Genomic DNA, 96449 nt, shown 5'->3' on the forward strand with positions numbered 1-96449 from the left:
CTTATGCCTTCGCTTAAATGATCCTCAATGATCTTTTCTTCTTTAATTTTGTTCATCGTTTACACTTTAATGTGTAAACCTATTTCAGGACAAGTCACGTGCTTTTATCCTAACTTCTCTTAACCTATGTACTTTATCCAACTGCCCTGTTTTTTCATAAATATCGTCCAGCTTTTTGCCATTATCTATGTATGCTTTTAGCGTACCTGATATATTAGTACTAACATCGCCAAGGCTGATGTTTTTAGTCATCTGTATTTCAGGTACTGCATCCAGCAGCACCTTAACTTTATTACTGTTGCTTTTATCTCTGGCCTGTACCGTAAATTTAATGCTATCGGTTATAAATATGCCATCAAACTTAAAACGCCCATTGGCATCGGCTGTTGTAAATTTAGTAGTACCACTAATTACTGATAACAATACAACATTAGCGCCCGGTACTATCTTATTAGTAAGTGTTGTCACCCTGCCGCTTATCTTTGCGCCCAAGCTTTCCGCCTCAAACGCCGGCTTAGTGTTAACAGCTCTGTCCAACTCCTTCCAAGTAAATCTGCGGTAACCTTGTGTAAGCATCAGGTTATCCAAAGCGCGGTTTACTTCGTCTGTTTCTTTAGTAAAATAGTAGTTGGGTTGTTCTACATAGCCCTTCAGGTCTGATTTGAGCAGAATATGCGAAAATATCGTATGCTCCTTACTCTCTTCAACCGGCATTTTGCTTTCATCAATAACCGATACCGAAAAGTTGCCGGCTGTAGGATTGCCCTTGCTGTCTTTAGCTTCTACTACTATTTTGATATGCTCCTTGCTTGTGTAAACTTCTTTGTCTGTCTTAATAGTCAACTGCATTAGGTCCCGGCTTCTGATAAAGGCTATGCGCTCATTTAACGGCTCGGCATTGTTTTTAAATATGGTAAACTGGGCTATACCGGTCGGAAACAGCTTTTTATCAAGCCAAATAGACGTTACCGGTCCGGTTACCTTTACCGCTGAAGCAAAAACACTTTCCCCTCCGGTATGTGCTACAAGGCCTAATGTTGATTGCTGCATGGCAGGCGAAGCATAAATTCTGACAAGCAAGCTGTCCTTACCGGGTTGATATACACCCAATATATAACCCTCATCTATAGCTTTAGGCAGTGCTATAATTTTTGTACTGCCATCGGGAAAATTCACCTGAGCCTGATAGGTTTTACCGGCTTGCGTCCGTAGCATAAAGCTACCCATGCCCGCGTGCAGTGTAGTAAATTGCGCAACCTTCGCTCCTTTGTCGTCAACAACAGTCCCCTTAATGTTTATACCTAACCCATCAATACCTATGGCTTTGAAGGCAACCTTTGAAGATATGCCGTTAACCAGGTTGCCACTCTCCGGAAAAAACTGGACATCCCTCTGTACCAGGCTAGCTTTAATAGGGAAATTACGTACTATTTGATATTTATCAGCCCCTTGTATGGTGGCACGGATATAGGCGCCTGCCAGATCAGCATTGGTTGAATTATCTATCTTGATGCTCACACTACCTAACGGGTCTGTTTTAATATTTTGAGCCCACACTACTTTTTTGTTAATCACAATCTGGTAGCGTAATGGGCGTTCGCCCAATGCCCTGCCTTCATCATCGGCGAAGTTAAGTAATGCAGTAAGTACCTGTTTGTTCCCGGCATCCCTATACTGGTAATCTGCCTTGGCTACTAAGTTATGGCTTAACAAATCTCCAACAGCAAAGGTCCGGTCAAAAAAATAATCAGACCCGGCATTACGCATCCATTGGGTGTAGGCACGAATACGATAGTTGCCTTCTTTAAGGTCATCATTCAATACAAAATCACCCATTACCATGCCCGATGTAACCGGAAGTTTTAATTTCGTTATTAGCGAATCTCTTTCATCTATGAAGTCAACATAAACCGCTCCGCTTAATGCAGATAGTTGATGGCGGCTGCCTATGGTAACATACCCCTTAAACCAAATGGTATCGCCCAGCGCATAATAGGGCTTGTCCATGTGCAGGTATACTCTCTCTTGGGGAATGCTGTCTGTCCAGCGTTGAAGGTTGCTAATTAATTTTTCAAAGGGGTCGTCCGCGTTAGGAACAAAAGAAACAAAACCGGCGAGTAAACACAATAACGCCAGTTTTAAAACCAATTTGCGATAGGTTTTAAGTCGGCGAATTAATCCGCGTGATAAGCGACTGACGGTCATGACAAGTAGTAGTTAGGCATTGGTTACCACTAATGTAAAGAGATTACCAGATTAAATACTACTGATTATCAGCATTATCTTTCAAAAATGACTTATAACGCCAGTTTTTAGCACGGCCGCATTTCCCTGGTATAGGGCATAGAATACCTTCGCTTCGCGGGATGGCAAAGCGGAGTGGCTATAGATTTTTAATTGCATTTAGAAAGGTATTTCATTTTTCGGAATGAGTAGTGGGTTTTAATGCCGTATTTTTTAACCCAGAGGGTTAACACCTTTGTAGAAAAAAACACAGTCACAAATTATTTGCCCCAGCGGGGCTACCCAATAAAGGGATTGCTATTCGGACACGCCTGTACGATGCATAAGGGTAGACCCTCCGGGTCAATTGAATATTTATCTCTGTTGTCTACAATGGTTTTGACCCGCTGGGTCAATCTCAGTTTTAGCATTACGCTATCAAAAATATTTAAGATAAGGTTTCATTGCACGGGGCCTAAAATCTAACATCATATAGTCTAGCGATGGGTTTGAAACCCATCGCTACTGATACTATTGCGACTATAAATTACACTTTCGGAAACTCGAATGGCAATTTCCTATACCTTATGCCCGTAGCAGCAAACACGGCGTTACCCACGGCCGGGGCAATTGGCGGCAAGCCAGGCTCCCCCAATCCGGTTGGCGGATCTTCGGAGGGAACAAATTTCACAATCACCTCTAGCGGCGCGTCTTTCATCCGCAGAAATTTATAGGTATTAAAGTTTTTCTGAACCACGGCGCCTTTGTCAAACGTAACCTTGCTAAATAAGGCGTGGCTCAGGCCATCTATGATAGCGCCTTCCACCTGGGTTTCGGCGCCGCTTTGGTTTACTACACGGCCGCAGTTTATGGCGCTGTACACCTTGGTTACGCGCAGTTTGCCATCTTTCATTTTAGTAACCTCGGCCACATGTGCGGCGTAAGTGCTAAACGAGTAATGCGCAGCTATACCCTGGTAAACGTTAGGGCCTTTTGGTTTGCCCCAGCCGCTTATTTGTTTTACCAGTTCTAACACGCTCTTATATTTTGCAGGATCGTACCCCGGGCCTTTGCCTGTAGGTTGGCTTTTGGCTATGTCTACCAGTTCCAGGCGCAGCTCCAATGGATCTTTTTTCATTTGGTGCGCCAGCTCGTCTAAAAAGCATTCATCAGCAAAAGCAACCGCGTTTGACGTAGGCGCGCGCCATGGCCCGGTTTGGATATTGGTTTTCAGGCTATGATTGTCTGCCCGGTAATTGGCAATGCTCCCCGCAGGGAAACCATCTGCCCGGCCTGCTGAACCGCCCGATAAAACGGCGCCGTTAAAATGCCAGGCGGCAATTTGGTTTGTTGTTTGATTAACTGCGGCCTGGTATTTAAACATGCTTGCCGGGCGGTAAAAGTCGCCCTGCATATCATCTTCGCGCATCCACAGCATTTGCACCGGGGCCTTAGCCGCCTGCGATATCAATGCCGCTTCGACACCATTGTCTGACTGTAGCTTACGGCCAAACCCACCACCCTGACGCGGCATGCCTAAAGTTATCCCTGCTTCGGGTATATTTAATGCCCTTGCAACATCGCTACGCAGTCTTGAAGGGACCTGTGTTGGGCCGTACAGTTCTACTTTATCGCCCTTAACATCGGCAAAAAAGTTTAGTGGCTCCATGTTAGCATGCGAAAGTGCAGGCACCTCATAAGTAGCTTCAATAATTTTATGGTCTTTATTTGCTAAGGCGATGTCAATATCGCCGTCGTTACGGCCGGGCTTATCGCTTTTATTGTTCAACAATTCGTTAAACGACGCTGTATGTTCTGTGGTGCTCTCCAGTTTACTTTCGTCCTGCCATTCAACTTTCAAAACATCACGACCTTTTTTGGCCGCCCAGGTTGAGGTGGCTAAAACTGCAACCACGTTACGTGCCTGCACCACGTTTTTAACGCCCGACACTTTGCGGGCTTCTGTATCGTCAAAAGACTTTAACGTTTTACCAAATGCCGGAGGGCGGGCAACTATGGCAAACAACATTCCCTCGCGGCGGGTATCAATGCCGTAAAGCGGCTGCCCCGTAATGATTTTGTGGTTGTCAATGTTATGAACGCGTGTGCCTATGATCTTAAAATCTTTAGGGTCTTTTAGCTTTATATCGGTTGGTACAGGCAGCGTAGCCGCCTTAGCAGCAAGCTCGCCGTACGACAGCTTTTTGCCGCTTGGTTTATGTATCACAAAAGCGTTTTCGGCATAGCATTCCGTATCAGGTACGCCCCATTGCTGGGCTGCCGCGCTAATCAGCATTTGCCGTGCTGCCGCGCCTGCATTACGGATAGGCAGATATCTGCCACGCACCGCACCACTGCCCCCGGCTACCTGGGCGCCAAACTTGGCCTGGTCAAGCGGAGCCATTTCCACATACACCTTATCCCATGGCACTTCCAGCTCTTCGGCCAATATCATCGGCAGGGCGGTTTTTACCCCCTGGCCTATCTCGGGGTTGGGCGACATCAGTGTCACCAACCCTTTTGAATCTATCGACACATACCCATTGGGCGAAAATATGGCGTCAGCAAAGTGCGTCGGGCTTGCATCTGCCAGTAATTGAAAACCAAACATTACGCCTCCGCCTGCCACAGCGCTCACCTTTAAAAAGTGTCGCCTTGAAACTCCCTGATCGCTCATTTGGTTGTAGCTCCTTTCTTACCTGCGGCTAAGTGTATCGCCTTACGTATACGGTAATGCGTACCGCAACGGCAAATGTTATTTATGGCTAAATCTATATCCGCATCTGTAGGGTGCGGGTTTTGTTTTAGCAATGAAGCCGCCGCCATAATCTGTCCGGTTTGGCAATAGCCGCATTGCGGCACATCCATATCGCTCCAGGCTTGTTGCACCGGGTGGCTGCCATCTTTACTCAGCCCCTCAATGGTAGTGATCTTTGAATCTTTCACATCCGAAACCGGCAACTGGCAAGAACGCACAGCGGCGCCATTGTAATGTATGGTACAAGCACCGCACTGGGCAATGCCGCAGCCAAACTTGGTGCCTACCAGGTTTAAATGATCGCGCAATACCCATAGCATCGGGGTATCAGGGTCGGCATCAACAGTAAGTATTTTATTGTTGACGGATAGTTTATATGTTGCCATACTAAGGGGTTAATAACCGGTTAAGTAAATTTATTGGTTATTTATTTAGGATGCAAGCGGATAGGACGGTGAGGTGAAAATGTTACATAAATAAAGCCCCCGGATAAGTCCTCCCGGTCATAGAGGATTTATGCGACCAGGGCTTCCTAAAATCTCCCCTACCGGGGGAGATTTGGAGGGGGCCAATTCCATTTAAAAAAAACCTTTTTCAGTATTGGTATTTTTGTCTACATTTGCAGGCTAATTGTAGCTCATTGAAATCGCTAAGAAATTATTCGATTCCTTTTACCGGTTTAGCACTCGGAAAGCATCATTTTGAGTTTGATGTAAAGGATGACTTTTTTGCCGAGTTTGATTACTCGCTGGTTAAAAAAGCCAATTTGGTGTGTAAGGTTGAAATAGATAAGCAGGAAACAATGCTGATTCTGGATTTCAAAATTACAGGCACTATTAGTACCGCCTGCGCCAGGTGTTTGTCTGAGTTTGATATGCCGATAGCGGTGCATGAGCAGCAGATAGCCAAGTTTAGCGACGAGGAGATTGATGAAGATGATGAGATCATAGCCATAGGCAAAAACGAGCATGAAATACAGCTTGCAGGCCTTATCTATGAGTACATAAATGTTGCAGTGCCTTTAATAGCTACTTGCAGCGGCGGGGATGACACCTCGAAGTGTGATAAAGAGATGATTGATAAGTTAGACAACTTATCGTCGGGGAATGAACAAGACGAGCAAGCGGATCCGCGTTGGGACGCACTCAAAAATATTAAATAATAATAAGTACAAGTTATGCCACATCCAAAGCGTAAAATATCCAAATCGAGAAGAGACAAGCGTAGAACTCATGATAAAGCTATCGCTCCAACTTTAACTACCTGTAAAGTAACAGGTGCTGTACACTTGCCACACAGAGCTTACACTGTTGACGGTAACGTATACTACAACGGTAAATTACTGATAGAAAAAGCAGTAGCCTAACCACCTAATTTTCAAATATGAAGATTGGCTTAGACATTATGGGCGGAGATTTCGCTCCCAAAGCAACTGTTTTAGGGGCTATCGAGGCATATAAAGTTTTACAAGGCCACACAATAGTACTTATAGGCGACAAAGACGCGGCTATAAGTATTCTTAGTGAACAAAACTTTAGCCCCGATAACTTCGAGTTTGTACATACAACCGAAGTTATTGGCATGGGCGAACACCCCACCAAAGCGGTTGTTCAAAAACCAGACTCAAGCATCAGCGTAGGATTTAAACTGTTGAAAGAGGGTGCCATTCAGGCTTTCTCATCGGCAGGTAATACCGGCGCTATGCTGGTTGGCTCCGTGTTTAGCGTTAAAACTATCCCGGGCATCCTTCGTCCGGCTATTACCACAATTGTTCCAAAGGTTAAGGGCGGCATGGGCATTTTGCTTGATGTTGGCGCTAATGCCGATGTAAAACCAGAAGTACTTGTACAGTTTGGTGTGCTGGGCAGCCTGATGGCGCAAAATGTTTACGGTATAGAAAATCCGCGCGTAGCGCTAATGAACATTGGCGAAGAGGAAGAAAAAGGCAACATGCTTTGCCTGGCTACCTATCCTTTATTAAAAGAAGCATCAAACATTAACTTTATAGGTAATGCCGAAGGGCGCGACTTGTTTGGCGATCATGCTGATGTTTTTGTGTGCGATGGTTATACCGGTAATATCATATTAAAACTTGCCGAATCATTCTACGTAATTACCCGTAAAAAGGGCTTTAAAGATGAATTTTTTGATAGGTTTAATTATGAGAGATACGGCGGCAGCCCCATTTTGGGAGTAAACGCGCCGGTTATTGTTGGCCACGGTATTTCAAATCCCGAGGCTATCAAAAATATGGTACTTTTGTCTAAAGATATGGTTGAGAGCGACCTGGTTGGTAAAATAACCAGGGCTTTTCAATAATATAAAAAATACAACTATGAGTAAAATTACTGCAGCCATTACGGCTGTTAATGGTTACGTACCAGATTATGTACTCACCAACCAGGAGCTGTCTACCATGGTTGATACCAATGACGAGTGGATAACCAGCCGCACCGGTATCAAAGAGCGCAGAATTCTAAAAGGCGAAGGCCTTGGCACCTCAGATCTTGCCGTTCCGGCTGTTATGGGCTTGCTAAAAAAACGCGGCATTGGCGCCGAAGAAATTGACCTGATCATTTTTTGTACTACCACCCCTGATATGCCTTTCCCGGCAACGGCTAACTCTTTTGCGCACAAAATTGGCGCAGTTAACGCCTGGGGGTTTGATATGCAGGCTGCCTGCTCTGGCTTTGTATTTGGCCTTGCTACCGGCGCCCAGTTTATTGAAACCGGTATGCACAAAAAGGTTTTAATTGTTGGTGCCGATAAAATGTCATCAATTGTTGACTACCAGGACCGCGCTACCTGTATAATTTTTGGCGACGGCGCAGGCGCAGCCTTGCTTGAACCAAGTACAGAAGGTTACGGCATTATAGATTCTATTTTAAAAAGCGACGGATCAGGTATCCCTTTTCTTAATATGAAAGCAGGTGGCTCTATTAAACCTGCAACCCACGAAACCATCGACGCACGCGAGCATTATGCTTACCAGGAAGGTAAAACGGTATTCAAGTTTGCTGTTACCAGCATGGCCGATGTTGCTGCCGAGGTTATGGAGCGCAACAACTTAACCGCCGACGATATTGCATGGCTGGTACCTCACCAGGCCAACAAACGCATTATTGATGCCACAGCAAGCCGTACCGGCGTTTGCGAAGATAAAGTTGTTATAAACATTGAAAAATATGGCAACACTACCAACGCTACAATACCTTTATGCCTTTGGGAGTGGGAAGATAAATTTAAAAAGGGCGACAATATAATTCTTGCTGCCTTTGGCGGTGGTTTTACCTGGGGCTCTATGTACCTTAAATGGGCTTACGATACAAAGTAATACATTGACGTGCATCTGCATATATATGCAGATGTGCCAATGCTTTTTTTAAGAACATTACAATACAAGAGTTGTTAATTATCAATAACTTGATAAAATAAATTTATAAATTCATCTGCACATTTGCACATCAGCATGTTTGCATATCAAATAGCTATCCAAAAACCCTATAATCTGCAATAATGGATATTAAACAAATACAAGATCTAATTCGCTTCGTGTCTAAATCAGGCGTTAACGAGGTTGCCATTGAGCAAAAAGATTTCAAGATCACTATTAAAACTACCGGCGAACAGACCGTTGTACACCATGCAACGCTGCCTTTGCCGGCTGCTGCCGCACCAGCACCTGCCGCTGCTTTGGCTCCTGCTGCGGTAGCTGTCCCTGCTGCTCCGGCGGTTGCAGATACTTCAAATTATATCACTATCAAATCACCAATGATAGGCACTTTCTATCGCTCATCATCGCCAGACAAACCATTGTTTGTTAACGTAGGCGATGAAATAAAATCAGGTAGCGTAGTTTGCATCATTGAAGCTATGAAATTATTTAACGAGATTGAAGCTGAAGTATCGGGCCGTATTGTAAAAATACTGGTTGATAACGCTTCGCCGGTTGAATATGATCAGCCATTGTTTTTAGTAGAACCTATTTAGATGTGCAAATGCGCAGGTGCGTGGATGTGCAGATAAGTTGCACGTCAAAAACCATCTGCACATCTGCATATTCGCACATCTGCACATTTAAAAGTTATGTTTAAAAAAATACTAATAGCTAATCGTGGTGAAATTGCCCTGCGGATCATCCGCACCTGCAAAGAAATGGGCATTAAAACCGTAGCTGTATATTCAACTGCCGACCGTGAAAGCCTTCACGTACGCTTTGCTGACGAGGCTGTTTGTATTGGCCCGCCACCAAGTAAAGATTCTTACTTAAATATTCCAAATATTATATCAGCTGCCGAGCTAACCAATGCCGATGCTATCCATCCGGGTTATGGTTTTTTGTCAGAGAATGCTAAGTTTTCTGCTATCTGTGCAGAATACGGTATAAAATTTATAGGCGCTACTGCCGATCAGATCAACTCCATGGGCGACAAAGCATCAGCTAAAGAAACCATGAAGAAAGCGGGTGTGCCAACTATCCCGGGTTCTGAAGGTTTGTTGCCTGATGTTAAAACCGGTATCGCGATAGCAAAAAAAATAGGTTACCCTGTTATACTTAAAGCAACTGCCGGTGGTGGTGGCCGCGGTATGCGCGTGGTATGGAAAGATGAAGAGTTTGAAGCTGCCTGGGATTCGGCACGTGCGGAGTCTGGCGCTGCCTTTGGCAACGATGGTATGTACCTTGAAAAATATGTACAAGACCCGCGCCACATAGAAATACAAGTAGTTGGCGATCAGTTTGGCAAAGTTTGCCACCTGTCTGAGCGCGATTGTTCTATACAACGTCGTCACCAAAAACTGGTTGAAGAAGCGCCATCGCCTTTTATGACCGAAAAGTTGCGTAAAAAAATGGGCGAGGCTGCTATTAAAGGTGCCAAAGCCGTTAAATATGAAGGTGCCGGCACGGTAGAGTTTTTGGTTGATAAAGACCGTAATTTCTATTTCATGGAAATGAATACCCGTATCCAGGTAGAGCATCCGGTTACCGAAGAGGTGATCAACTTTGACCTGATTAAAGAGCAAATTAAAGTTGCTGCGGGTATCCCTATATCCGGTAAAAACTACGAGCCAACAATGCATGCCATTGAGTGCCGTATTAACGCCGAGGATCCGTTTAACAATTTCCGCCCATCACCAGGTAAGATCACTAACTTCCACTCGCCGGGTGGCCACGGAGTGCGTGTAGACACGCATGTGTACGCCGGATATACCATACCGTCTAACTACGATTCGATGATTGCTAAAGTTATTTGCGTGGCGCAAACCCGCGAAGAGGCTTTAAGCACGATGGAGCGTGCCTTAAGCGAGTTTGTTATTGAAGGTATTAAAACCACTATTCCGTTTCACCTTAAACTGTTAAAAGACCCTAACTTCCGTGCGGGTAACTTTACCACTAAGTTTATGGAAACGTTTGAATATAGCGCTTAAGCAAAAACTAACAGCCATTATATAACGTTAATAGCACTTGCCGGGAACATAGATACGGTGTAACACAAATGAGCGAAGAAAGAAACCTGGTAAAAGCTATAAAGGAAAAAGGTAAAAACCTTGAAGCCGAGATGTCATTTTTTGACCACCTAGAAGCTTTAAGATGGCACCTTATTAGAGCGGCAATTGCTATCCTGATTTTAACCGGGGTTGCTTTCTGGAACTTTAAATTTATTTTCGACGAGATTATCATGGGCCCTTTTCGCCCTGATTTCTGGACTTATAAAATGATGTGTAAACTGGGCGAAGGTTTTTGTTTGCAAAAAATAAATGCCGAGATTATTAACACTGAGGTAGGTGGGCAATTTATGTTGCAAATCAACTCGTCAATGCTGGTAGGTATCATACTTTCAACACCGTACATTTTGTGGGAGTTATGGCGCTTTATCAAGCCGGCGTTATTAGAGAAAGAACGTAAAGCCGCCGGTGGTTTTGTACTTTATGCCTCGCTTTTATTTTTAGTAGGGATATTGTTTGGCTATTACGTTATAGCGCCCGAGTCCATATCTTTCCTGGCCAGCTTTAGTGTAAGCGACACGATAAAAAACACGTTTACGATCAACTCATACTTATCAATGGTAGCTACTATTACCTTAATTATGGGTTTGGTATTTGAGTTGCCGATACTGATTTTCGTATTAGCGTCGTTAGGTGTATTAACCGGCACTTTCATGAAACGTACGCGCCGTTATGCCATCATCATTATGTTGATTGTTGGCGCTATTATTTCGCCGTCGCCGGATGTTACGGCTTGCATGATTGTTACCTTGCCTTTATTGGCTTTGTATGAGATAGGTATTATGATTGCTTCGCGGATTGAAAAACGCCGCGCTAAAGAGCATACTGATTTAATGACATCGTAATAAAACCTGCGATAACCATACCATGATAGAAGGACTTAAGATTGCTATTGGCGCAGACCACGCCGGCTTTGAAATGAAAAACGCCCTGTTAACCATACTTGGCGAAAACGTTAAAGATTTTGGTACTTTTTCAAAAGACTCTTGCGATTATACAGACTTTGCCCACCCGGTTGCTTTGGCAGTAGAGAGTGGCGAGTTTAATTACGGCATACTACTTTGCGGCAGCGCCAATGGTGTAGCCATTGCAGCTAACAAACACCAGGGAATCCGCGCGGCATTATGCTACAACGAAGCGGTAACAGAACCCGCCCGCAGCCATACCGATGCCAATGTATTATGCATCCCGTCAAACTTTGTGACGCTGGAGCAGGCTAAAAAAATTGTAGAGATATTTTTCAATACTGAATTTGAAGGCGGAAGGCACGCGAGAAGAGTAAACGCTATCCCTTGCGCGTAAACGCAACTGTAAAACAATACTTGCAATAGCGATGAGTTAAAACTCATCGCTATTGTTGTTTATGGGCGGTGTGGTGGTCGCAAGGCGCTACAAACATCTAACCAAAATTATCGACAGACGACATCAACTTATCCTAACAAATTACTAATTTGTGGACTTTTAATTAACTGTAATAAATGAAAAAAGTAATATTAACACTTTCGCTGGCCGCTTTGGCTGGCGGTGTTTGGGCGCAGCAAAACAAAACCGCTATGAAATATGCGCCTGTTATCAACGCAGAGCTGGCTAAAAAGCACCTGAGCATCCTTGCATCAGATGAATTTGAAGGCCGCGAAACCGGTAAACCCGGGGCCGAGAAAGCTGCCAATTACATAGCTGCCGAATTTAAGGCATTGGGCCTGCAACCTGTAAATGGCTCATACTTTATGAATGTGCCCTTAATTGAAAGCTCTTTTAGCGTTAGCGTGTTTACCGTAGGCAGTATGGCCTATACTGCCGGCAAAGACTTTAGTGCGACAGGCAGTCTGCGACACAATATTGCTGCCGATGCGATGGGTGGCGACGGCGGAGTTGTTTACTCCAAAGAAATCTTGTTTATAGGTTACGGCATTGGCACAGATACTTATAACGACCTAAAAGATGTAGACATCGCCGGCAAAGTTGTGTTGTACATTAGCTTTGGCGAACCTATGGTAAATGGTGTGTCAAAGGTTAGCGGCACAGATAAGATGTCAAAATGGGGTACGGATAGGGCTACCCGCATCAGCTTTCTACAAAGCAAAAAACCAGCATTAATATTAGCCGTAAATCCAGCAAGTTCTGCTGTTCGCCGTGGCAACGGTGCACGTATGATGATCAAACCGGAAGGGACTGCAGTTGCCACCGCTCCTGTTTATACTATCACCCCTGCAATTGCTAACGAGTTGTTAAAACCAACCGGTAAAACCATTGCCGAATTAAAAGCTGCTATCGATCAAAACGGACAGCCACAAACTCAAAAAGTAGCAACTACTATCAACACTACTTTTGAAGCAATAGAGAAACCTGTAAAAGCCGTTAACGTTTATGGACTGTTGCCAGGTACCGATGCAAAATTAAAACACGAAACATTAGTAATATCATCACACTATGACCACATAGGTATATTGCCGGAAGGTACGCCGGGTGACCGCGTTTTTAATGGCGCTGATGACGATGGATCTGGTACTACAGGTGTCTTGAGCATTGCCCGTGCTTACTCGCAGGCTGCAAAAGCCGGCAAAGGCCCGCGCCGCAGCATATTGTTTTTAACCGTAGTTGGCGAGGAAAAAGGCTTGTTAGGTTCTGAGTATTACTCGCAACACCCGGCTATCGCGGTTGAGAATACTATTGCCGATTTGAACATAGACATGATTGGACGCGTTGGTGAAGAATATGCAGGAAAGGCTGATTCGGCAAATACGGTTTACGTTATTGGTTCGGCAATGTTGAGCACAGATTTGCGTAAAGTAAGCGAGAACGCCAACAACACCTACATCAAAATGAACCTTGATTATAAGTATGACGATCCTAACGACAAGAATCAATTTTACTATCGTTCAGACCATTACAACTTTGCTAAACTGGGGATCCCAATTGCCTTTTACTTTAATGGCGTACACAAAGACTACCATGGTTTAGGCGACGATATCACCAAAATAAACTTCCCATTATTAGCCAAACGCGCGCAGCTGGTTTACTATACCGCCTGGGATTTGGCGAATGCTGACAAGCGACCAGTTGTTGACGGAAAAAATACGCGTTAAACGCAAACGTAGAGACGCAATGCTTTGCGTCTGCTGTGGATAGTGAGACGCAAAGTATTGCGTCATTATCCTATATATCATTACAAAAGAGACGTTAATATAGCGTCTCTTTTTGTTAATGTAAATCCCTAAATTAGCCGCATGACATCCATCGCCGAGGAATTTTTAGTTGATGCTGAGGGTAAGGCTTTTGACGTTGATCACCGCCGCATTATCAATTACAACATTGGTAAATATGACGCCGCGGTAAACCGCGGCCTGTCGCGGCTGATCAATCTTGACAATGCCAAACGCAAGGCTCATGTCACTAAATGGAAAGTGATGGAAAACCTGGACAAGATACTGCCCGAGTTTGAAGCCAATTTTCAAAAGCGCGGGGGCAAAGTTATTTGGGCCAACGATGCTGCCGAAGCTAACAAGGAGATACTCAACATCATCCAAAAAGCGGGCGCCAAAACGGTGGTTAAGTCAAAGTCGATGGTCACCGAAGAAATTGAGCTTAACGAGTTCCTGGAGCATCACCAAATAGAGTCATTAGAAACAGACCTGGGCGAATACATTGTACAATTGCTGGGGCAAAAGCCTTATCATATTGTGACGCCCGCCATGCACCTGTCTAAAGAAGATATTGCCAAATTTTTCAACGAGAAATTCGGCACCCCTTTAGATTTCACCCCAGAGCAACTTACCCAAAAAGCGCGCGAGTTACTGCGCGAAAAATATTTACAAGCTGATGTTGGCATAACGGGCGGCAACTTTTTAATTGCTGATACCGGCAGTATAGCCCTAACAGAAAATGAGGGTAATGCCAGGTTAAGTACGTCTTTCCCTAAAATACATATTGCTATTGTGGGGATAGAGAAGATTATTCCGTCTATCGCCGATCTTGATCTTTTTTGGCCTCTGCTGTCTACCCATGGTACCGGCCAAAATTTAACGGTTTACAATACCATATTAAGCGGACCGCGTCAGCCCAATGAGACTGACGGTCCCGAAGAAATGTATGTGATATTGCTGGACAATGGCCGTACAAATCTGCTGGCTCAAAAAGACCAGCGCCAGGGTTTATATTGCATTCGTTGCGGTGCCTGTTTAAATGCATGCCCGGTTTATAAAAACATTGGCGGCCATACTTATGGCACGGCTTACAGCGGGCCTATTGGCTCTATCATCACCCCGCATTTGCAGGGCATGAAAGAGTTTAAGCACTTAAGTTACGCCTCGAGCCTGTGTGGTAAGTGTACCGAGGTTTGCCCGGTGAAGATTGACATTCATAAAATGCTGCTGCTAAACCGCCGCGATGCGGTTGATCAGGGCTTTGTGCCTATTAAAGAAAAATGGGGATGGGCGGCCTGGCGCAAAGGAATGCTTAGCCGCAAGCTGGAAGACTTTTTTAGCGGCAAAACTAAAAACCGGTTAATGCAGACTTTCTTCAAAAAAACCTGGGGCCATTACCGGGATATGCCCGATGTTGCGGGAAAATCATTTGCCGAACAGTGGCGAGAAAAAAATCAGCCTGAAAAATAATATCATGCGTAAAATAATTTTAAACCTGGCAGTTAGTCTTGATGGCTACATTGAAGGGCCTAAAGGCGAAGTAGATTGGTGTCTTACTGATCAGGATTATGGCATGGGAGCTTTTTTTGATAATGCTGATGCCATATTTATGGGCCGCAAAAGCTATAACATGATTGACGGCATGCCCAGCCCTTTTGGCGATAAGCAGATCTACGTATTTACAGATTCGCCTTTCATGGTGCCTAATGACGATATAATTGCTATTGGTAGCAGAAATTTTTTAAAGGATGTACAAGCTATTGTTGAGCAGCCGGGGCAAAACATTTGGCTTTTTGGCGGTGCCGGTTTGTTATCCAGTTTTATTAAACATAAACTCATTGCCGAGTTTATTTTGTCTGTACATCCTGTAGTTTTGGGCGGCGGCAAACCCTTGTTTTCTGATGTGCGCGAAAAGCTGGATCTGATGTTAATGGGTAGCGAGACTTTTAGCACCGGCCTTATTCAGCTCAGATATGTTATCAAGCCTAAATTTGATCTAAGCATGTTAGACCAGCAATTATCCTCGTTAAATTAGCATCCTGTTAACCCCAACCCTAAGCCCTAAAATTCAGTAGATTAGCTGTATGATTTTTGACCGCAAGAAACTTGACGATAACGCGCTCATAGCAATTTATAAAAAATTGCTGTACCCGCGTGTTATTGAAGAGAAAATGCTGGTATTATTAAGGCAGGGGCGGATAGGTAAATGGTTCTCTGGTATAGGCCAGGAAGCCATAGCCGTAGGCGCAACACTGGCCATGCAGCCCGACGAATATATACTCCCCATGCACCGCAACCTCGGTGTATTTACTACCCGTAACGTGCCGTTTAGCCGCTTATTAGGCCAATGGCAGGGCAAAGCATCGGGATATACCAAGGGGCGCGACAGGTCCTTCCATTTTGGCTCACAGGAACATAAGATCATCGGGATGATATCGCACCTTGGCCCACAAATGGCGCTGGCCGACGGAATAGCTCTGGCAGATGTTTTATCGGGTCAAAAAAAAGCTACGCTGGTTTTTACCGGCGAGGGCGGTACCAGCGAAGGTGACTTTCACGAAGCGTTAAACATAGCAGCGGTATGGAACCTGCCTGTTATTTTTTTGGTAGAGAACAATGGTTACGCACTATCTACACCAACCAATGAACAATATCGCGCAAAAAAATTAATTGATAAGGCCCTTGGCTACGGCATAGAAGGCCGCCAGCTAAATGGTAATAATATATTAGAGGTTTATTACGCCATTAGCGAGATTGCCGCTAACATTCGCCAAAGGCCGAGGCCGGTACTGGTAGAGTGCATGACCTTTAGGATCCGTGGGCACGAAGAAGCATCAGGGACCAAATATGTACCTCCTGAACTGATCAGCGAGTGGCAGGACCGCGACCCGATAGCTAAGTTTGAGAACTTCCTGATTGCTGAAGAGATACTACGGCCGGAGTGGATACCTTATCTGCGTAATGAGTTTTTGAAAGAGATTGACCCGGCGATTGACAAGGTAATGTTGGAGAAAGACATTCGCCCAAATTTATTTACTGAGATCAATGATGTCTATAAGCCGTTTGCGCGGCCATCGTTTAAGTTATCGCCTACGTCAAAAGTAATACGCTACATAGATGCCATCCGCGAGGGCCTGATGCAGGCCATGACCAAACACGAAAAGCTGGTAATTATGGGCCAGGATATTGCCGAATACGGCGGCGTGTTTAAAGTGACGGAAAACTTTATAGATCTTTTTGGCAAAGAGCGCGTGCGCAACACGCCGCTTTGCGAGTCGGGCGTTATTGGTGCGGCTATGGGGCTGTCGCTTAATGGTTACAAAGCTTTGGTCGAGATGCAGTTTGCTGACTTTGTAAGCAGCGGATTTACGCAACTTGTAAACAATCTGGCAAAAACCCACTACCGCTGGGGTCAAAACGTTGATGTGGTTATCCGTATGCCTACTGGCGCGGGTACTGCGGGCGGGCCTTTTCACTCGCAAAGCAACGAGGCCTGGTTTACTAAGACACCGGGATTAAAAGTAGTGTACCCGGCGTTCCCGGCGGACGCTAAGGGTTTGCTGATGTCGGCCATTGCCGACCCAAACCCAGTAATGTATTTTGAACATAAATACCTGTACCGCAACCTTACCGGCGAAGTGCCGGATGGCGAGCTGTACATTGAGATAGGCAAGGCACGCGTGGTTAAAAAAGGCACGCAAGCTACTATTGTGGCATATGGCTACGCCGTACACTGGGCGCTTGAATATTTAGCCAGCCACCCGGACAAGTCAATAGAAGTGATTGACCTGCGCAGTCTGCAGCCCTGGGATAGCCAAACCGTTATAGCCAGCGTTAAAAAAACTGGACGGGTAATGGTGGTGCATGAAGACACGCTGACAGGCGGCTTCGGTGCCGAAGTTGCCGCGGTAATAGCGGAAAACTGTTTTAAGGATTTAGAAGCTCCGGTAATGCGCTGCGCCAGTTTAGACACCCCAGTACCCATGGACAAAGGACTGGAAAATCAGTTTTTAGGTAAGGCCAGGTTAGAGAAGGCTATGGAGAAATTATTGAATTATTAAGCCATGAATAACCCACTCCAAATCTACGGCAACATAGACATATACCTATTTGACCAATTGCTAAAGGGCACTTATCAGCATTGTAAAAAGGTGCTGGATATTGGTTGCGGTGGTGGCCGTAACCTGCATTATTTTCTGCAAAATGGTTTTGAGGTGTTTGGGGCAGATCACAACACCGACGCGGTACTTGCCGTGCAGTCTTTGTCTTCCGCGTTAGCTCCTAATAATCCTACAACAAACTTTACTGCCGCTGCGGCGGATGACTTGCCGTTTGCAGATAACGAATTTGACCTGGCGATAAGCAGCGCGGTATTACATTTTGCTAAGGATGAAGCGCATTTTGAGGCCATGGTAGCCGAAGCATTTCGGGTTTTAAAGCCGGGGGGCTATTTTTTTGCCCGGCTGGCATCTGATATCGGTATTGAAAGTTTGATTAAACCATTAGGTAACGGCCGCCATTTGCTGCCAGATGGTTCCACAAGGTTTTTGGTAAATCAGGATACCTTATTAAAGCTTACCAGCAACTACGGCAAGTTACACGAGCCTATTAAAACCACCAACGTTCAAAACTTGCGTTGTATGACCACCTGGTGCGTGCAAAAAATGTAAAACCAAAATTTGTCTGGGTCGCGTACTTTTTACATCTAGACAACAAAATTTTGTATAAACTTGCAAAACACTGGTTATACCACTGTATTTGCTATGAACGACGACTTCTATCGCCATATATTAAATAAACAGCAACTGGCTGAAACGGTACCCTCTAACAAGGAAATCACTACCTGGGCCATGCAGGTTATCCGCCTGCTGTTTCCTGAGCAATCAAAAAAGGTTTTCATTTCCATTGGTCAGCTGCAAGACGAGTTTGACAAGCTGAAGCAGGAGCTTTTGCACATTATGGACGCCACTAAAGCGTGTGATGACTGCGATAATACTAACCGTGCCAAAAGCTTTTTTGACCAATTACCTGAGCTTTACCGCGTATTAAACACGGACATACAAGCCATATTTAATGGCGATCCAGCGGCTCGCAGCGAGTTTGAGGTGATACGCACCTACCCGGGCTTTTTTGCTATATCGTGCTACCGTTTGGCGCATAGTCTTTATAAACATGAAGTGCCTTTGTTGCCACGGATTTTAACGGAATACGCCCATTCAAAAACAGGTATTGACATCCATCCTGCAGCCGAAATTGGCGAGTATTTTTACATTGACCACGGTACCGGCCTGGTAATTGGCGAAACTACCGTAATTGGCAAACACGTTAAATTATACCAGGGCGTAACCCTTGGGGCGTTAAGTGTTGACAAAAGCATGGCCGATACCAAGCGCCACCCAACCGTGGAAGACAATGTGGTTATTTACTCGGGCGCCACTATTTTGGGTGGCGAAACGGTGGTGGGCTACGATAGTATTATTGGCGGTAATGTATGGCTAACTAAAAGCGTTGAACCACATTCAAGAGTATATCATGCGCCTACAGTGAAGGTGCTAAAAAAGAGCAAATAATATGGCAACTTTAATAGACCTGATAGGTAACACCCCACTAGTTGAAATAAAAAGGCTTAACCCAAATCCGAACGTAAAAATTTATGGTAAGCTAGAGGGTAACAACCCCGGTGGCAGCGTAAAAGATCGCGCGGCGTTAAACATGATAAAAAGCGCTTTAGAGCGCGGCGATATTAAACCTGGCAGCAAACTGATAGAAGCTACCAGTGGTAATACTGGTATTGCTTTGGCTATGATAGCATCGTTGTACGGTTTAGAAATAGAACTTGCTCTGCCATCAAACTCTACCAAAGAGCGTACCGTGGCGATGGAAGCTTTTGGGGCCAAAGTAACTTTATTGGACGGCATTGAAACCTGCCGCGACTATGCCGAAAATAAAGCAGCAAACGAAGGTTGCTTTATACTGGACCAATTTGCCAATCACGACAATTACATGTCGCATTACAAATCAACCGGTCCGGAGATTTGGCGTGATACGGACCAGCAGATCACGCACTTTGTAAGCGCTATGGGTACCACCGGTACTATTATGGGCTGCTCTAAATACTTAAAAGAAGTTAACCCGGATATTCAAATTATAGGCTGTCAGCCTACCGAAGGTTCATCCATCCCCGGTATTCGCCGCTGGCCCGAGGCTTACCTGCCTAAAATATTTGATCCAACCAGAGTTGACCGGGTGATGGACATTGCCGAAGCCGATGCAGTTGCTATGACGCGTAAACTGGCGCGCCAGGAAGGCATATTTGCCGGCATGAGCAGCGGTGGTGCATGTTCGGCTGCTATAAAACTAGCCTCTGAAATTGAAAGTGGCGTAATCGTGTTCATTTGCTGCGATCGTGGAGATAGATATTTGAGCACCGATTTATTTGGGTAATATCTTCTTTACATTTCAGTCTTAACGACACTTTTGTACCTTGTTATACATAACACAAGGCATGAAAATCAACAAACGTAATTTAACGGCTTTAACAGCAGCGCTCTATTTAATCTTCTGTTTTTCAGATGGTAAAGCACAAACACAGGCTGTAAGCACCAACGATTTTTTAAACAGCATCGGCGTAAACTCGGCCATATCCGCCCTGGCGAAAAACTTGATAAAACCATTGAGGCCATCAGGTATACCGGCATCCGGTGGATCCGGTCTGGTTATGAGGGTAATGCCACGGCGGACGATTACCTGGCTTTGCACCGCAAAACCGGCATCAAATTTAGCTACGGCTTAATGAGCGGCGGCGCAGATATACCCCGTTTGTTAGCTGGCGGCAAAAAGCTGGCCAATGCAGGGGCACTGTTAGCTTTTGAGGGCGTTAACGAACCCAATAACTGGCCCCTAACTTACCAAGGCGAAAAAGGAGGTAAAAACCTTAGCTGGCTTACTGTTGCCAAACTCCAAAACGACCTTTACAAAGCCGTAAAAGCTGACAAGCAACTAAGTGCCTACCCCGTTTGGAGCTTAAGCGAAAATGGTGCACAGACTGATAACACCGGCTTGCAATACTTAAAGATCCCGGTAGGTAGTAACCTTGCCATGCCTGACGGTACACAATATGCCGATTACGTCACCTGCCACAACTATTTTTCGCACCCATCGCACAAAGGATTGTATGATAATCAAACCTGGAACGCTGCCGACCCCGGCCCGCTTTGTAGGGTGGATGGCCTGTTTGGTAATTACGGTAAAACCTGGGCAAAAAAATTTAATGGCTATACGGAAACGGAGCTGATAGACCTGCCTAAAGTAACAACCGAAGCCGGCGTTACCATAGACGGTACGTTTACCGAAGAAAAGCAAGCCCGTTTATACCTTAACCTTTACCTCGCGCAGTTTAAACGCAAGTGGAGCTATACGGCGATTTATTTACTACGGGATCGGTCAGACGAGTCAGGCAATCAAACTTTCGGCTTTTACAAGCCGGATTATACCCCACGCAAGGCAGCGCTTTATCTGCATAACTTAACTACCATATTGGCCGATAAAGCCACTACAAAAAAGCCGCAGAGCCTTGCTTACACGATTACTGATAAACCGGATATAGTTCACGATCTGCTGCTGCAAAACAGTAACGGCAAATTTCAACTAGTAGTCTGGGGCGAAAAAGCCAGTGGGAGCGTTAGTGTGGATGTCACCTTTGCTAAAAAAGTCAGAGAGATTAAGGTATATGATCCTGTAATGGGCACATCAGCTATCCTTAGTGTTAAAGCTGCTGATAAGATTAGCCTAAATTTAAGTGATCACCCAATGGTTGTAGAGCTGTAAACGGACTTGCTCCCGCAGCCTCCGAGTAAATACCATTTTGCTATACAAAAAACGCGGCTCGAATAATCGAACCGCGTTCTATAAATAATTTCAAGCTTACTGCTTATTTAATCAGTCTTGCCTCTACACCTTCATTGGTAATTTTAACCGGTAGTATATGGCCTTGCTCGTCAAAATACATTTTGTCGATACAGGTTACACGGTGGTTACCGTTAGTTTCTGTAAGCGGACGGCGGTGGTAAACAATGTACCAATCGTCAGTTTTAGGTATGTTAATAACCGCGTGGTGGCCTGCACCGGTAGCGATAGACATATCTTGTTTCAGCACCAAATCGATACGCTCAAACGGGCCCGTTGGCGAATCGCCTATGGCGTATGCTACCCGGTAGTTAGGGCCTGTCCAGCCGCCTTCGCTCCACATTAAGTAGTATTTACCTTTGCGTTTAAACATCACAGGGCCTTCAACGTAGTCTTTCGGAGTTATTGATTTGTATGTTTCGCCATCGGCAAAAGGCACAAGGCCGGTAAAATCTTTATTCAGCTTCGCGATGTTGCAATGTCCCCAGCCACCGTATATAATGTAATACTGGCCATCGTCATCTTTATAAATAAACTGATCAATCGGTTGCGCGCCATTAATGATCTTATCAATCAGGGGTTTGCCCAAAAGGTCTTTAAACGGTCCCTGGGGCTTGTTACTCACAGCCACACCAATACCGCCAACCTGATTGTTGTTTTGAATGTCGTTAGCGCCAAAGAAAATATAATACTTATTACCCTTTTTGGTAACAGCCGGCGCCCACATGGCTTTTTTAGCCCATTTAACACCCGATGTATCTATAATACGCTCGTGCTTTGTCCAGTTCACCAAATCTTTTGATGAAAAGGCGTCCATGTAAACCTGCTTTTCGTATCGGTCAGAGTAGGTTGGATACACCCAATATTCCTTGCCAAAGATCTGTGCCTCGGGGTCGGCATACCAACCTTGGGCAATAGGATTACCCGATGTTTTTTTAACCGCTGTTTGCGCGGCTACTAAGCCTGCCGATAAAGCCAGCATAGCAGTAAGGGTTATTGATTGATAAAATTTCATGACTTGTTTATCTATTATTTCTTCCAGACGCGTTTGTTGCCTCTGTTATTTCTGTTCTGATTTGGTTTTGCTTCATGTTTTACTTCGGCAATGCTTAGCAAATGCTCCGGTAAAGGATGTTGCGTAACCTTGCGGTCCATCAACTCCTCTATGGCTTTCAACCTGCGCTCGTCGCGATGATTTACAAAAGTAATAGCTGTACCTGTGGTAGCCGCCCTGGCGGTACGCCCAATGCGGTGAATATAGTCTTCGGCATCGCCGGGTACATCATAATTAATAACCAGATCAATCCCCTCAACATCAATACCGCGCGACAGGGCGTCGGTACCAATAACAATAGGTAACTGCTTGTTTTTAAATTTAAGTAAAATCTCCTCGCGCTCTTTTTGTTCAAGGTCCGAGTGGAATGCTTCGGCATGAAGGCGGATAGCCTTTAGCTCTTTGTATAGCGATTTAACAATTTCCTTGCGCGATGCAAATATAATGGTGCTCAAATAATTACCATCTTTTAGCAAATGCTGAAGCAAAGGCGTTTTTTGCTGATCATGCAAACGGTAAATCTGCTGATCAATACCAACAGCCGGTTGTGATATAGCAATGCTGATCTGCTCGGGGTTATGCAATACTGATTTAGCCAGATTGCGGATACGGCCCGGCATAGTAGCCGAAAAGAGCAAAGTCTGCCTCTCTTTAGGCAAATAGCCAATAATGCGCATTATATCATCGCTGAAACCCATATCCAACATCCTGTCGGCTTCGTCAAGGATAAGGTGATTGATCTTATTAAGCTTTAAAACGCCCGATTGAAGGTGGGCCATGAGCCTGCCCGGGGTAGCTATAATAATGTTAACGTTATTTTGAATCCCACGGCGTTGCTGCTCGTAAATATGGCCGTCGCCACCGCCAAAAATGGCTATGGAGCTAATGCCGGTAAAGTACGCTAAACCTTCTACCTGCTGGTCTATCTGCTGTGCCAGCTCGCGCGTTGGCGTTAGTATTAGCGTGCTGGTATGGCTTTTTTCTGTACGGCCGATTTTTTCTAATATCGGCAATAAAAAAGCTGCTGTTTTACCTGTGCCGGTTTGGGCGCAGGCTATCAGATCTTTATCCGCTAAAATAAGCGGGATGGCCATGCCTTGTATGGGTGTCGGGGTGGTGTACCCCATGCTGGTAACACCCTCGGTTAACTCGGGGTTGAAATTGAAATCCTGAAAAGTCACTGTATCTATTTGTATGGGGACAAGATAAGTAAAATTGTTGTTTTTAGCTAAACGCGTATACGCAGGTTACATTGCGTGTTCCAGGCAATATTATCCATAGTTGTTGAATCCCAAACCCGTGGCTGTACATCCTGGCGGGAATAACCAATTCTTGAATGTTTCAAACCAATCTACCATGTCGGTTGTACCCTAATATATATCTGGTTTTATAGCTTATTCATGTATAAAAAACTTATCGCCCTTGCTGTTTTCTGCGGATGCTTTACTATAGCCAACAGTCAAACTAATGAAGTGGCTAAAACACAAAAATATCTTATCAATAAGGCCTTCAACGATATTTACACACAAAACTTAAAGCCGGCTACGTTTGGTAACGAATATGGCGGCCCAACGCGCACGCTATTAGCCTCAGACCTGATTGCAAATTTTGTTATTGTAAACACGCCTAAGCTGCCGTTTTATGTTGTTGCTACGCCCGAGATTAGCATACGATTACTTTCAGAGCAAGGCTCGCCTGTTAAAACGCCGAGCTATATGCCCGGTTTGATTGTATATTTTAGCGTAAATACCGACGCTTACAAGTCGCGGTTCTTTTCCATAGCTTATAATCATCACTCCAACGGCGTTGAAGGGCCTACGTTTAATGCCAACGGCACCCTCAACATTGATAGTGGTAAATTTACCACTAACTTTTATACCCTGATGTTTCATATGGGGAAGCGCACTGATAAGGACAAGGTGATTATTAACAGCTACCTATCTGCAGGCACCGAACTACATGCCGGACTGGTTGGCAAGGGCCATGCCGCGGGCCTTGACGGACGATATGGCTGGGTAAGATTAAAAGGCCGCTGGCTATACAGCCTGGCTAAAAAATACAACAACAGCATAAACCCCGATAAAAAAGACTATTGCGATTGGATGCGCCTTCAATTTGACTTGCAATACATTGCTGACAAATACGATAGCTACGCTTTTGGCGATGTTAAAAAGCGACTGAACGCTGGCTTGCGGTACTACTATCAGTTGCCCTTTATGCAAAACACAGCGATAATGGCCGGTGGCGGCTACCGCGGCCAGGATGAGTATAACATTCGCTACCAGGATAGTTACGCATATTTTACTTTCGGTATTGCAGCGGGCTTATCTTTCGGTGCCCGCAGATGACTGGGATCGGCACAAATATTGCCTTGCTATAATACCTATGAACAAATTAGCCAAAATAACCATATCAGGGGCTGCCGGCACTATGGTAATGACCGGCGGCAGCGAATTGATGTCGCTTATATTTAAAGAAAATTTTAGCGAACCTGATCATTTAGAAACCATGATAAGCCGGGTTGCACCGCACCTGTCAAAGCAAGCTAAAAAAATTGCCGGTTGGGGGGCGCACTTTGCTATGGGTTTTGTCTTTGCAACTATTTTTGTAGAGTTATGGGAAGAGGAAAAGATAAAGCATAACTTCAAAAACGCCTTGATAATGGGCGCAATAGCTGGCATTTTTGGTGCCTTGATCTGGAAAGGCACTTTCAAGGCTCATCCACTTCCACCCTGGATTAAGTATGGCCAATTTTATTTGCAACGCATACCTGCGCATATCATATTTACTATAGGCGCCACACTGGCTTATAAGCTTTTGGTTGATAAAAATTTGATTGGCGAGGAAAGGTCTAACTCAGGGGCAGCGTAAACCAGAATGTGCTACCCTCGCCTAGTTTACTATCAGCGCCAATTTCGCCGCCATGGCGTTTAATGATCTCAGAACTAATGTATAAACCAAGCCCCAAACCTGCGTAATGTTCTGTACTTAGGTCGCTGCGATAGAAGCGGCCAAATAGCTGCGGCAGCTCGCTTTTTGCTATCCCCGGCCCATGGTCTGTTACTGACACACGCGCCTCATGGCCGTCGCTACTAACTGTCAAAATGATCAATGGCGAAGCGGAAGCATACTTAATAGCGTTGTTCAAAAAGTTTACAACCACTTGCTCAATGCGATGCTCGTCTGCAAGCACCTCGATATCAGTATCGCCACTTATAGTTATCTCAAAATTGTCTAACGAGCGTACGTGTGCACAGCAGTCGTTAAGCAGTTCACTAAATTTAAAACGGGTTTTGCTTAACTGCATACGGCCCTCTTTAATGCTGCCTACGTTTAGAAGATCCTCTACCAACCGGTTTATTTTGCTCGCGCTGCGGTTAGCCTGGCTAATCATCTTCAGCATTAACTCCTGTCGCCGATTATCTTTCATCCTGTCAAGTAACTGCACGGCAGCAGACAGCGAGGTAATAGGTGTCTTTAATTCGTGACTTGCAATGCTAATGAAATCGTCTTTGCGTTGCTGTATTTCCTGGTGGGCAATTACTTGTTTGGTAACTTCCACCGCACAATCCATCACGCCAACTACTACACCATTTTCTACCAGCAGAGTATAAGAGAAATTGAAATAGCTTTTTTCGTCGACACCATCACGCTTTAATAGTATCTCTACTTCTACACCGTATTGCGATACGCCTGTTTGATAAACTTGCTTCAACATCTCGTAAGCAGGCTGACCTAACAGCTCGGGGAAAACCTCATGCAGGTACGATCCTAATATTTCGGGCTTTTTACCCAATACCTCAAGCATAAACGGATTCACTGCGTCTATCTTCAGGTTCTCGCCCCTAAAAACAATAATAGCAACCGGCGATTGATCTATTATGGCACGGTATCTATGTTCACTCTCTTGAGCAAACATTTGCAACTGACGCGCGTTGGCCTGGCTGGTTGCCAGATCGGCACGTGATTGTACGGTTTTAGAAACATCAGTAGCAGTATGTAAAATGCATTTGGTTGAGCCATCTTCATTTTTTACTGCCTGGTACATAAAATCAAAATAGCGGGTTTGCTTTTCGCCGTTGATCATAAGTTCGGTAGGCGTTTCAGTTCCCTGTACTGTTTTACCTGTTTGCCAAACTCCTTTTAACATATCAATGAAAGGTTGGCCTTTAAATACAGGCACAGCATCCGCTAAGGGCATACCAATAATCTCAGGCCCTTTTGACCAGAAACTCAGCATCGCGTTATTGGCAAAATTTATAGTTATATCATCGCCAGTGTAGACTGCTGTAGCGTCCTTTGATAAGGTTAAGATCTTTAAAAGCTCGTCAGGGGCCATTGCCAAAATTTGTTATTAATAAACATTTTTCTGACGTAAATGGTTTGACATTTTTACGACTAAATGTCAAGCATTGTATTGCACGTATTTATCAACAAACTAATTGACCAAAACCCTTATCAAAGCTTAAATAAACGCTTTATGATTGGATGTAATTTTGAAGTTGCTCAATAGTAGCCTCGTGCGATAAGATAGTCTCCGTCACCACATCGCTCATAGACACTATGCCTGCCAGCTTATTATAGCTAAACACAGGCAGGTATCGTAGTTTGCTTTCTGTCATAATAAGCATACAAGTATCGATAGAGTTATCGGGCAACACTCTTGGCTGTTCCGTGCCCATGATCTCGCCGGCGGTGGTATGGTCTGACGAGCGGCCGGCCAGGATAACTTTACGGGCATAATCGCGCTCGGTGAGGATACCGGCATATTCGCCATGCTGGGTTACTACTACAGAGCCTATGTTCTTTTCGGCCATTAACCTTAAAGCGTCTAAAACCAATGTAGCAGCATCAATTGATGTAACATTACTGCCCTTACGGGCAAGTATATCCGAAACTTTTCTCATAACAAACGGCGGGGTTGGGTGAAATAATAGGTTATTATCAAATGTAACCATCCCAAAACTAAAAAAAGACCTCACTATGAAGCCTTTATATTAACATTTGTGAATAATGAGTGTGGATAATGCTTAATCCCTGTCGCGTTGCAACTTAGTAAACTGCAATGGATTTTCGTTAAGCTCGGCACCTTCTATACGGTGTTTCGCAATGTGCAGCGCGGTAAATATCGCTTCGCGGAAAGAGATTTCTGATGCCATATTTTTGCCCGCAATATCAAACGCGGTACCATGATCCGGCGATGTGCGCACAAATTTCAAACCCGCCGTAAAGTTAACACCCGATTCAAAAGCTATCTGCTTAAACGGTATCAAACCCTGGTCGTGGTACATGGCCAACACGGCGTCAAACTGCATATAAGTCGCGTTAGCAAAAAAGCCATCGGCGGCATAAGGGCCAAAAGCCAATATGTCGTTAGCACGCGCCTCTTCAATAGCCGGGATAATAATATTTTGCTCTTCATCGCCAATTAAACCATTATCGCTGGCATGGGGGTTAAGGCCCAACACGGCTATTTTTGGTCTGCGTATCCAGAAATCCTCGCGCAGGCTGGTATTCATTAGCTTAATTTTAGCCAATATTTTTTCGGTGCTGATATTCTCAGAAACCTTACTAACCGGAATGTGGCCCGTAACCACGCCTACCTTCAAACTATCGCTAACCAAAAACATTAATGAGTCGGCCGCGCCTGCGCGGTCCTGCAAATACTCGGTATGGCCCGGAAAATTGAAGTTTTCGCTTTGTATAGTGTCCTTGTTAATGGGGGCAGTAACCAGCGCGTCAATATCGCCGTTAACCAAATCAGCAGTGGCGCGTTCTAAAGATGCGAAAGCAAATTTGCCCACCTCTTTATTGGCAATCCCGGGTTCTATTTTCACGTCTTCGTCCCAGCAATTAATCATATTGGCCTGCATTGCCTGGGCTTGCGACGGGTGATCTATTACATTAAAATTAAGTTCGCCAACCTCAGTAATACGGCGGTAAAACGACGCTACTTTGGTGTGGCCATAAACAATGGGCGTGCAGTATTTAAATATCATACTGTCGGCAAGGGTTTTAATAATGATCTCTAACCCTATGCCGTTAACGTCGCCTATGCTGATACCTATTTTGAGTTTATTCATTGTTTTATAATGATTTTACCGACGGGTTTATGATTTCATCGATACCTGGCTTTTAGCTTTGATCTTTGCAGTTTTATCTTAGCTGAAAAAGATTTTAGATAAAGCGTTCCTGATTAAAGCACAAATATGACTTAATTTGCTCAATATTTGACAATAATGACATTAGTAAGGGCAAAAAAACATTTAGGGCAACACTTTCTGACAGACAAGAATATCGCCGCCAAGATAGTGGACGCCCTGCGCCCCGAAGATAGATTTACCCAAGTGCTTGAGGTTGGCCCCGGCATGGGTATATTGTCTGATATACTGCTTGAACGCCAGGGTTATGAGGTTTCGTTAATTGATATCGACACCGAATCGTACGAGTTCCTGAAGAAAAAATACCCCCATCTGGGCGACCGCCTAATCAATGCCGATTTTTTAGCAATGGATTTTGCTGCACGCTTTACCGGTCCACTGGGCATTATAGGTAACTTTCCATATAACATTTCATCGCAAATACTTTTTAAAGTGTTAGATAATCGGCATCAGGTAGTTGAGGTTGTGGGCATGTTTCAAAAAGAAGTTGCCGAGCGCTGCGCCGCTAAAGCAGGTAGTAAAGAGTACGGTATCCTCAGTGTTTTTTTACAAGCTTACTATACGGTAGAATATCTCTTTACTGTAAAAGCAGGTGTTTTTAACCCACCGCCAAAAGTGCTATCGGCAGTGATACGCCTTACCCGCAATAAAATGGCGCAACTGGATTGCGACGAGAAGCTTTTTTGGCAGGTAGTTAAAGCCGGCTTTAATCAACGCCGTAAAACTTTGCGCAACGCCCTATCGGCAGTAATTCCCAAAGATAAAATGGCTGCAGATGAGCCGTTGTTAGAGCTGCGGGCCGAACGTTTAACTGTGGCTGATTTTGTGAAGATCACCAGGCAGGTGGCTGCAAACCGATAGTTAGTTGATAGTTACCATAGCATTTGGCGTAGTAGCGATATAATAACCTACCACTTTTCCGGCCTCATCCTCAACCCGCCACAAATCGCCCGAAAAGGTTTTTTGCACATATTTGTTGTAAGCGGTTATAGCGCCATAAGGGTTGGCCTTGCCTAAATTATCCACCCAAAACAGTTTTAGTTTTTTTGCGGTGTTATTAGTAAACATTAAGGTAGATCTAAACCTGGGCACGACCGGATTAGCATTTGCAGACACCGGCTTCATGATAGCTACATCAATCTTTGAGGCTTTAAGTTTACCCGTATAAATGGCATCAAGTATCGCGTAACCTTCCGGATCGTATGCTTTAAGGCCGGCGGCCCCTGTTGCGGGCAGTTTGGTGCCACGCAGATATTCGCCATGGGCGCCAAAATACCACATAGATAGCTCGGCCCAATATTCGCCTACATTACTTATAGCATAAGCGCCCGGCCATAAGCCCTTTTTAACCGCGCTTTGATACTGCTTTTCTATCTTGCCACGCAGGTTATCATCCAAACCAAAATACATAATGTTATGGGCAAACTCGTGCATGCAAATATCTGATCCGCCTGCATAACGGTCGCCCGGCAGATTAAGCAGGTTTTCTTCACCGCATGAGGTGTAGATGCCGCCCAGGCCCCGTGTGCGGGCATCTATATCGGTAGTTTGTCCGTTATCTACATAAGAAATCCCTTTCATTCCGCGAAACTCAGGCAGGTCTGATGTCTGTTGATTTTTGCCGATGATATGTAGCTCGGCACCCCATTGGCTCAAGTTATGCCGCGCCTCGGGGATATTAGCCAGCATACGGTTTATCTTTTGAGCAGCAACCTGCAGCGCGCGGTCATCAACAATGGCTGATGATCTGATAGCAATGCCTCCGCAGTCAAGAGACTTAGCGTAAAAGCCAAATAAAGGCGGGCTGATTTTGGTAACTGGTTTTAAGGGTTGGGCGTTGACGTGTATTGATATACCAGCTGCGGCGAGAAATAATGCTATTGTCTTTTTAAAGGATACACCCATTATTATCAAAAGTAGTTAATCTTTCGTTATGTATATTTGAGTTTTTTATGCGATAAATGAACAACAAAATCCTCATTGCCGACGATATACACCCTATTTTTATAGAACGCGCTGAAGCTCTTGGCTACAAATGCGATTACCAGCCCACCATCAAAATTGATGAAGCCCTCCAGATCATTGGCGGCTACGCAGGTATTGTCATCCGTTCAAAATTCAATATTGATAAACAGGTAATGGACGCGGCCAGCAGTTTGCGCTTTGTATGCCGTGCCGGTGCCGGTATGGATAATATCGACGTAACGTATGCCGCAGAGAAAAACATCAAACTCATCAACGCGTCCGAAGGCAATATGGATGCCGTTGGCGAACACGCGGTGGGGATGTTGCTATCGCTAATGAATAATTTCAACACCGCTGATGCACAGATCCGCAACGGCGAATGGAAACGCGAGGCTAACCGTGGTTTTGAGCTTAAAGGTAAAACGGTGGGAATAATTGGCTATGGCTTTATGGGCAAAAGCTTTGCTAAAAAGCTGTCGGGTTTTGAGGTTGAAGTTATGGCCTACGATAAGTATAAAACGGGTTTTAGCGACCGCTATGCGCGCGAAGTTAGCATGGAAGAGATTGTAAAACACAGCGATGTGCTGAGCATACACGTACCCCTTACCAAAGAAACCAGCGGCATGATAAATGATGATCTGCTGTTTCATTTTAAAAAACCGATATTTTTTATCAATACGTCGCGCGGTAAAGTGGCTAAGGTGAGCGCGATACTAAATGGTATTAAAGACGGTAAAATTAGAGGTGCCGCACTTGATGTGCTTGAAGTTGAGAAATTTCCGGCCCTGGCTGAGCAAGCCTGGTTTGCAGATCTAAAACAGTCGGGCAAAGTATTGCTAACCCCTCATGTAGCCGGCTGGACGTTTGATTCATACAGAAAAATTAGCGAAGTGATGGTAGATAAGCTGAAGACACTTGGCGCTGCCGAAATGACTTAATTAAGGTAGAGCATTGCCTGGCAATCCATCATTTATGGCCGTTTTTGTTGCACATACAACAAAAATTTGCTTTTTAAAACCTAAATGGCTTATCTTCGTTTAACATAAAAGCAAGACTATACGGGTATGCCCTTATAGTCTTGTTTGTTTTTTAAAGCCATTGCGTCCTTTCTTTATAAGGGAGGGCGGTTTTTTTTGGCAACATTTAGACAGATAAAAAGAAATTAAAATATAAGTGAGTTATGGCTGATGTAGCATACTTTACCAAAGAAGGTTTAGAAAACTTAAAACAAGAATTACAGGAGTTAAAAACTACCGGTAGATCAAGGATCTCGAACGCGATAGCAGAAGCCCGCGACAAAGGTGATTTGTCTGAGAACGCTGAGTATGATGCCGCTAAAGAGGCACAGGGCTTGCACGAAGCTAAGATTTCGCAGATGCAGGAAGTGTTAGCTAACGCGCGTTTGTTAGATGAGTCAAAAATTGATGCTTCAAAAGTATTAGCCTTGTCTATCGTAAAAATCAAAAACGTTAAAAGCGGTGCCACCATGACCTACCAATTGGTAGCCGAAACAGAAGCCGATATGAAATCGGGAAAAATATCTGTAGCGTCGCCAATAGCTAAAGGCCTGTTAGGTAAAAAAGTAGGCGAGATTGCCGAAATTACTGTGCCTGCCGGTACCATGGAGTTTGAAGTATTAGAGGTTACCCGTTAGAAAAATGAGCGAGTTTTGAACGAGTGCCTGGCGCTTGTTTGAAACTGACTCTTTCGTTTATCCACTCACTCATTCAATTAGTTGCTAAATGTCAATTTTCTCAAAGATCATAGCGGGAGATATCCCAAGTTATAAAGTTGCCGAAAGCGATGAGTTCCTGGCTTTTTTGGATATCAACCCATTGGTAGAAGGCCATTTATTGGTAGTGCCAAAAAAGGAAGTTGATAAACTTTTCGACCTGGACGACGCTACCTACGCAGGCCTGATGATATTTGCTAAAATAGTAGCGACTGCTATGGAGAAAGCGTTGCCTTGTAAACGCATTGGCGTTACTGTTATCGGCTTGGAAGTACCCCATGCGCATGTGCATTTGATCCCTCTAAATGGCGTGCATGATATGGATTTCAGCCATCCTAAATTACAATTTACGCCCGGAGAGTTTGAGGCTACTGTCGAAAAAATCAAAGCTCATTTGTAATCGCACCGAGCGGCGAGGCGCTTAGTCCTGCAATCTTCTTATTCTCTTTCCCGTACAATTTCCTGTGATTCACGCGCCTACACGCTCAATTTAATTGATTGTGTACCAGCTATTTTTAACTAAATTTAAACACGCGGGCAACCTTTAAAGCCAATTCCCCGTGATGTGTATAGTTAAGGCACTGATCACCTAAGCAAATTGATATCCCCCATATATGGGCGAAAAAGAGTTACATCAACTGATAAACGGCTGTGTAAAACAGGACAGGAAAAGCCAAAAAATGCTTTATAAGGCTTTCTATGGATTCTCTATGGCTATCTGTTTGCGCTATGCAACCGACAGAGATGAGGCGGCATCAGTGGTTAACCAGGGCTTTTTTAAAGCGTTTACCCGTATTGATACCTATGACGCAACCAGGCCTTTTAAAGCCTGGCTAGGTAAAATAATGACCAATATTTCTATTGATCACTACAGGGCTAACTTAAAAATGGCTTACACGGAAGATCTTGAGCATGCCGAACACGTTTATGATGCCAGTGTAGCTACCGATAACAACTTAAACTATGCAGACCTGCTGGCTATGGTGCAGCGCTTACCAAAAGGATATCGTACTGTATTTAACCTGTATGCTATTGACGGCTACACGCACGAGCAGATTGGGACAATGCTAAATATCAATATCGGCACATCAAAATCAAACCTGTTTAAGGCCAGGCAAAAGTTAAAGCAAATGATTGAAGATGCTGATACAGCAGGAAATTACACAGGCGGAGCAAATTTTACACCAGTAGTAGCTATTAATGCGGCTACGGTAACACCGGTGTTTTTTAGTAATAAAGGTATTAGGGAATGAAAAAGGAAAAGGGCATAGACGACATCTTTAAGCATAGCCTGCAAGACCCGGTGAACGAGCCGGAATTTGCAGCGCATGACTGGGATGCGTTTGAAAATATGCTTGACAATAAAGCCGCCACCGGCGGCAGGGTGCTTTGGTTACGCTACTTAAGTGCCGCAGCCGCAGTTATCATCATTGCTTTTTGTTGGTGGATGTTTAAGCCAACCGCTACGGAAATACAGCAAAGTGTGGTTAAGAATAAGAAAGAAAATCAGTCGCCTGTTATTGACACATTAGGCGGGGCGCAGCCCCAGATAGCAATTAAACAGCCGGTAAACAACGGTGCTAGTACAAACGATAACACAAGCCAAAACAAGCGGAATAACAATAACACAACAGACAATCAAGCTGTTAACGTTGCCAAAGCTGCTAATAGCAACAATAGCGGCCGAGTTGACCGCGATGGTTTACTCCGAGAAAAGCCTACAGCTATCATTGCTTCTAAACAGCCGCAGGCGGATGATTTTAGTACCGGCGATATGATTATTGCTGCGCAACCAGTTATAGTAATTGCAGGGCCAGCTCAACCGACTTCGATGGATGTTGCTCTAATAAAGACAGACACAAAATCAGGCATTAGGTCGTTAACCGCAAATACAGTTGCTGACGTGAGGAAAGCCAATCCATCAGCATTACGCCCTCAATTTGCGCTGAGCATATTGGCATCGCCCGAAGTAAATGGCATAGGCTCCTTAAGATCGGGCAGCCGGGGGACTAATGTAGGTATGATGTTTACCGTAGGGATTAAGAAGTTTACGCTAAGCACGGGCGCTAATTATACCGTGAAGCCGTACTCGGTGCCCTACAGCCAATACCCAAGCAGCTACAGCTACAAAAATACCCCGGAAACGGTAACTGCAGACTGCCGTATGCTGGACATCCCTATCAACCTGGGTTACCAGGTGTACAACAGATCCGGCAACAAAATCACTTTGGGTACCGGTGTATCATCCTACATCATGATGCACGAAACTTACACCTATGACTACGCCGCCGGCGCCAAAGTGTACGGCCCATCGTACTATGCGGTACAGGGTAAAAGCAAATATCCTTTCAGCATCATGAACGTGCAGGCCACTTACGAGCGGCAAATAAACTCGAAAGTTGGTTTAAGCTTACAACCTTACTACAAGATCCCGCTGTCTGCAATAGGTTACAGCCAGGTTAGGGTACAAACCTTTGGGGTGGCGGTTGGCTTAAACTGGAACATAAATCAGTTAACAAAACCTAAGTAAACATGAAACATATCGGTATACTATTACTTGCCTGGTTAAGCTCCTTAAACCTGGCAGGGCAGACTCTCTTTGCCTCAAAAAAAGCGCAGGTTAGCCTTTTTTCGAGTGCTCCTATTGAGGATATTTCGGCCGCAACATCCTCAGGCAATGTAATTTACAATGCCGCCACCGGCGAACTGATGTTTAGCGTGCCTATCAATACATTCAAGTTCCCCAAGTCGCTTATGCAGGAGCATTTTAACAGTGATTACCTGGAAAGCGACAAGTACCCCCGTGCTACTTTTAAGGGCGAAATTCAAGGCAAACCCGACTTAACCAAGGACGGCACCTACCCTATAACCGTAGCAGGCGAGTTGGATGTACATAACGTAAAGCAGCCCCGCACCATACCCGGCACCCTGACAGTAAGCAACGGCGTGGTAACTATGTCTTCGGAGTTTATGGTGAGGTGTGTCGATCATAAGATTGACATCCCCCGGCTGGTTTTTAAAAACATTGCCGAGCGCATTAAAGTAACCGTTTTTGCCAGTATTTCAGTAGTAAAATAGTAGTAAATGGCAATCAAAACCGCACTAAAAGACCACCAAAACACCACTAAAATCCCAGTAAAAAACCACTAAAAAACGACAACATATCACAACATGAAAAAAAGCATCGCATTGTTAGCCTTTTTGACCGCGACAGTGGCGGTTAAGGCACAGACCAAATCGGCAGCCGATTCTTTGATGGCTACCATGAGCGCCGGCGACAAACCCGTCCCGGTGGCCATATTTAAGTCAACCCGGTTGGTGTTGGGTAAAACTACCGAGATGATCAAAAAGAACGAGCTCAACTTTCAGATCATCCATCGGTTTGGCGACATTGCCGGCACCAACGGAGGCGGATCAACCGCGTTTGGCATAGACCGTGTAAACGACGTTTTCTTTGGGTTTGAATATGGCCTGAGCGACCGGGTAAATGTTAATCTTGGCCGCAGCACGGTGGGCCAGTTGGTGCAATTGGAGCTTAAATGGGCCGCCATCCAACAAACCAGCGATGATGCTAGTCCGCTGGCTGTTACTTTGGTTGGCGGCGCTGGGGCCAAGCCTTATCAAACAGCAACCTTCCCTACCTTTAGCAGCAGGCTGTCGTACATAGCGCAGGCTTTAATTGCGCGTAAGTTCTCGCAAAGCTTATCTATACAGATAGCGCCAACGTATGTGCGCAATAACACCCCGTTCCCATTGTTCGTCGGCAACGAGCAGGCCTTTTTCGCTTTGCAGGCATCGGCACGGATAAAGGTTAGCAAACGAGCCGGGATAATTCTTGATTACGCGCACCCGTTCTCCAATTTCCGCACCACGGCTAATGGATTTGAAGATCCTATAGGCATTGGCTATGAGATAGAAACCGGCGGGCACGTGTTTACAGTCAATGTCACCAACACAAACGCTATATCAGAAATGAATATGCTCAGCAACAACCAGTACCGGTTTTCAAAAGGGCAATACCGACTTGGCTTCACCATTTCAAGGATGTTTGACTTTAATCACAAGACAAAAAAGACTAAGGAGTAATAATCACCAAAAACTAAAAGATCATGGAAAGAAACGAGTTTTTATCGGCATTGGGCATAGGCGCTTTGGGCGTATGTATGGGTAGCTGCTTATCGGCATGTAGTAAAAGTGATAGTGGGGCGCCATCAAGCGGGAATAACACAAACAATCCGCCACCGCCTGCCGGCACCACATTTACCGCTGACCTGGGTAGTAGTTTAACCAATATTGGAGACACCAAAGTTAGCAACGGTATTATACTGGCGCGGGTAGCAGCGGGTAATACAGCAAGTTCATTTACCGCTGTACAGGTAGCCTGCACGCACGAGGGGACCAGCATCAATTACAACAATGGGCAGGGCGTGTTTATTTGCCCGCTGCATGGCAGCATATTCAGTAAAACAGGCGCAGTAGTGCAGGGGCCTGCTTCTACGGCACTAAAGCAATACGCTATCAGCATAACCGGCAGTACGCTTACGGTTACTGTTTAGCAAAACGCAAATACTATAGGGAATAGTGCGCCGCAGGCACACAGCAAATAACGAACGTCTACAAAAACTGTGTGGCTGCGGCATTATCTCCTAATCTATCCACCAATTTCAAAACGGTTTGAGGTTAATACGTAAACAACAAATCAACACACATCTCAAATAAAACCAGGAAATTATGGAACGCGACGAATTTTTATCAAAACTAGGCATAGGCGCCCTTACTATCTGTGTGGGTAGTTGCCTTGCAGCATGCGGCAAAAGCGGCGGAGACCCCGCCCCTACAGACAACCCGCCAATCACGAATAATCCGCCACCAGGCAACCCACTGCCGGTTAATCCACCACCAAGCAATCCACCGCCGAGTAATCCTCCACCGAGCAATTCACCGCCGACCAACCCACCGCCCGCCAACGCGCTTTATACGGCAGATCTAAATTCGGCACTTAAAAACATTGGAGACTCCGGCGTTAGCAACGGTGTAATTGTAGCTCGCATAGCAGCCGGCAATGCGGCCAGCTCCTTTATTGCAGTACAGGTAGCCTGCACCCACGAAGGGGGCACGCTGGCTTATAACAGTAATCAGGGCCTGTTTATTTGCCCGCTGCATGGCAGCATATTTAGCAAAACAGGTTCTGTTGTACAAGGCCCTGCAGCTACCGCTTTAAAACAATATAATATAAGCGTAACAGATAGTACGTTGTCAGTTACCGCATAATAGCAAATACCATGTCATTACGGAAGCGTAAAGCCAGCCAATGCAATTAAAGCCCGGCTTTAAAAACGATAAATTTGGCAATAAGCCTGTTACGCCCGTAATGACATACTTATTTAAAGCAACCGCTCAATAACCGGCCATACGTTATCGGCTATAACTTTATAGCCTTCGGCGGATGGGTGCATACCGTCGCGCAGGTTAAGGTGGCGCTGCCCGGCCACGCCTTCTAAAAAGAAAGGCACCAGGGCTATGCTATTATCGGCCGCCAGGGCGCTAAAAATATGGCTAAACTCGGCTATCTGCCTGCCGGGGATAAACTCTGGCAGTTGCATCCCCATTAAAGCAATTTTTACTTCTGGATATTTGGCGCGTACTTTATTAATAATAAGTTGCAGGTTTTGTTTAATGGTAGCAGGCGTTACACCCCGTATGGCATCATTAATACCCAGTTCAAGTATAAATATATCCACGGGCTGGCTCAGCCAATAATCAAGCCGGGCCAGGCCACCGCGGGTAGTATCGCCACTAACACCGGCATTTATAACTTTATAATTTAACCCGGCAGCGTTTATTTTTTGTTGTATCAACCCCGGGAAGGCTTGGTTAGTTACATCTGTCAGCCCGTATCCAGCCGTCAGGCTATCGCCAAAAAATAATATATTCTTCATCATCCATTAATAACAAATACCGTCTCTTTGTTTATTAGTTAATATGGTTTCCGTAGCAAAAAAAGAATCGTACCTTTGCGCCATTATTTTTTTGGGCGACGGTATAAGCTTTCTGCTTCAATTACAATAAATTAAAATACACAATGAAAAAAATTATTGACTACAGAAGGCTTTTGGGCGTTACAGAAACTGCCGAATTACAAGAACTTAAGTCGGTTTACCGCGGGCTAATGAAAACCTGGCACCCGGATAAATTTCAGGAGAGCGAAGAAAGCAAACTGGCTGCCGAAGAGAAAAGCAAAACCATTATTGAAGCCTACCACTTTTTGGTAAGCATAGCGCCCGAGACACGCGAGCAAACGCTTGCCGACTATGTTACCACTACAACCACCGCTGCCATAACAGATTTTGAGTTTAAGCAACAGGTGCTTAAAGTTGAATTTTCTGACGGTAACGCCTACGAATATTTTGACGTTCCCAAGGCCGTTTATGTAAAACTGGTTAATGCCGATTCTCCGGGCAGGTTTGCACGCAGGCATATTTATAATGAGTTTTTGTACAGAAGCTTAAGCAGGCTAACTGCTACAGTATAGTTGTTTTTTGAGTAAGATATTGAGGTTAGGATTGGGCGCAAAACGCGCCCGATTGTTTATATGTTAGAAACTAATGGTGTGTAATATTTACAATAAGCCATTATTATTGCCGTTTAAAAAGCATATAAAACATACTAATCACAATCATGAAATTTTTAAGATCCCTTTATTTTTCTGCTTCACTGCTATCAGCAGTTGTTTTGTTTGATGCCTGTAAGGCTAAGAAAATAGCGGCGGCTGCTACGCCAGAGCCTGTTGCCGAAACGCCTGCGCCAAAACCAGCTCCTGCACCAACTCCGGCCCCTGCACCAGCCCCGACTGCACCTCCCGTTGTTACAAAACCCGACTATAATTTTGCTAACATACAGTTTGAGTTTAACTCGGGCATATTAAAAACGGCATCGTACCCTATCATGGATAAAGCTGCTGCCGAAATGAAAAAAGACGCTTCTGTAAAGTTTGTGCTAAACGGCAACTCATCTGCCGAAGGTACCGACGAGCACAATATGGCGCTTTCTGTTGAACGCGCTACTGCTGTAAAAGCATACCTGGTAAACTCGGGCGTTAGCGGCGACAACTTGGAGGTTAAAGGCTATGGCGACAAAAAACCGGTTGCCGATAACACCAATGAAGCCGGCCGTGTACGTAACCGCCGCGTAGAGATTAAAAAATTATAGCACACACGTTAATTTTGTGTTAACCTGTTGACATATAGCGCAATGTTAACAAATAAATGATATTTAGGTTAGGTTTTAATAGTTGGTTATATGCTATCTTTAGATATGTATTAAACGGACTACTAAAACCCAATCTTTATGACATGGAGAAAGTTCAGCGGAGACATTATTCAACTACCCATAATTGACGAAGTAGAAAAAGCTATTGAGCGCGAAACCCTGCTGGGTAACAAGCTTAAAGTCTGCATCGGTACCGACTCGCAGGTAAAAGGCACTATCACTGATTTTGCAACCGTCATTGTTTTTCTGCGCGAGGGTAGGGGCGGTTTCATGTACATCCATCAGGAAAAATCATTGCAAAAAATGAGCATCAAGGAGCGTATGCTCACCGAGGTGCAAAAGTCCATCGACATATCATACCGCCTGTGCGACTTGCTTGATCTGTATGATGTTGACCTGGAAGTGCATGCCGACATTAATACCAACCCTATGTTTAAATCAAACCAGGCCCTGCACGAGGCTATGGGCTACATTTTAGGTATGGGCTTTGTATTTAAAGCCAAGCCCGAAGCCTTTGCAAGCTCGTGCTGCGCCAATAAGATGGTACAGTAGTTAACCATCAAACCCTGTTTCGTCATTGCGAGCGTGGAAACAGTACACTGTAAGATCTGCGCTCTTCCAAGGAAATTGCTTCATCCCAAGTATGATGATCATAACGATAGTTGGATTACTGCGTACCTCTGCTTAACTTTAAGGGATGAAAAAAGGCTTACTTACCACATTATTCTTAGCAGCTAGATTATTTGCCATTGCCCAGGCTCCGGCTGACCCGGACTTGCTGGTCAAAGTAGGGGATAAGGCCCTTAACTTTAGTTTTTACATAGATAAAACCAAGCAAACCAGTCTAGATAAATACAAAGGCAAAATTGTGATGATCAACTTTTTTGCCACCTGGTGCGGTCCCTGCCGTACTGAATTACCGCGCGTGCAAGCCGAGATATGGGACAAGTATAAAGACAACCCCAAATTTGCGCTTTTAATTTTTGGCCGCGATGAGGATTGGGATAAAGTGGAGCCCTTTAAGTTGCAAAACAAATACACGTTTGCCATGCTGCCCGACAAGGGCAAAAAAATTTACAGCCTTTACGCCAAACAGATGATACCCCGCAATTTTATTTTGGATGAGCAGGGTAAGATTCTATACCAGTCCATGGGTTACAGCGAGCGCGAGTTTAACGATATGGCGGCGCTGATAGCTGCTAAGTTAAAATAGCACTTTTACTGGCTGAATTTTTGTACTTGTTTTGGTGTGAAAACATACCGCCTTGAATTTGAGCATAAACTGCCCATCCCCCTTGCCGAAACCTGGGATTTCTTTACATCACCTTTAAATCTGGCTAAAATAACACCACCGCAAATGGGCTTTGAGGTAACATCGCCTTACGATGCTAATAGCAAGGTTTACGAGGGTATGATCATCACCTACAAAATCACCCCGCTGTTTGGTATTAAAATGGATTGGATGACCGAGATAACCCACGTAAAAGAGCACCAGTATTTTATAGACGAGCAACGCTTTGGCCCCTATGCCCTTTGGCACCACGAGCATCATTTCGAAGAGATAAAAGGTGGAGTTAATATGAAGGATATCCTTTACTACGCCATACCCTACGGCGCAATTGGCAAGTTGGCTAATAGCATTTTAGTGGCTAATGAAGTAAACAAGATCTTCACACATCGCGAACAAGCAATCAATGAAATGTTTGGGGTTTATAAGGGATAAATACCTTCCCCATCGTTCACGGTATTATTGTTAGTCGCCCACCCGCTCCTACATTACTGCTTATTGAATAATAACCAAGAGATGTGGGGTAATATTACTATTTACAATATGTCGCCAACGATTCTTTTGCTTCTCTTGACCCCATAGCGGCGGCGGCCGTAAAATCTGTGCAGGCGCCTGCTTTGTCGTTGTTCATCAATATTTTTACTGTTCCGCGTTTAAAGAAACTCAACGGGGCCTTAGGGTTAAGCGCAATAGCCTGATTGTAATTCTTTAAAGCGGCATTATAGTTTTTCAGGTTGATCTCGGCATCGCCCCAAAGGTTGTAAATGTCCTCGTTTTTAGGCTCAAGCATCAGGGCATAGTTAAAATCATCAACCATACGCTCGGCATCGGGGATGAAGCTTTTGGCGTAAGCACGGGCCGCAAAAGCTTTTACGTTATCCAGATTGATAAATAAAGTACTATTATAATCGTCTACAGCGCCTTCATAGTCCTTTAGGGCCATTTTTACGCTTGCCCGTACAAAATACGCCTCATCGTCATTTTCGCGCTTCTTAATGGCTGTATTAAGGTCTTTTAGCGCGCCTTCATAATCTTTCAACTTTATTTTACCGCTACCGCGATTTTGGTAGGCTTCTACCAACCCAGTATCAATTTTTAGCGCTGCATTGTAATCAACCATTGCATCAAGCACATTACCAAGGTTCTCTTTGGCGGCGCCGCGTTGCACTAAAAAATTAGCGTTTTGCGGCTCCTTCTTAACCAAGCCATCAAACATGGCTAAAGACTCTGCGTAAAATTTACCTTTAATCATAGACTGGCCAAGCCTTACATACATACTGGTATCTTTCGAGTTACTTTCGCCAACGCGCTTAAAGTCGTTTAAAGCACCGGGGCGGTCGCCATTTCTTAAACGGGCGTTACCACGCTTTAAAAAGTTATCGGGGTTGCCTGGGTTAAGCTCCACCGCCGTATTATAATCAGCCAAAGCAGCGCTAAAGTTTTTCTGCATCGCTTTGATATCCCCGCGAATGGCGTACGGGTAATCGTTACGCTGGTTTAGCGCTATAGCCTTATTCAGATCAGCAATAGCTGCCAAGGTATCGTTCATTTTTAGATGGATGTTACCGCGGGTAACGTAAGCAAAACTGTTGTTCTCATCTAATTCAATAGCATGATCTACATCGTCCATAGCATCTGCATACAGCTTCATGCTAAACTTAGCATCACCACGATTTTGAAAAACGTCAGAGTTGTCCCCGTCCAGCTCTATCGACTTATCAAAGTCTTCAATTGCGCCTACTTTGTCGTTCAGATTAACTTTAACCAAACCGCTGTACTGGTAAAGCGCCGCGTTTTTTGGGTCGCCTTTTATCAGCTCAGAAAAATAAGCAAGTGCGGCTTTATTATCTCCGTTATTAGCCAAAGCGTTTGCCAGGTATTTATATACGTTGGCCTTTTTAGGCTCAAGCGCAATGGTGGTTTTATAATCGGCGATGGCCAGTGGATATTCTTTTAAATTGGCATAAGCGTTACCACGATAAAACACAGCGTCAGTATTTTTACGGTTAAGGCCAATGGCGCGGGTATAGTCTGCAATGGCGGCCCTGTAATCGCCCATATTGCCCTTGGAGTTTGCGCGATAAAATATCAGGTCGGCATTTCCGGGGTCGAGCTTAGCAGCCAGATCGTAATCGGCAATAGCGCCTTTGTTATCGTTTATATTAGCTTTTGCCACACCCCGATACATAAACAGCGCCGGGTTTTTAGGGTTAAAGGCGATGGCTCTGGTAAAATCTTCAATAGCACCGGCGTAATCTTTCATGTTAGATTTAGCATTGGCGCGATATTGGAACAATTCGGCATTTTTGGGTTCAAAGGTTAGCGCCTTAGTGTAATCAGCAACCGCATCGGCATACGCACCGTTACCGTTATTTGCGTTACCGCGATAGTAGTAGGAAAACATGTTATTTGCCGATGGATCAATAGATATCGACTTGCTAAAATCGGCAATGGCCAACTTGTAATCGCTTAAGTTTGCATAGGCATTGGCGCGGTAGAAATAGATTTTTGCATTGCCCGGCGCAAGCGCTATAGCCTTGGTATATGCAGCTATGGCGCCTTTGTTATCCTTAACGCCGGCTTTGGTATTGCCCTGCTGTATAAATGTTTCTGCATCTTGTGCTAAACAAAAAACCGGCAGAAATAGAAAAAGGATAAATAGTTTGCGCATGGTATAAACTTAAATGTCTGTATTATTTAAAATGGCTTAATAATTATTGAAGCCGACCCACTGGTGCCGTTACCGGTATTGCGGCCATTTATAAACGTACCAGCCGTAACAAACATGGCCATCTTACGATTAAACGAATAGCCGTAACTTACCGAGACCTGGTTGAAAGCAAAGTTTTTGTTGGCCGCCACCCGGGTAGGATCATATCCGCTGCTTAGGCTACTGGTTGAGTAAAAACCACCTAACGATGCTGATAGCTGCTGTTTAAAGCGCCTGTCCAACGTTAACCCTCCGGTAACGGTGTACCTGTCTTGTAGCGGGCCGCTGTTGCCAAAATATTGGCGCACACCGTTTTCAAGTGTGAAGTAGTAGTTTTTACCAAACACCTTACCGCTGCCTGCAAACGCTGCCTTGATTTCTGCACCCTGCTGGCCGTAACCCAAGTTTACATTGCTACTGTACATTGGGGTGATAAATGTTCCTTGAACCGTGAAATAGTAGATATAATCAATATTGGCTACGTAATAACGCAGGCCCACTTCCAAATCTGTAAAGCCAGCGGTTTCGCTGGCATAACCTGTGTTATCTTTATAACTGTTGTTTACAAAGGGCAGCATAGCAACAGCGGTAAAACGCTTGCTGATACCATACTCTGAATAGAGAGAATAGCTGATAGACTGAAACCTGCCGCCATTTGCAAAAGGCGTTTGCCTGCGCAATGAGTCCCACCCCTTATTGGCAAAAAAGTAATTTACAGACGGCGACAGCAGCAAACTACCCGGACGCACCGGGAAACCACCTGCATAGCTTTTACTGCAAGCAGTAATCACAAAAACCATGGCTATTAAAAGGTATTTTAAACGTATTGCTGTAAGTTTCATATCCTATAGTTAAAATAATGCAAAAGCGTCGCGCATCCAGCGGCCCTCTAAATTTTTGTAAGCCTGGCTAATTTCGTGGCCAAGGTCTTTAAATATCATCATGCGTTTCTCGCCTTTCAAGTTGTTAAAGGCTCCAAACTCCGCAGTCGGCGGGGCAAAGGGATCAAGTAAACCTATACCCATAATGGTTGAGCAGGTAATGTTACCGGCAAAGTTTTTAGCATCATAATAATCAAGGTTAGCTAACACCTTGTTAAGCGTAAGGCCCGGTTGTGTGCCAATGTATTTGGTGATACTGCTCATGGGCCAGTCAACTGCGCCAGGCAAGCCTCGTATGTCGCAAAATATTGGATTTTGGGCAGAGCAAAGCTTAACGCGCTTGTCAAGGCTTGCGGTCGCGATAGAAAGGTATCCGCCCATGCTACCGCCCGATACCAGGATTTGATCATGCCTGAGTTCAGGCCTTGAAAATATAAAGTCGACAGCACGCAGGCAGTCGGCAATTACGCCGCGCATAACGTACTTATTTTTGTTTTCGATGTGATGAAATATAAACTCATCTCGGCGGGTATTTACCGGCCCGCGACTATTACCCTGGCCGCGCACATTAAGGGTCAGGATCGCCAGATCATTATCGACACCCATCAGCGGGTCAAGGTTTACCTGGTAGCCCGGTAAACCCAGTAGTACAGAATATTTACGGTTAGGGTTTTTGTTGATGGGTACAGTCATCCACCCTCGTATGGTCATATCCCCTAACGATTGCATTTCAAACAGGTAAACGTGGCGGTTGTCCCGGTCAAGCTTGGGCATCGCGGTTACTTTAAACTTTGGCTTAACTTTGGCCAGCTCGATTTTTACGTTATCCCAAAAAGCATCAAAGTCTGCCGGTTTAGCGTACTTTGATACTATTTTTTCGGGCTGAATGCCAAAAACACGGCGTGTTGTATCGTCATATTCGGTAACATTTACCATAAAGTTAACCTTGTAAAAGCCAACGCCCTGGCCGGGTACCTCAAAGTTATATTTACCGGCGCTATGCTTATCTATTTTTACGGCTACAGAGTCCTTGTGCAGCAACTTGCCGTAATCGTCCATCACAATGTATGATACTTTACCCTCCTGCACGGTATTAGTAGGGTTTTTTACCTCAAAGGTGTACCGGGCGTTTTTGGCAAACACGGCATCTTTATTAGCGGGGGTAAGTATGGTTTCAATCTCGCCTTCGGCCGCGCCATCGCCTTTGTCGTGATCCTGGGCCATAGCAGTACCAGCCATGAGGTGGATACAGGCTATAACTATATAAATCAGTTTTGTCGGATGTCTTAAATCTTTTAGCGTAAATCTCATTTTACTTTATCTTTAGCTAATAAAATAACCCAAACTGGTCATGCATCCATGCGGTTTCAAGCTGTATATATAAAGGGCTCACGTCATGACCATAATCTTTAAATACCATTATTTTCTTGTTTGTCGTCATGGCATTAAATACAGTATAATCGTTTGTTGGTGCAACAAAAGTATCTAACAAACCAATGCTCATTATAAATCTACATTTTATGTTTGGCGCGAAGTTTTTAACATCAAAATAATCAAAGTTATCTAACACTTTATCCAGTGTTAATCCCGGCTGTGTTTTAAGGTATAAATTGATGGATGTTATGGGGAAAGTCACCCTTTTAACCAGGCTGCGTATATCAGCAAATATCGGGCTTTGAGCAGAGCATAAATTTACCCTTTTATCCAGGCTTGCTGTGGCTATGGCTAAAAAGCCGCCCATACTACCCCCTTTTACAAAAATATTATCGTGTTTTAACTCCGGCCTGGTAAAAACAAAGTCTATAGCACGTAGACAATCCATAACAACCCCACGCATTACATATTTATTTTTATCGTCAATATGATGAACCACAAACTCGTCATGGCGGGTGCTAATAGCATCGCGACTGTTTCCCTGTCCACGTACATTCAAAGTCAAGAATGCCAGATCAGGGTCGCCAACAGTCATAATTGGCGAGAGTGGTACCTGGTAACCCGGCAAGCCAACCACAATTGCAAATTTTTTATTTGGATTTTTTGTAACCGGCTCTGTTAGCCATCCCCTTATAGTTACATTACCAAGGCTCTGCATTTGCACTAAATAAACGTTACAGATGGGTGTAGACAAACCCGGCATCAGCGTGCATTGAAATGCGGGCTCTACATCGGCCAGCTCTGCCTTTGCTTTTCGCCAAAACTCATCAAAATCAGCAGGTTTTTTGTGGTTAGACACCAGTTTCTCAGGCTGAATGCCAAACACTTTGTGCAGCGTATCGTCATACTCAGAAACGTTGATCATAAAGTTGACCCTGTAAAAGCCGGGGCCATGTCCTTTAATGTCAAAATTAAACTTGGCTACGCTTTTAGCAGCGATGTTAACCTGAACCGAGTCACCCGGATATTTTTCGCCGTCCTGGCCAATTATGGCGTATGATATTTTGCCTTGCTGGGGTGTGGCAGTGCCGTTTTTAACCTCAAAAACATACTTGGCCGTGTTTTCAAAAATAGCGTCTTTTGTTAGCGCATTGGCAGATACTACTATCTCGTCCTCATTGCTTGCGACTTCGCCCTCCGCATGTTCTTGCGCCCACACGCATTGCGTAGCCAACAACAACGCCAAAGTATACATCCATCTTAACAATCCTTTCTGTATGCTCATTATTTTATTTGCGCCGAGCTATTCTCGGGGTTGCGGGGTTTGTTCTTGATCAAAAAATTTGACTTGCGTATGTAATGATTAAGCGGCTCTTCTATCGTTTTAAACAGCAATACCGATATCGCGTTTAGCAAAATAAAAGCATACAATAAATTAAGTTTATCATTCTCAAACACCGACGGCCAATCTTTACCCCACTTATCATACAACTCAAAGCTGTACTCGTTTAGCCAATCCCAGCTTTGGTGCATCAGGGTGTACATCCAACCCAAATGGATAAGATAAAAAATATAGGAGCTTTTGCCCAGCAGCTCAACAAACGGCAGGGCAAGCACTTTTTTCATCACCGTATTTTCGGTTAGTATCCCGTAAAAAAACAAGGCCACTGCTACACATAAAAAGTAATTGTTAATAATAATACCCGCAGGGCTTTGCACACCAGCCGCCCAGCCTTTAGGCACGGGCTGATAAGCCATAGCCAACACACACAGCATAATTAGCAAAAAGCCCAGATAAGTATAAACTACTTTATTAGTGCGCTCAAAACCTTTGTTTAGTATGATACGGGCAAGCTGCACGCCTACAAAAAACTCAAAGCAGCGGCCAAAAAAGGTAAACAGCATTACAAACGGTAAATTACCGAAAAAGCCATACCAGTTTACCCGGCTAAATATGAGCACCATGCCAATAGCAAAGGCCGTTAATATGGCCGGCTGTATGTAAAACTTATTGTATTTTTTGGCGATAAGGAATATCAGCGGAGCAGAGAAATAAAAGCACTCTTCTACTGTTAAGCTCCAACCCTGCGCTATACCAGTGTCCCAAAACTGGTAAAAGAACCCGCGAATGAATGTAATATTCATTGCAAGCAAGGCTATGGGGTTTTCAAAACCCTTGGTTATACTTTGATCTTTGGTAATAAAGTAATAGGCAAAGGCGCAGAGGGTAAGTATAGCGTACATGGGGTAAATACGCGCTACCCGGTTTTTAAGATACTGCTTAAACCAATCGGTTGTTAAATGAAAATTACCATAGTACCGATAAGTGATTAAAAAACCTGATAGTACAAAGAAAATAGATACCCCAATATGGAACTCGCCAAGAAAACGTTGCACAATATGAGGAAAAGTATCATCAAACACATAGTAATAGTGCGAGATAAAAACCAGGTACGCCGCCAGTGCACGCACGCCCGTTAAGGCCGGAATGTAGTTTTGTACAGGTTTATTAGCCAAAGGTTGGTTGTTTTAGATTTTCCCTAAAATACTTGTTTTCAGCCTTTATTGCAAAATCGCTGCCAACAGCCGCCTATTGGTTTAATGCACTACCCTGCACTACGCCATTGCTCAGTATTTTTTGATCTATGTAATATTGGATTTCTGATTTTTTTAAGCCCCAGTTGGGTGCTATCAGCAGGTCGCGGTCGCTAAGGCCAAACAGGCGTTGTATTACCACATCCGGGCGAACAAGTGGCAATAGTTCGCACAAAAACTCTGCGTACTCATCCAAACTAAAAAGCTTAAACGGATCACGTTTATATTTAACGCCCATAACAGAGCCCTCAACGATGTGCAGGTGATGAAACTTTACAAATTTTATCTGCGGATAGCGGTTAATCTCGTCGGCATATTTTAGCATCATTTCTTTGCTTTCGCCGGGCAGGCCAAAGATTGTGTGTACGCAAATATCCAGTTTGCTATCCTTAACCAACTCAAGGGCCACCAACAAATCGTCGTGCGTACAACCACGATTTATCTGGCCAAGTGTTTCATTGTAAATGCTCTCCATGCCCATCTCCAGATCTACATCAAAACGGTCGGTATAGCTTTCTAACAATGCTATCTTTTCGGCATCAATACAGTCAGGGCGTGTACCAACAGATAAGCCTACAATATCCTCGGGGCAATAGCTCAGCGCTTCGTCATACAAAGCTTTTAGGTAATGTACCGGTGCGTAGGTGTTAGTATTAGGCTGAAAGTAAATAATAAACTTATCAGCCTTATTCCCCTGGCGGGCACGCTCCATACCCTCCATAACCTGCTGTTTAATGGTTGAGGCGTTGCGGCTTACCGACGGCGTAAACGAGTCGACATTACAATAGGTGCAACCGCCAAAACCCTTACTGCCGTCGCGGTTAGGGCAAGTAAAATTGCCATCAACAATAACCTTAAATACACGGTGACCCGGGTACTTTTGTTTAAGCCAAGGCCCGTAGTTATTATACCCCTTCTCCCAAATACTTGCTGACGTGTCTGTTAACTGCATTGCTATTTTACTGTGATATCACTAATTTGTTGTATGATTTCACAGATTGCAAAGATACGGTTTGATCTGTAAATATGCAGCTGTGCAAATATGCAAACGAGCAGACAGTATATTAATCATTTTTGGCACGATGATCGTTGCGTTTGGATATGAAAAACATGAAATCAATTTTGGGCGGCCTCGCCGGTGCAGCGGCGCTGAATATCCTACATGAAAGCATCCGTCGGTTTGATCATTTTGCACCACGTGTTGATCTGATTGGCGAAGAAGCCCTGACTAAACTAACGAAAGCTGCAGGAGCTACCCCGCTTACGGGTAATGCCCGTTATGGCGCTACCCTTGCCGGCGATTTGGTGAGTAACGCTTTATATTTTGCGCTTATTGGCATTGGCCTTAAAAAGCATCTTATCGCCCGCGGAGCGGCTTATGGTCTGGCTGCAGGTGTTGGCGCACTGGCATTAACAAAACCAATGGGGTTAAGCGACGCACCCGTAAACCGTACGGCACGTACACAGGTTATGACCGTTGCTTATTACGCAATAGGAGGATTAGTAGCTGCTTTAGCTATGCGGGCATTAAAAAAGTGATCATTAGCTTTGGTCTAAAACCTTTTCTGCATCCTCTGCAATTTCAGGTTTCATTATGTTGCGTTTAGGGAAGTTAAATAGCAGCGATGTTACCACAGGAATGATAAAAATTGCCACGGTGAAAATTGATACAAACAGATCCGTTTTTTCGCCTTCAATAGCTTCTGCTATCGGGGTGCCCGGGTAAAAATGGGTGTATAATGACGAGGATAGTTTTATGCCTAATACCGCAATTACAATAAATGCAATTGCTTCAAGGAAAGTGAATTTTTCCATCAGCTTAACAAAAGCCTGCGCTACAAAGCGCATGGCCAATATGCCAATAAACACACCAACGTAAATCAAAAACATGTGGTCGGTAAAGGCAACCGCCGCAAATACGTTGTCTATAGAAAATGCAAGGTCCATTACTTCAACCAAAGCTACTGTTGCCCAAAAGTTACCTATTAAGCCAACGGTTGATTTATAGATCCAGCTTTCTTCTTTTTTAACTGAATCTTCTTCGGCGCTGTTGCCTGCCAGTTTGTCCTTAAAATAATTGAATGCTAAATATAGCAGGTACAAGCCCCCTAAAGGCTTTAACCACCAAATTTTAACCAGCCAACCTGCTAAAAACAGGCAAATACCTCTAAAAACATAAGCGCCAATAATACCATAGCGCAATGCCTTTTGGCGCTGCGCTTTAGGCAAATCAAGCACCATAGTGGCCAGCACCGCTGCATTATCAACAGAAAGTAAGCTTTCAATAACTATCAGGTTTAAAACTATAAGCAGGCCGGCCTGTATATCGTCGCCTAGTAGAGTGTGTAAAAAATCCATCTTGAATGATCTGTTTTTAGTTAGACGGTGTTAATGTTTTGCTGTTACAATAATGCTAAATCATATCGGTATTTAGCATGGCTTTTAAAATATTTGCCTGCGCGTCAAACCCAGCAATGTTTTGAAGGAAATTGATGTCTGATATTTTCTTATAGTTTTCTGCCAAAAGGTTTTTTACCTCAGCAGGTATATTGATACGAATGATTGAAGCGCTGCTTTGCAACTGATCGTTTTTGTCCAGCAGTTCCTGTACGATACGATCATTGCGGGTAACCTCCGTGCCGGTGTTTATGTTACTCAGCAAGTCATAATCGCATAGCAAAAAAATATTACGCGATGGGTAAAATATATACCAAACCGGCTGGTCAATAAACTTATAAATCTCTATGGCAAGGTTGCCGGTTTTTAGGCCGCAATAAAACGCTGTCCGAAAATCAAATTTGCATAGCTTACCCATCAGCTTGCGCTCAATTATAGCAGAGGCATCGGTATATACCTCTTTGGGCTCATAAGCCGTAAGCATACCCAGCATTTCGGCTGTAATGTCAAAAAAATAATCCTGGGCATAACGGGCGCTAAAAGCGTTGATATTTTTAACCAGCGGATACTCATGCGACTCTTCGGACAATACCTGGTATAGCTTACGTAATGAGGTATTTATGCGTAAAGCCTGCCGTTGCTTGTCGTTATCATAATCGTGCTCTGCAAAATCGCTGTCTTGTACGCTTTTTATCAGGTCTTTATTAAGCCTTATCTCTTCAAAAAGCAAACTGCTGTTACGCTCGTTTATCTTTTTTATTTTTTTTAGCAAATCAATAACTGCGGCGGTAAACTGCACATGAAAAAGCTCCAGCTTGTTAATATCAAGCTCGGGGTTTGTTTCATATAACCTATGGATAACCTGCGTGCGCAAGTATATTTTATAAACTATTTCATCCTCAAAAAAGGCGGATAAAATGTGTAGTTTATTTAAATACTGGGTCGACTCGCGTAGTATCGGGTTATCGTCCATTCGGGCACTATCTGCTCACATTGGTCACGTTCTTTTTCAGCTCAGTTTCCAGTGTTTGCAATTCGGTGTTTAGTTGTTTGCGGTTTTGTGCGCCTTGCTCATGTATCTGTTTAACCTCATTTAAGGTTTCAATGAGTGATTGCGTAGTTCGTTTCAGCGTATCTATAGACACAACGGTTTTTTCGTTTTCGCGTGCTACTTCAATACTATTCTGTTTAAGCAAATCGGCATTTTTTTGCAATATAGTGTTTGTCGTATCCGATATTTTACGCTGCATATCCACATTGGCCTTTTGCCTTTGCAGCGCAACAGCTATGGTCAATTGGTTTTTCCATACCGGGATAGTAGTTGAAACAATTGACTGCGCTTTCTCGGCAATTGACGTGTTGTTATTTTGCACTATGCGAATTTGCGCTAAAGATTGCAGCATAATAAACCTAACAATCTTCATATCTGCCAGGCGCTTATCCAAACGCCCGTTAAACTCTCGCAAGTCTGCTATTTCATAGTCGTTATAGGCAGATGGGTTGGCTTCCATTTCGGCCAGTTTCTGCATCAGCTCATCATATTTTAACTGGCCGGATATGATCAGCTCCTCCATTTGGTGGATATAGGTAACGTTGCTGTCAAACATGGTTTGCAACGAGCTGTTATCTTTTATTGCATTGAGCCTGCCTGCCTTAACCTTGTTGGTTATTTTGTCGACGTTGTTAATCACCAGGTCGTACTTCTGGAACATCTTTTTAACGTCGGTAATTAATTTACCTAACAAAGGAATTTTTGACAGGAAGGTTTTAAAAGAGCTTTGCTCCAGCTCATCAACATCAATATAGTTAAGTTCAACCAGTAACTCATTAATCAGACCACCAACCTCGCCAGAATTATAGGTACGCACCGAGCTTAAAAACTGGTTGCTATACTTCTCCATAGAGTTTTGCACCTCTACGCCGAAGTTCAATATAGAGTTAGAATCGGCCGGGTTAAGCGACTTATTCAGATCGTTGTATTTGGTCAGGTCAGCAGGTGCCGCCCGCGTAAGGTCAACGTTGCCATCTTTATCAATCAGTTTAACAGCTGGTGATATTACTTCGGCCGGTTTGTCCGGGGTTAGGTTAGGTTCCATGATAATGTCGTAGCCTGTTATAAATATTGTTGCTTAACTGTTTCTAAAGTTTCCTGTAATTTCTTGTCGCGGGTAGGTTCGCCAACAGCGTTAAACTTCCATTCGCCGTTGCGTTTGTAAAATACGCCTAATACCATTGATACGTGGCCGGCAAAGTTACCGCCTGTAATGTTATATTTAGCAAACACCTCATTAACCCGGGTTGGCGTACCCTCGTAAACGCGCAATGAAGCAAACGGAATGCTGCCAAAATCTTGCCCTCTGAAGCTGTTAAGCACAAAGGCTACGTGGGTAGTAATTGGCGAAAGATCGCCCAGGTTAACAGTTATTACTTCGTTATCCAAACCGTCGTCACCGCCCATGTCGCCGGTAAGGTCGTCGCCGCTGTGTTTAACAGATCCGTTCTTTGATTTAAGGTTACCAAAGTAGACTACTTCTTCAAGCTCTTTTGCGTCGTTAAATAAGGCGCAGCTGGCATCAAGATCCACTGCCTCTGTTTTAGAGCCAAAAAAACCTTTTTTTACAATTGCGCCCCAGTTAATACCTACACATATATTTTGCAGCTTTTTGCCGTCTGATTTTTCAAGGCTTATACGCTGGCCCTTTTCAAGATTGATTGCCATGTTTTTATGGTGTTAGTTATATTTGTTTAAATAATCCTGCAAGCCACCTTTCATACCGGCGCCAACAGCCTCAAATTTCCACTCGTTGTTGCGCTTGTATATGCGGCCAAATTCAACAGCGGTTTCTATAGAGAAATCTTCTTCTAACTCGTATTTCAAAATATCGGTATTGGTTGCCGAGTCAAATACGCGGATGAAAGAGTTGCGTACCTGCCCAAAATTCTGGCGGCGGCTCTCGGCCTCATGTATGGTTACCACAACACATATTTCTGTAGCCTGCGGCGATATATTTGACAGGTCTATTTTTATTTGCTCATCATCGCCATCACCATCGCCGGTAAGGTTATCGCCGGTATGTTCAACCGCGCCGTCCGGCGATTTGGCATTGTTGTAAAAAACGAAGTACTCATCGGCCAAAATCTTTTTGTTATCGCCCATAATAAAAACAGACGCGTCTAGGTCAAAAGCCGCACCGGTTGAGGAGCTGTTGGTATCCCAACCCAGGCCTATAGTGAATTTAGGAGCGTTAATAGCTTCGCGCTGTCCTTTTTGTAGGTTAATTGCCATATTATATTAAGCTAAATTTTTGTTGTAAGATACTAATTGGTTTTTAAGGTGATTAAGGTTAAGCTGGTAACTCTCCATAGTATGGTAGCCATTGCCTAAAGCCATATCATATAATGTATTTATAAACGCGTCGGGTTTGTTCTGTAAAAAAATGCAAAAGCTTTCATGGTCATAGTTCAGTATATATTTTACTATGCGGGTATTAATGCAAAACCTACCACTTTCAATAATTTCATTTAAGTCAAAAATACTTTTAACGCTGTAATAATTCAAATGATTTTCAATGTTTGGGGGGATGTTATGGTTTACCAACTCGCCAAAATAAAGCATGTAGGTAGTATTATCCAAATTATGCGCTTCAATCATCTTACTAATCATCCGCTCATGCCCGCCGGTTATCTTTATATCATCTAAAAATAAGAGTGTTTTGCCCTTTAAAAACATGCTGTCAATATGGAACGAGTCGTTTCCAATTAACTTAAGTCGTTGCTCGGCATCCAACTCGCCATAATCCTCTTTATAAGTAATGGTGCGGTGCACCTTAGTTTCTTGCACAACCGGCCACCCGTGCTGCGCTAGCCAGCGGTTAAGCTTTGCCACAAAATGGTTTTTCATGGTAAAGGTAGCCGTTGGGATGAACGAGTAAGGGCTTGATATAACCACCAGTTGCTGCTGTGCGGTGATATAGCTTAATACGTTTTTAATAAAGCCATCGGCAAGGTCGGCGCCAAAATGGCGGGCAACCTCGTCATCGCCAAACTTAAAGCGGCTGTAATCGGCCGGGCTAAAGCCAAAGTCGGCGGGGTTAGATATTTTATGTAGCGAGTAAGTGGTATGCATTGTTTATAAAACCAGGTAAGTAACGGTTGTTTGAGTTAATCAGCAGGCTTTGTATTCCTACGGCTTGCGCCCCTGCAATATCTGCAATAGGGTTGTCGCCAATATGGATAACCCGCTTAAGGTCAATTTCGGTATGGTGTGCTTTCAACTCTTCAAGCATCAGGTTAAAAAATCCGGAATTTGGTTTTGACATGCCGGTTTCGTCAGAGTATAATTGAAAATCAACGTGCTCGCTGATGCCTATTTGATGTAAAACCTTACGCAATGTTACACCGCGGATAAACCCGGTATTACTTAATATGCCAATAGTCCCCCCGGTTTGTTGTTTAATATGCGCTAGTGCGCCTATGGTTTCATCGCAATAGGCAACAGGTAGGTACTTAAAAACCAAGGCTTCCATATCCGCGTACAGCTCGGCTATATCAATACCCCAAACCCGGCTGTCCCCGTCGTTTATTATGCTTAAAACCATCAGGTACATCTCGTCGGCATCAATGTTTTTGCCGGTTTTTTCGTTGATGAGGTTACACATCAAATCCACCTGCCGAAACACGGCGACAACCTCATCAAGGGGTTTGTTCCTGAAATTAAAATGCTGATAAAAGCACTTTGCGCGCTCTTGCTTAAAAGCAGGGTTTGAGCGGATCAGCGTCAACCAGAGATCAAAAGAAAAATGCTGGTAGCCTGCGTTTAAAAGCATATTTTATTAGTTGAATATTAGGTAATGTAGGCAATTTTTTAAAGCGGGCCAACAATTATTGTAAACGACGGATACTGTATTCGGAATAACTTTGAGGTTAAAAAATGATTAACAAACTTATTTTATCCCGTAAGGTAAGGGGCTAACAGATGTCCAGCCACCGTCAACAATAAGGCTTTGCCCGGTAATGTGCCTTGCTCCGTCGGACACCAGGAATAATGCCGTATTTGCTATATCGCTTACATAAGCCGGGCGACCCATAGGGGTAATTTCAGACCATACGCGTTCGTAATCTTCTTCAAGCATAGTGCGTTCTGTTAGCGTAGCGCCTGGCGCAATCGTGTTTACCGTAATTTTGAAGGGCGACAATTCAAGAACCAAATTTTTGGCCAACATCTCTAAAGCCGCCTTGGTCATGGCGTAACAAGCCAAACTTTTAAGTGCCTGATGCCCCACTACCGACGAGGTAAATAGTATACTGCCACCCTGTGGCTGCAACTTCATTTTATTTGATGCCACTTGCGCCATAAAGAATGATCCGCCCAGGTTTACTTGTAAAACCTTATTAAACGCCTCGGGCGAGTAAGTAGCAAAATCGCCGAATAAAGTAATGCCTGCGTTAGCTATCACAATATCCAAACTGCCATATTGATTCACCGCAGCATCTACAATCTGGTTAATAAAACTAATATCGCTTGAGTCGCCGGGTAATGCTACGCAGCTTTTACCGCCATCGCTGTTTATCGTGGCTGCAGCATTATTGGCCAGTTCGGCATCAACATCGTTCAACAAAACGGTAGCTCCGCCCGCTACCAGTTGGCGGCAAATTTCAAAACCAATACCCTGGCCCGCGCCGGTAACTATGGCAACTTTGTTGTTAAAATTCATACGTAGGGTTATGTGGGTTACAAAAAAGGTCCGGATTTATACAAATCCGGACCCCAAAGTAATAAAATATCTTTTCAGTTTTATGCTGTCGCGATATTATCCTGCTTCTTCTTTTTCAATATGAGGGCAGCAATTACCGATACAAGGATACCTACAGGTAGGATCTCGATATATGTCATGCCGATAAAATAGAGGGGATTTTTATAATCCTGTGTAAATTGTGCCATCTCGGCGGTCTTTGCAGTTATTGCTGCCTGGCTGGCTCCAGCTGCCTGTAGTTTAGCCACTTCATGCTGGCTAAATACCACATCAAAATCGGGCACAAAAAAGTGGTAATCAATTGCCCACATCACCACATATACCGACGATGCTATAAAGGCTATCATTAAACCCATTTTAAACGCGGCACCAAAGCTGATGCTACCCCCTAAATAGTTATCACGATAGTTTTTTATGCCGACAAATATCAGCGAAAAGCCTACCAACATGGCTGTGTAGCCATAGATCATGCCGTTTTCCAGACTGGCATTTTTGTAGCACATCGAGATAAAGAACACGGCCCAGCCCCCGGCAATCAACCCGGCTATTAGCCCACATACAAGTACAATTTTTTTCATGTTATTTGGTTTTGTTTCAATGGCCAAAATTGGGGTAACGCAAACAATTCACAGTCATACTTTTGGGTGATTTTGCTACAAACCTCGCATTTCACACCAGGTAACTCAGATATTTAGGGTATCAGGTTTAAACGTTTGGCTTTTTCAATAGCCAAAGTGCGCCGCCCGGCATCTAATTTCATAAACAAGTTTGACGTATGTGTTTTAACTGTATTTAATGATACAAACAACCGTTCAGCTATTTGCTGACTGCTCAAACCATCGGCCATTAGCTGCAAAACATCCAGTTCGCGTTTGCTGATGCGTAGTTCTTCAAGCACCGCTTCGTTAAGCGTAAACCCCGGGCCGGTAGCTACAAATACCTGCTTCTCCACCACCACGGTGGTAACTTTAGGCTTAATAAGTTTTGTGGCTAACCAAATACCCAACCCGGTAAACACCAACGCTATGGTACCGGCGTAGATCTCAAAAGCATGGCTGATGAGCACAAAACGTAGCTCGAGCCATTGCAGTAAAAACCATAGCACACCCATGGCTAAGCCATATAGTATGGTTTGCTTATGTCTCCGTATAGCGGCTTGTATCCTCATTGCTATGCCTAAGTTAATATAATTTATACCTATTGTTAAAGGATTGATAGCCCGATGTGCTATGTGGGATATTTTGTAGCTTGGCCACATCAATTGTATTTTATGAAACGGTTATACACCCTATTACTAGCTAAATTTGTACTTGTATCTGTAGTATTTGCGCAAACTGCCGTTGTATCGCAACCCAAAGGTTCGCTAAAACTAAGCAAGACCGGCACTGGCAAGCCCCGCAATATTATCTATATTTTGGCTGACGATCACCGTTACGACGCTTTAGGGTTTCTGCACACGCAGGATTTTATAGAGACACCCAACCTTGACCGCATGGCGCGCGAGGGTGCTTACCTGCCAAACGCTTTTGTAAATAACTCGCTTTGTTCCCCATCAAGGGCTACGATATTAACCGGATTGTACTCTCATAAACATACCGTTATTGATAATAACCATTCGGTGCCGCCCAATCTGGTATTTTTTCCGCAATACCTGCAAAAAGTTGGATACCAAACTGCTATGGTAGGCAAGTGGCATGCCGGTAATGACGGTGATGACCCTAAGCGTGGTTTCGATTATTGGGTATCCTTTAAAGGACAGGGCTCGTACCTGCTCGAAAGAAACGGCCTAAATGTTAATGGCCAGCATGTTAAGCAAAAAGGCTACATCACGGACGAGCTGACTGATTACGCTATTGACTTTTTGGACCATCGCAAAAAAGACAAGCCTTTTATGCTGTACCTGGCGCACAAAGGCGTCCACGCGGATTTTATCCCCGCCAAACGCGATAGCGGAAGGGCGGCTAAATACAAGTTTAATCCGCCATTTACTATGGACCCGAAGAACGTTACGGGTGCGCCAATGTGGGTGCAAAACCAGCGTAACTCATGGCATGGTATCGATTTTCCGTACCATAGCGATTTAGACATTGGCGTGTATTATAAGAAGTATGCAGAGACCTTGCACAGCGTAGATGAGTCAGTTGGGAAAGTAATGGATTATTTGAAGAAGGAAGGGCTGTTGGAGTCGACACTCATTGTTTACATGGGCGACAACGGTTTTCAGTTTGGCGAGCACGGGCTGATAGACAAACGCAATGCCTATGAAGCATCTATGCGGGTGCCGTTACTTGCTTATTGCCCCGAGATGATTAAACCGGGCACTGTAGTAAAGCAAGTAGTAGCTAACATTGATATTGCCCCAACCCTGCTTGAAGCCGCCGGACTAAAGGCCCCGGCTTATATGGATGGGATGAGTTATCTGTCTTTATTAGAAGGCAACACCCCGCCAACCTGGCGTACCGGCTTATTGTACGAGTATTTTTGGGAGCGGTCTTTCCCTCACACACCAACCATGCATGCCCTGCGCAATGATCAGTACAAATACATTCATTATTATGGCATTTGGGATACTGACGAATTGTATGACTTAAAGGCCGACCCATTGGAAGCCAAAAACTTAATTCGCGATATCAACTATAAAACACTGATACAAACCATGAATACCGAGCTATTCAAGGTGCTTAATGCATCAAACGGGATGTCGCTGCCATTGCAAACGGACGTTGGCGGGCAGTCAAACCTGCGCAACCAAAATGGGGCGAGCGAGGCTAAATTCCCTGATTATTTATTAAAGGATAAAAAGGCAGATAAGCGCAAGTAACAGACCCTTACATATAGACAGACAAGTCAAATTATACGGACTAAAGCCTCATGCCGGGCCGAACAGCTTGGTTTGTCCCAGCCCGGGGGTTACATCCTCAAAAGGATATTTGCCCTTTATGTGCCTGTTAAACCAAATGCCCTTAACGATGGTTGACCGCATTTGGCTAAATACCTTTGCAGGTACGTTAAGATAGTTATATACTTTGCCCGAATGGTACCTGATGGTCAGCGTTTCAGTGGGCGCATTATAATCGTAATGGGCAATAACGGCGGACGGCATAGCATTAGTCTTTTGATTTTGACTGCTTCTCTTTTTCAAAATGCAGCCGTGCCTGTTTCAAACCCGTGGCAATGGCCTCCCCTTCGTTGCCGGTTGTCTTTAAAACTTCGTTAGCAATCTCGGTAGCCTTTTCGCGTATTTTTTTAGGTTAGTTTTTGTATGATGGCGGGTAATCTCCGTTATACCAGGGCATATTTCCTCCTTTTTACCATAATTGTAGCAAACTGCCTGCCAATCTTTGCCAACGATACTAAATATAGGCTATTTTATTTACTAATATTTTTAGTATATATTTGGGTTAGATTTAAAAGAGGGTGATGGAGCAATTGGCATTATTTGCTATGGCGGGGCAAAGTAAAGGGCTGCCTACAGATTATCTGGAGTATTTTCCGGGCCTGTTTACAACGCAGGAGGGCGACTATTTTTTAAATAAATTTATAGCTGAAACGCCCTGGAAACAGTCCGTCCAAAAAATGTATGATAAGGAGGTGCTTACGCCACGGCTAACAGCCTGGTTTGGTGATCTGGGCACAGATTATTCAAATCCAGGTTTGGTAAGTAACCCTTTGCCCTGGACACCCGAACTACTTGCCATAAAAGAAAAGCTTGAGCCTTTAAGCGGCGTAAAATTTAATAGTGTGTTGCTAAATTATTATCGCGATGGAAATGATTCTGTAGCCTGGCATAGCGATAAAGAAAGCATTTTAGGCAAACACCCCGTCATAGCATCCGTAAGCTTTGGGCAGGTACGTAGCTTTGATATCCGCAATAAGGCGGACCATAGCCAAAAATTTTCGGTACGTTTAGAACACGGTTCATTTTTATTAATGAAAAGCGGTCTGCAGGAGCAATGGGAGCACAGGATAGCAAAATCATCAACGCCAATGACCGCCAGGGTAAACCTAACCTTCAGGGTGGTTATTTAACAAACACTCATTAGTTGTAAGTTAACTTAGCGTCCACTCAGGTCGCTCAAAATGGCAAGTGTAACCGTATGGGTTTTTCTGCAAATAAGCCTGGTGTTCTTCTTCGGCACTCCAAAAATCGCCGGCAGGTACTACTTCTGTAACAACCGGGCCCGGCCATTTGCCTGATGCATCCATTTCTGCGATCAAATTTTGGGCAGTTTCGCGTTGCGTATCGTCCACATAAAATATAGCCGACCGATATGAGGCCCCCATATCATTGCCCTGCCTGTTACGGGTAGTAGGGTTATGTATCATGAAGAAATATTCAAGAAGTGTGCGATACGATATCACAGCAGGATCAAATACAACTTCAATTCCTTCGGCATGTGTGCCGTGGTTACGGTAAGTAGCATTTTTTACATCGCCGCCAGTATAGCCAACCACAGTTGAAACCACACCTGGTTGCTGCCTTATCAATTCTTCAACTCCCCAAAAGCAGCCGCCTGCTAAAATGGCTTTTTCAGTACTCATAGATATGTTTTATTTAATAAACCCCGCGGGCTTAAATTGTTTGCAGATCAAAAATATCAATATTATGAAACACAACGCGCTTAAAGCCGGTAATATGATAATGCGTACAGAAACTGCCCTGAAAAATACAGCCCGCGTTGTTTTAGGTGCCTACCTTGTGTCGGAGGCATTAGTCATTTAACATTTGCCCGTAAAGAACCACCATGACCGGAAGATCTGGCTATAATCGTTATTGTGCTATTGGTAAGCTAAAATGAAAAATGCTGCCTCTGCCGGGCTCGCTCTCGGCCCAAATTTGACCGCCATGGCGCTTAACAATTTCGGCGCATAAGTATAGGCCAATACCAAAACCTGATATTTGTTTAGTTTCAACCTCTTTTACCCGATAATAACGATCAAACAGCAAAGGCAGTTCGTCGGCGTGTATACCCGGGCCGGCATCTTTAACGCTCACCTGCAATAAATCGTCTTTAAGCTGGCAGGCGATATTAATAGGCGTGCCGGCCGGCGAATATTTCACGGCGTTGCTGATTAAGTTGTTAAACACCTGTTCTATCTTTTCTTTGTCGGCATTCAGAAATACTTCGGGGCAAACATCAAATACGATGGGGTGAGTGGCGAAAGATGATTCGGCCTCTTCCTGCACATCGGCCACCAGATCTGCCAGATCAAAACGCTGAGGATCGATCTGCAATTTCCCCGACTCTAACCGCGAAACGTTGAGGAACCCGTTGATCATACGGGTCATTTTAGTATGTTGCTTATTAGCCCGATCAAGCATAGCGGCAGTGGTGTTGTCGCCCCCTTCGGCAGCCCTTTTTTGTGCCACCTGCACATAACTGGTTGCCGATGTAAGTGGTGTTTTTAGCTCATGGCTCACCATGCTGATAAAGTCACCCTTACGGCGTTCGTTCTCTTTTATATCGCTAATATCACGCGTTGTGCCTGCTACCGATACAACCTGGCCCTGTGCATTAATAACCGGGGTTAAAATATAATCGTATACCCTGCGGCCCAAAGTAGCATGCGGGAAACTTACCTCCCCGCGAACCACCTCTTTAGTGGCCACTATATGATCAATTTCGCGCTCATGCATTTCTGCATGCCATGGTTCATAGCCGTTGGCAAGCAGATTTTTACCTATCGCTTCGTCCCAGGTTTTACCCCACATGTTTAGCAAGGCGGTATTAGCATAGTGAAATGTATAGTCCAGGTTAAACACATAGATCAAATCGGGCGTATTTGATGTGATAGTTTCATAAAGCCGCTCGTGCTGCTGCGCTTCATCGCGGGCTTCTTGCAAAGCCTGCTCCATACGCTTGCGTGGTGTAATGTCGGTAGCAGCGCCAAACCATTCCATAAGTTCGCCTTGTTGATTTAAAATTGGAACGGCTTTAGACGATATCCAGCCCAATGACCCGTTTGTCAGCATTATCCTATGCTCTAACGCATAAGTTTTCTTGTCCCGGATAGCTTCGTTAATGGCGTCTTTTACCATTTGCTGATCTAAGGGATGAATATCCTGAGGCATCCAGTTTCTTGATGGCCTTTTAGTATCTGATAAGTAGTCGCCGGAACCCAGTTCGCGTATGTCGCTCCAATCCGCACCCATGCGGTATACCACATCTGATGTCGCGGCTACTAATGCGCGGTAACGCGCTTCGCTATCGCTAATTCCTTGAGTTTCGGCAGCTACAGGTCCTTTCATAACTAAAAGGACAATAACGTAAATTAAATTAAGAATGTTTAATAGAACAACCAATTTGTTTAAGTTTTTGAGCAAGATTTTATAATTGAACGCAGCGCTGTTTAATTAATACAAGCTTCATTTGGTACTTATTAAAAAAGTACTACATTTGCGCCATTATTTATAATTAGTCTTAATAAGAACAATATGAATCGAATCTACCTTATCCCATTTAAACTGTTTACGATAGTGCTTACGCTTACTTTTAGTAATGCTCTTGCACAAACAACCCGTGGCACCCTTACCGGCAAAGTACTAGCCGCCAATAACGACCCTGCCGCTTACGTATCCATTGGTTTGCAAGGCACCAGCTTTGGCACCACTACCAACAAAGACGGCGAATACGCATTTAAGGCCCCAGCAGGTTCTTACACCATTGTTATATCTTATATAGGCGTGCAGCCGGTGGCTCAGTCTGTTACAGTTACCGGTGGTCAAACTACCAACGTACCCCAAATAACAGTTAATGCAAGTAACGCCCAGCTAACAGAAGTTAATATTATAGCAAATCGTTCAAACCGTTTTGCCAGCCGTGTAAGCACAGATGCTGCTAAAATCCCTTTGAGCTCGCTTGAAAACGCGCAAAGTTACACTACTGTCACACGCGCATTAATCGCTGAACAGCAAATATTCAGCGTTGATGACGCGTTACGCAACGCTCCGGGCCTGCAAAAAATGTGGGATGCAACCGGCCGAGCCGGCGATGGTGGCGGATATTTTACACTACGCGGTTTCCCTACGCAAACCCGTTTGCGCAATGGTGTTTCAGGATTGGTTACCAGCACGGTTGACGCCGTTAACATTGAAAAAGTTGAAGTAATTAAAGGCCCATCAGCAACCTTATTTGGTAGCACCTTAACCTCATTTGGTGGTTTGATCAACCGTGTTACCAAAAAACCTTACGAAAACTTTGGTTTAGAAATTGGCCAAAGCGTAGGTAGCTACAACCTTAACCGTACTACAATAGACTTAAATGCACCTATTACAAACAACAAAAACGTACTATTCCGCTTAAACGCGGCGCACAATTACGAAGGCAGCTTTCAAAATTATGGCAAGAGCCGTACGTTTGCTGTTGCACCCAGCTTAACTGTTAAAGCTACAGACAGATTAACTTTCCAGTTTGATGCCGAATTATATGTTGGACGCAACTCTGCAAAACCATTCTTCTTCTTTTATTCAACCCCAAAAGCAATGGGTGTAACAGAAGCTAAAGACTTAGGCATAAACTACAAAAACGCTTATGTAAACGACGATATCAGACAATACAGCCGCAGCATGAATTATTTCGCACAGGCTAATTACCAGATCTCGGACAACTTTACGTCGCAAACCATTTTCTCATCATCAAACAGCTATTCAGATGGTTCGAACCCATTCTTTTATTTAGGCGATGATGCAACGGCCGCTACTTTTGCTCCGGGTACACCGGCAAGCGCTAACGGCCATGGCTACGTTATCAGGGCAGACCAGGCTACCAAAGACAGCAAGTTGAGCGCCATAGAGGTTCAACATAACCTGAACGGCGATTTTAAAACAGGCACCATCCGTCATCGCTTTGTGTTTGGGTTAGATTATCAGCGTCAAAACTCAAATCAATTGTTTTACAGTAACTTTTACGGCGTAGCACCATTGCAAAGTTCAACGTTTAACTATGGTTCATTTAACCAGGCCGTGATTAATGCTACCAACGCTGCAAATCCGCTTACTGCGAGCAATACCTATACATACTACTTTAAAACAAACACGTACAGCACCTACCTATCTGATGTTGTAAACCTCACCGATCGCCTGATCGCCTCAGTAGGTTTACGCTTAGACCACTACAGACATGCGGGTTCTGAAAATTATGACCGTGTGCAAACTGCCCCGGCGTTTAATCAGACAACCATTGCACCAAAATTTGGCTTGATATTTCAGCCCATTAAAGACCAACTTTCTTTGTTTGGTAACTACCAAAATGGCTTTGTTAACCCGGGCATGTATATAAATGCTGCCGGTGTAACCCAGGTAGCTAAAACGCAAAATGCTAACCAAATCGAGGGTGGTGTTAAACTGGCTTTGTTTGATGGTAAATTGAATGGTACTATCAGCTACTACAACATTAAACTTACAAACAGCTTGTATAGCGTGACAGGCCCAACGCCTAGCGTATTTTCGCAAGCGCAAGATGGCACACAGGTTAGCAAAGGTTTCGAAACCGAAATTATTGCAACACCTTACATGGGCTTTAACGTTATTGCAGGCTTTGCTTACAATAACGCCAAGTTCACCAAAGCCGATGCAAATGTAAACGGCCTTCGCCCCGTTGAAGCCGGATCGCCCTACCTGGCTAATTTTTACTTAAGCTACCGCTTGCCCGAAACTGCTGTTAAAGGTTTAGGCGCAGGTTTAGGCGGCAATTTTGCCAGCAAAAACAAAGTAGTAAATAATGTAGCCAGCGGCACATTTGTGTTGCCTGAATACTACCTGTTTAACGGTAACGTATTTTTCGACCGTACCAAATACCGCGTAGGCGTTGCGGTTAACAACCTAACAAACAAACAGTACTACACCGGCTATACAACGGTGAACCCGCAAAGATTGCGTCAGTTTATATTGAGCGCATCGTATAAATTTTAAGCGTCGTTTATAATAACACCATTCCCGGCCCTGATTTTCGGGGACCGGCAATGGTGTAAAAGCCAATATTTGTGATTGCCGTTACAAAATTAAAAGACAGGCATGCAAATCCCTAGAGCTTAACTTTTAAGAACACATTAAAACCATAAGCTATAAATATTGTTCAAAGGTTAATAATATATATAAAACTTATGAAAACAATACAATTTCACAAGGCAAAATTTATCATCGCGCTAGGCGCGATTGCCTTATTTTCAGCCGGGCTATCATCCTGTAAGAAAGACAAAGATGCTGAGCCATCTGCTTATATTATGGCTACCAACAGTGCTGAAGGTTCAACGTCACAAGACTTTACAGTAGATGACAATAAGACAAATGTAAATGCATTGGCTTACACCCAGGCAACCACGTATACTCCTGTAAAAGTTGGCGATCACCAATTACAATTTAAATCATCTGGTACGGCAACTGTTAATAGTACCGCCAGCTTAAATACTGAAGCGGGAAATTATTACAGCGTTTTCTATCTTGATGATAAATCTACTGTGACTTTAAAAGACGACCAAACAGATCCGCAACCAGGGAAAGCACGTGTGCGCTTTATTAATCTAAGCTCGGTACTAACTACAAATGTTGATTTTGGCGTGGCTGCCGGCACCAAGCTGGTTACCGGGCTTGGCCGCAAAGCTGCCTCGGCCTATTACGAGATAAATGCAGCTACAGCATTTTCTTTGTACCTGGCGGGCTCAACGTCGGTGCTACTTAACATACCGGTTACCATTCAGGCGGGCCATATCTACACGGTTTACGTATCTGGATCCACCGGCGCAACTTTATCTTATCATTTGATAATGAACAAATAATATCTATCTATGATAACAAAAACGCCTTGCAGAAATGTAAGGCGTTTTTTTATTTAGATTGATCAAATATAAACATCTAAATGCCCGACCACCCTTATCAAAATATTTGAAAACAAAAAAGCACCGCTAATGCAGTGCTTCTTTTGTTCATTGAAGGATCTTATTTATACGCTATTTTAAAAATAGCCCCTTTTAAATCGTCGGACACATAAAGGGCTCCATCGGCACCTTGTGATAACCCCATAGGGCGATATTTCATAGGGCCGGTTGGATGCTCGAGGTCCGGAGAGCCGGTAAAGTTGTCAGCAAAAACCTCCCAGTTTGATGATAGCTTGCCATTAACGAAAGGCACAAAAGCTACAAAATATCCTTTAACCGGGTTTGATGATCTGCCATGGAAAGCAACAAAAGCACCGTTTTTATAACGCTTAGGAAACATGTTGCCGGTATAAAATAACATATCGTTAGGTGCCAGGTGACCGGGGAATGCTACCGTAGGATCAGTGTACTTGCTATCGCCGGGTTTTGCGCCGTCGCCGCCATATTCCGGCGAAAGCATCGCCTTTTTCAAATTTTGATCATAGTAGGTAAACGGCCAGCCTGCGTTGGTACCTTGCTTCAATTCATAGATAGCTTCAGCTGGTAATTGCGCGTTCATCTGAGGGGTAAAAAACGGTCCGGATTGCTTGTCAAAGCTACGGCCGTGATTGGTAGCAAAAACTGATTTTGACCCTGGGTTATAAGCTAAGCCTACCGCATTTTTAATGCCTGTGGCAAACTTAACGCCATCGCCAAAAGATTGGTTTAATTTATTGGCTTTGAATTTCCAAATCCCACCGGCCGAATCAAGAAGAGGGCAACCAGGGATCCCAACTGCTGACCCTTTTTCGCGGCAAGCGTCAGACCATGAACCAATAGTGACATACAAGTTGCCCTGTTCATCAAATGTCAATGGTTTTGCATTGTCCTGGCGATGATCTGCCAGGCCTTGTACAATGGTTTCAGGGTTTTCTGTATTGATTACCTCGTCTTTGTCATTTAGTTTATAACGATACACGGCGCTGTTTGACGACGCGTACAGGTAATGATCTTTTATTTTGATACCCGTGCCCACGTAATCGCCAAAAAGCAATTTTTTATCCAGGCGACCGTCATGGTTGGTATCACTTAAAAAAATAATGCCTTTACCATTAGTTTTACGGGTACTGCCCATTTTAACATAAACATCGCCACGGCTAGTTACGGCAATGTGCCTAACGCCACCTAATGAGTCGGCCACTATAGTAGCAGAAAAGCCTTGCGGCAGGGTAAGGTCGGCTTTAACATCGGCCATTTGTTTTATGGCGATAAAACCTGTAAGGCCAAGTAGCGCCACAAGCACAGCCGCCGGCCAGATAAATTTTTTATTCATGGTTTGTACTAATTGAGTAATTATTTTGCTTTAAGCGCTACCAAGATACATAAACGGCATAATCCGGCAATTATCTATCATAATCGTTACGAAATCCAAAAAATCATTAAAAGTGAGACGAATGCATTACACTCTCCTACCACACATTATATCAATTTTTCTTCGCATTCAAGCGCTCCACAACATAAGGCGCAATCATTGTTTTTGATGCCTCAACGCCCGGATGCAGACCATCTGGCATAGCCTTTAAGTAAGCCTCGCGACCCTGGTCTAATAGGGCTTTCCAGTGGGGGTAGTGGTCTATCAGCAACAGCTTGCGTTGTTTAGCTACGTCGCGGTACATCTGGTAATATTTAAGCAGATCGGGCCGGGCGGCGCCACTGCCATCTAAGGCAATGTTCATGGTTTGCAGTATCACCTCGCAATCTGGGTTATTCAGCTTAATGCGATCAATCATGTAATTCAGGTTCAATCGCGCCAGCTCAACACTTGTTTTATAGTTCAAAAAAGCGTCGTTCATGCCAAACTCAATAATTATCGCATCAGGGTTCTTTTTGATGACGCTGTCTTCCAGGTGCTGTACACCCCAGGTAGACCACATGGCACTCTTTGCCGAATTAATTGTAGTTAGCAAACCATTGTATTTTTTATTCAGGGTGGCTGTAATCTCATTCACCCAAGCCTTGCCACCCACGGCAGCCGTTAAACTGGTGCCATAGGTTACCAGTATCTGCGGCTTTCCGGCTTCCAGATTTTTTATGAGTTTACTTTGCGCGTGGGCGATATCAAATTGCGAAGCAATCAGTAATAACGCTGGCAGGGCTATTTTTAAATAAAATTTCACGGGGTACTGTGTTTAAATGGTTTACACAAATATGTAAAACATTTCCTAAAACGTCTCATTCAAATTCAGGAAGAAACCACGTGCGCCATACCGTCCAAAAGCATAATCCAAGGCCAAATTTGTACGTGTGGCTTTATTAAACAGTACCCGCAAACCCGCACCATATCCCGGCTGGAATTTTTGAAAAAGTTTGGTGCCATGCTCGTCGTTAGCGCTTTGCATGCTGCCGAAAGCCACGCCGCTTAAAAATTTGTTTCGCATGATAGGGAAACGCAGTTCCAACTCGGTATCATTAAACTGTGTGCCTTTAAAGTATTGAGAAACATAAGCCCTGCCGCTGCGGAAAGATCCATCGCGGGCAGTGCCGGGTAGCTCAAGATAAGGGATGTCGCCACTTAGCAGATAAGATCCCCAGTTCCAAAGCGCCAGCACCGTTTCGGGATTTGAGTTAGATAAACTGAGGTATTTACGGAAATCAGTTGTAAACTGTACCGAGCTTTTTGTACTGCCAATAAACCGCTGATTGATACGGATACCCGCGTCAAAAAACATGCCCTTGTAGGCCCGGTTAGGGTTGTCGCGTGTGGTATAAGCCAGATTAAACAAGAAACCGTTAGACGCGTAATGATCTTGAGGAAACCCGTGGCGATCATTATAAACCGTTGACGGTGTAGTAACGCCGGGGTTACCGCCAGTGGTTAGGTTTCGCCTGATCTCGAATGACAAGCCCGCCCCCGCGAAGAAATTTTTGCCGATATTTTTGTACACCTTTTCGCGGAAGTTGAAGTAGAAGGACCGTAGCGCGAAACCTTTGCGGGCGTTGTTAGCCAAAACCTGGTCTTCTGTACTTCCACCTTCTAAATTTTGCCCTATACCCAAGCCATAATCAGGCGATACGGTTTTGGCAGCTACAAGGTTACCCTGAAAGTTCCACTTGTTACCGGGTGTAAATACATTGTGGTTTAGATAAAAGTAGATGATGCCCTTTGTGGTTATAGAAGCCGATGTTGCCGCGATAGACAGTAGTGTTTTTGGATCACCGCCCAACCTGCGACCGGCCACCGCTTTTATGCCCAGCTGTGCACCAATAGTCGGGTTTGCAGCTATGTTGGGTACTATGGTAAGGCCTGAGTTTTTCTTTTCAGGGTCGACCGTACGACCAGGATGGAAAATTGCCCGGGTCAAGTCGTTAAAATCATATTGCCGGGACAGATCATCCGCAACCGGCGATTGGCCGGTTTTCTTGGCCCTTAGCGAGTCGGCCTGCAGCGAGTCGGTCGGAACGGCTTGTCCATAAGTTAGCCTTGGCAAGGTAAGTGTAATCAGCAGAACCCAGCCATATTTATCTATGCGGCCGGCCATTCCAGTTTATTTATATCGAAACCTATTTGTTGAGCCTGAGCTAAAAATTGTTGTTTGATATCTTCGGGGATGCTTTTTCCTTTTGACAATATCCAAAGATAACCAGACCCACTGCCTGATACCAGCGCGTAACGATAATCAGGGTCAAGCGCTAAAACGTTATAAGCCACATAAGCGGGCCCGAAATACGACACCTTGAGCATGCCCACGCTATCTGGGCCTGCCATCTTCAATTTGCCCGATACCTCGTTCCACTTATCTTTTTTCTGGTTGTATGAGCGGGTAACGACGGTCATGTTACCATTGTCATCCATCGCGTATTCTTCCGTTAACTTGATCAGGTCTTTCTCTATTAAATTAGGCATTCTGGCTATTTCGTACCAAAGGCCCATATATCGTTCCTTTTCAAAGGGTGATACGGCCGTAGCTCCTTTTGGGATATCGCTCGAAAACAGGCCATACACTAAAGCCGCTACGCCCGCGCCCGCTGCTAATCCAATTACCAGGTTTTGCTTTTTCATATCTGAATAAGAGTTGACGCAGGTTGTTTGTTTGATGCACTAAGTCATCCACTTCTAATAATTGCGTTTTTTTGTACGGCAATATTTTTATAGGTTAGCCGTCATGACCTTGAAAACCGTAATTTTTGATTTGGATGGCACCATTGCCAACACCCTGCCACTTTGTATAGCAGCCTTTAGAAAAAGCATTGAACCATTATTAAAGCAAGAACTTAGTGACGAAGAGATCGTTGCGTCCTTCGGCCCGTCAGAAGAAGGCACCATTCGCAAATTGGTTCCTCAAAACGAGGAAGCAGGAATAAAGTCTTACCTGAAGCACTATCGTGAGCTTCACTATACCTGTCCTATTCCTTTTGATGGCATTGCCGATTTGTTGGATTTTTTAACCGACAAAGGCATACAATTAGCTATGGTTACCGGTAAAGGACCGCATAGCACGGTAATATCATTACAACAATTTGGCCTTACTAAATATTTTAATGTGATGGAGACCGGATCGCCGGAAGGGTCGGTAAAAGTAGCGGGTATTAAAAAGGTTTTAGAGCGATTAGGCGCCAACGCCGGCGAGAGCTTATATGTAGGCGATGCCCCAAGCGATATTAATTATTGTAAAACCGTTGGCATACCAATAGCTGCTGCTGCCTGGGCCGAAACTACCGATGCAGCCGAGCTACTACCTCTAAAACCTGAGTATATTTTTTATACGGTGAATGAGTTTAAGGTATGGTTGAGTGAAACAATTGGATAAATCTACTTGTCACCGTGAGCCATAGCCAAGATTCTTCTATTGACAAGCAAACCCACTGCGAATCGCGCATAGAAGATCCTTCGCTATCGCGCGGGAGGACAAAAAATGAAATTTATAAAGCCGCAAGTTTAGCGATGATTTCATCAGCTGTTAGTTTTGATTGCTCTCCGGACGCCATATCTTTAAAAGTAAGCAGGCCGCTTTCCATTTCGTCGCTGCCGATGACTACGGTATAGGGTATATTTTTATTATTGGCGTAATCCAATTGTTTCTTGATCTTCGCTCCCGCGGGATACAGTTCAGCGTTGATGTCATTGTTGCGCAGTTGTTGAAGCAACGGAAGGGCGTAAAGCTCCCCATCTTTATCAAAGCAAGAGATCAATACCACGGTGCTTTGGTTAGCATCTGCAGGGAAAAGGTTAAGCTCTTCCATAACGTCATAGATCCTGTCAGCACCGAAAGAGATACCCGCGCCGGTTAAGCCTTTTAAGCCGAACATACCGGTAAGGTCGTCATAACGGCCGCCGCCGCCAATGCTGCCCATGGCAACCTCGTTGGTTTTAACTTCGAAAATGGCGCCGGTATAATAGTTTAAACCACGAGCAAGCGTAATATCCAGCTCGATGGTTGCTTTTTGTAATTTAAAATGGTTAATGTAGCTAAACACCTGCGCTATTTCTTCGCAACCTTTTAAACCTATGGCCGATGTTGCCAGTGCTTCGCGCAGGCTGGCAAGCTTGGTTTGGTTACTGCCTTCCAGCAAAATAACAGGTTTTAATTTTTCAATATCATCAATTGTGAAACCCCGCTCAAGCAACTCTTTAATAACACCATCCAGGCCAATTTTATCCAGCTTGTCAATGGCAACCGTAAGGTCAATGATGTTATCACTTTTACCTATAACGTCGGCAACGCCTGATAGAATTTTTCTATTATTTATTTTTATGCTGAAATCTTTCAATCCTAAAGCGCTTAAGGCTTCGTCGTAAATCAAGATAAATTCGGCTTCATTTAATAAAGAATCGGAACCTACAACATCGGCATCGCACTGAAAGAACTCGCGGTAGCGACCTTTTTGCGGCCTGTCTGCACGCCAAACCGGTTGTACCTGGAAACGTTTAAAAGGGAAGGTGATTTCGTTTTGATGCTGAACTACGTAACGAGCGAAGGGCACTGTTAGATCGTAGCGTAGCGCTTTTTCAGAAATATCAGCAACCAACTGGTTTGAATTAGCAACGTTAAGTTTGGCCGGATCAACTTTTGATAAATAATCGCCGCTGTTCAATATCTTAAACATCAGCTTATCGCCCTCGTCGCCATATTTACCGGTAAGGGTCGAGAGGTTCTCCATCGACGGGGTTTCTATTTGCTGATAGCCATATTTGCGAAAAACGCCTTTAATGGTATCAAAAATAAAGTTACGTTTTACCATTTCGGCAGGCGAAAAATCTCGGGTGCCTTTGGGTACAGATGGTTTGATAGTGGCCATGCGGCAAATGTACAAAAATACCCCCTCTAAATCTCTCGCGGAAGCGGAGACTTTTTTAACCTAACCCTTCCGGGAAGGGTTAGGACGGGCTGAAATACTCGAGCAACTCCATTCGGTTACCAAACGGATCTGAGAACATAAAGCGGTCGCGGCCCTCAATAAACGGTTGCTCGTCTATAGAAATACCATTTTCAATTAGGTGTTGCCTGCAGGCCGACAGATCAGTAACCTCAAAAGCGGTATGCCTAAAGGTATTGCCTGACACCGGCTCAACGCCCACATGAAACTCGATATCGGCCAAGGCGAACCAATAGCCCGGCGTGTCAAACACATGGTCCGGGCGGGGTTTAGGTGTAAGGCCCAGCACATCGGCATAAAATGTGTGCGCCTCCTCAATCTTTTCAATCGGGACGCATACATTTACATGGTCGGTACGCTTAAAGGTTATCATGGCCTATTCGTGCTCGGCAAAAGTAAGCACATAGCCGTTGCTATCTTTTACAGAAAATTCTGTCGCACCGTAAAAAGTGACATCAATGTTCTTTAAAACAACAACTTTGTCCTTTACTTGCTCAAATAGTTCGCGGATATTTTTAACGTTGATATATAATAAAAGAGATGCGCCATTGGCACGATTTACTTCAGGTAAATCATTCCCCAGGCTGTCAAAAGATTGCAGCATAATATTAACTCCGCCATTACTTAGGTTTGCCCAAACTAGCTCATCACCCTCTTCAGGCAGCTGCATGCTAATTTTAAAGCCAAGTAATTTATAGAAAGCAATACTGGCTTTCATATCCTTGGTGAAAATATTTGGGGTTAAGCTTTCCATGTTTCTTGCGTATAAATGACCCGATAAAGATAGTGGATTTCATATTTTATCTCGTCAATAAAACTCTAAGACCACGCAATAAAATTATCAATGCGTTTTAAAGGAAGATCGGGAATCGCCTATAACCAACATGTAATAAAGGTCAAACATCATATTAAACACAATCTTCGCGCTAGATGCCCCCGGGCGGATATAAAACGACTGGGCTACTTTGGTAAAAAATTATACTCCCGCAGATTTGTTATAGTCGGTTATTAAAAAAACGGCTAAAACCGCGGTGCCAAAACCGGTGTAAAATAGTTTACCAAGCTCGTCGTCTTTAAACAATGTGTAGGCTAAGGCAATAAGTATTATACCTACAGCAAGTTCGATAAAACCGTGGATGGGCAGCGGGATAAGTTTTACAACGCCGACGCTAAAATCTGTAAGCAGGGTAAGTGCCAAATGTACCAGGCCCAAGCCATAAGTAAACAAAGCAATGGTATGGCTCATGCCAAATAACATGGGCGATGCTAATAGAAACAGCACTACCAGGTAGTCAATTATACCGTGATTTTTTGGGGTAAGGATTTTCATTGCACTATTGGTTTAATTTACATACGTAAAATCCGGGTGGGCGATTTGTAGCCGTGCAATTAATTATTCCTTATTTTTATAAGCACTTACATACAACATTAAATCAATATGCCGACCCCAATAAAACGCTGTGCCTGGTGTGGCACCGACCCGCTATATGTACATTATCATGACACCGAATGGGGTAAAACCACACACGACGATAAAGTATTATTTGAGTTTTTGATACTCGAAGCCGCACAAGCCGGTTTAAGCTGGATCACTATTTTGAAACGCCGCGAAGGGTACAGAAATGCCTTCGCAAATTTTGATGTAGATAAGGTTGCTGCCTTTGGCGAAGACGATGTGGAGCGTTTGCTGCAAGATGCAGGCATTATTCGCAACCGGTTGAAAGTGCGCGCGGCTATCAAATCGGCTAACTTGTTTTTGCAGGTACAAAAGGAGTTTGGATCTTTTGATAACTACCTGTATAGCTTTATGCCTGATGGCAAGCCAATTAATAATGCATCAGGCAGTACACCAGTTACCACTCCAATATCCGACGCTATTAGCAAAGACATGAAGAAACGGGGCTTTACTTTTTTTGGAAGCGTTATTTGCTATGCCTTTATGCAGGCCGTAGGTATGGTGAACGATCATGTGCCACAATGCAGCTTTAAGTAGCAAAACAGCGCTATTGAGCAGCGCTTTTTATATTTAATTGTAATTCAATAATTATCTACATTTGCAGGCATTATAAACAAAAATTAAAACATGGCTTATAATTTATTAAAAGGCAAAAAAGGAATAATTTTTGGCGCATTAGACGAAAACTCAATCGCCTGGAAAACAGCTCAACACTGCTTTGCAGAGGGCGCCGAAATTGTATTAACCAATGCCCCTATCGCTTTGCGTATGGGTACTATAAATAAACTGGCCGAAGAAATTAATGCGCCCGTTATCCCTGCCGATGTTACAGTTGCGGCAGACATTGAGAACTTGTTTACCCAGTCAATGGAACATTTTGGTGGCAAGGTTGATTTTGTATTGCACTCAATTGGCATGAGCATCAACGTGCGTAAAGGCATCCCTTACTTTGATAACAACTACGATTTTACCCATAAGGGTTTTGATATATCAGCATTAAGCCTACACCGCGTATTGGCAACGGCCATGAAATTGGATGCCATCAACGAGTGGGGTTCTGTTGTGGCTTTAACTTACATTGCAGCCCAACGTGTATTCCCTGATTATAATGATATGGCTGATAACAAAGCGGTGTTAGAAAGCATTGCCCGTAACTTCGGTTATTTCTATGGCACTAAAAAGAAAGTGCGTATCAATACGGTATCACAATCGCCAACCCGTACAACTGCCGGATCAGGCGTTAAAGGGTTTGATGGCTTTATCAACTATGCCGAAAAAATGAGCCCGCTTGGTAATGCCAATGCGGACCAATGTGCTGACTATGTAGTAACGCTATTCTCTGACCTAACCAAAATGGTTACCATGCAGAACCTGTTCCATGACGGAGGCTTCTCTTACACTGGTGTAACGGCTGAGGTTATTGCTCAAATGGAGAAATAGATCGTTATCATTGGGGAACTTTCGACACCCGATGAAAAAAAAAGTCCTGAAGTATTCTTCAGGACTTTTTTTTCTTTATAATTATCAATTAAGATGGCCATTTATCGTAACCCATACGATTGTCAACAATACCAACAACTGAAATTTGTTCCTTATATAGGATATAAAAAACTGATAACTGTTTGCTTAAGACTGCTCGCCGGGCTTTTGATTTGATTGCGCTTTTAGGATAAATTTCTGGAAAAACCGAAACAATTTGCTCGAATTTATTGAGCATTTCATAAAAAGCATTTACTTCTTTTGGGGTGAATTTTGAAAGTAAAAATTTTTTAATAATCAAAGAATTGGAAATAGCACGATCAGAATAAATTACAGGCAATATTTTCTCAGCCATTTTTCAATCTATTCCAAAATTCGGTAGAAGATACCGTTCGTCCTTCTTCTACATCTCTAATTCCATCATCGATGTTCTCTCGCTGAGATACCGAAAGATCTTCCCACCAATCTCCGTTAGTTTTAGAGTTTTTAATGCTTTCCAAAACAGAAAGCATCTTAGTGTCTGACAGTTGTTCAATCCAAGCTATCAGGTTTGTTTTGGTTTGTTTAATTTCTGCTATTGACATACACTACTCCTTCCCAATCAAATTTACAAATTTACATCAAGTAAACCGCATCCTCTTCGCCGGTTTCGCTAAGTACCACATCAATATGTTGTTTGATTATTGTGGACAGGGCTATGCCCGAATAATCGGTACTTACCGGGAAACTTTTGTGATTACGATCAATCAGTACTACGGTACGCAATTTTTTAAGAGGCACATCTAAAAACACACCGAAACCATACGCCAGTGATTTGCCGCTGTTTAGCACATCGTCAACCAGGATAACTGCTTTATCATTACAGATCTCGATATCGAAATCTATTTTGGCATTCAGGCTACTGCTAAAACGGTCAAGGTCAAGCGTTAGCAGGGTGCTTTTAAAGGGAGCTATCTCATCTAACACTTTCTTTAACCGCGCAGCTAAAAAGCCACCGCGAGGCAGCATACCGGCTATGATAATTTCCTTTTCTTCAAAGTTATCCTCCAATATCTGGTAAGCAATACGATCAATTTTTTGCTGTATTTGCTGGCTATTAAGTATCAGTAGTTTTTTGTCTTCCATGGTATTGCTGTCTTACTAGGATGTCTTTGTAAATATATTAAATATCCTTTTAAAGCTATTCGTAAGGTACAAATACAAAGTTTGCGCCCTCTGGCACCACTACAAATACGCACATAAAATCTTTGGGGTCTTTGTAGGTCTCTATAAAACGATTTTTAAGTTCGGCTTTTACTACGCCGCGCTCCATAAATTCTTCCAGGGTTGATGCGTGGATGGTCCAATCTGTATTAAGCTCAACCCGGTCAAGTATCAACTCGCCTAGTTTTAGTTCGTGCTGATGGGCCACGAAGATGGGGTATTTGGATAATCCCTCTACCTTAATCTCTACAGCAACTTCGTACAACGATTCGCTGAACATTTTCAAATCCCTGCGTAAGCTTACAAGTGGGCTATCAGCGGCTGGTTTTGGCTGTTCGCCACGGCTTTCATTAAGCAATTCTTCCGGTTCCATATCTATCTGTACTTCCTACTTCTTTATCTTTAACAGCACTACGTTCTCTACATGCTGCGTATGCGGAAACATATCTACCGGCTGTATTTTCACTGTATCGTATTTCTCTTTCAGGATCAGCAAATCACGGGCCTGCGTGGCGGCGTTACAGCTTACATACACAATCCTTTCGGCTTCTATTTCCATCAGCCGTGCTACCACATCGGCGTGCATACCTGCCCGTGGGGGGTCTGTAATAATCACATCCGGCTTGCCGTGCTCCAGTACAAACTCGGCCGACAATACATCTTTCATATCGCCTGCATAAAATTTGGTATTGGTAATGTTGTTTATGGCGCTGTTAACTTTGGCATCTTCAATAGCGCTTGGTACATATTCAACGCCAATTACCTCTTTAACATGGCCGGCCACAAAGTTGGCTATGGTGCCGGCGCCTGTGTAAAGGTCATACACCTTTTCATCGCCTTTAAACTCGGCAAAGTCGCGGGTTATTTCATAAAGCTTTAGTGCCTGTATACTATTAGTTTGATAAAACGATTTTGGACCGATGCGAAACTTTATACCCAGCATTTCTTCGTGAATATACTCCGGGCCTTTCCAGGCAAGTACATCCTGGTCAAATATGGTATCGTTTTTCTTGTGGTTAAGCACGTATAGTAACGAGGTAATTTCGGGGAACTCAATTTCGACAAAACGCATCAGCTTGCTCACCTCCTCTTCATCCGCGTAAGCGAAAACAACGATCACCATCAGCTCGCCGGTTGACGACGTACGGATGATCAGATTGCGCAAATTTCCGGTATGGTTTCGCAGATCATAGTAGGTATAACCGTGCTGTTTGCCAAACTCATCAATTCGGTTGCGAATGTCGTTACTTGGGTCAGCCTGCAAATAACAGTGCTGCACGTCCAATATCTTATCAAAACGGCCGGGGATGTGAAAACCCAGGGCGTTCATGTTCAGTGATTCGTCGTCACGGCTCTCGCCTTCGTACAACCAGCGCTTGTTGCTGAAGGTAAACTCCAGTTTATTACGATAGTAACGGTCTGCCGGCGAGGGAACTATCGGCATCATACCCGAAACGTCAATCTTCCCTAATCTGCTCAAGGCGTCGGCAACCGACTTTTGTTTGAACTGCAGTTGCGCATCATACGTCATGTGTTGCCACTTGCAGCCTCCACAGGTTCCAAAGTGCGGGCAAAATGGCTCGGTACGGTGCTCGCTTGGTTTTTTGATGTTGATGATCTTGGCTTCGCCGAAGTTTTTCTTGCTGCGGTAAACCTGTACATCGGCTACATCGCCCGGTACGGCTTTCTCAATAAACAACACATATTCTTCTGCCTTGCCTACGCCCTTGCCCTCTTCGGCAATATCAATTACGGCAACATCTTCAAAAACCTTGTTATAGGGTATCTTACTCATTGCCGCAAAGGTAAGTTTTTGATGTGCAGATATGCAAATATGCAGATATGTGTATAGTGAGTAAGGTTATTTTTTACGCACCATCCAGCCAATAACAGGTTTTAGTCCAAAATTATCCGCCCGTTGTTCCAGCCCAACAAAGCCGGCATAAAGTTCCAGGTCACTTTTTACCGGTTTATCGGGCGCGCTAATGTCAACGTATTTCAAGTCAACTTTTAAAACCTCGCTTGGTAATTGATTTATCTGGGCAGACCCGGCCGCCATACTTTTTAAACCATTTCTTTCGCTCAAATTATTATAAGGATAAAACTTTACTATCCAGCCGTCAATAATTTCTGCTTTTCCGCTTCCGCAGGCACCGTCATAGCTCACCGTGCGTTGTTTAACCATATTACGCCAAAAGTTGTTGTTGACCTTACCATTTGATGCCGCCACAAACTGTTTTAGTACAGGTTCTAACTCATTTATCCACCAGTCCAGTTTGTACTTACGCAATGCCTGGGCCCGGGTTAAAACACTTTCCCAATCAGCCGTTGTGCCTTCTAACGTTACTTCAGGTATGCCGCAACCCGTTGTTACCAGCTTATAATCAAAATAGGGCTGCAAAGCGTTCATCAATGTTATTTGTGATGCTACTTTTGTAACCGCCGTAGTGGTGCTGAAGTTTGATGTTAAAACGCCGGCGACGCCATTGCTGGTGTACTTGCTTATTTGCTCATCAAAGCCCGAAAATGCTTCTTCCCAGGGGCTGTCAGGGTTGTCAATGCTAATGGTGTTGCTTTCAACAAGGAGTTCTTTCTTTCCTTCAAAATCAACAAACAGTTTGCGCAGCTCTTCTGCATGCTTGTTAACGTGGATAGCAAAGCCCTGGCTAATCACCAGCCATATCATGTCCGGCGAAAGCGTAATGGGGTGGTGATATGCATAGGCCGTGTAAACTCCATCAAAAAAAGCATGCCCTTGTTGCGATATCAGCCGACCTTGAATTTTACTTTTAGCTACTATATTGGCCGGCACAGATGGCAACTGTAGGTTGCCATTACGCACCCCTGCTTTCTCAATAGCTATTAAAGTTTGCAGTATACTATCATAAGGTTTGGTTGCAAGTACCTTTATTTTAGGTGCGCTTAATTTTTCAACTTTAAACGTTATCCCTTTTTGTGCTAATAAAATTAAAGGGCTTAAATACAACAGTATAGTTAGCGTTATGGCCTTCTCCATGTCAGGTTTGGTTTTGGTAAACTAAGTTAACAATAAACATGACTTCTTCAAAAACCGCATCAAACTAATCCCCGTATCTGTATTAAATAAATTAACTATATGTATAATAAAAGCGCAATAGCGGCTAATATCCGCAAAGCCCGATTAACTAAAAACTACTCGCAAGAGTATTTGGGGTTAAGGTTAAACATATCACAAAACGCTTATAGCAAAATAGAAATTGGCTTATCAAGTATCAGCATACAACGCATATTTGAAATTGCCGAAGTTTTTGAGGTTGACGTGTGCGACCTTATCATTACAAAAAAGCAAGTTGCTGCGTAGGGGTTAGGGCCTGCAAGGCATTGGGTATGCTGTAAAGGCCAAAGGCAGCATACCCGGCTTTTTAGAATTTTACTTCTTCTTAGTAGCCGATTCCTGCGGTTACCATTCAGTTTTAAACTTATCTTTCTTGACAATTATTTAGGATGCTATGCTTCCCGCTGTTGCATGGCGGCCCCGCAGGCAAACCGGCTATTGGACAAGCTGTATGCAAAATCATAATATCAAATCAAACAAACACATTCTCCTTCCTGTTAAACAGCTAAATTAAAACACATATTATGAAATGGTTTGGCGGTAATCAAAGTAACGACGTTGAAGAAGGCAGTTCAAGTGGCGGCGGCCGTGGTTTGGCGTTTGGCGGCGGGATAATTGGCCTGATAGGCGCGGTTATTTATATGTTTACCGGCTTTAATCCAGCACAGCTTTTGGATGGCGGCGGCAATAAGTCAGAACAAATTAACACCGTACCTGGTGGTGGCACGGATAGCCGCGAGAAACAATTTGCCCGCGTAATATTCGAAGGTACTACTGTTGTTTGGGACAGCCTGTATACCGCCCGGGGCGAAACCTACCAGCACCCTGTACTACATTTTTACACAGATGCTGTTGAAGCGGGTGGCTGTGGTTATGCCGAATCGGCCACCGGCCCTTTTTACTGCCCGGCAGATAGCAAGGTTTACCTTGATCTGAGTTTCTTTGATGAGCTGGCCAATAAATTTGGCGCGCCCGGCGAGGCAGCATCGGCTTACGTTATAGCGCATGAGGTAGGCCATCATATTCAAAACCTTATGGGTACATCCGAAAAAATGCAGCAGGCCCGTGGCAGTATGAGCGAAACCGAATACAATAAGCTATCTGTTAAGCTTGAGCTACAAGCCGATTTTTACGCCGGCATTTGGGCACACTACACTAATAAAAACAACCACAACAATATTGTATTTGAGCCTGGTGATGTTGAAGCAGCACTTAACGCAGCTAACCAAATTGGCGACGACCGGCTGCAGGAGAAATACCAGGGCCGGGTAGCACCCGACAGTTTTACCCATGGCAGCAGCGCACAGCGAATGCGCTGGTTTAAAAAAGGCTTTGAAACCGGTGACCTGAGCCAGGGCGATACGTTTAACGATGCCAGCACAGCCAGTAATTAACCCACGGTTGCGCGTCATTTAACCAATGGTGTATTTTTAACTATAGGGTTGCACCAAAGCACAATTAATTGCTGTGCTTCATATGCTGTCGTATCTTGCATTAAATTGATACCCCTAATTATTGCTTTATGAAAATTCCCCTTTACACCTTAGCTTTGTTTGTAGCCATGATCGGTTTTCTAAAACCGGTAGTAGCAAAATCAGTTACCATTAATCTGGGTAAAGATACCACCAGGAAAATCACTCACCCTAAAGAGGCCATGAGCGATGCCGAAGCAGGCACGGTTCTAAAAGCTCTGCAGCAAAAAAATAACGATAAAGAAAAGATTGCCGAGTTTAAATCACTGCTTAAAGGCAAAGGCATTAATATGGACCAGCTTATTAAACTACTTAACCAGTTTTTAACCGATGATGCCAAGCTGGAGAGTGCTCAATACGCCTTTGCCTACACTACAAATTACAAATCTTTTCTGCGCATAATGGATCTTTTTCAGCAAGAGGGGTACAAGTACAAGTTGGAAGATTATTACGATAAGAATCGTAAGTAACACAAAAATTGCTTAGCAGTGTTGGGTTAATAATTAACTTAGCCCCATGTTTACCCCAGGCAAACCCCTTTGCACTTATATCTTTTTGTTTGTTGCTATCGCGATAGCATCATGTTCGCCCAAGTTGGCGCCCGTTAAAAACAATGCAGCGGCAGCAAACGCTACTACAGCTGCTAAAACCAAGGTGGTAAAGCCTCCATATTTTACTACCGACAGTATTTACAATGTCAAAGCAGATTCGCTGGTTGGCATAGTGAAGTTGCAGCAATCTGTAATGCTGATGGATAGTAGCGGATTATTAGCTGCGCCGTCCGAATGGGTTGCATCGGTAAACTTTGGTATTCGTAAGGCTAACTATGTAATAATGCACTATACCGCGCAAGACTCGGTCCAACAAACCATACGCACCTTTACCTTAAAACATACTGAGGTTAGCGCGCACTACCTGATAGGAAAAGATGGCAAAGTTTACCACATGGTAAACGATTACCTGCGTTCAAACCATGCCGGGGTAGGGAAATGGGGCAGCCTTACCGACATGAACAGCATATCGCTGGGTATTGAGATTGATAACAAAGGCAATGAGCCTTTCACCACTGCCCAAACCAAAAGCCTGATATTACTACTAGCCCAGCTAAAAAAGGCATACGCTATACCACAAGCTAATTTTTTAGGCCACCAGGACTTTGCGCCTAAACGAAAAGTTGATCCCGGCACTTATTTTCCCTGGAAAATCCTTTCCGAAAACGGTTTTGGCATTTGGCGCGATGACGTCCTTGAACCGGCGCCGGAAAACTTTGACTATAAAACAGCGTTAAAATTAATAGGGTACGACGTAAGCGATGTTAATGCCGCCATTGTTGCCTTTAAACGGCATTTTGTGCAAACAGACAGCACAGCGCGGCTAAGCCAGTTAGATCTGAACGTGTTGTATAATGTTTATCAGAAATTTACGATGTAGAGACGCAATGCGTTGCGTCTCCCGCCAGACAACCTTACAACGACTCCCTATCCGTAACCTTAAACGGGATAGCAATATGTTCCTTGGTATTATTCAGCACCATCTCAGCCGCTTTCTCGCCCATCATCTTAAAATCCGTCGAAATGGTGGTGATGCCGTTCAGGATGATTTTCTTTAACGGCGTTTCGTTGTAAGATATCACACCTATATCCTCGCCCACCTTTAACTTGTTACTGATGATCTTCTCCACCAGCTCTACCAAATCGTCCTCCATTAAATTGATATAAACCGTACCAGGCGACAGCGTCTCATCTGCTAAACCGGGGATGGTAGCATATTCAAAAGCATACTGACGGCAAAAATTAATAAAGCCCTTCAGTATCTCTTTAGGGTAATAACTATGCACTGGGAAAATGATTTTAATAGTATGGTACTTACTCAGCTTATCTAATAGCTGGCTAAGCGCGTCGTAAATGTCGCGCTCAAAATTCTCATACACCGCGCCAAAATCGCCGGTTATGTTTTCCAGCCGGTCCATCAGGATCAGTTTATCCTTGGGCAGCTCATTGATCAACGTTCGGGCAGCTTCACTATTCTCAACAAAATGGGGGATGATGATTAGCTTTGAATAATGATCGATATTGCCACCTGTAAGCAGCTTTTTAAAGAAGTTGAAGTTGCTGTTATATATATAAAAGTCGATAGCCGCATTGCTGCCCAGCACCTCGGCAAAGGCATCATAAATTATCTTTTTATGGGCGCTAAGCTTGTTAAACAACAGCAGCACTTTTACCGGCTGGTTAAATTGTGTTGTGCTGATGAAATACCCCTTACCCGCTACAGAGTTGATGACATTGTACTTTTTTAACTCTTTATAAGCCCGCTCAATAGTATTACGTGCCACTTCCAGGGCAATACTCAAGTCGTTTATTGAGGGTAAAATGTCGTCCTTCTCTACCCTGCCATCCTCAATACCACGCAGTATACTGTTGCATATCTGCAGGTATTTTGGGGTGATCGAATGTTCATCAATCTGGATGATTTTAAGATAATTTTTCATAGCTGCCAAGACAGTAGGGGATAGTTAACCGAAATGAATTTTGTTAACTTGCCGTAACCAATTATACATCCTTTTTTAATAAACAATGAGAAAAGTACTCTTTTTATTTATTGTCTTACTTGCGGCCCAGGTAGCACGGGCCCAGGTAAAAATACAACGCCTCCTTACCGAGAACCTGCCCAACCCTACGAGTATTGATGCCGCGGCACCACGCTTTAGCTGGCAGTTAACACCCGGCACGGGGCGCAACGTAATGCAAACCGCTTACGAAATTAAGGTAACCGATGACGCTAAACGCATAGTTTGGGCACCCGGGAAAGCAAACAGCGATCAATCTACCTTTATTACTTACAAAGGCACCCCCCTAACATCCGGTAAAAAATACACCTGGCAGGTTAAAGTTTGGGACAATAAAGGCAAAGCGTCCGACTGGGCAACCGCTACTTTTCAAATGGGTTTATTAACCGAAAGCGACTGGAAAGCCCAATGGATTGGCCCGGGTACAGAAGAGGCAGGCCGCCCCAGCCCCATGTTCAGAAAAGGATTTGCTACTGGCAAAAAGATAAAATCGGCTACCGCTTACATTACCGCACATGGTATATACGAGGCGCATATAAACGGACAGCGTGTAGGTACAGACTACCTTACACCCGGCTACACCAGCTATAACAAACGCATACAATACCAGGCTTATGATGTTACTAACCTGCTAAAATCAGGCGCTAATGCTGTTGGCGCATCATTAGGCAGTGGCTGGTATCGTGGCATTTATGGTATTGGTACCCGTAAAGAAATTTATGGTAAAGACATCGCCCTGCTCATGCAAATAAATATCACCTATGCTGATGGCAGCACCGAAGTAATCGGCACAGATAACACCTGGAAAACCAGCACCGGCGAAGTACGTTATGCCGAGATCTACATGGGGTCGACCATAGACGCCCGGATGGAGCAAAAAGGCTGGGCTACCGCCGGTTTTGACGATGCGAAATGGACCGCTGTAAGCGTACAGAATTATCCAAAAAATGTATTGATAGCCACAGCTAACGAAACTGTTAAAAAGAAAGAAGGATTTAAAGCGCTTAAAATACTCGCCACTCCAAAAGGCGAAAAAGTGATCGACTTTGGCCAGAATTTAGTTGGCTGGGTTAAATTTAAAGTAAGCGGTAAAGCGGGCGACAAAATAGTGATCAGCCATGCCGAAGTAATGGACAAAGCAGGCAACTTTTATACAGACAATCTTCGCGATGCCAAATGTATCAACACCTTTATTTTAAAAGGTGGCGCTCAAGAAACCTTTGAGCCTAAGTTTACCTGGCAAGGTTTCAGGTTTATCAGGATAGAAGGCTACCCGGGTGATATTAAGCTTGAGGACTTTGAGGCGATAGCTATATATTCTGACATGCCGGTTACAGGCACCTTTGCTACTTCTAACCCGATGATAAACCAGCTGCAACACAATATTGAGTGGGGCCAGCGTGGTAACTTTATTGACATCCCTACAGATTGCCCGCAACGCGACGAGCGTTTAGGCTGGACCGGCGACGCGCAGGTTTTCTCTCGCACAGCTACCTATAACATGAACGTACATACGTTTTTTGATAAATGGATGAAGGATTTAGCGCTTGACCAATATAAAGATGGCAGCGTACCACACGTAATCCCTGATGCTTTTGATAATGGCAAACCATCAGGCGGTGGCGGCAGCGCAGGCTGGAGCGACGCGGCAACCATCATTCCCTGGAATATGTATCTGGCCTATGGCGATAAAGATATTTTAGCTGCCCAATACCCAAGTATGAAGGCTTGGGTGGAGTGTATGAAAGGCCGTAGCCGCAACAACCTATGGAACACCGGCAGCCATTTTGGCGACTGGCTTTTCTTTACCCGAAATGATGATAACGACGGCACAGCGGCTATCACCAGTAAATACTTAATTGCGCAGTGCTTCTATGCCTACTCAACGCAAATATTGGTTAATACAGCTAAAGTGCTGGGTAACACGCAGGATGTAGCCACCTACACCAAATTGTTGGCCGAGGTTAAACAAGCTTTCAATAACGAATATGTAACCGCAAATGGACTGATATCTTCAGACACCCAAACCGCTTACACACTTGCTTTACAATTTGATATGCTGCCTGAAAATCTGCGTCCGCAAGCGGCAAAACGTTTGGCAGATAACGTTAGGCGCTATGGCAACCATTTAACCACAGGCTTTTTAGGCACGCCCTATTTAGCCAACGCACTTAGCCGTTTTGGTTATGCTGATGTAGCATTTAAACTGCTATTGCAAGACAGTTACCCATCATGGTTATACCCTATTAAAATGGGTGCTACCACTATTTGGGAAAGATGGAACGGCATACACCCTGACGGCACATTGGAAGTACCATCTATGAACTCCTACAACCACTATGCATACGGCGCTATTGGCGACTGGATGTACCGCACCGTAGCGGGTATTGATACCAAGGCAGACCAGGTAGGTTATAAAGGCATTACCATTAAACCAACCATTGGTGGCAACTTTACCAAGGTAGATGCTAATTACGAAACGCCTTATGGCAAGGTAACCTCAAGCTGGAAAGTTGAGGGTGGCAACTTTGTGCTTGATGTGGTTATCCCGCCAAACACAACGGCTACCGTTTACGTGCCTACAAAAGGCGCCGGCGCGGTTACCGAGGGTGGCAAGCCTGTCACCAAATCAGGCGAACAAGTTGAGGGCTACACAGCCGTTAACGTAGGGTCGGGTAATTATCACTTCAGTACATCAATGTAAACCTTAGCAAAATGCAAGTAATTTTAGGTGTAATATTTCACTTTATCGGCGGTTTTGCTTCCGGTAGTTTTTATATCCCATACAAGAAAGTAAAAGGCTGGGCCTGGGAGAGTTTCTGGATAGTGGGCGGCATTTTTTCATGGCTCATCGTTCCGCCAATTGCGGCCTGGCTAACTGTTCCTAATTTTGTAGAGATCATTAAAGCCACCAACGGGGGCATATTAGGGCTAACCTATTTCTTCGGTTTATTGTGGGGAATAGGTGGTTTAACATACGGCCTTGGTGTGCGTTATCTCGGTGTATCATTAGGCAGCACCATTATACTAGGTTTGTGCTCGGTGTTTGGTGCGTTAGTACCCGCCGTTTACTACCAGTTCGCCCCGGCAGCAGGTAAAGATAGCATTGGTTTACTGGCATCAAATCATTGGGGGCAAATGGTTTTATTGGGTATTTTGGTTTGCGTTATCGGCATTATCATCTGCGGCCGTGCAGGCACCTTAAAAGAGCGCGACCTGAACAAAGCAGGCGCGGCAGCCAACGAAAACAAAGATTACAAATTTGGTTTAGGCATTACCGTGGCTATTATATCAGGCATATTAAGCGCTTGTTTCGCCTTCGGGATTGATGCCGGTGCGGCTATGGCCAGCGCGGCAAACGACGCCTGGCGTGTGACAAACGGCATTACCGATAACAGCAATTTCCTGTACAAAAACAACGTAACTTATATCATTATCTTATGGGGTGGCTTAACCACCAACTTTATTTGGTGTATGATATTGAATGCCCGCAACAAAACATTTGGTAACTATACCGATGGCAGCACGCCATTATTGAAAAACTACATCTTCTCGGCATTGGCGGGTACAACTTGGTTTTTGCAGTTCTTTTTCTACGGAATGGGCGAGAGTAAATTAGGCAATGGCGCCAGCTCGTGGATACTGCACATGGCTTTTATCATATTGATAGCTAACATGTGGGGCTTAATACTAAAAGAGTGGAAAGCGGTAAGCAAAAAAGCATTTGGCACCTTAGTGCTGGGCATTGCAACCATTATATTATCGGTAATTATTGTGGGTTACGGCAATAATTTAAAAGACAAAGCGGCTGTGAAAACAGCTGATATCCAAACAATAAAATAACATCAACACAGTACAATAATGTCTATCAAGGAAACAAATTTTAAGCACGTTAGCTATTTATGGGACGATGCGGAAGCTGCAAAGCTTGCCGGTGACGAGGTGGCCCTGCTAATATACCGGTCTAACCTATTGGGTGCTGATTTACGGTTAACCAACTATGGCGGTGGTAACACATCATGCAAAGCCCAGGCTAAAGATCCATTGACCGGCCAGGAGGTTGAGGTAATGTGGATCAAAGGATCAGGCGGTGATATAGGCACGCTTAAAAAGAACGGACTTGCCGCGCTATATGTAGATAAACTACGCAGCCTTAAAAATGTATATCGCGGCCTGGAGCATGAAGACGAAATGGTGGAGTTATTTAATCACACTATTTATGATCTTGCTTCAAAAGCACCATCAATTGATACACCCTTACACGGATTTTTACCCTTTAAACACATAGACCACTTACACCCTGACGCGGCAATCGCTATCGCGGCAGCAAAGGATGGCAAGCAAATAACAGCCGAGCTGTTTAAAGGTAAAATTGGTTGGGTTGAGTGGCAAAAACCGGGCTTTGAGCTTGGCTTGCAATTAAAAGCTTGTTTAGATGCCAATCCGGGAATCCGTGGTATCATGCTTGGCTCGCACGGGTTATTTACCTGGGGCGATACTGCTTACGAAAGTTATATCAATACCCTCGAAGTAATTGAGCAATGCGCCGAGTATCTTGAGCAAAACTATGGCAAAAAAGGCCCCATCTTCGGTGGTAAAAAACTGGATAGTTTAGACGAAGCCGGTCGTAAAAAACAGGCTATCGCTTTAGCGCCAATATTACGGGGTTTCTGCTCGTCAAAACAAAACATGATCGGTCATTTTACGGATGATGCACGTGTGTTAGAGTTTATCAACTCAAATGATCTTGACCGTTTAGCGCCCTTAGGCACCAGCTGCCCGGATCACTTCTTACGTACCAAGATTAGCCCGCTTGTCTTGGAGTTAGGCAAAGGCGAAGACCTGAGCGACGTAGAAGCATTGAAAACGCGCCTTGCACCTGCATTCAACGCTTACCGGGCCATGTATACCGAGTATTACGAAACCTGCAAGCACGCAAACAGCCCTGCTATACGCGATGCCAACCCGGTGGTACTTTTATATCCTGGCGTGGGTATGTTCACCTTTGCTAAAGACAAGCAGACTGCACGTGTAGCGGCCGAATTTTACACCAACGCCATCAATGTAATGAAAGGCGCAGAGGCTATTTCCGATTATACCTCTTTACCGCGCCAGGAAGCATTTAATATTGAATATTGGTTGTTGGAAGAAGCTAAACTACAACGCATGCCTAAGCCTAAGGCTTTATCCGGGCGTGTTGCGTTAGTTACCGGCAGTGCCGGTGGCATTGGCAAAGCCATAGCCAAAAAATTTGCCGAAGAGGGTGCTGTTGTTGTATTGAACGACATGAATGCCGAGCGTTTAGAAACTGCCGGCGAAGAGTTTAAAAAACTATTTGGTAAAGACGCTTACACCACCGCTATTTTAGATGTTACAAAGGCAGACCAAATTGATAACGCCGTGTCCGAAGCTATTTTGGCTTTCGGTGGTGTGGATCTGATCGTTAATAACGCCGGCCTATCTATCTCTAAAACCATTGCAGACCACACCGAAAAGGATTGGGACCTGTTATATGATGTATTGGTAAAGGGCCAATTTATGGTAACCCAGGCGGCATCTAACGTAATGAAGAAACAAGATATTGGTGGCGATATCATCAACATTGTAAGTAAAAACGCTTTGGTAAGCGGCCCGAACAATGCAGGTTATGGTAGTGCAAAAGCTGCACAGCTACACTTGAGCAGGCTAAATGCTGCTGAGTTGGGTGCCGATAAGATCCGTGTTAACGTGGTTAACCCCGACGCGGTAATTAGCGACAGTAATATTTGGGCTGGCGGCTGGGCCGAAGGCCGAGCGAAAGCTTATGGTGTAACGGTAGCCGAGCTGCCTGCATACTATGCTAAACGGACCTTACTAAATGAAGTGATTTTACCTGTTGATATTGCCAATGCCTGCTTCGCTTTTGCGGGTGGATTGTTAGGTAAATCAACCGGGAATGTATTAAATGTTGATGGCGGTGTTGCCGCCGGATTTGTACGCTAATTTGCCTATACCATGGAACAACTAAAAATTGATGAACACAATCATCTGCATATAAAAAACCACCAGCGCAAATTTGATTTTGTTGCTGAGGATGTAAACAATCTTGATAGTGTACTGCAAAAACTGCAGGCATTCAATATTGCAATACCGAGTTGGGCCTTAGGTACGGGCGGTACACGTTTCGGCCGTTTTTCTGGAGGTGGTGAGCCTCGCAATTTAGAAGAGAAGATCAGCGATGTCGGTATGATCCACAGGTTAAACCGCTCAAGTAATTCGATATCGCTCCACATTCCCTGGGACATCCCGGAGAATGCAATGGCCATCAAAGCCCATGCAGCCCAATACGGGTTACATTTTGACGCGGTTAACTCTAATACGTTTCAAGACCAGAAAGATGCTAAGATGAGCTATAAATTTGGCTCGTTGCACCATACAGATAAAGCGGTGCGCGACCAGGCAATTGCTCATAATATTGAGGTTATAAAATACGGCGTTGAGCTAGGATCAAACGCGTTGTCGGTTTGGTTGTCAGACGGGTCAAACTTTCCGGGACAATTGAATTTCCGTAATGCGTTCCAAAATACATTAGACAGCTTGCAGCAAATTTACGCGGCGCTGCCTGACGATTGGAAAGTATGGATAGAGTACAAACCTTTCGAGCCTAACTTTTACTCGACTACGATTGGCGATTGGGGACAATCGCACCTGTTAGCATCTAAACTGGGTAAAAAAGCTTTGACTTTGGTTGACTTAGGTCACCACCTGCCAAACACCAACATTGAGCAAATTGTGTCGCTATTGCTAATGGAACAAAAGCTAGCCGGTTTCCATTTTAACGATTCGAAATACGGTGATGATGACCTTACCGTAGGCAGCATTAACCCATACCAATTGTTCCTGATATTTAATGAACTGGTAGAGGGAATGGATGCGCGTGGGTTGAACCATGCAACCGGTATTGGCTGGATGATCGATGCGTCGCATAACGTTAAGGATCCAATTGAAGACCTGATTCAATCTGTAGAAGCCATAAAAATTGCTTACGCGCAAGCTTTATTGGTTGATACGAAAGCATTGGTTGGTGCGCAATTAAATAATGATGTTGCCAAAGCGCAAGAGATTTTACAGGCTGCCTATCGTACAGATGTGCGCCCGTTATTAGCCGAAGCACGTTTGCGTACAGGTGGTTCATTAAACCCAATAGCATTGTATCGCGAGCAGGCGGTGCGCGATAGTTTAATACAGCAACGCGGTGCAAAAACCGTGGCAACCGGCTTATAGTAATGAACCCTATACCAGTTATTGCGGTTTTTGATGTCGGCAAAACCAATAAAAAACTCTTCCTTTTTGATGAGAGTTATAATATTGTGTTTGAACGAGCGGCACGTTTCAATGAAACCGTAGATGAGGATGGCTTTGCCTGCGAGAATCTGGAGGCGCTTAAACAATCCATTTTCGACTCCTTGAACGAGGTAAGGCGATTGCCGCAGTTCCGGTTAGAGGCGGTTAACTTCTCGGCGTACGGGGCAAGTTTTGTGTATCTGGATGAGCGTGGCGAGGCTATTGCCCCGCTTTACAACTATCTGAAACCATATCCTGAAAAACTTAAAAAACAGTTTTATGATACTTACGGCGATGAAGCTAAAATAGCTTTTGAAACTGCAAGCCCGGCATTAGAAAGCCTAAACTCGGGCTTGCAGCTATACCGAATTAAATACGAGCAACCAGAGTTATTTAAACGCATCAAATACGCGCTGCATTTGCCACAGTATTTAAGCTACTTGATTAGCGGTCGTGCGTTTTCTGACTGCACCAGTATAGGCTGCCATACCGCCCTTTGGGATTTTGAAAAGAATGATTACCACAATTGGGTAAAGCGGGAAGGCTTGACAGCGATACTGGCGCCCATAGCGCCATCGAATGGCGTTGTTGAGCCTGCCACGCCTGGAGATAATTACCAGGTGGGGATTGGGTTGCACGATAGTTCGGCAGCTTTAATACCTTACTTGGCCAGCTTTAATATGCCCTTCGTGCTACTTTCTACAGGTACCTGGGCCATCAGCTTAAACCCCTTTGACAACACACCTTTAACGGCCGAAGAGCTACAACAGGACTGTCTGAACTATATTCAATACAAGGGCAAACCTGTTAAAGCGTCGCGCTTGTTTACAGGTCACGAGTTTGATGTGGGTTTAAAAGCAATTTCTGAAAAATATGGCCGGGACGTGGTACGATACCGCAACCTGGCTTATGACCCTGATTTGAAAGACGAGGATATTGTCACCTATTATGATTTTGTACGCGGCCTTGTTGCGCAGCAAAAAGAAGCTACTGATCTGGTACTAAAAAACACCCCCGTTAGGCGCATTTTTGTAGACGGCGGATTCAGCAAAAACTCGGTATTTATGCACATGCTGGCAGAGGCTTTTCCTGATGTTGAGGTATACGCTGCGTCAATGGCTCAAGCAACAGCACTAGGTACCGCGCTGGCTATCCATTTTGGATGGAATACCAAACCGGCTATCCCGCATGATTTGATCAACTTGAAATATTACTCGGCAGTTAAAAGAAATATCATATGACCTTCTAAACGGTCTATTCCACCTCGCCGCGCTTCTTCTTAAACCAATCCGCTTGTTCTTCAGGGCTTAAAAATGTCCACGCTATAAAGCGGCTGTTCTTTTGTCCGTGCGACATGTTAATGGTTTTAACATCCGCTGCTTTAACAAACTTCAGGGTGCTATAAACCGTGGGCAAGGTCTCTTTTTTAGATACCAGCGTGGTAAACCACAAGGTTTGCTTGCCGTATTTCACACTTTCCTCCACCATACGGCGGATAAATCCAGACTCGCCACCTTTGGTCCAAAGCTCGTTCTTCTGGCCGCCGAAGTTTAAAAAAGTCGGCTTTTTCATTACACCCAGCTTTTTCCATTTGGTAGCCGTAGCGTCAGCCGCTTCTCTGAACGATGCGTGGAACGGTGGGTTACAAACAGTCACATCAAAGCGTTCATCCGCTTTAAAAACGTTGGCGAATATGTCATCATCACCGCCTTGTAAACGGATCTCTATCTTACGCTCTAAACCCTTATTTAAGCTGATGATCTCTCTTGCCGAGCGAATAGCCGTTGGGTCAATATCAGTACCAACAAACTGCCAGCCGTAAAAGCTGGTGCCAATCAATGGGTAAACCAGATTAGCTCCGGTGCCGATGTCAAGCACATTTACTTTGTTTCCTTTCGGGATAGCGCCTTCGTTGGTATCAGCCAGCAAGTCGGCTACGTGGTGTATATAATCTGCACGGCCGGGAATAGGCGGGCAAAGAAACCCTTCGGGGATATCCCAGCCATCAACTCCGTAAAATTGCTTTAACAATGCCTTATTTAAAGCCTTAACAGCCTCATCATCAGAAAAATCAATCGTTTCAACCTCGAACTTGTTTACGCCTAAAAAGCGTCTTAAATCAGGGTTAGCTTTAATGAGTTGCTTAAAATCATAACCCTGTCTGTGCGGGTTACGCGGATGCATGTTCTCTTTTGCGGCTGGTATTGGTGCTTGTTCGGGCTTCATCTACAATTCAATTTCACTTATAATAATCTAAAAGTAGCTGTCTGCAAATCGCGCGAATTGGTGCCTATAAACACCTGGAATTCGCCGGGCTCTGCAGTGTACTTCATGTTGATGTCGTAAAACTTAAGGTCGTAGACATCAAGCGCAAAGGTAATAGTTTTTGACTCGCCAGCCTTGAGGAATAGCTTTTTAAATCCTTTAAGCTCCTTAACAGGGCGGGTGACCGAACCTACCACGTCCCGGACATACAGTTGTGCGGTCTCCTCGCCATCGTATTTGCCGGTGTTGGTAATGGTTACCGTAGCTGTCAGTTTATCGGTGGCTTTGATAACCTCTTTACTCAGGCTGATAGCACCATACTCAAACTTAGCATAGCTCAGGCCGAAGCCAAACGGATACAGTGGGGTGTTAGGCACATCCAGGTATTTAGAGGTGTACTTCTCGTTGGGGTCTATCGGGCGGCCGGTGTTTTTGGCGCTGTAGTAGATCGGTATCTGGCCTATGTTACGGGGGAAAGTCATGGTCAGCTTGCCGCTTGGGTTGTACTTACCAAACAGTACGTCGGCTATGGCTTCGCCGGCACGGTGGCCGCCGTACCAGGTTTCGACTATGGCGTTAAGGTTATCGTCCTCCCATTGCAGGGTTAGCGGACGACCGTTCATTAGCACCAATACTATCGGTTTGCCTGTGGCCTTCAAGGCTTTTAGTAGGGCCTTTTGATTTTCGGGCAGGCCGATATCGCTGCGACTTGCGGCCTCGCCGGTCATCATGAACGACTCGCCCAGCACCACCACGGCAATATCAGCTTTCTTAGCTGCCGATACCGCTTCGTCTATCATATCCGCCGGCGACTTCGCATCCAGGGTTAGGTCGGCGCCGTTTCTGTTCAGGCGGGCCATCAGGTCCTTATCATCTATCAGGTTGCAGCCCTTGGTGTAGGTGTACTTTTTTGAAGGGTAGTTCTCGTTAACCCCGGCCCAAACGCTTATGGCCTTTGTCCAGTCGCCGGCACCGCTCCAACTGCCTATCAGGTTGCGCTTGTCCTGCACCAGCGGGCCAATAAAGGCGATCTTCTGTTGCTGGTTAAGCGGCAGCACGTTGTTGTTTTTTAGTAAGACGATGCTCTCGGCAGCTGCCCGTTTGCTTAGCGCCAGCTTCTCGGCGTTCATGATCTCGTTAGCTGCGCGATCCTCGTTCACGTAGCGGTATGGGTCGTCAAAGAGGCCCAGTTTGTACTTGGCCTCCAGCACGCGGCGACAAGCCAGGTCAATGTAGGCTACATCCAGCTTCTTGGCTTGGACCAGTTTCTTTAGCTCGTTGATGTAGATCTCGCTCACCATGTCCATATCGTTGCCGGCTATCAGGGCCTGCCTGCCCGCTTCGGGGACGTCGCCTATGCCGTGCTTGGTTAGCTCCACAATGGCGGTATAGTCTGTCGCTACCAGGCCTTTGAAGCCCCACTTCTTGCGCAGCAGGTCGGTTAACAGGGCGCCGCTTGCAGCCGCTGGCGTACCGTTGATCTCATTGAACGAGCTCATTACCGAGCCCGCGCCCGCGTCTACCGCGGCTTTGTAGGGTGGTAGGTAGGTTTCCATCATCTTGCGCTCGCTCATGTCAACCGTGTTATAGTCGCGGCCACCCTCGGCAGCGCCGTAAAGGGCGAAGTGCTTAACGCAGGCCAGCACGGTGTTGTTAAGCGACAGGTCATCGCCCTGGTAGCCTTTTACCATGGCTGTGGCTATTTGCGACCCTAACCACGTGTCCTCGCCGGCACCCTCGGCAACGCGGCCCCAGCGTGGGTCGCGGGCTATGTCAACCATGGGCGAGAACACCCAGTTTAGCCCGTCGGCGCTGGCCTCTTCGGCAGCGGCACGGGCGGTTTGCTGTATCAGGGGCAGGTTCCAGGTGGCCGACAGCGCTATGGGCATCGGGAATATCGTCTTGTGTCCGTGGATCACATCATAGCCGAACAGCAGGGGTATCTTCAACCTCGTTTTAGTTACGGCCAGCTCCTGTAGCTTACGTACAGCGTTGGGTGTAAAGGTGTTAAACACGCCGCCTACCAGCCCCTTTTCAATCTTGCCTTCAACGCCCTGGCTTAGTATGGGTCCGGTAACGTCAAAGCCTATGGCGGGCAGGTTAAGCTGGCCTATCTTCTCGTCCAGCGTCATCCTGGCTAGCAGGGTGGTAACAAACTTGTCCATCTTGCTGGGCTGGGCTTTCTTTGGCTGCGCTATGGTGCCCAGACTGCATATAGTCATCAGGCATATCAGGGTTGATTTGCGGGTTATCATGGTTGTTATCTGTATGTTTGATACTTAGGATATGGTGTTGAGGTAAATATATAAACTATCTTTTATAAGCTATCGGGCGCTAACTAAATAAGTTGAATGGCCGGCCCGGCTGGGTGGGTAGAGGCGTTTGTTTCACGCGCGTGTGACACAAGTGAAACACGTGAAACAAGATTTAGACCTATCTGCCTCAACCACAACCACTTGCAAAAATCGAGTGAAACAAAATGAAACAAGATTTTGATATAACTTACTGATTTTCAATGGTGTAAAAAATAGGCGTTTTTTGCATTTTGAAATGACCCGTCCTGAAAAAGGTTGACAGTTATTTTTATAAAGTTATTAATTATTGTTTGTTTGTCGTGTCAGGATGTTGGGAACGCGTAGCGTTGTCCA

At 44.4% G+C, this 96449-nt stretch carries 97 protein-coding genes; 51 read left to right on the top strand and 46 right to left on the bottom strand.

The window, feature by feature from the left end; all coding sequences use genetic code 11:
- Positions 1-84: 84 nt before the first annotated feature.
- From ACFSYC_RS13630 to ACFSYC_RS13640, 3 genes are all read right to left on the bottom strand, one after another.
- Positions 85-2205, bottom strand: coding sequence for a carboxypeptidase-like regulatory domain-containing protein (locus tag ACFSYC_RS13630; RefSeq protein WP_377128612.1), 2121 nt, complete (start codon positions 2203-2205; stop codon positions 85-87).
- A 565-nt stretch (positions 2206-2770) separates the two neighbouring features.
- Positions 2771-4900, bottom strand: coding sequence for a xanthine dehydrogenase family protein molybdopterin-binding subunit (locus ACFSYC_RS13635; protein ID WP_377128615.1), 2130 nt, complete (start codon positions 4898-4900; stop codon positions 2771-2773).
- A complete protein-coding gene (locus ACFSYC_RS13640) occupies positions 4897-5367 on the bottom strand; it encodes a (2Fe-2S)-binding protein (RefSeq protein WP_377128618.1) in 471 nt (156 codons plus the stop codon). Before ACFSYC_RS13640 ends, ACFSYC_RS13635 begins: the two co-directional genes overlap by 4 nt.
- A 254-nt stretch (positions 5368-5621) precedes the next feature.
- Between ACFSYC_RS13640 and ACFSYC_RS13645 the strand changes: the two genes are divergently transcribed.
- The 17 genes from ACFSYC_RS13645 (at position 5622) to ACFSYC_RS13725 (ending at position 21456) form a co-directional block, all read left to right on the top strand.
- On the top strand, positions 5622-6143 hold the full coding sequence (locus ACFSYC_RS13645) for a YceD family protein (protein ID WP_377128621.1): 522 nt from the start codon (positions 5622-5624) through the stop codon (positions 6141-6143).
- 15 nt (positions 6144-6158) lie between these two features.
- The gene (gene rpmF / locus ACFSYC_RS13650; RefSeq protein WP_144246778.1) at positions 6159-6347 is read left to right on the top strand and encodes a 50S ribosomal protein L32; all 189 of its coding nucleotides are present in this window, start codon (positions 6159-6161) and stop codon (positions 6345-6347) included.
- Between the two features lie 17 nt (positions 6348-6364).
- Positions 6365-7300, top strand: a complete 936-nt coding sequence (gene plsX / locus ACFSYC_RS13655; protein ID WP_377128625.1) for a phosphate acyltransferase PlsX — start codon at positions 6365-6367, stop codon at positions 7298-7300.
- A 16-nt stretch (positions 7301-7316) separates the two neighbouring features.
- A complete protein-coding gene (locus ACFSYC_RS13660) occupies positions 7317-8315 on the top strand; it encodes a beta-ketoacyl-ACP synthase III (protein ID WP_377128628.1) in 999 nt (332 codons plus the stop codon).
- A 182-nt stretch (positions 8316-8497) separates the two neighbouring features.
- A complete protein-coding gene (accB, locus tag ACFSYC_RS13665; protein ID WP_377128631.1) occupies positions 8498-8971 on the top strand; it encodes an acetyl-CoA carboxylase biotin carboxyl carrier protein in 474 nt (157 codons plus the stop codon).
- A 96-nt stretch (positions 8972-9067) separates the two neighbouring features.
- The gene (gene accC / locus ACFSYC_RS13670) at positions 9068-10408 is read left to right on the top strand and encodes an acetyl-CoA carboxylase biotin carboxylase subunit (RefSeq protein ID WP_377128634.1); all 1341 of its coding nucleotides are present in this window, start codon (positions 9068-9070) and stop codon (positions 10406-10408) included.
- Between the two features lie 68 nt (positions 10409-10476).
- Complete coding sequence (tatC, locus tag ACFSYC_RS13675) at positions 10477-11331, top strand: twin-arginine translocase subunit TatC (protein ID WP_377128637.1); 855 nt, start codon at positions 10477-10479, stop codon at positions 11329-11331.
- Positions 11332-11353: 22 nt separating this feature from the next.
- Positions 11354-11788 (top strand): ribose 5-phosphate isomerase B, encoded by a 435-nt coding sequence (gene rpiB / locus ACFSYC_RS13680; RefSeq protein ID WP_377128640.1) that lies wholly within the window; start codon positions 11354-11356, stop codon positions 11786-11788.
- A 176-nt stretch (positions 11789-11964) separates the two neighbouring features.
- A complete protein-coding gene (locus tag ACFSYC_RS13685; protein ID WP_377128643.1) occupies positions 11965-13572 on the top strand; it encodes a M28 family peptidase in 1608 nt (535 codons plus the stop codon).
- Between the two features lie 141 nt (positions 13573-13713).
- Complete coding sequence (locus ACFSYC_RS13690) at positions 13714-15099, top strand: LutB/LldF family L-lactate oxidation iron-sulfur protein (protein ID WP_377128646.1); 1386 nt, start codon at positions 13714-13716, stop codon at positions 15097-15099.
- A 4-nt stretch (positions 15100-15103) separates the two neighbouring features.
- A complete protein-coding gene (locus ACFSYC_RS13695; RefSeq protein ID WP_377128648.1) occupies positions 15104-15664 on the top strand; it encodes a dihydrofolate reductase family protein in 561 nt (186 codons plus the stop codon).
- A 49-nt stretch (positions 15665-15713) separates the two neighbouring features.
- Entirely contained in the window at positions 15714-17690 is a 1977-nt protein-coding gene (locus ACFSYC_RS13700; RefSeq protein ID WP_377128651.1) for an alpha-ketoacid dehydrogenase subunit alpha/beta, read from the top strand.
- Positions 17691-17693: 3 nt separating this feature from the next.
- Positions 17694-18299 carry a class I SAM-dependent methyltransferase gene (locus ACFSYC_RS13705; protein ID WP_377128654.1) on the top strand — a complete coding sequence of 202 codons (606 nt, stop codon included), beginning with the start codon at positions 17694-17696 and terminating at the stop codon, positions 18297-18299.
- Between the two features lie 93 nt (positions 18300-18392).
- Positions 18393-19199 (top strand): serine O-acetyltransferase EpsC, encoded by an 807-nt coding sequence (gene epsC, locus ACFSYC_RS13710; RefSeq protein WP_377128656.1) that lies wholly within the window; start codon positions 18393-18395, stop codon positions 19197-19199.
- A gap of 1 nt (position 19200) precedes the next feature.
- On the top strand, positions 19201-20073 hold the full coding sequence (cysM, locus tag ACFSYC_RS13715; protein ID WP_377128659.1) for a cysteine synthase CysM: 873 nt from the start codon (positions 19201-19203) through the stop codon (positions 20071-20073).
- A 61-nt stretch (positions 20074-20134) separates the two neighbouring features.
- Positions 20135-20422 carry a hypothetical protein gene (locus tag ACFSYC_RS13720; protein ID WP_377128661.1) on the top strand — a complete coding sequence of 96 codons (288 nt, stop codon included), beginning with the start codon at positions 20135-20137 and terminating at the stop codon, positions 20420-20422.
- On the top strand, positions 20422-21456 hold the full coding sequence (locus ACFSYC_RS13725) for a hypothetical protein (protein ID WP_377128664.1): 1035 nt from the start codon (positions 20422-20424) through the stop codon (positions 21454-21456). The genes ACFSYC_RS13720 and ACFSYC_RS13725 overlap by 1 nt, the downstream gene beginning before the upstream one ends.
- A gap of 103 nt (positions 21457-21559) precedes the next feature.
- Here the strand turns inward: ACFSYC_RS13725 and ACFSYC_RS13730 are convergent, their stop codons facing one another.
- Together ACFSYC_RS13730 and ACFSYC_RS13735 are read right to left on the bottom strand one after the other, a co-directional pair.
- Entirely contained in the window at positions 21560-22549 is a 990-nt protein-coding gene (locus ACFSYC_RS13730; RefSeq protein WP_377128667.1) for a glycoside hydrolase family 43 protein, read from the bottom strand.
- 14 nt (positions 22550-22563) lie between these two features.
- On the bottom strand, positions 22564-23769 hold the full coding sequence (locus tag ACFSYC_RS13735) for a DEAD/DEAH box helicase (protein WP_377128670.1): 1206 nt from the start codon (positions 23767-23769) through the stop codon (positions 22564-22566).
- Positions 23770-23988: 219 nt separating this feature from the next.
- On the opposite strand from ACFSYC_RS13735, the gene ACFSYC_RS13740 reads away from it, so the two are divergent.
- On the top strand, positions 23989-24936 hold the full coding sequence (locus ACFSYC_RS13740) for a hypothetical protein (RefSeq protein WP_377128672.1): 948 nt from the start codon (positions 23989-23991) through the stop codon (positions 24934-24936).
- Between the two features lie 37 nt (positions 24937-24973).
- Positions 24974-25459 carry a hypothetical protein gene (locus ACFSYC_RS13745; RefSeq protein WP_377128675.1) on the top strand — a complete coding sequence of 162 codons (486 nt, stop codon included), beginning with the start codon at positions 24974-24976 and terminating at the stop codon, positions 25457-25459.
- On the opposite strand, the gene ACFSYC_RS13750 is transcribed toward ACFSYC_RS13745, so the two are convergent.
- The 3 genes from ACFSYC_RS13750 to pdxA all read right to left on the bottom strand — a co-directional run bounded on the left by ACFSYC_RS13750 (position 25440) and on the right by pdxA (position 28671).
- On the bottom strand, positions 25440-26927 hold the full coding sequence (locus ACFSYC_RS13750) for a sensor histidine kinase (RefSeq protein WP_377128678.1): 1488 nt from the start codon (positions 26925-26927) through the stop codon (positions 25440-25442). The genes ACFSYC_RS13745 and ACFSYC_RS13750 overlap by 20 nt on opposite strands.
- Before the next feature lie 139 nt (positions 26928-27066).
- Positions 27067-27495 carry a CBS domain-containing protein gene (locus ACFSYC_RS13755; protein WP_377128681.1) on the bottom strand — a complete coding sequence of 143 codons (429 nt, stop codon included), beginning with the start codon at positions 27493-27495 and terminating at the stop codon, positions 27067-27069.
- Between the two features lie 123 nt (positions 27496-27618).
- Positions 27619-28671, bottom strand: coding sequence for a 4-hydroxythreonine-4-phosphate dehydrogenase PdxA (pdxA, locus tag ACFSYC_RS13760; protein ID WP_377128684.1), 1053 nt, complete (start codon positions 28669-28671; stop codon positions 27619-27621).
- Positions 28672-28827: 156 nt separating this feature from the next.
- Here pdxA and rsmA point away from each other — a divergent pair, with 156 nt between their 5' ends.
- On the top strand, positions 28828-29610 hold the full coding sequence (gene rsmA, locus ACFSYC_RS13765; protein ID WP_377128687.1) for a 16S rRNA (adenine(1518)-N(6)/adenine(1519)-N(6))-dimethyltransferase RsmA: 783 nt from the start codon (positions 28828-28830) through the stop codon (positions 29608-29610).
- Here rsmA and ACFSYC_RS13770 read toward each other — a convergent pair whose 3' ends face one another.
- Positions 29611-30654 carry a hypothetical protein gene (locus ACFSYC_RS13770; RefSeq protein WP_377128690.1) on the bottom strand — a complete coding sequence of 348 codons (1044 nt, stop codon included), beginning with the start codon at positions 30652-30654 and terminating at the stop codon, positions 29611-29613.
- Between the two features lie 56 nt (positions 30655-30710).
- Here ACFSYC_RS13770 and ACFSYC_RS13775 point away from each other — a divergent pair, with 56 nt between their 5' ends.
- The 9 genes from ACFSYC_RS13775 (at position 30711) to ACFSYC_RS13815 (ending at position 37717) form a co-directional block, all read left to right on the top strand.
- Entirely contained in the window at positions 30711-31652 is a 942-nt protein-coding gene (locus ACFSYC_RS13775; protein WP_377128693.1) for an NAD(P)-dependent oxidoreductase, read from the top strand.
- Positions 31653-31894: 242 nt separating this feature from the next.
- Positions 31895-32368 carry a transcription elongation factor GreA gene (gene greA / locus ACFSYC_RS13780; RefSeq protein ID WP_377128696.1) on the top strand — a complete coding sequence of 158 codons (474 nt, stop codon included), beginning with the start codon at positions 31895-31897 and terminating at the stop codon, positions 32366-32368.
- An 88-nt stretch (positions 32369-32456) separates the two neighbouring features.
- Positions 32457-32846 carry an HIT family protein gene (locus ACFSYC_RS13785; RefSeq protein WP_377128699.1) on the top strand — a complete coding sequence of 130 codons (390 nt, stop codon included), beginning with the start codon at positions 32457-32459 and terminating at the stop codon, positions 32844-32846.
- Between the two features lie 214 nt (positions 32847-33060).
- A complete protein-coding gene (locus ACFSYC_RS13790; RefSeq protein WP_377128702.1) occupies positions 33061-33699 on the top strand; it encodes an RNA polymerase sigma factor in 639 nt (212 codons plus the stop codon).
- Complete coding sequence (locus ACFSYC_RS13795; RefSeq protein ID WP_377128705.1) at positions 33696-34976, top strand: hypothetical protein; 1281 nt, start codon at positions 33696-33698, stop codon at positions 34974-34976. The genes ACFSYC_RS13790 and ACFSYC_RS13795 overlap by 4 nt, the downstream gene beginning before the upstream one ends.
- Before the next feature lie 2 nt (positions 34977-34978).
- Positions 34979-35524, top strand: coding sequence for a YceI family protein (locus tag ACFSYC_RS13800; RefSeq protein ID WP_377128708.1), 546 nt, complete (start codon positions 34979-34981; stop codon positions 35522-35524).
- Between the two features lie 93 nt (positions 35525-35617).
- Positions 35618-36532 (top strand): DUF5777 family beta-barrel protein, encoded by a 915-nt coding sequence (locus ACFSYC_RS13805; RefSeq protein WP_377128711.1) that lies wholly within the window; start codon positions 35618-35620, stop codon positions 36530-36532.
- A 23-nt stretch (positions 36533-36555) separates the two neighbouring features.
- On the top strand, positions 36556-37002 hold the full coding sequence (locus ACFSYC_RS13810; protein ID WP_377128713.1) for a QcrA and Rieske domain-containing protein: 447 nt from the start codon (positions 36556-36558) through the stop codon (positions 37000-37002).
- A gap of 175 nt (positions 37003-37177) precedes the next feature.
- On the top strand, positions 37178-37717 hold the full coding sequence (locus ACFSYC_RS13815; protein WP_377128716.1) for a QcrA and Rieske domain-containing protein: 540 nt from the start codon (positions 37178-37180) through the stop codon (positions 37715-37717).
- A 113-nt stretch (positions 37718-37830) separates the two neighbouring features.
- Here the strand turns inward: ACFSYC_RS13815 and ACFSYC_RS13820 are convergent, their stop codons facing one another.
- Complete coding sequence (locus ACFSYC_RS13820; RefSeq protein WP_377128718.1) at positions 37831-38388, bottom strand: arylesterase; 558 nt, start codon at positions 38386-38388, stop codon at positions 37831-37833.
- Between the two features lie 140 nt (positions 38389-38528).
- Between ACFSYC_RS13820 and ACFSYC_RS13825 the strand changes: the two genes are divergently transcribed.
- The 5 genes from ACFSYC_RS13825 to ACFSYC_RS13845 all read left to right on the top strand — a co-directional run bounded on the left by ACFSYC_RS13825 (position 38529) and on the right by ACFSYC_RS13845 (position 41438).
- A complete protein-coding gene (locus ACFSYC_RS13825; RefSeq protein WP_377128721.1) occupies positions 38529-38978 on the top strand; it encodes a KTSC domain-containing protein in 450 nt (149 codons plus the stop codon).
- A 146-nt stretch (positions 38979-39124) separates the two neighbouring features.
- Positions 39125-39655 carry an OmpA family protein gene (locus ACFSYC_RS13830; protein WP_377128723.1) on the top strand — a complete coding sequence of 177 codons (531 nt, stop codon included), beginning with the start codon at positions 39125-39127 and terminating at the stop codon, positions 39653-39655.
- Positions 39656-39793: 138 nt separating this feature from the next.
- Positions 39794-40267 (top strand): ribonuclease H-like YkuK family protein, encoded by a 474-nt coding sequence (locus tag ACFSYC_RS13835; RefSeq protein ID WP_377128726.1) that lies wholly within the window; start codon positions 39794-39796, stop codon positions 40265-40267.
- A 145-nt stretch (positions 40268-40412) separates the two neighbouring features.
- A complete protein-coding gene (locus ACFSYC_RS13840; protein WP_377128729.1) occupies positions 40413-40928 on the top strand; it encodes a TlpA family protein disulfide reductase in 516 nt (171 codons plus the stop codon).
- Between the two features lie 36 nt (positions 40929-40964).
- The gene (locus ACFSYC_RS13845; RefSeq protein ID WP_377128731.1) at positions 40965-41438 is read left to right on the top strand and encodes an SRPBCC family protein; all 474 of its coding nucleotides are present in this window, start codon (positions 40965-40967) and stop codon (positions 41436-41438) included.
- Positions 41439-41535: 97 nt separating this feature from the next.
- On the opposite strand, the gene ACFSYC_RS13850 is transcribed toward ACFSYC_RS13845, so the two are convergent.
- From ACFSYC_RS13850 to ACFSYC_RS13875, 6 genes are all read right to left on the bottom strand, one after another.
- Positions 41536-43674: a tetratricopeptide repeat protein gene (locus tag ACFSYC_RS13850; protein ID WP_377128734.1), complete on the bottom strand. Its 2139-nt coding sequence runs from the start codon at positions 43672-43674 to the stop codon at positions 41536-41538.
- 26 nt (positions 43675-43700) lie between these two features.
- Complete coding sequence (locus tag ACFSYC_RS13855) at positions 43701-44555, bottom strand: hypothetical protein (protein WP_377128737.1); 855 nt, start codon at positions 44553-44555, stop codon at positions 43701-43703.
- A 9-nt stretch (positions 44556-44564) separates the two neighbouring features.
- Positions 44565-45905 (bottom strand): acetylxylan esterase, encoded by a 1341-nt coding sequence (locus ACFSYC_RS13860; RefSeq protein ID WP_377128740.1) that lies wholly within the window; start codon positions 45903-45905, stop codon positions 44565-44567.
- Between the two features lie 16 nt (positions 45906-45921).
- Positions 45922-47253, bottom strand: coding sequence for an acetylxylan esterase (locus tag ACFSYC_RS13865; protein WP_377128743.1), 1332 nt, complete (start codon positions 47251-47253; stop codon positions 45922-45924).
- Positions 47253-48485: an acyltransferase family protein gene (locus ACFSYC_RS13870; protein ID WP_377128746.1), complete on the bottom strand. Its 1233-nt coding sequence runs from the start codon at positions 48483-48485 to the stop codon at positions 47253-47255. Before ACFSYC_RS13870 ends, ACFSYC_RS13865 begins: the two co-directional genes overlap by 1 nt.
- A gap of 73 nt (positions 48486-48558) precedes the next feature.
- Positions 48559-49515, bottom strand: a complete 957-nt coding sequence (locus ACFSYC_RS13875) for a TIGR01212 family radical SAM protein (RefSeq protein WP_377128749.1) — start codon at positions 49513-49515, stop codon at positions 48559-48561.
- A gap of 158 nt (positions 49516-49673) precedes the next feature.
- Between ACFSYC_RS13875 and ACFSYC_RS13880 the strand changes: the two genes are divergently transcribed.
- A complete protein-coding gene (locus ACFSYC_RS13880; protein WP_377128752.1) occupies positions 49674-50102 on the top strand; it encodes a hypothetical protein in 429 nt (142 codons plus the stop codon).
- A 3-nt stretch (positions 50103-50105) separates the two neighbouring features.
- On the opposite strand, the gene ACFSYC_RS13885 is transcribed toward ACFSYC_RS13880, so the two are convergent.
- The 10 genes from ACFSYC_RS13885 to ACFSYC_RS13930 form a co-directional block, all read right to left on the bottom strand.
- Positions 50106-50921 carry a TerC family protein gene (locus ACFSYC_RS13885; protein WP_377128755.1) on the bottom strand — a complete coding sequence of 272 codons (816 nt, stop codon included), beginning with the start codon at positions 50919-50921 and terminating at the stop codon, positions 50106-50108.
- A 55-nt stretch (positions 50922-50976) separates the two neighbouring features.
- A complete protein-coding gene (locus ACFSYC_RS13890; protein WP_377128757.1) occupies positions 50977-51933 on the bottom strand; it encodes a hypothetical protein in 957 nt (318 codons plus the stop codon).
- Positions 51934-51940: 7 nt separating this feature from the next.
- Complete coding sequence (locus tag ACFSYC_RS13895; protein ID WP_377128759.1) at positions 51941-53056, bottom strand: toxic anion resistance protein; 1116 nt, start codon at positions 53054-53056, stop codon at positions 51941-51943.
- Positions 53057-53073: 17 nt separating this feature from the next.
- On the bottom strand, positions 53074-53679 hold the full coding sequence (locus ACFSYC_RS13900) for a TerD family protein (RefSeq protein ID WP_377128761.1): 606 nt from the start codon (positions 53677-53679) through the stop codon (positions 53074-53076).
- Positions 53680-53691: 12 nt separating this feature from the next.
- Positions 53692-54246, bottom strand: coding sequence for a TerD family protein (locus ACFSYC_RS13905; protein WP_377128764.1), 555 nt, complete (start codon positions 54244-54246; stop codon positions 53692-53694).
- Between the two features lie 6 nt (positions 54247-54252).
- Positions 54253-55086, bottom strand: coding sequence for a phosphoribosyltransferase family protein (locus ACFSYC_RS13910; RefSeq protein ID WP_377128767.1), 834 nt, complete (start codon positions 55084-55086; stop codon positions 54253-54255).
- Positions 55061-55786: an HAD family hydrolase gene (locus ACFSYC_RS13915; protein ID WP_377128770.1), complete on the bottom strand. Its 726-nt coding sequence runs from the start codon at positions 55784-55786 to the stop codon at positions 55061-55063. The genes ACFSYC_RS13910 and ACFSYC_RS13915 overlap by 26 nt, the downstream gene beginning before the upstream one ends.
- 117 nt (positions 55787-55903) lie before the next feature.
- Entirely contained in the window at positions 55904-56674 is a 771-nt protein-coding gene (locus ACFSYC_RS13920) for an SDR family NAD(P)-dependent oxidoreductase (protein WP_377128773.1), read from the bottom strand.
- 80 nt (positions 56675-56754) lie between these two features.
- A complete protein-coding gene (locus ACFSYC_RS13925) occupies positions 56755-57291 on the bottom strand; it encodes a DUF4199 domain-containing protein (protein WP_377128776.1) in 537 nt (178 codons plus the stop codon).
- A gap of 113 nt (positions 57292-57404) precedes the next feature.
- Positions 57405-57881, bottom strand: a complete 477-nt coding sequence (locus tag ACFSYC_RS13930) for a helix-turn-helix transcriptional regulator (RefSeq protein WP_377128778.1) — start codon at positions 57879-57881, stop codon at positions 57405-57407.
- 102 nt (positions 57882-57983) lie between these two features.
- On the opposite strand from ACFSYC_RS13930, the gene ACFSYC_RS13935 reads away from it, so the two are divergent.
- Complete coding sequence (locus tag ACFSYC_RS13935) at positions 57984-59534, top strand: sulfatase family protein (RefSeq protein WP_377128781.1); 1551 nt, start codon at positions 57984-57986, stop codon at positions 59532-59534.
- Between the two features lie 48 nt (positions 59535-59582).
- On the opposite strand, the gene ACFSYC_RS13940 is transcribed toward ACFSYC_RS13935, so the two are convergent.
- On the bottom strand, positions 59583-59855 hold the full coding sequence (locus ACFSYC_RS13940) for a KTSC domain-containing protein (protein WP_377128784.1): 273 nt from the start codon (positions 59853-59855) through the stop codon (positions 59583-59585).
- 278 nt (positions 59856-60133) lie between these two features.
- Here ACFSYC_RS13940 and ACFSYC_RS13945 point away from each other — a divergent pair, with 278 nt between their 5' ends.
- Complete coding sequence (locus tag ACFSYC_RS13945; RefSeq protein ID WP_377128787.1) at positions 60134-60742, top strand: alpha-ketoglutarate-dependent dioxygenase AlkB family protein; 609 nt, start codon at positions 60134-60136, stop codon at positions 60740-60742.
- A gap of 21 nt (positions 60743-60763) precedes the next feature.
- Here ACFSYC_RS13945 and msrA read toward each other — a convergent pair whose 3' ends face one another.
- Both msrA and ACFSYC_RS13955 read right to left on the bottom strand, forming a co-directional pair.
- Positions 60764-61255 carry a peptide-methionine (S)-S-oxide reductase MsrA gene (msrA, locus tag ACFSYC_RS13950; RefSeq protein WP_377128790.1) on the bottom strand — a complete coding sequence of 164 codons (492 nt, stop codon included), beginning with the start codon at positions 61253-61255 and terminating at the stop codon, positions 60764-60766.
- Positions 61256-61484: 229 nt separating this feature from the next.
- Positions 61485-62963 carry a PAS domain-containing sensor histidine kinase gene (locus ACFSYC_RS13955; RefSeq protein ID WP_377128793.1) on the bottom strand — a complete coding sequence of 493 codons (1479 nt, stop codon included), beginning with the start codon at positions 62961-62963 and terminating at the stop codon, positions 61485-61487.
- Positions 62964-63149: 186 nt separating this feature from the next.
- On the opposite strand from ACFSYC_RS13955, the gene ACFSYC_RS13960 reads away from it, so the two are divergent.
- Positions 63150-65624: a TonB-dependent siderophore receptor gene (locus ACFSYC_RS13960; RefSeq protein WP_377128796.1), complete on the top strand. Its 2475-nt coding sequence runs from the start codon at positions 63150-63152 to the stop codon at positions 65622-65624.
- A gap of 191 nt (positions 65625-65815) precedes the next feature.
- Positions 65816-66487 carry a DUF4397 domain-containing protein gene (locus tag ACFSYC_RS13965; protein ID WP_377128799.1) on the top strand — a complete coding sequence of 224 codons (672 nt, stop codon included), beginning with the start codon at positions 65816-65818 and terminating at the stop codon, positions 66485-66487.
- A gap of 160 nt (positions 66488-66647) precedes the next feature.
- Here ACFSYC_RS13965 and ACFSYC_RS13970 read toward each other — a convergent pair whose 3' ends face one another.
- The 4 genes from ACFSYC_RS13970 to ACFSYC_RS13985 form a co-directional block, all read right to left on the bottom strand.
- Positions 66648-67898, bottom strand: coding sequence for a PQQ-dependent sugar dehydrogenase (locus ACFSYC_RS13970; RefSeq protein WP_377128802.1), 1251 nt, complete (start codon positions 67896-67898; stop codon positions 66648-66650).
- A gap of 151 nt (positions 67899-68049) precedes the next feature.
- On the bottom strand, positions 68050-68742 hold the full coding sequence (locus ACFSYC_RS13975; RefSeq protein WP_377128805.1) for an SGNH/GDSL hydrolase family protein: 693 nt from the start codon (positions 68740-68742) through the stop codon (positions 68050-68052).
- A gap of 45 nt (positions 68743-68787) precedes the next feature.
- Positions 68788-70104, bottom strand: coding sequence for a BamA/TamA family outer membrane protein (locus tag ACFSYC_RS13980; protein WP_377128808.1), 1317 nt, complete (start codon positions 70102-70104; stop codon positions 68788-68790).
- Complete coding sequence (locus ACFSYC_RS13985; protein WP_377128810.1) at positions 70089-70625, bottom strand: lipocalin family protein; 537 nt, start codon at positions 70623-70625, stop codon at positions 70089-70091. Before ACFSYC_RS13985 ends, ACFSYC_RS13980 begins: the two co-directional genes overlap by 16 nt.
- Before the next feature lie 103 nt (positions 70626-70728).
- Between ACFSYC_RS13985 and ACFSYC_RS13990 the strand changes: the two genes are divergently transcribed.
- Positions 70729-71373, top strand: coding sequence for an HAD family hydrolase (locus ACFSYC_RS13990; protein ID WP_377128813.1), 645 nt, complete (start codon positions 70729-70731; stop codon positions 71371-71373).
- A 112-nt stretch (positions 71374-71485) separates the two neighbouring features.
- Here the strand turns inward: ACFSYC_RS13990 and hisS are convergent, their stop codons facing one another.
- The 4 genes from hisS to ACFSYC_RS14010 all read right to left on the bottom strand — a co-directional run bounded on the left by hisS (position 71486) and on the right by ACFSYC_RS14010 (position 74270).
- Entirely contained in the window at positions 71486-72862 is a 1377-nt protein-coding gene (gene hisS, locus ACFSYC_RS13995) for a histidine--tRNA ligase (protein WP_377128815.1), read from the bottom strand.
- A gap of 79 nt (positions 72863-72941) precedes the next feature.
- A complete protein-coding gene (locus ACFSYC_RS14000; protein WP_377128818.1) occupies positions 72942-73313 on the bottom strand; it encodes a VOC family protein in 372 nt (123 codons plus the stop codon).
- A 3-nt stretch (positions 73314-73316) separates the two neighbouring features.
- Complete coding sequence (locus tag ACFSYC_RS14005) at positions 73317-73694, bottom strand: VOC family protein (RefSeq protein WP_377128821.1); 378 nt, start codon at positions 73692-73694, stop codon at positions 73317-73319.
- Between the two features lie 222 nt (positions 73695-73916).
- Positions 73917-74270, bottom strand: coding sequence for a hypothetical protein (locus tag ACFSYC_RS14010; protein ID WP_377128824.1), 354 nt, complete (start codon positions 74268-74270; stop codon positions 73917-73919).
- Positions 74271-74378: 108 nt separating this feature from the next.
- Here ACFSYC_RS14010 and ACFSYC_RS14015 point away from each other — a divergent pair, with 108 nt between their 5' ends.
- Both ACFSYC_RS14015 and ACFSYC_RS14020 read left to right on the top strand, forming a co-directional pair.
- Positions 74379-74933, top strand: coding sequence for a DNA-3-methyladenine glycosylase I (locus ACFSYC_RS14015; protein ID WP_377128827.1), 555 nt, complete (start codon positions 74379-74381; stop codon positions 74931-74933).
- A gap of 90 nt (positions 74934-75023) precedes the next feature.
- Entirely contained in the window at positions 75024-75836 is an 813-nt protein-coding gene (locus tag ACFSYC_RS14020) for an enoyl-ACP reductase FabI (RefSeq protein WP_377128830.1), read from the top strand.
- 88 nt (positions 75837-75924) lie between these two features.
- On the opposite strand, the gene ACFSYC_RS14025 is transcribed toward ACFSYC_RS14020, so the two are convergent.
- The 6 genes from ACFSYC_RS14025 to ACFSYC_RS14050 all read right to left on the bottom strand — a co-directional run bounded on the left by ACFSYC_RS14025 (position 75925) and on the right by ACFSYC_RS14050 (position 80094).
- The gene (locus ACFSYC_RS14025) at positions 75925-76230 is read right to left on the bottom strand and encodes a hypothetical protein (protein WP_377128833.1); all 306 of its coding nucleotides are present in this window, start codon (positions 76228-76230) and stop codon (positions 75925-75927) included.
- The gene (locus ACFSYC_RS14030; RefSeq protein WP_377128836.1) at positions 76223-76459 is read right to left on the bottom strand and encodes a hypothetical protein; all 237 of its coding nucleotides are present in this window, start codon (positions 76457-76459) and stop codon (positions 76223-76225) included. The genes ACFSYC_RS14025 and ACFSYC_RS14030 overlap by 8 nt, the downstream gene beginning before the upstream one ends.
- Positions 76460-76490: 31 nt before the next feature.
- Entirely contained in the window at positions 76491-77000 is a 510-nt protein-coding gene (locus ACFSYC_RS14035; RefSeq protein ID WP_377128839.1) for a phosphoribosyltransferase family protein, read from the bottom strand.
- Positions 77001-77055: 55 nt separating this feature from the next.
- A complete protein-coding gene (locus ACFSYC_RS14040; protein ID WP_377128842.1) occupies positions 77056-77451 on the bottom strand; it encodes a hypothetical protein in 396 nt (131 codons plus the stop codon).
- A gap of 15 nt (positions 77452-77466) precedes the next feature.
- On the bottom strand, positions 77467-78873 hold the full coding sequence (gene rlmD / locus ACFSYC_RS14045) for a 23S rRNA (uracil(1939)-C(5))-methyltransferase RlmD (RefSeq protein WP_377128845.1): 1407 nt from the start codon (positions 78871-78873) through the stop codon (positions 77467-77469).
- A gap of 66 nt (positions 78874-78939) precedes the next feature.
- Complete coding sequence (locus ACFSYC_RS14050) at positions 78940-80094, bottom strand: DUF4419 domain-containing protein (RefSeq protein ID WP_377128848.1); 1155 nt, start codon at positions 80092-80094, stop codon at positions 78940-78942.
- 99 nt (positions 80095-80193) lie between these two features.
- Here ACFSYC_RS14050 and ACFSYC_RS14055 point away from each other — a divergent pair, with 99 nt between their 5' ends.
- From ACFSYC_RS14055 to ACFSYC_RS14070, 4 genes are all read left to right on the top strand, one after another.
- Entirely contained in the window at positions 80194-80418 is a 225-nt protein-coding gene (locus ACFSYC_RS14055; protein ID WP_377128851.1) for a helix-turn-helix domain-containing protein, read from the top strand.
- A gap of 278 nt (positions 80419-80696) precedes the next feature.
- Positions 80697-81566: a KPN_02809 family neutral zinc metallopeptidase gene (gene ypfJ, locus ACFSYC_RS14060; RefSeq protein WP_377128854.1), complete on the top strand. Its 870-nt coding sequence runs from the start codon at positions 80697-80699 to the stop codon at positions 81564-81566.
- Positions 81567-81694: 128 nt separating this feature from the next.
- The gene (locus ACFSYC_RS14065) at positions 81695-82114 is read left to right on the top strand and encodes a DUF4476 domain-containing protein (protein WP_377128857.1); all 420 of its coding nucleotides are present in this window, start codon (positions 81695-81697) and stop codon (positions 82112-82114) included.
- Between the two features lie 46 nt (positions 82115-82160).
- The gene (locus ACFSYC_RS14070; RefSeq protein ID WP_377128860.1) at positions 82161-83075 is read left to right on the top strand and encodes an N-acetylmuramoyl-L-alanine amidase; all 915 of its coding nucleotides are present in this window, start codon (positions 82161-82163) and stop codon (positions 83073-83075) included.
- A 34-nt stretch (positions 83076-83109) separates the two neighbouring features.
- On the opposite strand, the gene ACFSYC_RS14075 is transcribed toward ACFSYC_RS14070, so the two are convergent.
- Entirely contained in the window at positions 83110-84135 is a 1026-nt protein-coding gene (locus ACFSYC_RS14075) for a GntR family transcriptional regulator (protein ID WP_377128863.1), read from the bottom strand.
- Positions 84136-84220: 85 nt separating this feature from the next.
- On the opposite strand from ACFSYC_RS14075, the gene ACFSYC_RS14080 reads away from it, so the two are divergent.
- The 5 genes from ACFSYC_RS14080 to ACFSYC_RS14100 are packed head-to-tail and all read left to right on the top strand — an operon-like array spanning position 84221 to position 92777.
- On the top strand, positions 84221-86917 hold the full coding sequence (locus ACFSYC_RS14080) for a glycoside hydrolase family 78 protein (protein WP_377128865.1): 2697 nt from the start codon (positions 84221-84223) through the stop codon (positions 86915-86917).
- Between the two features lie 11 nt (positions 86918-86928).
- Positions 86929-88056: an L-rhamnose/proton symporter RhaT gene (gene rhaT, locus ACFSYC_RS14085; protein ID WP_377128868.1), complete on the top strand. Its 1128-nt coding sequence runs from the start codon at positions 86929-86931 to the stop codon at positions 88054-88056.
- An 18-nt stretch (positions 88057-88074) separates the two neighbouring features.
- Positions 88075-90195: a bifunctional aldolase/short-chain dehydrogenase gene (locus tag ACFSYC_RS14090; RefSeq protein WP_377128871.1), complete on the top strand. Its 2121-nt coding sequence runs from the start codon at positions 88075-88077 to the stop codon at positions 90193-90195.
- A gap of 12 nt (positions 90196-90207) precedes the next feature.
- A complete protein-coding gene (locus ACFSYC_RS14095) occupies positions 90208-91476 on the top strand; it encodes a TIM barrel protein (protein ID WP_377128873.1) in 1269 nt (422 codons plus the stop codon).
- 2 nt (positions 91477-91478) lie between these two features.
- Positions 91479-92777 (top strand): FGGY-family carbohydrate kinase, encoded by a 1299-nt coding sequence (locus tag ACFSYC_RS14100; protein ID WP_377128878.1) that lies wholly within the window; start codon positions 91479-91481, stop codon positions 92775-92777.
- A 13-nt stretch (positions 92778-92790) separates the two neighbouring features.
- Here the strand turns inward: ACFSYC_RS14100 and rlmF are convergent, their stop codons facing one another.
- Together rlmF and bglX are read right to left on the bottom strand one after the other, a co-directional pair.
- The gene (gene rlmF, locus ACFSYC_RS14105) at positions 92791-93762 is read right to left on the bottom strand and encodes a 23S rRNA (adenine(1618)-N(6))-methyltransferase RlmF (protein WP_377128881.1); all 972 of its coding nucleotides are present in this window, start codon (positions 93760-93762) and stop codon (positions 92791-92793) included.
- Between the two features lie 17 nt (positions 93763-93779).
- The gene (gene bglX / locus ACFSYC_RS14110; protein ID WP_377128884.1) at positions 93780-96056 is read right to left on the bottom strand and encodes a beta-glucosidase BglX; all 2277 of its coding nucleotides are present in this window, start codon (positions 96054-96056) and stop codon (positions 93780-93782) included.
- Positions 96057-96449 lie beyond the last annotated feature (393 nt).

The organism is Mucilaginibacter antarcticus, from assembly GCF_042686155.1.
Taxonomy (GTDB): domain Bacteria; phylum Bacteroidota; class Bacteroidia; order Sphingobacteriales; family Sphingobacteriaceae; genus Mucilaginibacter; species Mucilaginibacter antarcticus.

Excerpts from the sequence above, each read along its gene's own strand:
- ACFSYC_RS13630 (WP_377128612.1), bottom strand. The coding sequence starts at position 2,205 with ATGACCGTCAGTCGCTTATCACGCGGATTAATTCGCCGACTTAAAACC.
- ACFSYC_RS13635 (WP_377128615.1), bottom strand. The coding sequence starts at position 4,900 with ATGAGCGATCAGGGAGTTTCAAGGCGACACTTTTTAAAGGTGAGCGCT.
- ACFSYC_RS13640 (WP_377128618.1), bottom strand. The coding sequence starts at position 5,367 with ATGGCAACATATAAACTATCCGTCAACAATAAAATACTTACTGTTGAT.
- rpmF (WP_144246778.1), top strand. The coding sequence starts at position 6,159 with ATGCCACATCCAAAGCGTAAAATATCCAAATCGAGAAGAGACAAGCGT.
- plsX (WP_377128625.1), top strand. The coding sequence starts at position 6,365 with ATGAAGATTGGCTTAGACATTATGGGCGGAGATTTCGCTCCCAAAGCA.
- ACFSYC_RS13660 (WP_377128628.1), top strand. The coding sequence starts at position 7,317 with ATGAGTAAAATTACTGCAGCCATTACGGCTGTTAATGGTTACGTACCA.
- accB (WP_377128631.1), top strand. The coding sequence starts at position 8,498 with ATGGATATTAAACAAATACAAGATCTAATTCGCTTCGTGTCTAAATCA.
- accC (WP_377128634.1), top strand. The coding sequence starts at position 9,068 with ATGTTTAAAAAAATACTAATAGCTAATCGTGGTGAAATTGCCCTGCGG.
- tatC (WP_377128637.1), top strand. The coding sequence starts at position 10,477 with ATGAGCGAAGAAAGAAACCTGGTAAAAGCTATAAAGGAAAAAGGTAAA.
- rpiB (WP_377128640.1), top strand. The coding sequence starts at position 11,354 with ATGATAGAAGGACTTAAGATTGCTATTGGCGCAGACCACGCCGGCTTT.
- ACFSYC_RS13685 (WP_377128643.1), top strand. The coding sequence starts at position 11,965 with ATGAAAAAAGTAATATTAACACTTTCGCTGGCCGCTTTGGCTGGCGGT.
- ACFSYC_RS13690 (WP_377128646.1), top strand. The coding sequence starts at position 13,714 with ATGACATCCATCGCCGAGGAATTTTTAGTTGATGCTGAGGGTAAGGCT.
- ACFSYC_RS13695 (WP_377128648.1), top strand. The coding sequence starts at position 15,104 with ATGCGTAAAATAATTTTAAACCTGGCAGTTAGTCTTGATGGCTACATT.
- ACFSYC_RS13700 (WP_377128651.1), top strand. The coding sequence starts at position 15,714 with ATGATTTTTGACCGCAAGAAACTTGACGATAACGCGCTCATAGCAATT.
- ACFSYC_RS13705 (WP_377128654.1), top strand. The coding sequence starts at position 17,694 with ATGAATAACCCACTCCAAATCTACGGCAACATAGACATATACCTATTT.
- epsC (WP_377128656.1), top strand. The coding sequence starts at position 18,393 with ATGAACGACGACTTCTATCGCCATATATTAAATAAACAGCAACTGGCT.
- cysM (WP_377128659.1), top strand. The coding sequence starts at position 19,201 with ATGGCAACTTTAATAGACCTGATAGGTAACACCCCACTAGTTGAAATA.
- ACFSYC_RS13720 (WP_377128661.1), top strand. The coding sequence starts at position 20,135 with ATGAAAATCAACAAACGTAATTTAACGGCTTTAACAGCAGCGCTCTAT.
- ACFSYC_RS13725 (WP_377128664.1), top strand. The coding sequence starts at position 20,422 with ATGAGCGGCGGCGCAGATATACCCCGTTTGTTAGCTGGCGGCAAAAAG.
- ACFSYC_RS13730 (WP_377128667.1), bottom strand. The coding sequence starts at position 22,549 with ATGAAATTTTATCAATCAATAACCCTTACTGCTATGCTGGCTTTATCG.
- ACFSYC_RS13740 (WP_377128672.1), top strand. The coding sequence starts at position 23,989 with ATGTATAAAAAACTTATCGCCCTTGCTGTTTTCTGCGGATGCTTTACT.
- ACFSYC_RS13745 (WP_377128675.1), top strand. The coding sequence starts at position 24,974 with ATGAACAAATTAGCCAAAATAACCATATCAGGGGCTGCCGGCACTATG.
- ACFSYC_RS13750 (WP_377128678.1), bottom strand. The coding sequence starts at position 26,927 with ATGGCCCCTGACGAGCTTTTAAAGATCTTAACCTTATCAAAGGACGCT.
- ACFSYC_RS13755 (WP_377128681.1), bottom strand. The coding sequence starts at position 27,495 with ATGAGAAAAGTTTCGGATATACTTGCCCGTAAGGGCAGTAATGTTACA.
- pdxA (WP_377128684.1), bottom strand. The coding sequence starts at position 28,671 with ATGAATAAACTCAAAATAGGTATCAGCATAGGCGACGTTAACGGCATA.
- rsmA (WP_377128687.1), top strand. The coding sequence starts at position 28,828 with ATGACATTAGTAAGGGCAAAAAAACATTTAGGGCAACACTTTCTGACA.
- ACFSYC_RS13770 (WP_377128690.1), bottom strand. The coding sequence starts at position 30,654 with ATGGGTGTATCCTTTAAAAAGACAATAGCATTATTTCTCGCCGCAGCT.
- ACFSYC_RS13775 (WP_377128693.1), top strand. The coding sequence starts at position 30,711 with ATGAACAACAAAATCCTCATTGCCGACGATATACACCCTATTTTTATA.
- greA (WP_377128696.1), top strand. The coding sequence starts at position 31,895 with ATGGCTGATGTAGCATACTTTACCAAAGAAGGTTTAGAAAACTTAAAA.
- ACFSYC_RS13785 (WP_377128699.1), top strand. The coding sequence starts at position 32,457 with ATGTCAATTTTCTCAAAGATCATAGCGGGAGATATCCCAAGTTATAAA.
- ACFSYC_RS13790 (WP_377128702.1), top strand. The coding sequence starts at position 33,061 with ATGGGCGAAAAAGAGTTACATCAACTGATAAACGGCTGTGTAAAACAG.
- ACFSYC_RS13795 (WP_377128705.1), top strand. The coding sequence starts at position 33,696 with ATGAAAAAGGAAAAGGGCATAGACGACATCTTTAAGCATAGCCTGCAA.
- ACFSYC_RS13800 (WP_377128708.1), top strand. The coding sequence starts at position 34,979 with ATGAAACATATCGGTATACTATTACTTGCCTGGTTAAGCTCCTTAAAC.
- ACFSYC_RS13805 (WP_377128711.1), top strand. The coding sequence starts at position 35,618 with ATGAAAAAAAGCATCGCATTGTTAGCCTTTTTGACCGCGACAGTGGCG.
- ACFSYC_RS13810 (WP_377128713.1), top strand. The coding sequence starts at position 36,556 with ATGGAAAGAAACGAGTTTTTATCGGCATTGGGCATAGGCGCTTTGGGC.
- ACFSYC_RS13815 (WP_377128716.1), top strand. The coding sequence starts at position 37,178 with ATGGAACGCGACGAATTTTTATCAAAACTAGGCATAGGCGCCCTTACT.
- ACFSYC_RS13820 (WP_377128718.1), bottom strand. The coding sequence starts at position 38,388 with ATGATGAAGAATATATTATTTTTTGGCGATAGCCTGACGGCTGGATAC.
- ACFSYC_RS13825 (WP_377128721.1), top strand. The coding sequence starts at position 38,529 with ATGAAAAAAATTATTGACTACAGAAGGCTTTTGGGCGTTACAGAAACT.
- ACFSYC_RS13830 (WP_377128723.1), top strand. The coding sequence starts at position 39,125 with ATGAAATTTTTAAGATCCCTTTATTTTTCTGCTTCACTGCTATCAGCA.
- ACFSYC_RS13835 (WP_377128726.1), top strand. The coding sequence starts at position 39,794 with ATGACATGGAGAAAGTTCAGCGGAGACATTATTCAACTACCCATAATT.
- ACFSYC_RS13840 (WP_377128729.1), top strand. The coding sequence starts at position 40,413 with ATGAAAAAAGGCTTACTTACCACATTATTCTTAGCAGCTAGATTATTT.
- ACFSYC_RS13850 (WP_377128734.1), bottom strand. The coding sequence starts at position 43,674 with ATGCGCAAACTATTTATCCTTTTTCTATTTCTGCCGGTTTTTTGTTTA.
- ACFSYC_RS13855 (WP_377128737.1), bottom strand. The coding sequence starts at position 44,555 with ATGAAACTTACAGCAATACGTTTAAAATACCTTTTAATAGCCATGGTT.
- ACFSYC_RS13860 (WP_377128740.1), bottom strand. The coding sequence starts at position 45,905 with ATGAGATTTACGCTAAAAGATTTAAGACATCCGACAAAACTGATTTAT.
- ACFSYC_RS13865 (WP_377128743.1), bottom strand. The coding sequence starts at position 47,253 with ATGAGCATACAGAAAGGATTGTTAAGATGGATGTATACTTTGGCGTTG.
- ACFSYC_RS13875 (WP_377128749.1), bottom strand. The coding sequence starts at position 49,515 with ATGCAGTTAACAGACACGTCAGCAAGTATTTGGGAGAAGGGGTATAAT.
- ACFSYC_RS13880 (WP_377128752.1), top strand. The coding sequence starts at position 49,674 with ATGAAATCAATTTTGGGCGGCCTCGCCGGTGCAGCGGCGCTGAATATC.
- ACFSYC_RS13885 (WP_377128755.1), bottom strand. The coding sequence starts at position 50,921 with ATGGATTTTTTACACACTCTACTAGGCGACGATATACAGGCCGGCCTG.
- ACFSYC_RS13890 (WP_377128757.1), bottom strand. The coding sequence starts at position 51,933 with ATGGACGATAACCCGATACTACGCGAGTCGACCCAGTATTTAAATAAA.
- ACFSYC_RS13895 (WP_377128759.1), bottom strand. The coding sequence starts at position 53,056 with ATGGAACCTAACCTAACCCCGGACAAACCGGCCGAAGTAATATCACCA.
- ACFSYC_RS13900 (WP_377128761.1), bottom strand. The coding sequence starts at position 53,679 with ATGGCAATCAATCTTGAAAAGGGCCAGCGTATAAGCCTTGAAAAATCA.
- ACFSYC_RS13905 (WP_377128764.1), bottom strand. The coding sequence starts at position 54,246 with ATGGCAATTAACCTACAAAAAGGACAGCGCGAAGCTATTAACGCTCCT.
- ACFSYC_RS13910 (WP_377128767.1), bottom strand. The coding sequence starts at position 55,086 with ATGCATACCACTTACTCGCTACATAAAATATCTAACCCCGCCGACTTT.
- ACFSYC_RS13915 (WP_377128770.1), bottom strand. The coding sequence starts at position 55,786 with ATGCTTTTAAACGCAGGCTACCAGCATTTTTCTTTTGATCTCTGGTTG.
- ACFSYC_RS13920 (WP_377128773.1), bottom strand. The coding sequence starts at position 56,674 with ATGAATTTTAACAACAAAGTTGCCATAGTTACCGGCGCGGGCCAGGGT.
- ACFSYC_RS13925 (WP_377128776.1), bottom strand. The coding sequence starts at position 57,291 with ATGAAAAAAATTGTACTTGTATGTGGGCTAATAGCCGGGTTGATTGCC.
- ACFSYC_RS13930 (WP_377128778.1), bottom strand. The coding sequence starts at position 57,881 with ATGAGGATACAAGCCGCTATACGGAGACATAAGCAAACCATACTATAT.
- ACFSYC_RS13935 (WP_377128781.1), top strand. The coding sequence starts at position 57,984 with ATGAAACGGTTATACACCCTATTACTAGCTAAATTTGTACTTGTATCT.
- ACFSYC_RS13945 (WP_377128787.1), top strand. The coding sequence starts at position 60,134 with ATGGAGCAATTGGCATTATTTGCTATGGCGGGGCAAAGTAAAGGGCTG.
- msrA (WP_377128790.1), bottom strand. The coding sequence starts at position 61,255 with ATGAGTACTGAAAAAGCCATTTTAGCAGGCGGCTGCTTTTGGGGAGTT.
- ACFSYC_RS13955 (WP_377128793.1), bottom strand. The coding sequence starts at position 62,963 with ATGAAAGGACCTGTAGCTGCCGAAACTCAAGGAATTAGCGATAGCGAA.
- ACFSYC_RS13960 (WP_377128796.1), top strand. The coding sequence starts at position 63,150 with ATGAATCGAATCTACCTTATCCCATTTAAACTGTTTACGATAGTGCTT.
- ACFSYC_RS13965 (WP_377128799.1), top strand. The coding sequence starts at position 65,816 with ATGAAAACAATACAATTTCACAAGGCAAAATTTATCATCGCGCTAGGC.
- ACFSYC_RS13970 (WP_377128802.1), bottom strand. The coding sequence starts at position 67,898 with ATGAATAAAAAATTTATCTGGCCGGCGGCTGTGCTTGTGGCGCTACTT.
- ACFSYC_RS13980 (WP_377128808.1), bottom strand. The coding sequence starts at position 70,104 with ATGGCCGGCCGCATAGATAAATATGGCTGGGTTCTGCTGATTACACTT.
- ACFSYC_RS13985 (WP_377128810.1), bottom strand. The coding sequence starts at position 70,625 with ATGAAAAAGCAAAACCTGGTAATTGGATTAGCAGCGGGCGCGGGCGTA.
- ACFSYC_RS13990 (WP_377128813.1), top strand. The coding sequence starts at position 70,729 with ATGACCTTGAAAACCGTAATTTTTGATTTGGATGGCACCATTGCCAAC.
- hisS (WP_377128815.1), bottom strand. The coding sequence starts at position 72,862 with ATGGCCACTATCAAACCATCTGTACCCAAAGGCACCCGAGATTTTTCG.
- ACFSYC_RS14000 (WP_377128818.1), bottom strand. The coding sequence starts at position 73,313 with ATGATAACCTTTAAGCGTACCGACCATGTAAATGTATGCGTCCCGATT.
- ACFSYC_RS14005 (WP_377128821.1), bottom strand. The coding sequence starts at position 73,694 with ATGGAAAGCTTAACCCCAAATATTTTCACCAAGGATATGAAAGCCAGT.
- ACFSYC_RS14010 (WP_377128824.1), bottom strand. The coding sequence starts at position 74,270 with ATGAAAATCCTTACCCCAAAAAATCACGGTATAATTGACTACCTGGTA.
- ACFSYC_RS14015 (WP_377128827.1), top strand. The coding sequence starts at position 74,379 with ATGCCGACCCCAATAAAACGCTGTGCCTGGTGTGGCACCGACCCGCTA.
- ACFSYC_RS14020 (WP_377128830.1), top strand. The coding sequence starts at position 75,024 with ATGGCTTATAATTTATTAAAAGGCAAAAAAGGAATAATTTTTGGCGCA.
- ACFSYC_RS14025 (WP_377128833.1), bottom strand. The coding sequence starts at position 76,230 with ATGGCTGAGAAAATATTGCCTGTAATTTATTCTGATCGTGCTATTTCC.
- ACFSYC_RS14030 (WP_377128836.1), bottom strand. The coding sequence starts at position 76,459 with ATGTCAATAGCAGAAATTAAACAAACCAAAACAAACCTGATAGCTTGG.
- ACFSYC_RS14035 (WP_377128839.1), bottom strand. The coding sequence starts at position 77,000 with ATGGAAGACAAAAAACTACTGATACTTAATAGCCAGCAAATACAGCAA.
- ACFSYC_RS14040 (WP_377128842.1), bottom strand. The coding sequence starts at position 77,451 with ATGGAACCGGAAGAATTGCTTAATGAAAGCCGTGGCGAACAGCCAAAA.
- rlmD (WP_377128845.1), bottom strand. The coding sequence starts at position 78,873 with ATGAGTAAGATACCCTATAACAAGGTTTTTGAAGATGTTGCCGTAATT.
- ACFSYC_RS14050 (WP_377128848.1), bottom strand. The coding sequence starts at position 80,094 with ATGGAGAAGGCCATAACGCTAACTATACTGTTGTATTTAAGCCCTTTA.
- ACFSYC_RS14055 (WP_377128851.1), top strand. The coding sequence starts at position 80,194 with ATGTATAATAAAAGCGCAATAGCGGCTAATATCCGCAAAGCCCGATTA.
- ypfJ (WP_377128854.1), top strand. The coding sequence starts at position 80,697 with ATGAAATGGTTTGGCGGTAATCAAAGTAACGACGTTGAAGAAGGCAGT.
- ACFSYC_RS14065 (WP_377128857.1), top strand. The coding sequence starts at position 81,695 with ATGAAAATTCCCCTTTACACCTTAGCTTTGTTTGTAGCCATGATCGGT.
- ACFSYC_RS14070 (WP_377128860.1), top strand. The coding sequence starts at position 82,161 with ATGTTTACCCCAGGCAAACCCCTTTGCACTTATATCTTTTTGTTTGTT.
- ACFSYC_RS14075 (WP_377128863.1), bottom strand. The coding sequence starts at position 84,135 with ATGAAAAATTATCTTAAAATCATCCAGATTGATGAACATTCGATCACC.
- ACFSYC_RS14080 (WP_377128865.1), top strand. The coding sequence starts at position 84,221 with ATGAGAAAAGTACTCTTTTTATTTATTGTCTTACTTGCGGCCCAGGTA.
- rhaT (WP_377128868.1), top strand. The coding sequence starts at position 86,929 with ATGCAAGTAATTTTAGGTGTAATATTTCACTTTATCGGCGGTTTTGCT.
- ACFSYC_RS14090 (WP_377128871.1), top strand. The coding sequence starts at position 88,075 with ATGTCTATCAAGGAAACAAATTTTAAGCACGTTAGCTATTTATGGGAC.
- ACFSYC_RS14095 (WP_377128873.1), top strand. The coding sequence starts at position 90,208 with ATGGAACAACTAAAAATTGATGAACACAATCATCTGCATATAAAAAAC.
- ACFSYC_RS14100 (WP_377128878.1), top strand. The coding sequence starts at position 91,479 with ATGAACCCTATACCAGTTATTGCGGTTTTTGATGTCGGCAAAACCAAT.
- rlmF (WP_377128881.1), bottom strand. The coding sequence starts at position 93,762 with ATGAAGCCCGAACAAGCACCAATACCAGCCGCAAAAGAGAACATGCAT.
- bglX (WP_377128884.1), bottom strand. The coding sequence starts at position 96,056 with ATGATAACCCGCAAATCAACCCTGATATGCCTGATGACTATATGCAGT.